The sequence below is a fragment of the Arenimonas sp. genome (genome assembly GCF_035721105.1).
Classification (GTDB): Bacteria; Pseudomonadota; Gammaproteobacteria; order Xanthomonadales; family Xanthomonadaceae; genus Arenimonas.
In genome coordinates this window covers 1-94,160 of sequence record NZ_DASTNG010000051.1, presented here as the reverse complement: position 1 = coordinate 94,160, position 94,160 = coordinate 1, and the positions used below count along the sequence as shown (strand labels likewise).

Here is a 94,160-nt window from a genome sequence, read left to right as displayed (position 1 = left end):
GCCGCGTCCCAAGGCGTTTCGCTCAAGGGAGCCGCACATTATAGAGCAGTTTCCAAGGCCGTCAATACCCTCAACCGACCTTTTTTCCGCCCCCCCGTCCCGATCCGGATGACCGGGGCGGTGAAGGGCCGCGAAGAATAGGGGATGGCGAACGACTTGGGAAGGGGGTCCGTGCGAAATGGCAAAAACACCGCGTTTCCCGGGGCCTGGTCAGGCCCCGACCAGCTTCACCCGGGCGAAATTGCGCTTGCCGACCTGCAGCACGCCCTCGAATCCGACCCCGAACAGGCGCTGCGGATCCTCGAACACCTCGGCATCGATCTTCACGGCCCGCTCCTTGAGCTTGCGGGACGCCTCGGAATTGCTGGCCGCCAGGCCCGCCGCCACCAGCAGGGCGGCGATGCGCAGCCCCTCGGCCGGCACGGCGATCTCGGCCTGCGGCAGCAGCGAGGTGTCGCCCTCGCCGCGGACCACGGCGTGCCAGCCCGCCACGGCGGTTTCGGCGGCCTGGACGCCGTGGAAACGCGCCGCCAGTTCGCGCGCCAGCTGCAGCTTGGCGTCGCGCGGATTGAGCGCGCCCGAGGCGACGTCCTGCTTCATGCGCGCCAGCGCGGCCAGCGAGGTATCGAAGCTGAGCAGCTCGTACCAGCGCCACATCAGGTCGTCGCCGACCTTCATGGCCTTGGTGACGATGTCGATCGCCGGCTCGTTGATGCCGATGGAGTTGCCCAGCGACTTGGACATCTTGTTGACGCCGTCCAGGCCCTCGAGCAGCGGCATGGTCAGCACGATCTGCGGCGCCTGCCCGTGGCTTTCCTGCAGGCCGCGGCCCATAAGCAGGTTGAACTTCTGGTCGGTGCCGCCGAGCTCGACGTCGGCCTTGAGCGCGACCGAATCGTAGCCCTGCACCAGCGGATACAGGAATTCATGGATCGCGATCGGCTGCTGCGCCGCATAGCGCTTGGCGAAATCGTCGCGCTCGAGCATGCGCGCCACGGTGTGCTGCGCCGCCAGGCGGATCATGTCGGCGGCCGACATCTGGCCGAACCACTCGGAGTTGAAGCGGACCTCGGTGCGCGACTTGTCCAGCACCTTGAAGACCTGGTCGGCATAGGTCTGGGCGTTGGCCAGCACGTCCTCGCGGGTCAGCGGCTTGCGGGTGGCGTTCTTGCCGGTGGGGTCGCCGATCATCCCGGTGAAGTCGCCGATCAGGAAGATGACCTGGTGCCCCAGGTCCTGGAACTGCCGCATCTTGTTGAGCAGCACGGTATGGCCGATGTGCAGGTCGGGGGCGGTCGGGTCGAAACCGGCCTTGACCCGCAGCGGCCGGCCCAGCTTCAGGCGGGCGGCCAGCTCTTCGGGCTTGAGGATTTCCTCGGCCCCGCGGCCGATGATGTCTAGGGCGTGCTGGAGATCGGACATGAATGGGGTCGCGCTTGTGTTCAGGGCTGGCCGCCAGGGCCGCAGCGTTAATAGGAAGTTAATAGAAAGTTAAAGCGTGGAGTGCAAAAAATCCAGATGCGACAAGGGTTTGACGGCGCTATTTCGTGCTGGTTATCGTAGCCCGACTCCTGTACCGAGCGGGGAACGCCCCTTTGCAACACAAGCCCTCCCCCCTCGCCCGCTGGTCGCGCGAACACTGGATGTTGGCCGGCCTCTGCGCCTCGCTGGGCACGCTCGTGCTCACCATCATCCCCGGTTTCGCGAACGCCATGCGCGAACCCGTTCCGCAGGAGAACCTCACCACGCTGAGCCTGCCGCTGCCGCCCCTGGCTGGCAAGGCCGGCACCGCGCATGCCGCGCACGGCCCCGCCTGGCAGACGGTGACCGTGCAGGACGGCCAGACGCTGGGCGAGATCTTCCAGCAGGTGGGCGTGCCGGCGACCGTGATGTACCGCGTGCTCGAATCGCCCAGCGCCAAGAACCTCACCCGGCTGCGCGCGGGCGACGAGCTCGCCTTCGACCTGACCGACGACGGCGCCCTGCGCGGCCTGGCCTTCGAGCGTGACGAAGCCGCCCGCGTCGAGCTGGCCGTCGCCGGCGACCGCATCACCGAGAACGTCATCGAGCGCCCGCTCGAGCGCCGCACGATGGTCGCCAGCGGCGAGATCACCAGCTCGCTGTACGCCGCCGGCGCCAAGGCCGGCCTGAGCAACGCCGCCATCAACCAGATGGCCAACGTGTTCTCGTACGACATCGACTTCACCCAGGACCTGCGCGACGGCGATCGCTTCCAGGTCGTGTACGAAGAGATCTGGCGCGACGGCGAGCGCCTGCGCAGCGGCGGCATCGTCGCCGCCAGCTTCCTCAACCGCGGCAAGGAATTCACCGCGGTGCGCTTCGAGCGCAACGGCAAGCAGGAATACTTCGACCTCAGCGGCCGCCCGCTGAAGAAGAGCTTCATGCGCATGCCGATCGAGTTCGCCCGCATCAGCTCGCGCTTCAACCCGCGCCGCAAGCACCCGGTGCTGGGCACCGTGCGTGCGCACAAGGGCGTCGACTACGCCGCCGTCACCGGCACGCCGATCATGGCCGCTGGCGACGGCCGCATCAGCTTCGCCGGCTGGCAGAACGGCTACGGCCGCACCATCATCATCGACCACGGCAAGGGCCACACCACGCTGTACGGGCACATGTCGCGGCTAGGCAAGTACAAGGTCGGCTCGCGCGTGCAGCAGGGCACGACCATCGGTTATGTCGGCGCCACCGGCCTGGCCAGCGGCCCGCACCTGCACTACGAATTCCGCGTCAACGGCGTGCACCGCGACCCGCTCACCGTGACCATGCCCAAGCCCGAGCCGCTGGCCGGCAGCGAAATGGTGGCGTTCCGCGCCGCCACCGCGCCGGCGCTGGCGCAGCTCAAGCGCGTGGAGGGCGTGCGCCTCGCCGCACGCTGAGCCGATGGCGGCCGCGCCGCGCACTTCCGACCCCACTCCGCCCGCCGGCGCGCCCGGCGGGCTTTTTCTTGGCCTGATCTCCGGCACCAGCGTCGACGGCATCGATGCCGCGCTGGTGGCGTTCGAGCCTTCGCCGCGGATCGTGTTCGCGCGCACCTACCCCTACCCGGCCGACCTGCAGGCGGACGTGCTGCGCTGGTCGCAGGCCAGCGCGCAGTTGGCGCTGGACGACATCGGCCGGCTCGACACCCGGCTGGGCCGGATGTTCGCCGCGGTCGCGCGGCAGGCGCTGGACGACGCCGGCGTCGCCGCGGCCGACGTGCGCGCGATCGGTTCGCACGGCCAGACGCTGCGCCATGATCCGCGCGGCGAATCGCCCTTCACCCAGCAGCTCGGCGACGCCAGCGTGATCGCCGAAACGACCGGCATCACCACCGTCGCCGACTTCCGCCGTCGCGACGTCGCCGCCGGCGGCCAGGGCGCGCCGCTGATGCCGGCCTTCCACGCCGCCGTGCTGTCCTCGCCCGGCGAGGACCGCGCCGTGCTCAACCTCGGCGGCATCGCCAACCTGACGCTGCTGCCGCGGCAGGGCCCGGTGCGCGGCTTCGACACCGGCCCGGCCAATGGCCTGATGGACGCCTGGTGCCTGCGCCATCGCGGCGAACGCTACGACCGCGGCGGCGCCTTCGCGCGCGCCGGCCGGGTGGACGCGGCCCTGCTGGCGCGACTGCTGGACGAGCCCTGGTTCGCCATGCCGCCGCCCAAGAGCACCGGCCGCGACCAGTTCCAGCTCGACTGGGTGGCCGCGCGGCTGCGCGACGAATCGCCCGCCGACGTCCAGGCCACGCTGTGCGAACTGAGCGCGGTCACGGTCGCCGACGCGCTGCGGGCGCAGGCCGCCGACTGCCGGCGCCTGCTGGTCTGCGGCGGCGGCGTGCACAACCCGCTGCTGATGGCGCGGCTGGCCGACCACCTGCCGGGCGTGGCGGTCGAAAGCACCGCGGCGCTGGGCCTGGACCCTGATTTCATCGAAGCGGCGGGCTTCGCCTGGCTGGCCCGTGAAACCCTGGCCGGCCGCCCCGGCAACCTGCCCGCGGTGACCGGCGCGCGCGGCGCCCGCGTGCTGGGCGCGATCCACCCGGCCTGATCAGCCGCCGCCGGCTTCCTTCTTGCGGCGGGCGTCTTCGACCAGGTAGGCCGGCGCGTCGTCCGGGAGGCTGGTCATGGCCGACATGGCCTCCTCGAAGGCGCGGGCCTCGTCGTCGCTCCAGGCGCCCGTGAGGCGGGCGATGTCGCCCGGGATGGGCGCGGGCTCCGGATCGACCAGGCCGAGCGCCTGCTTGAGCAGCAACAGGATGACGTCATTGAGCGGCCAGCCCTTCTGGCGCGCCATCTCCTTGATGCGCTCGGCTACCCGCTCATCGATGTCGCGCAACAGGAAGTCGGCCATGGCCTCGATCCTCGGGGGGACGCCCAGCATACGGCCACGGCCGGGGACTGCAAGACCCGGCGTCCCGGCGCCCGGGCGGCGTTCAGCCCGGAGCGTCCTTGCCGGCGCCCGGATAACCGGCGTCACCGAGCGACTGTTCGATCAGTCCGGCGCGCAGCATGAAGAGGTAGAGCAGCACGCCCGGCAGCGCCACCAGCGTGGTGAGCAGGTAGAACTGCACGTAGCCCAGCGACTCGATCAGCGAGCCCGCGGTGGTGCCGGTGATGATGCGCCCGACCACGCTGGCCGCCGCGCTGAGCAGGGCGAACTGGGTGGCGGTGAAGGCCAGGTTGCACAGCGCCGACAGGTAGGCCACCACGACCACGCCGCCGATACCGCTGGCGATGTTCTCGAAGCCGATGGTGAAGCCGAGCAGGGCATTCGAATGCCCCACCGCCGCCAGCCACGCGAAGCTGAGGTTGGAAACGGCCATCAGCACCAGCGCCACCAGCACCGAGCGCTTCATGCCCCACTGCGCGTAAAGGACGCCGCCGATGAAGATGCCTGCAAGGTACGCGAAGAAGCCCAGGCCCACGTCCCAGGTGGCGATCTCCTCGTTGCTGAAGCCGAGGTCGTTGAGCAGCAGCCTCACCGTCAGGTTGGCCAGGGTGTCGCCGATCTTGTGCAGCAGCACGAACAGCAGCACCAAGAAGGCGCCACGCCGGCGCAGGAATTCCGACAGCGGACCGGCCACCGCCTCCCAGGCCTGGCGCAGGCCACGGTGCCGGGCGACCACGACGTGGCGCGCGGGTTCGCCCATGACCAGGCCGGTCAGCATCGCCGGCAGCGCGAACAGCGCGCAGAGCACGTAGGCCGCGGTCCAGCCGCCCCGGGTTGCCACGTAGAGCGCCAGTGCGCCGGCCGCCACCGATCCGATGCGCCATCCGTACTGCGACATGCCCGAGCCGACGCCGAGCTGCTCCGGCTTCAAGATCTCGATGCGGTACGCGTCGATGACGATGTCGTAGGTCGCGCCCGCCACGCCCACCGTCACCGCGGCCATCGCGAACAGCGCCAGGTCCGCCTTCGGATCCAGCCAGCCCAACCACGCCACCGCGGCCATGACGCCGGCACCCGCGAACAGCAGCCAGGACACCCGCTGGCCCAGGCGACCGATCACGGGCAGGCGCAGGCCGTCGACCAGGGGCGCCCACAGGAACTTCAGGTTGTAGACCAGGAAGGCCAGCGAGAAGGCCGTGACCGACTTCTTGTCGATGCCGTCCTGCGCCAGCCGCGTGGTCAGCGTCGCCGCGAGCATGGCGTAGGGGAAGCCCGAGGAGACGCCGAGGCAGAACGCGGCGGCCGGCTCACGCTGGACGTAAGGCCGCAGTCCCGCCGGCAGCGCGTCGCGCCATGACGCCGTGCTCATGCGTACTCCACCAGGTAAGGCGCGTGGTCGCTGAACTTCGGCTCCGGGTAGATGCGGCAGCTGCGCAGTCGGTCGCGCAGCGAGGGCGAGACGACCTGGTAGTCGATGCGCCAGCCCACGTCCTTGGCGCGGGCGGCGCCGCGCTGGCTCCACCAGGTGTAGTCCTCGCCTTCCGGATGCAGGTGGCGGTAGCTGTCGACCCAGCCGCGCGCGTGGAACAGCGTGTCCAGCCAGGCCCGCTCCTCGGGCAGGCAGCCGGAGTTCTTCTGGTTGGACTTCCAGTTCTTGATGTCCCGGGCCGTGTGGACGATGTTCCAGTCACCGCAAATGACGTAGTCACGGCCACTTGCCAGCCACTGGTCCAGGATGGGCAGGAACCATTCCATGCAGCGGAACTTGAAGCCCTGGCGCTCGTCGCCCGACGAGCCGGACGGGAAGTACAGCGACACCACGCTGAGGTTGCCGAAGCGTGCCTCCAGGTAGCGCCCTTCCTCGTCGAAGGCATCCCAGCCCAGCCCGGTCAGCACCTCGTCGGGCGCGCGCCGGGTGTAGATGCCGACGCCGCTGTAGCCCTTCTTCGTGGTCGCGTCGCGGAACCAGGCCTCGTAGCCGGGCGGCAGCAGCTCGGGCACCCGCAGCTGGTGCTCCTGCGCCTTGGTTTCCTGGATGCAGACGATGTCGGCGTCCAGGCCGGGCAGCCACTCGAAGAAACCCTTGCTGGCGGCCGAGCGCAGCCCGTTGGCGTTGAAACTGACGATTTTCACGGAAGGCGGGACGCGGTCGGCGGGGATGCGGAAGCGTAGCCGAAAACCCCGCGGCGGCGGTGCCGCCGGGGCCGCGGCTGTTGCACAATCACCCTTTCCCTGCACGGACGACCGGCGTGAATCCCCACCAGAGCCGCTTCCTCGACCTCGCCCTGGCGCGCCAGGTGCTGCGCTTCGGCGAGTTCAGCCTCAAATCCGGCCGCACCAGCCCCTACTTCTTCAACGCCGGCCTGTTCGATTCCGGCGGCGCGCTGGCCACGCTGGGCGAGTGCTACGCCGATGCGCTCGAGGCCTCGGGCCTGCAGTTCGACATGCTGTTCGGCCCGGCCTACAAGGGCATCCCGCTGGCGACCACGCTGGCGGTGGCGCTGGCCCGCCGCGGCCGCGACCTGCCGGTGGCCTTCAACCGCAAGGAAGCCAAGGCCCACGGCGAGGGCGGCCGGCTGATCGGCGCGCCGGTGCGCGGCCGGGTGCTGGTGGTCGACGACGTGATCACCGCCGGCACCGCGATCCGCGAATCGATCCAGCTCATCCGCGAGGCCGGCGGCGAGCCCTGCGGCGTGCTGATCGCGCTCGACCGCCAGGAGCGCGGCCAGGCCGGCCACCGCTCCGCGGCGCAGGAAGTGACGGCCGAGTTCGGCCTCCCCGTGCACGCCATCGCCGGACTCGACGACCTGCTGTCGCACGCCGACGAACGGCCGGAGATCGCCGCGCACAAGCCCGCCCTGGTGGCGTATCGTGCCCGCTATGGCAGCCAAGCTGAATGACCGGAGTCCGCCCATGAATCGTGCCTTGCTCAGCCTCGCCGTCGTCGCGGCCCTGCTGGCATCCGGCGTGTCCGATGCCCAGGCGCAGGCGGCGCAGAAGAAGCTCTACCGCTGGGTCGACAAGGACGGCAAGGTGCAGTTCTCCGACGCCCTGCCGCCGGAAGCGGTGGACCAGGCGCGCACCGAATTCAACGCCGCCAGCGGCTCCACCACGGCCCAGGTCGACCGCGCCCTCACCGCCGAGGAGCGCGTCGCCAAGGCCGAGGCCGACCGCCTGCAGGCGATCGCCGACAAGGAAGCCGAACAGGCCCGCAAGACCGAGGCCGCCATGATCGCCTCGTTCCAGAACGAAGAGGAGCTCCGGCACTCGTTCACCAACCGCATCGACCTGCTCAAGCAGACGCTGGAGGCCATCGAGGCCGGCATCGCCAGCCAGCGCGCCAGCCTGTCGAGCATGCTGGCCGAGGCCGCCGAGAGCGAGCTGGCCGGCAAGGCCGTGCCCGCGCGGCAGGCCCAGGGCATCCGCGGCCTGCACGACGAAATGGTGCGCCAGCAGCAGATGCTGGTGCTCAAGCAGGGCGAACTGGTGGAACTGGACGCCGAGCTGCTGCGCCTGGTCGAGCGCTTCCGCGAGCTCAAGGGCGCCGCCCCGGCCGCGGGCGACGCCGCCGAAGCGACGCCGCCGACCGGCTGATCCTCAGAAGGGCAGCGCCAGCCCCGGGTCCACCGCCAGCAGCTGCTCGCGGAAGGCCTGCTTGATCCGCTCCAGCGCCTCGCTGTCCTTGGCGTCGAAGCGCAGCACCAGCACCGGCGTCGTGTTCGACGCCCGCACCAGGCCCCAGCCATCGGACCAGTCGGCGCGGACGCCGTCGATGGTGGCGATGCGCGCGCCCTCGAACTTCGCCGCGGCGACGAACTTCTCGATGAAGACGTACTGCTGGCCTTCCTCGACGTGGATCTTCAGCTCCGGCGTCGACACGCCCTTGGGCAGGGTGTCGAACACTTCCTGCGGCGTCTCGCCCCGGGTGGAGAGGATCTCGAGCAGGCGCGCGGCCGCGTAGATGCCGTCGTCGAAGCCGTACCAGCGCTCGCGGAAGAAGAAGTGGCCGCTCATCTCGCCGGCCAGCTCGGCCTCGGTCTCGCGCATCTTGGCCTTGATCAGCGAATGCCCGGTCTTCCACATCAGCGGGCTGCCGCCGTGGCGCAGGATGTGCATCGGCAGGTGGCCGGTGCACTTGACGTCGTAGATGATGCAGGCGCCCGGGTTGCGCTCCAGCACGTCGGCCGCGAACAGCATCAGCAGGCGGTCCGGGTAGATCATCTCGCCGGACTGGGTCACCACGCCGAGCCGGTCGCCGTCGCCGTCGAAGGCCAGGCCGATGTCGGCGCCGACGCGCTGGACCACGCGCACCAGGTCCTGCAGGTTCGCCGGGTCGCTGGGGTCGGGATGGTGGTGCGGGAAGGTGCCGTCGACCTCGCAGTAAAGCGGCTCGACGTCGGCGCCGATGGCCTCGAGCAGGCGCGGCGCCACCAGGCCGGCGATGCCGCTGCCGCAGTCCACGACCACGCGCAGCTTGCGCTCGATCTGGATGTCGCCGGCGACCCGGTCGATGTAGTCCTGCACGATGTCGCGGCGGCTGACGAGGCCGGGTGCGTCGGCCACGTACAGGTCGTTCTCGGCGATGCGCTCGTACAGCTTCTGGATGGCGTCGCCGGCCAGCGTCTCGCCGTCGATGACGATCTTGAAGCCGTTGTAGTCGGGCGGATTGTGGCTGCCGGTGACCGACACGCAGGAGCCGGCGCGCAGGTGGTAGGCGCCGAAGTAAACCAGCGGCGTCGGCGCGTCGCCGATGTCGATGACCTCGCGGCCGGCCAGGCGCAGGCCCTCGATCAGCGCGTTCGCCATCTCCGGCGACGACAGCCGGCCGTCGCGGCCCACGACCACGCTGCGCGCGTCCTGGCGGTGCATTTCGGTACCGATGGCGTGGCCGATCAGGCGCGCGGTCTCGGCGTCGAGCGTCTTGCCGACGACGCCGCGGATGTCGTACGCGCGGAAGATGCTCCGGTCGAGCGTCGCGCGCGGCGCCTGGGCCATCGGCGGCGGCTTGGTCGCCTTCGCGGCGACCGCGGCCCGTGCGGCCTCGGCTTCGGCTTCCAGCTGGCCGCTTTGCTGCAGCTCGGCCAGGGTGGGCGTGGCGTCGGCGACGGCACCGCCCTCGCCCTGGCGGGCGATGCGCAGGCCCTTCAGGCGCGGCATCAGCAGCAGCGACACCGCGACCAGCACCGACAGCAAGGCCAGCAGGTAATTGGCGAAGGCGCCCAGGCCCAGCTCGACCACCGGCGCCGCGGCGACCACGCGCAGCGCGGTGCCATCGATGCGGACCGCGCCGACTTCGGCGGCGCCCGCCAGGGCGACGTCGCCGGTTTCGAACAGCGTGTGGCGGCCCTGGCGGATGGCGAGGTAGCCGCCGTCGACGTCCGCGCTGGTGAGCGGGCCGGTCACGGCATCCATCGGCAGGCGGACGTAGGCCAGGGTCAGCACCCGGCCGTTGTCGAGCACCGGCGCGGCCACGGCCAGGCGGGGACCGCCGGCGTCCTTGACGATGGCGGCGCGGGTCGTGTTGTCCTGCAGCGCCTGTTCCAGCACGCCCAGCTTGCCGAAGCCGAAGGCATTGGGATCGGCGTAGGCCGCGTCCAGGTCCGGCGCGTGCCACTCCACCGCCTCGACGCCGCTCCAGCCGTCCAGCACGATGTCCTTCGCGGCCTGGTCTTCGTCGCGCTTGAGCGCGGTGACCAGGGCGATGCGCGAGCGGCTGCCCTCGAGCCGGTCGGTGGCGGCCTGCACGGCCTGGCGGACGCCGACCGCGCTGGACGCACGCACCTGGTCCATCTGGTAGGTCTTGGCTTCGGCCGACGAGGCCTGCCAGCCCTGCCAGCCGAACCAGGCGGCGATGAGCAGCAACAGGCCCGCGGCCAGCGGCAGGGCGCCGGCCTTCGGGAGCGATTTCAGATCAGGCAATTTCATGCTTCCCCCTGGTGACGGGTCCGGCGTCGGCCGGCCCGTTCAGCGCACGCCGGTGTGGCCAAAGCCACCTTCACCGCGTTCACTGCGTTCGAATTCATCGACCTGCCGGAACACCGCCCGGGCCACGGGCAGGAATACCAGCTGGGCAACGCGATCCCCCGGCGTGATGGTGATGGGAAACCGCCCGCGATTCCAGAGGCTGACCATCAACGGCCCCTGGTAGTCGGCGTCGATCAGGCCGACCAGGTTGCCCATCACCAGGCCCTGCTTGTGCCCCAGGCCCGAGCGCGGAAGGATCACGGCGCACAGGCCGGGGTCGCCGATGTGGATCGCCAGGCCGGTCGGCACCAGCTGGGCCTCGCCCGGCGCCAGTTCGATCGGCTGGTCGGTCATGGCCCGCAGGTCCAGGCCGGCCGACAGCGCGGTGGCGTAGGCGGGCAGCGGGAATTCCTCGCCCAGCCGGGGGTCGAGCCGCTTGAATTCGATCTCGGCGTTCACGCCCTGGCCTCCAGGTGGTCGGCCACGAGGGCCAGCAGGTCGCGCGCCACCCGCGGCTTGGGGCCGTGGGCGATGTCGTGGCGGCCGTCGCGCCAGAACACGCTGAGCGCGTTGTCGTCGGACTCGAAGCCCTGGCCGGCGCGCGCCACGTCGTTGGCGGCGATCAGGTCCAGGCCCTTGCGCAGCAGCTTGCCGCGGGCGTAGTCCTCCATGTCCTGGGTTTCGGCGGCGAAGCCGACCACCAGGCGCGGACGCGCCGGATGCGCCGCCACCTCGGCCAGGATGTCGGCGGTGCGCACCAGGTCGATGCGCAGGGTCTCGCCGGATTTCTTGATCTTCTGCGGCAGGGTTTCGGCCGGCGCGTAGTCGGCCACGGCGGCGGCGCCCAGGTACACGTCGTGGCCGGGCAGTTCGGACAGGATGGCCTCGCGCATCTGGGCGGCGCGGCGCACGTCGATGCGGCGCACGCCGGGCGGCGTCGGCAGCGACACCGGGCCGGCCACCAGGGTGACGTCGGCCCCCAGCGCCCGGGCCGCGGCGGCGACCGCGAAGCCCATCTTCCCGGAGCTGCGGTTGCCGATGAAGCGCACCGGATCGATGTCCTCGAAGGTCGGCCCGGCGCTGACCAGCACCCGGCGACCGGCCAGGCGCGGCGGCGCGCAGTCGGCCAGCATCGCTTCGACGATCTGGTGCGGCTCGAGCAAACGGCCGGCGCCGGTTTCGCCGCAGGCCTGGTCGCCCTCGCCCGGGCCGATGAAGGTGACGCCGCGGGCCTGCAGCGTGGCGACGTTGGCGCGGGTCGCGGGGTGCGCCCACATCACCCGGTTCATCGCCGGGGCCAGCCGCACCGGCGCCTCGGAGGCCAGGCACAGCGTGCTGAGCAGGTCGTTGGCGCGGCCCTGGGCCAGCTTCGCCACGACGTTGGCGGTGGCCGGGGCGATGAGGATGCGGGTGGCCCAGCGGGCCAGCTCGATGTGGCTCATCGCGGCCTCGGCCTCGGCGTCCCACAGCGAGCTGCGCACCGGGAACCGCGACAGCGCCTGGAAGGTGGTGGCGCCGACGAAATGCAGGGCCGAGGCGGTCATCACCACGCGCACCTCGGCGCCGGCGTCCTGCAGCCGGCGCAGCAGCTCCGCCGACTTGTAGGCGGCGATGCCGCCGCTGACGCCCAGCAGGATGCGTTGCCCGTCGAGTCCGGCCACCTTGGATTTCCCTACCCGTGTGAACACACCTAGCTTACCCGAAGGGCCCGGCCCGCCCGACCCCCGGCGCGCGCCCCGGCGGCGATGCTGTGGCCATGCACATCCACGACTGGCCCGAAGGCGAACGACCGCGCGAGAAGCTGCTGGCCCTGGGCGCCGCCCGGCTGTCGGACGCCGAACTGCTGGCGGTCTTCCTCGGCTCGGGCACGCGCGGGCTCAGCGCGGTCGACCTGGGCCGGCAGCTGCTGTCCGGGGCCGGCAACCTGCGCGCCCTGCTCGACCTGCCGCCGCCGGCGCTGGCGCGGCTGCCGGGCCTGGGGCCGGCCCGCGCCAGCGCCCTCGCCGGGGCGCTGGAGCTGGCCACCCGGCACCTGGGCCAGGGCCTGGCCCGGGGCGAGGCGCTCACCGAGCCCGGGCGCGCCGGCGACTACCTCGCGCACCGGCTGCGGGCCCTGCCCTACGAGGTCTTCGCCTGCCTGTTCCTCGACACCCGGCATCGGGTCATCGCCTTCGAGGAACTGTTCCGGGGCACGCTCGACGGCGCCGAGGTGCACCCGCGGGAAGTCGTCCAGCGCTGCCTGGCGCACCATGCCGCGGCGGTGATCCTGGGCCACAACCACCCCAGCGGCAGCCCCGAGCCCAGCGCCGCCGACCGCGCCGTCACCGCCCGGCTCAAGCAGGCCCTCGCCCTGGTCGAGGTGCGGGTGCTGGACCACTTCATCATCGGCGACGGCGCGCCCTGTTCGATGGCGCGGCTGGGGGCGCTGTGAAGGCCCCGCCGGCGTGGCTGGTCCCGCCCCGGCGCTGCGTATACTCGGCTGAGCGGCAGCCGCCGCACACGGGAGCCGCTGCCGGCGTGATCCTCGGTTACTCCAATCTCTACGGCCCCGACGCGATCGAGCAGGCGCTCCCCGACGTCGCGGCGGCCCGCCGGCTGCTGGCCTCGCATCGGCCCGACATCGCGCCGCGGCTCGAGGCCATGGTGGCGCGGATCACCAACGGCGCCGGCGATGCCCGCCATCTCGACGCGACGCTGCTGGGCCTGGCCCGCTTGGGCCTGCGCCACGGCGCCTTCGGCACCGATCCGCACGACTACCACAACGAAGACCACGTCATGGAGCTGGCCGAACGCCGGCTCGGGCGCGTGCTGGACGTGCTGGGCGCGGAGGGCGTGCCCGCCGCGGACGCGCTGGCCCTGCTGGTGTTCGCGGCCTGCCACGACCTGCGCCAGCGCGAACCCTTCGACGTGCCGGGGCCGATCGGCGGCAACGAGGCGTCCAGCATCGCCGAGACCTTCCGCATCCTCGCGGCCTGCGGCTTCGATCCGGTCGCCGACCGCGACCAGCACCTCGCGCTCGAGCTGATGATCGCCGGCAGCACCTTCGACCCGCGGCCGCTGCCCCATCCCGACGGGGAGGAGCTGGCCACCGCCGCCGGCGGCTCGCTGGCCCGCAGCCTGGGCATCTGGCTCGACGGCGACCGGCCCGAATGGAGCGCCGAGCCGGCCGCCCGCCGCGGCGAGCGCCTGGCCCGGCTGGCCGCCGACCTGGACACCGCCAACGTCGGCGAGGCCTTCCACTACCTGGCCGACAGCGCGATGCGCCTGTGCCGCGAGCGCGAGCGCCGGGCCGGACGGTCGCTGGCGAAGGCCGGCAGCGGCCCGACCTGCCTGGGCTTCCTCAGCCGGGGCCAGACCCACTATTTCTTCGAGCTGCACCGCTTCTGCTCCCGCGAGGGGGAGCGCGTGTTCGGGGCCACCAAGGCCGCCAACGGCCCCGGGGTGCGGCGGGTCGGCGAGCGGCTGCTGGCCCGCTTCGAGGACCAGCCCCCGGCCAGCGGGCAGGCCGTGCTGGAGGCCTTCGCCGCCCTGTCGGCCGAGGAAGGCGGCTGAACGACAGGCAAAAAGAAGGCCGACCAGGGGTCGGCCCTTGCCCCGGACCCCGGTGCGCGCACCGGGCCGAATAATCGAGAAGATCACGTTCGGAGAGTCGTGACCCCTTGATTTTCCACGGGCCGGGTGACGAGGGCATGACAGCGGGCGCGCCGGTCCGGGCTAGAATAGGCAGTTCCCCCAAGCGGAATCCAAGCCGGTGAAAGACCATATTCGCGAACTCGTGGCGCAGTCCCTGCTGGACCTGCGGCGTCACGGCCGCCTGTCCCAGGACCTGGCGACCCCCGACTTCGTGATCGAGCGGACCAAGTCGCGCGAGCACGGCGACTACGCCAGCAACATCGCCCTGCTGCTGGCCAAGCCGGCCGGCATGAAGCCGCGCGAGCTGGCCGAGCTGCTGGTCAACACCCTGCCCGCCTCGCAGCACGTCGAGAAGGTCAGCATCGCCGGCCCCGGCTTCATCAACTTCACGCTGGCGCGCGGCTGCCGCCTGGGCACCATCCGCCGCGTGTTCGAGCTGGGCAAGGACTACGGCCGCCAGCCCACCGGCAGCCGCGGCTCGGTGACGGTCGAATTCGTCTCGGCCAACCCGAACGGTCCGCTGCACGTCGGCCACGGCCGCGGCGCGGCCTACGGCGCCTCGGTCGCCAACCTGCTCGATGCGGTCGGCCACAAGGTCCAGCGCGAGTATTACGTCAACGATGCCGGCCGGCAGATGGACATCCTGGCGGTGTCGGTGTGGCTGCGCTACCACGAGCTGGGCGGCATCAACGTCCGCTTCCCGGACAACGGCTACAAGGGCGACTACGTCATCGACATCGCCCGCGGCCTGCGCGCGAAGGCGGGCGACGCCCTGCGCCGCAGCGCCATCGAGATCACCGACGGCCTGCCGGCCGACGAAGGCCAGGGCGGCGACAAGGAAACCCACGTCGACGCGCTGATCGCCCGCGCCAAGCAGCTGCTCGGCGACGCCGGCTACCGCAGCGTGTTCGAGGCGGGCCTGAACTGGTGCCTGGGCGACATCCGCGACGACCTCGCCGGCTTCGGCGTGGTGCACGACAACTTCTTCTCCGAACGCTCCCTGGCCACCGACGGCTACGTGCAGCGCGCCATCGACACCCTGCGCGCGAACGGCCATCTGTTCGAGGACCAGGGCGCCGTGTGGTTCCGCGCCACCGCCTTCGGCGACGACAAGGACCGCGTGGTCGTGCGCGAGAACGGCGTCACCACCTATTTCGCCTCGGACCTGGGCTACCTGCTGAGCAAGTTCGAGCGCGGCTTCGAGCGCGCGCTCTACATCTTCGGCGCCGACCACCACGGCTACATCGCGCGCCTGAAGGCCGCGGCGCAGGGCCTGGGCCTGGACCCGGGCAAGATCGAGATCCAGCTGGTGCAGTTCGCCATCCTGTTCCGCGGCGGCGAGCGCGTGCAGATGTCCACCCGCGCCGGCAGCTTCGTCACCCTGCGCGAGCTGCGCGAGGAAGTCGGCACGGACGCAGCGCGGTTCTTCTACGTCATGCGCGGCAACGACCAGCACCTGGACTTCGACCTCGACCTGGCCAAGAGCCGCTCGAACGAGAACCCGGTCTATTACATCCAGTACGCGCACGCCCGCGTCGCCAGCGTCTTCCGCCAGCTCGGCGAGAAGGGCATGTCCTACAACCGCAGCGCCGCCGAGGCCGCGCGCCAGCGCCTGGTGCAGCCGCAGGAAGACGCCCTGCTGGACGAGCTGATGCGCTACCCGGAGGTGCTGGAGTCGGCCGCCGACAACCGCGCGCCGCAGGTGCTGGCGAACTACCTGCGCGAGCTGGCCGCGGCCTTCCACGGCTTCTACAACGGCCAGCCGATCCTGGTGGCCGATGAAGAGCTTCGCAACGCCCGCCTGGGCCTGTGCAAGGCGACCCAGCAGGTGCTGGCCAACGGCCTGGCGCTGCTGGGCGTGTCCGCGCCGGAGAGCATGTGATGGCGCGACGAGCCCCGAAGAAACAGGCGCGCCGCAACGGCGGCGGCGGCACCCCGGGCTGGGTGTGGCTGCTGGTCGGCCTGCTGCTGGGCGCGCTGGTGGTGGCGGTGATGCTGCTGCGCGGCCAGTGGGAGCTGCCCGACAGCACCCTGCCGCGCCCCAACCCCGAGGCGCGCGCCCCGGCCACGACCGACGAAGAGCCGGTGGCGCAGAAGCCCGCGGCCGTTCCCAGCAAGCCCAAGTACGAGTTCTTCGACGTGCTGCGCGACAAGGAATTCGTGATCCCGGACGCCGAGCTCAACGCCCAGGCCCAGGCCGAAGCCAGCCGCCCCGCCGACGCCGCGGTCCCCGCCAACGTCGACAGCGTGCGCTACCTGATCCAGGCGGGCGCCTTCCGCTCGTCGGCGGATGCCGAGGCGCTCAAGGCCCGCATCGCCCTGACCGGCGAAGTGGCGCGGGTGGAATCGGCGCAGATCGACGGCGGCACGATCTACCGCGTGCGGCTGGGCCCCTACCCGAACGCCGGCAGCCTGGCCCGCGCCAAGCAGGCGCTGGGCAGCCACGGCATCGACGCCGTGGCGATCCGCGCACAATAGCGGCGGGGACGGAGCGCGCGCTGGCATGCAGTGGACCGTCGACTACCTGCCGCAGGACAAGCTGGTACGCGTCACCACCGACGGCCTCGGCGATGCGGACCGGGACCAGCTGCGCCAGCTCACCCGCGACGCCATGGTGGCCGGCCACGTCCACGGCTGCGCCCGCTTCCTGATCGACCACCGCCTGACCCGCCTGCGGCTGGGCGCGGCGGAGATCTTCGACATGCCGCGCCGCGGCGAAGACGGCGGCTTCGGCCACGCGCTGCGGATCGCGATCCTGATCAACCCGGACTCGCCCAGCCGCGCCGACTTCGAGTTCTACGCCATCCAGTGCGGCAACCTGGGCATCCACGGCCTGCGCCTGTTCCTCGACGAAGCCGCCGCGCGCGACTGGCTCGCCGCCCCCTGATCCCGCGACCCCCGCCCCTGCGCTCCCTGTAGGCGGGCCTTCAGGCCCGAAGCTCTTCGCCGAAAAGCTTCGGGCCTGAAGGCCCTCCTGCCGGCGTCAGGCGCGCTTGAGGAGGATCAGGGCCGAGGTGTCGGCGTCGGCTTCACCGCGCTGCACGAGTTCGGAATAGTCGGCCAACGCCAGCTCGATCACGGCGGCGCGCAGGCCGGCGTCGCGGGCCATGCCCTGCACGATGCGCAGGTCCTTGAGCAGGTGGCCGCACTTGAAGCCGGGCGTGAACTGGTTGGCCAGCATGGTCGCGCCGCGCTTCTCCAGGAACCAGTTGCCGGCCGCGCCCGCCATCAGCGTCGGCAGCAGCTTTTCCGGATCCAGGCCCAGCGACTCGCCCAGTGCCAGGCCTTCGCACACCGCCTCGTTGATGCCGGCCACCAGCACCTGGTTCACGGCCTTGGTGGCCTGGCCGGCGCCGGTGCCGCCCATGTGCGTGATGCGGGCGGCGTAGGCTTCGAGCACCGGCCGGACCTTGGCCAGGTCGTCCTCGCGGCCGCCGGCCATCACCGACAGCTTGCCGTTGCGCGCGCCTTCGACGCCGCCGGAGACCGGCGCGTCCACGAAGCCGATGCCGCGCGCGGCCAGCAGCGCCTGCGCGCGCCTGGCCGTATCCACCGACACCGTCGAGTGATCCACCACCACGGCGCCCGGCTTGAGCACGGCGGCCAGCGCCTCGACCTGCTGCAGCACGTCCGCGTCCATGCTCACGCACAGTGCGACCACATCGCAGCCGGCGAAGTCGGCGTGCGTCGCCGCGGCGCGCACGCCCAGCTGCGCCGCCAGGGCGTCGGCCTTGCTGCGCGTGCGGTTGTCGACCACCGCCAGCAGGCCGCGCGCGGCCAGATGGCCCGCCATCGGCGCGCCCATCGCGCCCAGTCCGATGAAGCCGGCGCTCACGACGCGTGCTCCTCGTGCAGGTAGGTGTAGCCGGTCAGGCCGGTCTCCAGGTCCACCAGCAGCTTCGCGGCTTCGGCCGGCGGCAGCCCGGCGGCGTCCACCTTCTGCTTGTAGGTGGCGCGCAGTTCGGCCAGGTCGTAGCCCACGTAGTCGAGCATCACGTCGGTGGTGTCGCCCTTGCGCTGGCGGGTGACGGTGTAGCTGCCGTCCGCACCCAGCACCACGTTGGCGGTGTCGGTGTCACCGAACAGGTTGTGGATGTCGCCCAGGGTCTCCTGGTAGGCGCCGACCATGAAGATGCCGAGCCGGTAGCTTTCGCCCGCGCGCGGCGAATGCAGCGGCAGCGACGAGTCCAGCGCTTCGGACTCGACGTAGGTGTCGATGCGGCCGTCGGAGTCGCAGGTCAGGTCGGCGATCACGCCGCGACGGTCGGGCGCCTCGTCCAGGCGCGCGATCGGCACGATCGGGAACACCTGGTCGATCGCCCACACGTCGGGGATCGATTCGAACACCGAGAAGTTGACGAAGTACTTGTCGACCAGCCGCGTGTTGAGCTCGTCGAGCGTGTCGCGGTGGCTGCGCTCCTCGGCGGTGAGGCGCGAACGCACGGCGTGGGCGATGGCGTAGAACAGGTCGTCGAGCATGGCGCGCTGCTCGAGCGTGAGCTGGCCGAGCGAGTACAGCGCCTGCCCTTCGGCGAGGTGGTGCTGGGCCTCGTGGTAGAGCTCGAGCGCCGGACGCTGGTCGAGCGCGGCGTGGGTCTCGCGCAGGTGGCGCACCACGGCCGGTTCGTTCGCGCCCTCGGCCGGCACCGCGCCTTCCGGCGCCTGCTCCACTTCGGACACGTTGACCACCATCACCGCGTGGTGCGCGGTCATGGCACGGCCGGCCTCGGTCACCATCCTCGGCGGAGTGAGGCCGTGCTCTTCGCAGGCTTCCGCCAGCGGCTGCAGCAGGGTGTGCGCGTACTGGTCCAGGCCGTAGTTCATCGAGCAGAAGCCGCGCGAGCGGGTGCCCTCGTAGTCCACGCCCAGGCCGCCGCCGGAATCCATGTAGCGGATGCCCAGGCCCATCTTGGTCAGTTCGACGAAGTAGCGCACCGCTTCGCGCATGCCATTGGCGATGTCGCGCACGTTCGAGATCTGCGAGCCCATGTGGAAGTGCAGCAGCTGCAGGGCGTCGAGCAGGTCGGCGGCCTTCAGGCGCTCGACGAGGTCGAGCACCTGGCGCGGCGACAGGCCGAACTTGGCCTTGTCGCCGCCGCTGTTCTGCCACTTGCCGGCGCCCAGCGAGGCCAGGCGCATGCGCACGCCCAGGCCGGGCTTCACGCCCAGGGCCTTGGCTTCCTCGATCACCATCGCCAGCTCGCTCGGCTTCTCGATGACGATGAAGGTCTCCAGGCCCAGCTTGCGGCCGATCAGGGCCAGGCGGATGAACTCGCGATCCTTGTAGCCGTTGCAGATCACCAGGCTGCCCGGCTTGGCCAGGCCCAGCACGGCCATCAGCTCGGGCTTGGAGCCGGCCTCGAGGCCGAAGCCGTCGCCGCCGACCGCCGCCAGCTCGCCGGCGACGCCGCGGTGCTGGTTCACCTTGATCGGGTAGACGGCGGTGTAGCCGCCCTTGTAGTCGAGCTCGGCCATGGCCCGGCCGAAGGCGGCCTGCAGCTTGCCCAGGCGGTTGCCGAGGATGTCGGAGAAGCGCAGCAGCAGCGGCAGCTTCAGGCCGTCGGCGCTGGCCTGGTTCACGATCGCCGGCAGGTCGAGGCTGGGGCCACCGGCGCCGCGCGGCAGGACGCGCATGTTGCCGGCGGCGTCCACGTCGAAATAGCCCTCGCTCCAGTAGGGAATGGAGTAGGTGTGGCGGGCGCGGTCGAGGGACCAGGCGGGCATGGGCGCGGCTTCCGGAACGGGTTGGGCGCGCATTGTACCCCCCGGGGGTGACGGGTTCATGCGGGCGGGGCCGGGCGGCGGCCGGGAGCGCGAAACCTTGGTGAAAAGCGCGATCCGCTACAATGCCGCCTCGCCTTTCGACCTGCCTGGAAAAACCATGACTTCCTCCTCCCCGACGTGGCTGCACGAGAACTTCGACCACACCGGCTCGGCCTTCGGCCTGCGCATGGTCCGCAAGCTCGACGAGGTGCAGTCGCCCTTCCAGAAGATCGAGATGTACGAGAGCACCGACTGGGGCAACGTCATGCTCATCGACGGCGCGATGATGGTGACCACGCGCGACAATTTCTTCTACCACGAGATGATGGCGCACGCGCCGCTGTACACCCACGCCGATCCGAAGGACGTGGTGATCATCGGCGGCGGCGACTGCGGCACCCTGCGCGAGGTACTCAAGCACCCGGGCGTGCGCACCGCCGTGCAGTGCGACATCGACGAGCAGGTGACGCGCATGGCCGAGAAGTACTTCCCGGAGCTGTGCGAGTCCAACAACGATCCGCGCGCCACGGTGATGTTCGACGACGGCATCGCCTACATGAAGAACGCCGCGCCCGGATCCATCGACGTGATCATCGTCGATTCCACCGACCCGGTTGGCCCGGCCGAGGGTCTGTTCAACCAGGCCTTCTACGAAACCTGCCTGCGCGCCCTGCGCCCGGGCGGCCTGCTGGTGCAGCAGAGCGAATCGCCGCTGGCCCTGATGCAGCTGATCCTGGACATGCGCAAAGCCATGACCGACGCCGGCTTCGTCGACTTCCGCACCCTGCCCTTCCCGCAGCCCTGCTACCCGACCGGCTACTGGAGCTGCACCATCGCCTCGAAGGAATCCCGCGACCTCACCGCCTTCCGCAAGGCCGACGCCGCCGCCAAGCCCTTCGACACCCAGTACTACACGGCCGACATCCACCAGGCCGCCCTGGTCCTCCCGCCCTTCGTGGCGCGCGCGCTGGGTGGTTGAAGAACAAGAATTGAACGCGGATCAGAGCGGAAACGCCGGATAAAAGCGGATAGATCAAAATAAAAATGGGCCCGCGCCTCCCATGGAGTCGCGGGCCCACTCGTTTTCCAGGGACAAACTCCCAGCCTTATCCGCTTTTATCCGGCGTTTCCGCTCTGATCCGCGTTAAAAATTGCCAACCCCGTTCAGAGCGCGTCGCCGTCGAGTTCGCCGGTGCGGATGCGCATGACGCGTTCGAGGCCGTAGACGAAGATCTTGCCGTCGCCGATCTTGCCGGTGTTGGCCGCCGACTGGATCGCCTCGACCACGCGCTCGACCTGGTCGTCGGTGACGGCGACCTCGAGCTTGATCTTGGGCAGGAAGTCGACCACGTACTCGGCGCCGCGGTAGAGCTCGGTGTGGCCCTTCTGGCGGCCGAAGCCCTTGACCTCGGTGACGGTGACGCCGGTGACGCCGACTTCGCTGAGCGACTCGCGGACGTCGTCGAGCTTGAAGGGCTTGATGATGGCCATGACCATTTTCATGTGTGAGCTCCCGGGTCCTTAGAGGTTGTAGCCGCGTTCGTTGTGCAGGGCGATGTCGAGGCCTTCGCTTTCGGCTTCCTCGGTGACCCGCAGGCCCATCGTCCACTCGATGGCCTTGAGTATGACAAGCGTGGCCACCGCGGTGTAGATGACGGTGAAGCCGACGCCCTTGGCCTGGATCCAGACCTGGGCGCCGATGTCGGTGACCGTGCCGAAGCCGCCCAGGGCCGGGGCGGCGAACACGCCGGTGAGGATCGCGCCGACGATGCCGCCGACCGCGTGCACGCCGAACACGTCCAGCGAGTCGTCATAGCCCAGCCAGCGCTTGATGCTGGTGGCCGAGACGAAGCAGACCAGGCCGGCCGCCAGGCCAATGGCCAGCGCGCCCATCGGGCCCGCCGTGCCGCTGGCCGGGGTGATCGCCACCAGGCCCGAGACCGCGCCCGAGACGATGCCCAGCACGCTCGGCTTCCTGTGCACCACCCATTCGGCCAGCATCCAGGCCAGGGCCGCGGCCGCCGAAGCGACCTGGGTCACCAGCATCGCCATGCCCGCGGTGCCGTTGGCCGCCACCGCCGAGCCGGCGTTGAAGCCGAACCAGCCCACCCACAGCAGGCTGGCGCCAATCACCGTGTAGCCCAGGTTGTGCGGCGCCATCGGCACCGTCGGGTAGCCGCGGCGCTTGCCCAGCACCAGCGCCGCCACCAGGCCGGCGATGCCGGCGTTGATGTGCACCACGGTGCCGCCGGCGAAGTCGAGCACGCCCCAGTCCCACATCAGGCCGCCGTCGCCGCCCCAGACCATGTGCGCGATCGGCGCGTAGACCAGGGTGAACCAGGCCGCCATGAACACCAGCATCGGCCCGAAGCGCATGCGCTCGGCGAAGGCGCCCACGATCAGGGCCGGCGTGATTACCGCGAAGGTCATCTGGAAGGTGATGAAGACGCTCTCGGGCACCGTCATCACCAGGCTGTCCACGCCCAGCCCGGCCAGGAAGGCCCGGTCGAGGCCGCCGATGAACGAGTGCAGGTTCACGACGCCGGCTTCCATGCCGGTGGTGTCGAACACCAGGCTGTAGCCGTAGGCCACCCAGAGCACGCTGACCAGGGCGGTGATGGCGAAGCACTGCATCAGCACGCTGAGCACGTTCTTGGCCCGGACCATGCCGGCGTAGAACAGGGCCAGTCCCGGCAGGGTCATCAGCAGGACCAGCAGGGTGGCGACGATCATCCAGGCGGTATCGCCGGGGTTGGCGGCGACGGGGGCCGCGAGGGCCGGCACGGGAAGCACGAGCATGGGTACGCCGAACCGGCGCAGGAACTGCTTGGAAACCATACGGGATTGCCTCCGGACGCTGAGGGAAGGGGGAAGGGGGAACACCTGAACCATCACCCGCCGCCGCCGGATTGATTGCTCGCCGCCACCCGTGGTCTAGTAGTCGGCCCCGGGGTGGTGATTGGCCGCCCCCGCCGCGCGGCAATCCCCGACCCCCGTCCCGGCGCTATCCCGACGCCCTTTTCGCCGCGCCTGGCGCATCGTGGGGACGTCCCCAGGAGCCCCGACATGATCGACCTCAAGAACCTCGACGACCTCGCCCGCAAGCTCAGCGACCTGGTGCCGCCCGGCCTCAAGGACGCGCGCGCCGACCTCGAACAGAACTTCAAGTCCACGCTGCAGGCCGGCCTGGGCAAGCTCGACCTCGTGACCCGCGAAGAGTTCGAGGTCCAGCGCGCGGTGCTGCTGCGCACGCGCGAGAAGCTCGACGCGATGGAGCGCGCGCTCACCGTGCTCGAAGCGAAGCTGGCCGAGCCCGGCGCCAGCAAGAACTAGCGCCACCCGCTTTCCACCCCCATGAACCTGGCGCTGGCGCACAGCCGCGCCCGGGTCGGCGTGCACGCGCCTGCGGTCCGGGTCGAAGTGCACCTCGGCGGCGGGCTGCCCCACTTCACCCTGGTGGGCCTGCCGGCGGCGGCGGTGCGCGAGAGCCGCGAGCGCGTGCGCGCGGCGATCGCCAACTCGCAGCTCGAGTTTCCGCAGCGCCGCATCACGGTGAACCTGGCGCCCGCCGACCTGCCCAAGGAAGGCGGCCGCTACGACCTGGCCATCGCGCTGGCCATCCTCGCCGCCAGCGGCCAGCTGCCGGTGATGGCGCTGGCGGACTGCGAACTGCTGGGCGAGTTGGCGCTGACCGGCGAGCTCAAGGCCGTGGACGGCGTGCTGCCGGCGGCGCTGGCGGCGGCGGCCGCGGAGCGCTCGCTGATCGTGCCGGCGGCCAACGGCCCCGAGGCGGCGCTGGCCTCGGGCTGTCGGGCGCGCACGGCGCGCACCCTGCTCGAGGTGCTGGCCTTCCTGCGCGGCGAGGGCGGGCTACCCACCGTCGAGCGCAGCGCCACGCCCGGCGCGGCCCCCGCCTACCCCGACCTGGCCGACGTGCGCGGCCAGGCCAGCGGCCGCCGGGCGCTGGAAATCGCCGCGGCGGGCGCCCACCACGTGCTGCTGGTCGGCCCGCCGGGCTGCGGCAAGACCCTGCTGGCCTCGCGCCTGCCCGGCCTGCTGCCCGAGGCCAGCGAGGCCGAGGCGCTGGAAACTGCGGCCGTGCATTCGGTCAGCGGCCGCGGCGTCGACCTGGCGAACTGGCGCCGGCGGCCGTTCCGCGCCCCGCACCACCTCGCCAGCGCCGTGGCCATCGCCGGCTGACAGAACCATGAGTCAATGAGAACTGATAGGAGGCGATGCGACTAGCTCTTCTCCAAGCCACCCCCCCCGCCCCCCCGCGCTGGGCCCTCAACTCCGCGCCAACGCGCTCCGATCCGGGCACCAGGCGCCCAACGTCCCTGCACAGAGGACGGCTGACCCAGACCCGGAGCCGTGGCGATACCGCCCGTGGCCAGGTTGGGCCACAGCCTGTCGTGCTCAGTACGCCCTTGGCTTGACGAGTATGGTGGGCTTAGCTGGCTGAACTGGAGAGGCTCGACGACATGGCCATTGGAAAGCCGGAGGGGCCGAAGAAAGACGCGCCGTCCTACGCCGAAATCAACGGTACGAAGCCGTTTGACTGCGGCATACCGGACTTCACAGCCGAGCAATGGTCGTGGCTGATGGAGCGCACCAAGCAGTACGAGGAAGGCCACACCCCGACGCGCACGCTAATCGACGGGCTGTAACGACACAGGCACCTCCAACCATTGCGTCGCAGCCGCTGTCGCCTAGGGGAACAGTTCCCGAACTGGGGCAAAAACTACCCCCGACTCCGCGGCGCGTCTGGCTTTCAGCCGCAGAACTTCCTGAAGCGACAGCTTTCGCTTCAACATTTCATAGATGTCCAGGCCATCCATGCAGATGACCGGCTTGGATCTCCCGAACGCGTCTAGTCCCTCTTGAGTGAATCCCGACTCACTCACGAACAGACCTCGGGACCAGGCGGCTTTCTGAGTAATCTTGCCGCAAAAAATGTGCAGCTCATCGGCCGCGATGCGGGGGCCATGCCACTTGGCCTCGAGCAGGTAGGTCTGACCATCTAGCTGAAAGCTTCCATCGATCTGCTCACCCCGATTCCGGAAGCCGTCCCTGGGGTTCAAGCCGAACGCCGTGAACGCCTGAGTGAGGAACTTCTCAAACGCATACCCACGTGGTTGCGGCGACAGAGGCAGCAAGGCCTGTAGTGCGGAATCAAGCTCTGCAAAAACGCTGTCCGGAATCTGGCTTTCTGCAGGCGCCGCCGGCTTGGCAGCCCGCGCCGGACTCTTGATGGGCTTTCCCCCCAGCCTAATCACCAACTCATTGAGTGCTACGACATCGTCCGGTCGGGGCGCAGCGAACGCCGAGCGTCGGTTAGCCAGCCGGTACTCCCAGAGCGCACTGAGCGTTTTCGCCACCCGATCATTCGGCTGCGTTAGCAGAAAGTTTCTGAGTCGCTTGCCCTTAGAAGTGCCGGCGCCGCTGTACCTCGGGTCATCAATATTCAAGCGAAGGTGATACTCGAAAAACTCAGCAAACGTCTTATTGCTAAAGTCCAGAACGTAACCTGAGCTCAAATCAAAGAGCGCATCAACAATCTGTATCTCAAGCGGGGAAAGGTCGGCCATTACTGTCTCGTCGGCGAGCTGTTTTGAATGTAGGGTTGGTTACTGGCTGCGTAGTACAGCCTACCGCATCTCGCATCACCGTCGATTCGAACCCCAGCATTCTGCATAATCCAACGACCACGACTGGCCATTTCCGACGCCATCGAAAGTCATCCCCCGGAGCGACGCGTGATTCCTCCCAATAAAATTACTGAAGTTACTCGCCGCTCCCTTTTTGACGAGATCGCTCTGGGCGGCTGGAACTGGTCGGGCAGACTAAGTGAAGTGGATTTCCTGGCCCGGATCTATGATCTGAAATCTATGCGGGCAAATGATTACCGTTTCAGAAACGCGTACGACGATATCTATCAGCACCGCATCACGTTTCTAGATTGGCCCGAGGACTGGATTTTCTCTGACGCGCGATTCGACCTCTTATTCTGTTCCGACGAGACGCTTATCTCGTTTCTGACCGCCATGGTTCATCCCATCGTTCGGGACGATTCTGACGAATCGCGCAGATTCGTGGCTCTCATGAACCGGCATCTGTCTCGAGACGGCGTTGCCATCGCCGAGATCGACCAGGTTTCTGGCCGCCCAGTTTTCGGCCCGAGCCAAGTTTTGCCCCGCTCGGGCGCTCCTCCCGAGCCAACCGGGTGGGCCAAAGTCGATCGCCAGATCAATGAAGCTCAGCGACGCCTGAGCGGAGCCTCCACCGAGGAGCAGCTCCAAGCTGTCGGGTTGCTGTGCCGCGAAGTACTCATCACCGTCGCACAACACGTCTTCACTCCAGATGCTCATTGGCCGAAAGACGTTCCCTTGCCAAGCAAAACGGATGCGCGCGCCATGCTCGAGTCCTTTTTCTCTGCCCAGATGCCCGGCAGCAGTCACGAAGAAGCCCGGGCCCATGGAAAAGCCGCACTAAAGCTTGCGCTCGCCCTGCAACATCACCGACACCCCGACCCTCGCATGGCGGCCAGTTGTTACGAAGGCACTGTCGCAGTCGTCAATTTGGTCCGCATTTGGGCTACGCCAGCTTCCCGCGTTTAACAGAAGTCAGTGAGAAGGCAGCAAGAATCGGCACTGGATTCGCGGGATTCTCCCCACCATTTTTTTTGATGATACCTCTCCCTTTCATGCTCGCCATGCAGGCAAACTAGCTGGGCATTTGCTAGCTCAGTCAGCGCGGGACGGAGGAATTCGAGATGGCCATCAGCCAGAAAGTGGTGGACCGCCTTCTTGCAGAATCGCTGCTCGACAGCACCAAGGAACCCGCATTCCTCCGCGCCTTACTGGATGCGATGCTGTACGCCCACACGCCAAAGAATGATTCACCAAATCGCACCCTCCGGTTTCTCCAGTTCGTAACGCCCGACGGCATCACGGCACTTCCGGTTTTCACAGATCGCGGCAAAGCCGAGTTCGCGAGCAAAGGCCATGCACGCGTCGTGTCCGTCTTGGGCCGTCAGCTGCTGGAGGCAACGCGCGGTGCCACCTTGGCCATAAACCCCAATGACCGGTGGTGCATGCTGTACCCAGAGGAGATTTCCGAGCTGCTCTCCACGGGGTCGGCCGCGGTTATATTTTCGGAGCATATTCCCGATGACACTGCCATCGCCACAGCACTTCCGGCGAACCCGCCTCACTGGCTGATCGAGACACTTCAGGGGATCTTTGCCGCACACCCCAGCGTGGAGCGCGCCTATTTGGTTGAGATGCGCTCAAGCCAACGGATGGACGTTTCCCGGTTGGTCGTTGCTGTCGCCATGCCTACATTGATCGCGGAGCGAGTGTGTCGGGCAGCTGTCACCGAGGTTCAACTCAAGCACCCCAACCCTGACTGCATCGTCGACCTGACGCGAATCGATCCGACGGCAGACCTCCCACCTTGGCTGGCACATCTTTCTCCAGAACCCATCTATCGACGGGAATGGGCTCAGGCCCTTCGCGGCCATCCGCCGGGAACGTCCGGCGTGATCTAAGCCGTCAAGGTCCGTCCCCAAATGGCTACCCCTCTACCTGGGCCGCTTATGGGCGTGGCGCATGGCGTCTTGGTGCTGCTGGTGAAGGTCTACAGGGAGCGCGTCGGAATCGTTCATGGGCAGCCTTGCCAGTGACTCTCGCACGGCCGCCAAGCAATGAGCGACGGTGATGGATTCGCTGGCGTAGCGCTTAAGACGGTCCGCGAAGGCGCTGCCACCCTGCCCGGGCTCTGCGAGGATGGCGTTCACTACCCAGCGCGCCTGCTCGATCTGCGGCGCCACGCTTGGGCTATCAAGGCCGTCCAGGGCAGCCACCGCCTGCGTGAGCGGATTCATCCAGCGGAACCTCGTCATGCAGAGCCTCTGGCTTCGACCTGCCTCCGAGGCGGCAGAGGCTTCTCCAGCATCGCCGGCGTCGGCAAATCGTTCGTCCAGTAAGGCCGCTTGAAGGTCCCGCACCGCTTGGGCGAGGCAACTCACCAGCTCTTTCGCTTCTGCCTGATCCATGTCCGTCCTTCGATAGGGCGTTCGAGCTTCGTAGTTGAGTCTAGGCCGACGAGCCGGTGAGACGATTGGCAGCTCTGGAGAAATCTCTTTTGCCCGGCAGAGACCGGCGACCCATCGCACCCCGGCCTAGCATCCAGCAGCCGCGGCCCACCGTCGCCGGTCCGACTGGAATTCCCTCGATGCCCCCAACGTCCGCCCCTGCGACCGAATCCGTTTCGCTTTGGGCTCCGCTCAAGCACCCTGTTTTTCGCTCGCTCTGGATCGCCACCGTCGTTTCCAACCTTGGGACGGCAATGCAAGGCGTGGGAGCGGCCTGGATGCTTGTCGAGCTCCAGGCCGGGCCGACGCTCGTCGCATTGCTGCAGACCGCCAGCTCCCTTCCCATCTTTCTACTTGGCCTACCCGCTGGTGTGCTGGCCGACCTGGTGGACCGTCGCCGGCTGCTTATTCTGGCCAACATGTGGATGATCATCGTCGGCATCGTCCTGGCCGCCGGCGTTTACTTCTCCTTGGTCGACGCCCATGCCTTGATCTATCTGACGTTCGCCCTTGGGCTTGGCGCAGCGCTGAGTGCCCCGGCCTTCCAGGCGATCGTCCCGGAGCTCGCGGCCGGCCCCCTGTTGGCTCCGGCTGTGTCGCTCAACAGTTTGGGGGTCAACATCGCCCGAACGATCGGACCGGCCCTGGGCGGGCTGATGGCGGCCGCGACAGGCCCGGAAGGCGTGTTCGTCCTGAACGCGCTGAGTACCGTGGCCGTAGTCTTCGCCCTGCTGCGCTGGCGCCGGGTAGAGCGACCGCAGTCTCTTCCGCCCGAGCACTTCTTCGCAGCCCTGCGGGCAAGTGCGCGCTACTTGGCGGCGGCGCCGCACCTCAAGGCGATCTTCTGGCGAACTGGTCTGTTCTTCACCTTCGCCAGCGCCCCGTGGGCCTTGTTGCCCGTTCTGGCAGACGAACGCTGGGGCCTTGGTCCTGGCGGCTACGGCACCCTGCTCGGCGTGCCGGGCGCCGGGTCGATCGCGGGTGCTCTCCAGCTCACCCGCCTCAAAAGCTGGCTTGGCGCGTCCGGCCTCGTTGTCTGGTCTACGTGCGCCTGTGGGGCAACCATGATCGGGGTAGCTGCAACAGACCAGTCCGCCATCGCCATGGCGTTGCTACCGCTGTTCGGCGTGGGCTGGATCTGCGTCCTCACGGTGCTCAACGTGTCGGCCCAGGGGTTGGCCGCCCAGTGGGTCCGAGCCCGCGTCCTAGCCATGTTCGTCGTCGCCCTCATGGGCGCGATGGCCCTGGGTGGGATCGTCTGGGGCGCGGTGGCCGAATGGCTCTCCGCCCCCGAAGCCGTGGCGATCGCGGGAGTGGGGTTGCTGATGAGTCTGGGACTAACGCGCGTGATGCCAGTGGTCGACGCCGGCACGGTGGATCTGGGGCCCGCCGCATCCGCAGACCCTTCCCTCACGGCAACGGCACGCCCCGATGCGGGCGCCGTGTTGGTCTGCATCGACTACCGCGTGCTTCCCGAGAATCAAGCCGCCTTCGCCGACGCCATGCGGGATCTCGCGCATAGTCGTCGTCGAACCGGAGCGCTTTCCTGGTTCTTGTGGCAGTACGACGAAGACCCTGAGCGCTTCCGCGAATCCTTCATCGTCGAAAGCTGGACGGATCATCTGCGCCAGCAGCAGAGACGGACATCAACCGATCAGGGCATCGAGGAAAGTGCAGCGAGACTGAGTTCCGAGCATGCCGGGCCACGCACCACGACACTGCGCAGTTGGCCCGTTCGCGGTCAATCAGTCGCGCCCAGCGATTCCTAGCAAAAAGCTCCTCTGCCCAACGATCTGAGTGCACTCACCAAACGACGAATGTAGGCCCAACCGGCTATGCCTAGGCGCCGACCCGGCACTCCCTACGCCCTACTCGGATTGTTCTACTGGCGGAGCCCATCTAAGCTCAGCTGACCCCTTGTGTGGGGGCTAGGCCGCCTAGCCGATGGAATTCGGGCAGGCCGGAACTGACTGCGTATTTAGACGCGTGAGCTGACAAGAGACATCTGATGCTTCCACCAAAGCAAGCGCTGGCGGCGGCCGAATCCACCCGAAAATGGTGGGCTTGCCCTGGAGTCGTTTATTTCCTGGGCGTGGGCGATCCGATTGTAGCGGTGAAAATAGGCATGCTCGCCATCACAGAGCGGCTTACGCTTGCCTCAGCCGTTCGCCGCCGTCTTTCCCAGATACAAACATCGAACCACGAGCCAATACATGTCCTTGGCCTGATTCATTTCAGCGGTTCGGACTTCCCAACACGGGATGCGGAGATCAGGGAGCGAGAGCTGCACCTTGAGTTTGAGCACTTGGGAAGGTTCAAGGCGGGCACCAAAGGGGCAGAGTGGTTTTCCAGTTCACCGGAGCTCCTAAGACGTATAGCCGAAGTGTCAAAGGCTCCCGAGGAACTCGGCGTCGAACGTTGTATTGCCGTTCAATCGGGCCGGCAATGAAGCCTGGCTAATGCCACCGCTCGCGCCTTAAGAACGGCGGGGCTAGTGGAGCTACCGGCAACTGACGAACTACGAGGTCAATACAAAATGATCAACCCGCATCTGTGCTGGCTCAAGCCGCAGCAACTTCGTAGCTACCCGTACGCCCCCGATTTGGAGGCAATTCCGCGCACCCCGGGTATCTATATCTTCTATCGGAAGTATGGCTCCGGTTTCGAAGTCTTCTACGTGGGTAAAGCGCTCAATCTGCGATCGCGCCTGAAGGGTCAGCTCAACAACCTCAAGCTGATGAACAGCATAAAGTCGGCCGCAAATGGGGCAAGGATGCTCTGCTATGGCGAGGTGAAGCTGAAGCCCGGCCAAAAATCTGACTCCGCGATACGTGCGGCAGAAAAACTCCTGATACGGCACTTCGTGGAAGAGGGGCATGAGCTGTTCAACATTCAGGGCGTCAAGCTGCGTGTGCAAACGCTGACCAACGAACGGCCTCCTCAGATGAAGAAGCTAATCCCCCGCCGCACACAGGTAGAAGCCTGACGACGCCACCGGAATCGAGCCGGCTAGTAACTGGCCTCGGTAACGCCGTGGACCTTCAGGGGATCTGAGGAAATTTCCTCTTTATCAGCTGGACAGCGATTCTTTGGGACTGTGTCTCGAATTTGGCAATGAAGTTTCGATGTTCGATGGTGCGCTCGAACTGAACCGCCTTGACGAGCCCAGGCAGGACCGCGCTTGGCAAGTCGGGTGACACCAGGCCAAAAGCACTCCTGCACCTGGGATGAGAAACAAAGTTCCTTACTTTTGTTAGTTTCTCGTGCCACTCATGGTCTTCCGGTCCGAACTGATCTTTGAAGTCCTCCCATAGCTCCTCAATCACCAGGAAGTGGCGGCGCAGCCTCTCCTCCACGAAGCCATCAAACAGGCTGGCTTCTGCCATGGTGAGGATCAGGCGTCGCGCTTCCAGTGGAACCTGAGGAAACTGAACCGGCGCGGGTGGCGGTGGTCCGTCAATTGCGACAGCTTGATCGCCGAAAGCGATTCCTGATCGGACGCTTACGGTACCGGGCAGCTCAAACTCGGGAGTGTCAATCCAGATAACGATGGCTTTGACGGGCGTCGCGAACCGCCATGACATCGCCAGAGCGAATCGTTCAGCACTCTGGGTCAGTTCCGCGATCGCGTCTGACACCTCCGCCCGCGACCCCAGACCGTCCTTCCATAGCGTGAGTTGGCCCTCGAGTGACTCAGACACGTCCAATCGCGCTTGCGCCCAGCTCACCGGCTTCCTAAAAGGCACACGAGGCAGTCCATCGATGCGCGCCGTCAGCGTGAGCTTGCTATCCCTGGCGACAGTCCTTTTCATACTCCCCCTTCTTTGGACCTAGGTCTCCTTGAAACCCACGCGCCTGACAGTGAATCGATCTCCAGCGTGGGCGATAGTTACGATAACGTGGTTTTTTGACTCCACGAAGCACGCCTGCGCGATCTCCCGGAACTTCTGGTGCGAGAACTCGAATCCCTTCATGCTCATGTCGGCGACGGTTCCCGCCACGTAGTCGGCCATGCGAATCAGCGGATCCATGTGATTCGGACCCGTTTTCTCGGGCTGAACGTGGATGAACGTCGGCCTATCGATTACGCGCATTTGCTCGCCTTCTACGGGATCAACGCGGCCTGACTTCATGACCCAGAACATGAGCGTTGCGATATCGCAAACGACACCGTCATGGCGATCGAGCATTGCGTCTCGGTCGGAGACCCATGAGACCGCCTGAGGAGCGACTCCCAGGTCCAAATACTCGAACACTGCTACAGCATAGGCCGCCAGCAAGAACACTTTCCGAGCCAACTTCTGATTGCCTTTTTGCCGAAGTTCTTGAACAAACTGGCGGACGCGACTACGCGCCAAGGCAAAGTACTCGTTGGGCTGAGGCGTGTTGGTCTCGAACGAATCGAGCATGTGACCGAACTCGTCGAGTTGGGCGAGCATGTCCGCCGATGTGGCAAAGCCCTTCAAGAAACCGGGCTCGCCCTGGAGGACGAAGCTGAAGCTGAAGGCGACCGGCGAATTGAGGTATTTGATCATGCCCTCTGAGGGGCTTCGGACACTCTTGATGTCGGACGGCGCAATGTTGTCGATATAGCCTCGGATCACGTCCAGCTTGTCGTGATGAAGCAGCAAGACGAACGACGCGACGTCGTTCTTATTGGGGTCCCCGAACACGTAGTCCGAGATCACATGCCATGCGGCATTCTTGGGAAGAGGGCCCAACCAAGCATTGAGGTCATCTTTTGCGCTTTTGTCGAGCACCGTCTTGAGCGCAAGGATGATGTCGATCATTGCCGCACTCACCGTGGTCGAAAGGTTTCCAAGCGTAGACCAATCCCCCGCACCGTCTCCAGCGAGCACCTGTCCGGCCAGTCTCCGCGGCAGCCCCTAGTCAGTTCGTGCGTCTCGGGTGATCTGGGCCAGGCGCCCCGACTGGAAGTCGGCGACTGCCTGTCGGATCTCGGCTTGAGTGTTCATGACGAACGGCCCGTAGCGCGCCACTGGCTCCTCCAGGGGCTCGCCGCCAAGTAGAAGGAACCGAACCGATCCGGGGCCCTGGTTCCTGAGCACGACGCAACTGCCAGGGGACAGGATCGCCATCTGGCCATCTCCGACCACCCGCTGTTCTGTGCCCACCGCCAAGGCACCCTGGAAGACGTACAGCAGGAGATTCAGATCTTCGGGGTACGGCACTTCCACCGAACCGCCGGGATGCAGGGTCCAGTCGTGGTAAACAATGGGCGTCTGGGTGTCGATGCGCGACGAGGTCCCCAACAAGCCGCCGGCGATCAGCTTGGCCTGAGCCCGCCCCTCATCCAGCGCCAGGATCGGCAATGCTTCCGAGCGAATCTCTTGATAGCGAGGCTGAATCATCTTGTCTTTGGCCGGCAGGTTCACCCAGATCTGGAACCCATGCACGCGACCGCCGTGCTCCTGGATGCGACGGGAGGGCATCTCCGAATGCACGATGCCCCGTCCGGCGGTCATCCACTGCACGTCCCCGGGCCCAATGCGGCCGCGGTGGCCGGCCGAGTCGGCGTGCTCGAACTCACCTTCGAGCATGTAGGTGACGGTGACGAAGCCCCGATGCGGATGATCCGGAGCGCCCAAAGCTTCGCCGGCGCCGTAGGTGATTGGCCCCATTTCATCAAGCAACAGGAACGGATCCACGCTGTCGATCTCGCCAGCGGGGAACGGACGCCGCACGATGAAGCCCCCGCCTTCTGTCTGACGATGCGCCGTGACAACCCGCTCCACGGTCCTCGCATTGGACTCCGTCATGTGCGCCGCGCCTTTTGTGACGCCCCCGTTTCACGGTGAGCTGATGCCGCCGGATGCTACGCGGGTGACTGTTCTTCTTTGGGCAATAGTGTCGTTCCCAAAGGGCGGCGGCGCTGAATCTTGGCGCGGTTAATGTCGGACGCCTTCGGTGCCGCGCTCGCGCAGCACGCGGAGGTTCCTTCACTTTTCCGGAGCGTCCTCATGACCAGCCAAGCCCGCCGCGACCCCATCACCGATCCGCTGCTTACCCCCGAGAACAGCGTCCTGGTCCTGATCGACTACCAGCCGCCCCAGGTCAACACCTTGCGCTCGATGGACGCTGCCCAGTGCATCCGCAACGCCGTCGCGCTCGCCCAGACTGCGAAGAACTACGGCATCCCAATGATCCTTTCGACCGTGGGCGTGAAGGATGGCCTCAACCCCGACACCGTGCCGGCGCTCAAGGACGCCATGAGCGGCGCTACCTGGATCGACCGCACCAGCATCAATGCCTGGGAAGATGCCGACTTCGTGGCCGCCGTGAAGGCAACCGGCCGCAAGAAATTGATCATGGGTGCTCTCTGGACCGAGGTCTGCCTGGCCTTCCCGGCCCTGGACGCCTTGCGGGCGGGCTACGAAGTGTTTGCTCCTGTGGACGCTGTCGGCGGCACCTCGGTGGAAGCCCACAACTCCGGCATCCAGCGCATCGTCCAGGCCGGCGCCCAGCCGGTGTGCTGGATTGGCGTGCTGTGCGAGCTGCAGCGTGATTGGTCGCGGGGCGAGACTACCGCGGGCATGGTGTCGATCGGCAGCGCCCAGGGCGGCCCGTGGTCGACCGAAATCGCGCTCAAGCAGTTCGCGTCGCGCGGAATGAAGACCTGATCCAGGCTCTCTCAACGACGTTGTACCGACGGCGCGTCGCATCCCCTTGCGACGCGCCGTTTTCTCTATGACTCGTCAGCTACCCAGCAAGCCTTCGGCTGTCATGGCCCGCACCACCGCCGGATCGGCCAGCATGTGCTCGTGGTGGTTCTTAACGTTCGGGTACCCCTTGAGCCCTTCCGGCAGGACCTTGGTTGCCCAGCGGACCATCGGCACCGAGTACGCGTCCACATAGCTCCGTTCGCGGCCCGTGTAGAACGGCCGGTCCTGGAGCACGGCGTCCAGGATCGCAAGCTTCTTGCGCACTAGGTCCAGTCCCGCTGCCTTCACATTCTTGAGGCTCTCGTCGTCTGTCGCCACGGTGTAGCGGCCTGGCATGAAGACCGGGAAGAAGGCCGGGTGGAGGTCCCCGGTGAGAAAAGCCGACCAGCGCTCGGTTTCGGCCGAGGATTCGGGCGAGCTGTCATCAGCGAGCTTGGCCGCGGGAAAGCGACGGGAGAGGTAGCGCAGGATCGCCGCGCATTGGGTTAGGGTCACTTTCTCGGGCGTGATGAAAGTGGGCACCTGCCCAGCTGGGTTGAGTTTACGGAACTCGTCAGAGGACGGATCAACCTTGATGGCGTTGTACGGTTCCTTGAGCCACTCCATGACGATATGGACGGAGAGGGAGCAGGCACCGGGCGCGTAGTAGAGGGTAAACATGATGGAAATCCTCGCAATGGGAGGCGCAAGGAAATCAGACACGCCGGTGGAGAATGGTCACCGCGGGGCAATTGTCAGTTCTTCCTGGCGCACGATTGAACTGCTCACTTCAGTCCAGCTGAGGGGCACGTCGGCTACTTCGTCCACGCAAAGCCACCGCCAGGAATCGATCTGGATGGGCTACAGCCCCGCGCACGGCGATGGTTGAGCTCGCTCACGGACGACTGCGCTAAAGTAGTTGTTCGCACAACTACAAGCGGGTACGTCATGCCGGCGCGCACGAACTACTTCCAGAAGCTGGTGAAAGTGATCAATCGGCGTCTGAGCTCCTCTGATGCAAAGATCACGGAGTCGGCCATGATCTTCGATGCCGAAGCGGAGACCAATCGAGAGGTAGACATCCTGATCGAAGGTACTGCCAGCGGCTTGCCTTTCAGGATCGGAATTGAATGCACGGCGGTGTCCAAGCCGCTGGAGATTCGTCCGATCGAAGCCTTTCGGGAGAAGCATCGGAAACTCGGCATTACGCAAACGGTGGTTGTCACTGATCGCGGCTTCACGGCGCCCGCTAAAAGATATGCGGACAAGAATGGCATTAAGCTCCTGACGGTTGGCGACGCGACGAGCGAGAACTGGCTAAAGACCTTCAAGCGGCTTGAAAGCCTTTCTATTTACGGTCGGACTTACTTTCTAAAAAAGGTTTCGTTCGAAGTTATGGCCGGCGACGTCGACGAGGCGTTCGTGTTTGATACCAACGTTCACACCATGCAAGGGGACGAGCGGGTTCCTTTGGTGCAGTTTGCGGGCCAGACGTTCAAAAACGCCGAAATCTCGAAGCTAGCGTTCAAGCAACTCATGGACAACGAAGCCAATCCAGATCCCTGGATTGAGGTTGGGTTTACGCTGGGTGGAGCTATCGAGTTCGTTGACGCGGCCGGTCGAGTTGCGCGGCCACAGGGTCTTGTGGTGGTCATGGGCTATCGGTCCAAATACCGCGACCTCAACATGCGAAGTGTCAGCTACGACGGTCACCAATTGGCCGCCGGCGGGTTCTACGACAAAGACGGCGCCGACTTTGCGAGTGTCGCCATTAACGACGTAGATGGCGTGCTTCAGGGCTCCGTGGAGGTCAGCGCGAACTTTGTTCCCCGGGCCCCATTCGCATCAGCAAAGCCCGCTGCGAGCACGTAAGACGGGTGGCGTCTGCGGCCCGAGCGGTTGTGCGAGAGACTGACATTGCTTCGGGACATCGTAAACAGCACTCATGTCGCGTGCGCACTAGTGCGTTGCGGTGAGAACATGGGGTCGCCTGATTGATCTGAGATTTTTGGACAGTTCGTGTCCGAGTGCGGCGTTGCTACCATCGTCCAGCGGAACGGCCGGTCACACAGAGTCCAGTTTGCTTGCCTTTCTCAGGCATTCACTCCACTCATAGCCACTTTGATCTGATCGATGTAGTAGCCGTTTGTGCAACGCACTACACCCAGGTTTTTGGACTCGTCGTACTTGGCTTTATCCAGGTGCAGGCGCTCGCCATCGACCACTACCTCCACGACCACGTCTCCACACTCGATGACGCTAGCGTTGTGGAACGATAGGCGGCGCTCCAAATGTACGACTCCATCATCGGCCTGGCAGGCCAAAGGCCGGTATGTGCAGTAGGGAGGAGTGTCGGGATGCCATTTCTTCGCCTCCGGATAGAACGAGACTTCCACAGCGGCAGGCCTGCCGACCGACGGTAACGCAAGCTCTGTCTCAAGCACCCGATAGGCGCCATCGGAGGATCGGCCTGGGGTCGACGCCATCACGAACCCCATGGCGTTCCAGAAAGGAACGGAGCTGCTGGGTTTGCAGGTAATGTAGAGCAGTGGCTGGTTGCGCTTGCGCGCCAGCGCGATACAGCGCTCGGCCAACTTGCGGCCGATGCCTTTCCGGCGGAACTCGTGGCGAACCGCAAGGATCCCGGGGCGAATCAAGCCGCCCAGTTGGAATGCGACCGCCTCCCCCGTCGCTCCATCACAGTAAACCAGCAGTTCGCCCTCCCGATGACACTCCTCGATCACCTCGATGTTGCAGAGGAAATTGCCAGGGAGCTCCCTAGCGTCTTCGTCCTCAAGCCATGCCCGAATCACGGCCAGGTCGCGATCGGTCGAGCGCCGAATGGACGAACGCTTCGGCCGAGGCTGGCCCGGAATAAGCTCAGATCGGGCGATCACTGACTTACGGGGTGCTTGGCGCATGACCAAAGTAGTCCCGGATATCCCTCGGCATCCCCCGGCCGTCCAGAGCGATCACGTACTCGAACGCAGCCGTGAGCGTCGAGAGCCCCGCCATCGGGAACGCGTGGTCGTTGGCCCGTTCCGGCTGGCACCAATAGGCTGTGTTGGTCAGGGCGACATGCTTGCGGCACGCCATCGGCCGGTCGTCGTAGATGCTGCACTGATTGTCGACCAAGAAAGGGCAAGGCGTGTCCTCTTGCCGGACCAAGGTGCCGGTGCGGGCGCCGGGGCCGCCGGTCAGCAATCGCTTGCCGGTCCGGCTGGCAATTAGGTCTGCCTCGATCGGCATCACGCCGATGGGGTAGTGGCAGCAGCCCGAACAGCCGGGCCGGCAGGCCAGGTACGGCGCCAGCGCCGCCATGACCGGCTCCATCTCCTTGTACAACCGGCGCAGCTTGCGCAGCGCGCTGCCCTTCTCCTGCCGGATGTGGTTCTCCAGGCCGGCCTCGAGCTGCTGAATCGCCAGCGGCACCTCCTCGGCCATCCGGTTGAAGTTGGTCATGGCGTTTGCCCGGGCCACGTCAACATCGGCTTCGGTGAGGCCCGGGTCCACCAGTGCCACGTGTATGCGCTTGCCCGACGTCATCGTGACTTCGCCTTCTTCACGATCTTGGCCGGCTGGGATTTTGACGGCAGGTTGGGCTGCAGTCCCGCAATGCGGTCCCAAACCGGGTAGTCACCGTACTTCTCCAGCAAGAAATCAACGAAGACCCGCACCTTGGCCGAGAGGTGCCGCCGCGAGGGGTAAATGGCGTACAGATGCAGAGGCGGGCGGATGAATTCGGTCAACACGGTCTGCAGATGCCCCGCTTCCACCGCATGGCAGACGATGAAGGTGGGTAGGATTGCCACACCGGCGCCGGCCATCGCCATTTCACGCAGGGCATCCCCGTTGTTCACCCGCGCTAGAACCGGGACATCGACTGAGAAAAGCTCTTGGGTTCCAGGGTCTTGGAACTGCCAGCACAGCCGATCATCGACGTTGGCGTAGTTCAGGCCCCGGTGGATGCGTAGGTCGTCGGGGCGCTTGGGCTTACCCCGCCGGCGGAAGTACGCGGGGGACGCACAGACCACGTGCCGGATCGGCGCGATTTCGCGGGCCACCAGCGTTGAGTCCTTGAGCCGGCTGATGCGCAGGGCGACATCAAATCCCTCCTCGACGACGTCGACAACCCGATCATTGAGGTTGATGTCGAGCTCGAGTCCCGGAAAGCGCTCGCTGAACTCCGCGGCCAGCGGCGCCAGATGCATCACGCTCCAGGACACCGGGGCGCTGATACGCAGCCTGCCAGTGGCATCACTGCCCACTTTGGACAAATTGGCCTCAGCCGCATCCACATCCTCCAGGATGGCCAGGGCGCGGCTGTAGTACTCCTGGCCGGCGTCGGTGAGGGACAGGTTGCGGGTGTTGCGTGTCACCAGTTGCACACCCAAGCGCTCTTCGATCTCCTGCAGACGGCGACTCACGGCCGAGCGCACCAGTCCGAGACGATCCGCCGCGGCGCCTAGCCGCTTGGTCTGAGCTATCGCCACAAAGGTACGCATCTGCTCAAAGCGATCTTGCATTGTTCTTCCCCAGCGAACAGTCAATTGCCCCGAGAGTTCCGAGGCGCTTCCTGTGGTCAGCCTACCATCGGTCCAGCTCACGGCCGAGCGGGGCGACGTCACTTTCTGACCGCTATAGCCTTCACGTGCCGGCCTTCTGGCGCGTCAGTTTTCTACGCCCGGAGCGCAGCCGTCGGGAACCGAAAAGGGGACAAGACAATGCGACGATCAACCCTTCTCATGCGCCTGGGTGCGCTGAGCTATCTGATTTGGGGAGCGCTGCATCTGGTGGCCGGCTGGCGTGTCTTCACGCTGGCCGCCACCGTGCCAGCCGACATGGTCCAGGGCCGCCTTGAGCAGGCGGGCTGGAACTTGGGTTGTATGGCCGCCGCCGCGATGGCCGTGGCTGTGACGATGAACTGGCGTTCCTCGCTTAGCGGCTACTGGATCAATGCCGTCCTGATCTCGGTAACCGACCTCGGATTCCTGCTCTTCGTCCTCCTACCTGGCTACATGCCCTGGCAAGAGGGGCTCATGGGTCCCGCCTTCTGGATCGTGGGCTTGATTCTCACGACCGCGGGGCTTCAGGCCCCGGCCACCCGCCGCTGATACCCCTTTTTACTCACTAAGGACCCGTCCATGAAGTCTGCCGCCGCCACGCCCGCCCAGTCCCTTATCTCCTCCCACAACCACGCTCTGATTCTGATTGACCATCAGGCCCAGATGGCGCTCTCCACGCGCACGATTGATGGCATAGAGCTACGCAATAACCTCTCCTTGGTGTGCAAGGCTGCCGAGGCGTTCAAAACGCCGACCATCCTGACCAGCGCAGGCGCCAAAACCTTCGCCGGTCCGCTCATGACCGAGATCACCGATGTCTTCGAGGGCGCGCCGATCATCGACCGCACGACGATGAACGCCTGGGAAGACACCCGGATCATCGATGCGGTGAACCACCACGGTCTCAAGAAGATCGTGATGGCAGGTCTCTGGACCTCGGTGTGCGTCGCTTGGCCGGCGCTGTCGGCTCGGGATCAGGGCTACGAGGTCTATGTGATCACCGATGCTTCCGGCGACATCTCCAGCGAGGCGCACGAGCGTTCGATCACGCGCATGGCCCAAGCCGGCGTCATTCCGCTGACCTCGATGCAGTACCTGCTCGAGATGCAGCGCGATTGGTCCCGTACGTCCACTGTGGCCAAGACTGCGGCCATCTGCACTCAGCACGGCGGCACCTTCGGCGTAGGCATGAGCTATGCCAACGCCATGGGCGGCCAGCACTAACCCACTGGAGAGACTCCATGAGTTCGGACCTGCAGGAATACGTTGGCAAGGACCTGGTCGTCTACTTCGACGGCAAGCGCTGCATCCATTCGCGCAACTGCATCTTGGGCCACCCCAAAGCGTTTATTGCCAACGCGGACGGTCCGTGGATTCACCCTGACGCAGCGAACGCCGAGGAATTAGCGGCATTGATCCGGAGCTGTCCCTCGGGGGCGCTGTCCTATCACCGCCGGGATGACGGCCTGGAGGAACAGCCGCCGCTCAAGAACGTCCTGCGGATTCGGGAGAATGGTCCCTACGCGTTCACGGGCACCGTGGAGATTGCCGGGCAGGTGGACGCCACCCGGGCAACGCTGTGCCGGTGCGGAGCGTCCAAAACCAAGCCCTATTGCGATGGCAGCCACCACGAGGCCGGGTTCCAGGCCACGGGGGAGCCGGCCCCGCCTGCGGCCCCGGAAGCACCGATGCACCGGGCGCCACTGGGTATCACGCCTACCCGCAACGGGCCGCTCCTGGTGCAGGGTCCGCTGGAGATCGTGTCGGGGACGGGTCGCAACCTGGCCCGCGTCGAGAAGGCGGTACTTTGCCGCTGCGGCGCGAGCAAGACCAAGCCGTACTGCGATGGCAGCCACGTGAGCACGGGCTTCTCGGACGGCGGACCCGCGGCCTAACGTCGCCGGTACCTGCCCGTTGATGGCCAACAGGGGTAAGTCCCACCGGCCTGGGCTGAGTGCCCCAGTTCGAGCGGCCATGCTGTCGCCCGAACTGGTCCTGGCCATTCGCCACGAATCGCTTCTGGCCTCAGATCTGGTGAACGGGTTCTCCAATCCGGTTCGAGGCCAGATCCTGATGTACGTCGCTCAGTTCACCGCTCTGACGGTGGGCGATCTGTCCAGCCTGACCGGCACCAGCATCTCCCTGATGTCCCTGTACGTCACTCAACTGCAAGACGCCGGCTGGGTCTGCGCGGAAACGGTCGGCCGAGCCCGTCAGGTGCGCCTCGCTTCTGAGCACCGCACCCAAATCGTAGAGCTCATCCGGCACCACTCCCGCCACATGAAATAGATCGCTCCGCAGGGAAAAGGGCTGGCCGCCCTGCCTGAATCCCAGCGTTACCTCCACTGAAACCATTCCAAGGACGCGCCATGGAGATCGTATTCGTCGTTCCCGGAATTATGGGCTCGGAACTCTATCTTCGCGAAGAGAAGATCTGGCCTCCGTCGCCGGGACGGAGCTTGCGCAATCCAGATCGCTTGCTCGACCCCAAGGTAGTCGTGGGTGATCTCATCCGCGACGTACTTGTTTTTAACTTCTACAGCCAGTTGCTAAAGCCACTGCGCTCTTGGGGTTACAACGAGACGACTCCTGGCAAACACGGCTTGGTAGTCCCCTGGCCCTACAACTGGGTGAAGGGCGTGCCGGAGAGTGCGGCGTTGCTCGCCGATTCCATACGGGTCCAGCTAAACAAACACCCGGACAGCGAGGTGGTGCTCCTTGCGCACAGCATGGGCGGCTTGATCTGCACCTATGCGCTTGAGTGTTTGGGGGAGGCCGGCAATGAGGTTCCCTGGCGCGACCGCGTGCGACTTCTGGTTACATTCGGAACTCCGTTCCGCGGTGCTCCCGAAGCGCTTTTCAATGCTTTCGGAATAGAGGGCGTTCAAGGCATCCAAGCGAGCGACTGTCAGGCATTGATGGCCGACAAGCGATTCCCCTCTGCGTATCAGCTATTCCCCCATCTCCACACCGACTCGATGTGGCAGCTTCAGGCACCGCTGAACCCCATCACGGGATACCAGGCCCTCGATCCTCAGGGCCCCGCCTTGGGTGCTGAGAATCTTGCTTCCGCATTGGCATTTCAGTTGGCTCTGAAGAAAGGCAAGCCCAACCCAGCCACTCGAAAGTTCAATTTCTGCGGCACGTCTTACTCGACGATATGGGGGATAAGCCAAGCTATTGTTCCTGGCGACATCGTTGATCCATTCAAATCAAAGTCCGGCGATGGCACCGTACCGTCCTGGAGTGGTCAGCAACTGCACGACGTTCAGTTTGCTCCGCTTGGTCAGAAGCACAGCACCACGTTTGGCAGTGATGATGTTCTCTTGGTGCTTCGCGACCTGCTTCGGAGGTCTATTGACGTGCCTCCAAGCGGCGGCGCGACGGTAAGACTCAGTCGCAAGCCTCGTCCGGCTCCAACGAGGCAACCAGCGGTTTCCATCACTCGAAACTCCATGTCTTCACGGCGTGCCATGGTTGAGGTCCAGATCGCCGAACCACCCGTCGACGGACATCTGAAACTTGGCTGGATGACCGTTCAGAACGTACGAACGACGGACGATCTGGCTGGATTCATGTCCCGACAGGCACTGAGTAGCCTCGTCTCTGCCGCCGTCGTTCCCCTGGGTGAAGAAACCGAGTTCCCGACCACGATCGCCATTCCCCGCCCCCCCGGCATCGGGGAGTACGCGCTAGTGGCCTGGTCCGGCGAGGACCAGCCACTCCTGACCGAGCTCGACGCTTCGGCCATGGACGTGCTTTGGGTCTTCGAAGACGATGGGCGATGCGGCGAAGCCGGCCAGATGTCCAACCCCGAGATCAATGAGCTGATCCGCGTAATCGAGCGGGCGTTCGGCGTGGACGAGAAGGAAGCAAGCCGCTTGGATGCTCCGCCGCTACAGAATGCCCAGGACTAGGCAAATGACGAGGGGCCATTGCTGGCCCCTCGGACGCCGGCGCTTTCTTTCGGCTCCCCGCTAGCAGGGCGCAGTGGCCAGGCGACAGGCGCAGCGTGCCATTTCGAGGCGTTGGGAGAATAGTCGAGTTACGCTTGGGTTGGGGTAAGACTTTGTCCTACCTATCTTTCTCTGCTGACCAAAGTGCGTGCCATCTCTCTTGAGCTGAAGTCTGCAAGGAAGCAAGGTGATGGCGAGTATCCGGGCAGACCATCCAACCACCCTAGGATTGGGGCCCGGTCAGTACTCTGGACTTGATGGACCAACGGTCCTTGCAGATCTGACTCGGGCGCTGTTTCAGGCCGGCGCTCGCAGTCTACTCGAAGTAAACACTTCCCAGTGAAACAAGGCCGGTACAGAAAGGTGTAAGTTACTGATTTTTGTCTCTTGTCAGGCGATCATTGAACTATCGCGGGCGGGATAATTGCTCAATATTTTTCGGATGGTCCGACAAGGGCCAGCGTCACTCAGCGACCCGGGACGGATCTGCGTCGGCCTGGCCCTTAGCTGTCCTGGACTGCAAGCGATCAAGGGAGCCCAAGCAGAACGGAGCGCAGCTCTCCTTTACTTGACCGCAGTCAGCACCAGCAACCTGGTCAAAGCCAAGGGGAATCGGTGATCAACTGCTGCCGCACCCTCCGCCGGGCGTCGAGTGCCATTTTGACCCGCATCAATCCATAACGCATTGGCATCGGAGATCCGAATGCAGGACCGATTTGAAGACCTTCGAACATTCATCACGATCGCCCAAACCCGGCGTCTTGGCGCCGCCGCAGACAGATTGGGGATCGTTCGATCAGCCGTTAGCCGCCGACTTCAGGAGCTTGAGGGTCGCCTAGGCGTACTTCTCGTCACCCGAAACACGCGAAGCCTCTCACTAACAAATGCTGGCGAGGAGTTCTATCGACGGGCTTTGGCAATCCTTGAAGAACTAGAGGATGCGGAAGCCACCATCGCCAAGGGGTCCGCCGAGGTGTCCGGGAAGCTTCGAGTCAGCGCGCCTGTGACTTGGAGCGTGATGCACTTGGCGCCCGTGCTCGCCGAGTTCTCACAGCGATACCCGGCCGTGCAAATCGAACTCGAACTAAATGACAGGATTGTTGACGTCGTGGAAGAGGGATTCGACGTCGCTCTTCGGATATCCCGTCTCAAAGACTCTGCCTTGGTAGCTCGCCAAATCGCACCCATCCGCCACGTGGTATGTGGCGCCCCGAGCTACTTTCGCAGGTATGGAGTCCCCAAACGACCAGAAGACCTGCTGTCCCATCGCGGACTCACTTACAGCCATGTCGAGGACCGGCTTTATTGGCAGTTCTTTGAACCTTCCAAACAGGAACTCTTTTCGGTTGATGTTTCTTCCGTCGCACGAGTGAACAACGGGGATGCGCTTCGGGAACTGGCACTGGCCGGCATGGGGGTCGCCTTCTTGCCCACCTTTGTCGTCTGCCACGCCGTTGATGCCGGACAACTGAGGTCTGTGTTGACAGACTTTGTTCGGCCGCCCCTTCATCTTTACGCCCTCTACCCCTCTCGTCGACACCTTTCAGCGAAAGTGAGGGCGTTCGTCGACTTCTTGGTAGAGAAGTACGGAGACTATCCAATCTGGGATCGAGTGGCGGGCTTGCCTTCCGCCTCCGCAAAAGGGCCATCTGTGAAGTCCTCGCGGACCGGTCGCCCCAAATCGCCGAGGAAGCGCTGAGATAGTACGACTGCCAACGTCTGGGACGTTGATCGAGCTTGCCAACGTCAGAGAGTGGCCGTTCTACAAGACCACAGTATTGCTTCCAGGAGAATGGTCCGCTTTTTTCCGGGTGCTAGCGTGCCTGCGCTACGCCCAGAAGCGGTGGGCCACCCCCCTCCAAGGAGATCTGCCATGAAAACCCGTCTTGTTCTCGCCATTTCGCTGGCGCTCGCTGCGCACGCTGCCTCAGCCACGCAACTTTCCTCGGTTTCACAGCTGGCGTTTGGGCCCGATGACGTCCTTTTCATCGCCGACTGGAAGCAGTCGAGCATCCATGCCGTGGAGTTACCGGCCTCCCGCGCTGACGCGGGCAAGACGTTCAACATTCGTGACCTGGATAGCGTTCTGACAAGCGCCCTTGGACCGGGCGTCCTGGCGATCGAGGACTTGGCGGTCCGCCCCGGCACCGGCGAAGCGTACATCGCCGTGTCCGTTGGCGAGGCGAAGGTTCCGGCCATCGTCGTGGTTACCAGCGATGGAATGGCGACCAAGCTGGACGTGGCGGCTGCCCAGGCGTCGCGATACGCGATCGATGATGCGCCGAAGGACCAGACCGAGTTCTGGCATGAGATCCCCGAGCGCAGCTTCACCGTCACGGACATGAAGTGGTACGACGGCGAACTATTCGTCGCGGGTTTGTCCAATCAGGACTTCGCTTCGACCCTCCGCCGCATCCCGTACCCGTTCACCGGCAAGGAGACGACGACGTCGGTCGAGATCTACCACACGTCCCACAACCAGATCGAAACCCGAGCGCCGATCCGGACGATGGCCATCGCCAACGTGGGCGGGACGCCAACACTGATTGCTGCCTACACGTGCACCCCGCTGGTCACCATTCCGCTGGCGGACCTCAAGGCGGGCGCGCATGTTCGCGGAAAGACAATCGCGGAGCTTGGCTACGGCAATACGCCCGCCGACCTCCTGCATTACCAAATGACGGCAGACGGGAAAACGGTTGATTACTTGTTCCTGACCAACCTCAACCGAAGCTCCGATGTGATCCCGCTGGCCAGTGTCGAGGCGGCTGCCGCCAAGCCTGGCATGTCGACCTACGTCGAGTTCGGGAAGATCACCGGCGTCGACACCATGCAGGCACCCATGGCAGGGGCCATTCGGACCGACAACCTGGACGCCAACTTCCTACTTACTGCGCGCCGGGATCTGGCGACCGGCAAGAGTGAGCTGGTGTCCGTCACCAAGTTCGGATTCTTCCGCCTCTCGGACTTTGTTTCCGAGTACAACTTCCCGGAGTACTCCTACACGAACGAGTTCCAGCGCACTCAGATCAAGCCTGTCCAGGACGCCCTCATGACACAGGAGGGGTTCGCGGACGAGATCCGCAAGTAGCCCATGGAATTCCTCTGGCTAGGCGTTTGCCTCGCGTTCCTGGGTTCGCCGGTCGCTTCTGGGGCCATGCCGAGGGCCATAGCCGTCTTTCCCTCCGGCCCATCGCTGCCGGCGAATGCGCTTCGGATTTCGATCGCGTTTCGGTCTCCGCCGCAGGGACCGATTCTGCCGGGCCTGTCACTCGTTGACGCGCAGGGAAGACCGATTGACTCGCCCTTCCTGCCACAAGAACTTTGGTCCCCCGATGGCACCATCCTGACGGTGCTGTTCCATCCGGGGAGGGTGAAAGCCGGGCTAGCCGCCAAACAAGCTCTGGGGGCGCCGCTGGAAAAGACAGACCATGTTGCATTGATGTTGGGCGGGCAACAGCTCAAGGTCTGGAGCATTGGTGACGAGGATCGCAGCCCCCCCGACCCGTCTCGGTGGACCGTTGGCGGCGACGGTGTTTCCGGGCAAGCCGCGGTGATTGTTGAGCTCGACGGCCCCGTGGAAGCGCGGGCCGCGCACCACATCGCCATCCAGGATCCGGCAGGACGGCGCGTCAGGGGAACTGGCCGGCTTGTGGCCGGGGAAACACGCTGGGTGTTCGTCCCGCTGGCGGCGTGGTTACCCGGCACCTATCGCGTGGTCTCTCATCCACATCTCGAGGATCCGGCGGGCAACCGCGTAGGGCAGTTGTTTGAGGCCCGCGATCTCTCCACCAAGCAGGCAGACCGCAAGGCCGGCCCCACGTGGACGGTGAGGGGTAATCATGTTTCTAACCCCGAACCTTAGGGCGACGCCGCGCCCAGTCTCCCCAAACCATCGCATCCATGGCCGCGAGCCATCAGCTCAGGTGAGGTTTGGTTCAGGTCCTTGAGATAGGACGTCAAGCCCTCCTCGATCTGAGCCTGCGACTTCGATCCGGTTCGCCCCAGAATCGCCAACGTCGCCATGTCGCGATCGGGATACTCCCGCACCCGGCGCAATAGCTCGTTCGGGCCTAGGGTAGAAAGTGCGTGCCAAAGCAGTTGCTCCAGACACATCACTCGCCCGGTGAGCTCGGGAATCAGCCCCTGAGCATGCACGGCGGCCAACGCGCGAATGGCCCGCTTGTCGCCAGTTACAACGAATGCCTCGGGCGCATTGCCAGCCGCCGCGAACAGCACCTGCTCGCCGACGTCGATGTCCTGTCGCCCCTGCAGCCTGGCGATCAGGCTGACCTCCGGATCGGGCAGCGGAGCGCAGCGGGCGAGATACGGCGCCAATGCTGCCGCCACCGCCGGATCCTTGAACAGCTTTGGATCGGCTTTTTTGGTCCGGGGCGGCAGGGAGGTCAGGACGGAGACCTCCGACCAGGTGGCGCCGACCATTGTTGGCACCTGGTCCAGCAGACCCCAATGCGCTGCGCTGAGCAGCACATCGTTGTCGGCCAAGAGAGCGACCGGGCGCATCAGGCAGCTCGAGCAGCCACCCCGGTAATGTGCTCGACAAACTCTTGCAGGTCGCCGGCGATGGCCGCGGTATCGATCTGCTGCGCCATCCTGTCCACCAACGTCGCCTGGGCATCCAGGTCGTCTGCCAGGAAACGCAACGCCAGATTGGCATCGGCCCAGCGGCGCGAGGTGAAGGCATAGCGCAGGATCAGGTGGCCCGGTGCCGTTTTCAGCCGCGGCCCGCCTTCCAGGGCTTTATCGACAAGCTCCATCATGGTCGCCCGCGTGCCCCAGCTGCTCACCGCTTGCTCTAGGTCCTGTCCACCCAGGACGCTGTGGGCGAAAGCATTGGCCTCGCGCTCTTGCTGATCGAGCTGGGATTCGGCCTCGAAGTCGGAGGTGTCCTTGATGGAGCCTTCCACGATCGAGCCGTTGTCCGGCACATGCCCCAAAAGGATGTGGCCCAGCTCGTGCGCCAGGATGAAGCTCAGCCAGGCTTTTGAATCGTTCTTGCGGGCGATGACGATGGCCGGCCGAGACTCGACCTTCATGGCCACCGCGTCCATCTTCTTTACCCCCGCAGGGAGGTTGGGCAGGGGAATGACCGGGATGCCGCGTTCCCAGGCGAACTCGAGCAGGCTGTCGAAGTCGACCCGGGCATTGGACTTGGCCAGGATCCGCGATCGCACTTCCTGCGCCGAGAGCAGCGGCACCGGCGGCTGCGCGGGCATGGCCGCAACCACCGCCTTGGCCAAGGCGCCGGCAATGCGGGTCGCGGCCTGCAGGTCTTCTGCAGCGACCCGGGCGGTGTGCTTGAACCGGGGCTCTGAGACCTCGCCCAACGCACGCACCTGACCCTGGGCCAGCTGCACGGCATCCAGGCCCAAACGTCGGCTCATCATGAGAACGAACTCCCACGCGCCGGCCGTCGTCGAGGCCGTCGCCTCTTCCCACCAGTCGGGCAGCAGGGCGCCGACCTGCCTCTTGTTGAGGCCGATCCCGCGCAGTGTCGCCATCAGGTCACGGTAGGGAAGAACGTTCATGGGTGCTCCTTGTCGGCGCGTTTCGCCGGCGGGTCGCGCAGGAGGGCCAGCGTGGGAGCCAAGGCCTCGATGACTCGGGCCAGGACCGCCGCGCCGTGCGGATTGTCCACTAAGACCTGTCTTACGGCGTGAGAAAGACGCCGCTCATGCGCCGACGCCGGCAATGCCGCTTCAAGATCAATATTTGCATATTGGCATATCTCACGAACCGCGTCGGTGACGCGGGCCCGCTTCCCGGCCAACAAACGACTAACTTGGCTTTGAGGTTGTCCGGTCAGCTTTGCGACGTCTGGTTGCGTATGCCCTTGCGCCACCATGTGCGCCTTGATCCGCGGAATGGCGTCCAGGACTCGGGGGTCAACGGGCTGTTTTCCTCGCGGCATACTGGCATTTTGGCATATCGTATGGCATAATCCCAGCATGAACTCGCCTCGCCAACGCGTCACCGAACGGGAACTGCGCCAGGCGCTCGCGGCCTGGCTGGCGCCCCGCCTCACGGGTGATGACCTGCTCGTCGAGGAGCTCGGCATCGAGAACGGCACCGCCCGCGTGGACGTGGCGCAGCTGGGTCGCTCGCTGTGTGGGTTCGAGATCAAAAGCGATTTCGACACCCTGGATCGTTTGGCCCACCAGATGCACGCCTACCATCGCGTGTTCGATGCTCTGACCATCATCACCACCGCCGCGTTTGTTCCCCAGATCACGCTGCTGCTGCCGCCCTGGTGGGGGATCCTGCAGGCCGACCGCGATGCCGACGGCGAGATCTCGCTGTCGGAAGTGCGCCCGGCGACCGCCAACCCACGCCAAGAGCCCGAGAGCATTGCTGCCCTGCTGTGGCGCGATGAGGCGGCCCGAATGCTTCAGGAGAACCTGGGCGCCAAGGTAGCCTGCTCAGCGAGCCGGGCCAAGCTCTACCGCCAGCTGGCCGACCTGACGGAGTTGGCCACTCTGAAAGAGTGGGTTGTCAGCGTGCTTCGCGCTCGCACATCCCTGCGCGAGCGCGACCTTCGCCGGGTCAGATCAGCTGATCCAATCGCCGCGCCGTCTGGACCAGATGATGGTTTGCGGCATCTCGCCGCCATGTCGTGAGGTTGCCGGTCTGGGTCTGACCTGGCTGGGCGTAGAAGCTGTAGCGCCCATCGCCGTAGCTGAAGCCAGCGCCGGCGTACAGGGGACTGGCGACCAGCAGTTTGCACAGCGTGTTGTACTGGCTGAACCCGCCCGCTCCGGCGGTCTTGACCCCTTTGCCCCGGATGAGCCACCACTCCCCGTCCAGGGCGTAACGGATCGCGGCTGAGGGGTTCATGGCCGTCGGATCCTCGATCTCCAGAGGCTCAGGGTTGGTGACGGTGAAATCCCCGAATCGCACGTCAGCGCAGCCCGGCTGGGCCCGCAGGTCCTGCCACACATGCCATTCCTTGCGCCGCAGCTTGTTCTGCGCGCCCACCGGGATGCCCGTCAGGGTCATCGGGAACGAGCCGCCCGCCATGGCGACATAGGTGGCATCGCCGCCGGCAAGGGTGTCGCGGACGAAGGGCTCCACGAACCCGCGCAGCGCCGGCTCCGGGGCATCCCCGATCGGCCCGAAGTCATAGATCACGTGCAGGTGCACCTTGCGGCCCACCGCCTTGCGCACGTCCTTCACCACCTGCAAGGCAGCGGCGAGCGGTAGCAGCTGGAGGCGCAGCCGAAGGATGACGATCTCGAAGTCCTTAAGCGGCGCCAAGTTGCCCAAGTTGGCGATCAAATCCGGCACGTTGATCACCGGGTAGGTCAGGTAGCCGTCCTTCTGAAGACCCGCACAAAGCTTAAGCAAGGGCTTGAACGCCAAGCCCGCTGGCCAGAGGTTTCGGCCGTCGATGCCGAAAGGGAACTGATCGGCATGCCCCCGGTCGAGCTGTGGCCCCAGCGCGGCCCGTAGGTCCACGTCGGGTTTGCCGATGACCTCCAAGATCGGGAGCATCAATGCTTGGTCGGCACCGTCGAGGTAGCGAACGGCGTCTTGCTCGCCCTTCTTCCATTTGAGAATCGGGTAGTACTTTGGACCTGCCATGCCATTCCCCTGTTGTGGTGCCCGATCGGCGCACTCCCATGACCCTACGGCTTGGAAGGCGCAAAAGAGTTGGAAAAACCTCAAACCATTGGTGGCCAAAAGCTCTTACCGTGAGACCTCCGCAGATCGGGCAACAACGGGCCTCAAGATCCTCCACGCCAACCCGCCACCCAATAGGACAGGCACGGGCCCGACCGCATGAGGGGGCCGGCTGGCGCCATCTTGCTGATGCCCGATCTCCCCCAGGGCGAGGCGACCTACGAGCTGCGCTATTGCGGGGCGCTGCGTTGCCATGGGCCCCATCGCCAGACACAGATGCACCTACTGCTCTGGATGCAGGAAGAAGCTCGGTTTGTACGGGTCTGGATGCCCCTCGACCGCCTGCCGCTGATGCCGCTGGGGTCGCTATGGCGCAATCGCACGGCGGTAACGCTGCCCAAGGCGATGGACGCGATCCAGCCCGACCTCGCCGCCGGCATGGACTGGATCGGTCTGCAGCTTCGCCCGGGGCACCTGGACCTGGACATGGGCGATTGGATCGATCCAGCGTTCCCCCACCCCGCGGGTCTTTGGCGCTTCCTGACCCGGGAGGGGGTGGAAACCTACTTGCCTGTGACCGAGCTGATCCGGACTCACTACCTGTTTGATGCGCGCCTGCTGCCCAGCATCGCCGGCGGCCTGGCCCAGAATGGCCATCTCACCGGCAAGGCGCGGCAGGCCTGGCAGCCCGAGCACACGGGCTGGATCGATCACGCCGGGGGCCACGCGAGGTTCCGAGGGGCGCCCTTCCTCACCGACGATGCGGCGTTCAGACTGGCGCGAGTGGTGCTCGATGTCGAAGGCGTCAGAGGCTTGAACCAGCTCTACGCCACCCTTCGCGAGCTCCGTGCCAAGGCAAGAGGAACCGGCGATACCGACCTCAGGCGCGCCTTTCCTGCGGTGGGATTGCCGTATGAAACGGACGCCTCTTGGATGGTGTCGACGCGGCCGCTACCACCGGGTCAATCGGGCCAACCCCGACAACTGGTGCTGCGCATAGATAGGCATAGTGCGCCCCCACCCTGGCAAAGCATCAGCCTCTCCGACGGCAGTGCGCCCCGTAAGGCTCCGAGCCCGACGGCCGCCGGAGCCGTCAAGACCACGACACCCTTCCGGCTCGAGCCGCTGGAACACAATCCGGTCACTACCGACTCCAGCAATACCGACAGTCGCTTCCTCCCACTGACTAGCCGAGACGTCAGAACAGTCGACGAGGAGGCAAGGCTCTACCGCACCGACCGCAAGCTCGATCCGCCCGCTGAAGAGGGGACGTCGGATCCGCGTCGCATGGGGCGGCGCAAGGTACAGGAAGCCGGTGCGCAGCTGCCCGGGCGCGGCGGTGAAGGTCGGCCCGTGGCAACCCCCGACCAGACCGATGCGGCCGCGGCAGCCGCCTACGTGCCCATTGGCGATGATCTCCGCCCGGTCCTGGACATCGTTGGCCAGCTACTCGTAGCCGGTGCCCGCGGCGAGACGATTCACTGCCAGTTTCGCCCGTCGCGGGACCTGTCCTACAGCTTCCAGATGCCGGCCCGTGGAAAGAAGGTGGTCGATCCGCGCATCCGCTCGCGCCAGTTCCTGATCTTCGAGTGTGTTTGGCGCGGGACATACGTCTACGTGGTGGAGCCGGCGCGGCGAGCGGTAAGCGAGAATTTCCCGGTGGGCGTCATCTATACCTTGGAGAAAACCCGGCTAACCTGGGGCGACATTACAAAGCTCGCCCGGGACTGTGAAATACGACGGCGCCAATCGCATAGCTGGATCGAGGACGGCCGTATCGGCGGCGGCGAGATGCTGATCATCGGGCTGGATCATCCACCCAGCGGCCAGCCATCAGACTCGCGAAAGAAAGCGTTCGCTTCTCGGATCGCGGACACCGTCGCGCTGGCTCTGGGGCTCTTCCAAACTTAGCAGTACCCAGTGAAGATGCGCCTGGCTACAACCACTTCCAAGCGAGGATCCCATGGGAGGCGTCAAGGACATGCTTTTTGATTCGCCAGAGCGCGACATCGAGAACCTCCCTCGCGAGGCGCACGCCGAGCTGGAGGGACATCCATTTGAGGTGAACGATCAATGGCTGAAAGACTGCGAGGATGAGGACGACATCCGGACTGCCATCAATGGTTGGTGGTACAGCCGTTATTGCGACCCCGCGCAATCGACCCCCTATGCGGGGCGTGAGGGCGGCTACCTCTTCATTCACGGCGGCCCATTTGATCCCTCGGACTTGTTGCACGATCGGTTCGGCGACCTGGTCGAACATGAACTGATCGAGGATATCGTGGGCGACTTGATCGCCGAGGTCGGGGATCAATGGGCGCCGGTCCACGGGGTGGGAGAGGACTGGTACGACGACGAGTTTGGCGTCATCGTCGATCGCCAGACCCCGGTCATGGCACGACTGACCGATCGCCTGGCCAGCCTGCGAAGCGTCCTAGCCCTTAAAGGCGATCCGGCCGCCGAGCAACTGGTTCGCAACATGGTCTACGCGTCCGCTTTCTCCGCGTTTGAGACCTATCTTTGGGAAACCATGGTGTTCTGGGTCGACAACGACAGCACCGTTGTCCGCAACATTCTGACCAAACACGCCAAGCTCAAAGTTGCGACCGTCAAGTGGCAGGATGTTTTTGCAAAAGTGGAGTCCGCGAAGGACGACATCAAAGGCTTGCTTCAGCGCACGGTCTGGCATCGCTGGGACGAGGTACGGCCCTGGCTGATCAGCGGACTAGATATCAAGGTTCCCGAGTTCACGGGCTTTAGGGAGGCGCTACTCGCCCGGCACGATATTGTGCACCGGAGCGGGATGGCACTCGATGGCACTCCGGTCAACATCACCTTGGAGCGCATCGACGAGCTCTTCGAGAAGATCGAAGCTTATGCTCGCTTGCTGGAAGAGCTCTTGGACGGACGAGATACAGACGCTGATCGATTCCCGGACATGTAGCGGCTACCCCTTTCGCACGCATCGCCTGAGAGCCTGTGCTTGATGCCAAATCCAAGACTAACTAGCGCCCAACTAGCCATTGCTCGCGACCTCTTGCAGGAGGTCCGCGCACGAATTGCCGACCTCAGCGGAGGCGATAGAGACCTGGAGTTTGCATATCGTCGAAAGGTCTACAAAGAGTTGAATTACGACGAGCGCAGCAAGCCTATGGTACGTCGCAAGCTCAAGGCGCTAAAAATGGCTGAGCAAGGGGGGCTGTGTGCCATCTGCAACGAGCCGCTTCCCGAGCGCGGCGCCGTCCTGGACCGGATGCGGGCCGTCGATGGCTACGTCCCCAGCAACACCCGGCTCGTTCACGCCGCCTGCGACGTCAGTCAACAGGCGTCAAAGGGGTACACCTGATGTGGGTGAGTCGAGTTCTGGGGCCCTGCCCATCCTGTGGCTACGAGCGCTACGGCAACGTCATGGTCCTTCCCGCGCTCCTTATTCGCGGATGCGGACGCTGTGAGTACTCCGTGCGCATTGCTTTGCCTGCCCTTCAGAAGAAGGTCTTGTACCTGGATCAACCGTTCTTTAGCGGGGCGTTCCGTGGGGGCGACCCGCGCTTCGTGGAGCTCGCCGCGAGGATCGAACGGCTGTCTTCACAGCAGCTTTTGATCTCACCCCGCTCCTTTGCCCACGACGCTGAATCGCTTCAATGGCAGCGCGGTACCGAGCTCCTTGAGTTCATCAAGCGGACCAGCCGAGGGCTCCGGTTTGAGCAGGGTTACGAGGTTGAGCAGAGACAGATTTCCAAAGGATTTCGTGCCTGGAGAGCGGGGGAGCCTCCCGAGTATGTGCGAGACCCCAGAGACGCCCTGCCGCGCCACGTCCACAGGTGGCACGACTACATGGTCATCGACATTCGGCGCCAGTTCGATGATCCGGCGGAGCTGCGAGAGAGGAAAGAGCGCTCCGCGCAGACGCTGGTGGGCTATTTCGATGAATGGCGACAATCAACATCGACGTTTGAAGCAGACGTGCAAGCCGAGCTTGACGCTGTAGCCAAGATCTATCGTGATTCCTACATCCAATACCTTGTACAGGTAGGAAGCGGTAACGTCGAAGCGATGCTTACCTCTCCTATTCACTCACAAGTCGTCGAGCGAATGCGGGATCAGCTGCCAGCAGAGATGGATATTGCCGAGCAGATAGAGGCTTGTGCCGAATTCTTCAGGACACCTCATTTTGCACAACTTCCGTACCAGTACATTCGCTCCCGCGCATGCGCCATGCTCAAGCAGAGGGCAAAACGGGGCGCGTACGTCAATACAGACAAGGCTATAGCTGCGGTAGGCGGTTTCTTTTACGACCTTGATCACATTGGTCACTACGCGCCCTACTGCGACGCCATTGCAATGGACCAGCCGATGGCCGAAATGATGAAGAGTGGACAGATGGACTTGGAAGGGCGATTTGGCGTCAAGGTCTTCAGCCTGGCGAACCTGGACGAGTTCCACGCGTGGCTCGATGAAGCCGAGCAGGGTATGACTGATGAGCACCGGCAAGGATTGAGGGAGGCCTACGGCTAGTCGCTCCGCGGTCGTGCCAAGAACGATAGTTCAGTTTGTGCCGGCATTGACCCTGACGTGCACCCGCATTCTCGAGTCGCTACTGGCTCGCTTTCGCCTTCTTGATACGCTCGATCCTGCCTTCAAATCCAGCCAAGGTTCCATCTTGCAGACCATACGAAATGGCCTGCTCACAGACCCCAATGGCCCTATCAGTCTCGCCAAGCTCTGTCAGGAGCGTCGCGTAGTTCTGAAATGTCGTGACCCTGGGCAGCGTGCCGCCCATCTCCTTCTTCAGCGGTTTGACCATGTTCGGGAATTCACGCAGGTGGAGCTCGGCGACGTCCCTGCATAACCTTGACATTTCCGGATCACTTCTCTTCTTGTAGGTTGCATCGACAATGCTCATCAACAAGAAATGGCGGTCGATCTTGTTCGACTTGGAGTTCAGCGCGGCCAGCATCTTCGCAAGATCACCGGAGGTCCAGGCATCGAACGCCTCATCCGTTTTTACTGTTCGACCAAGCCGAATCGTGTATGCCGTAGGCTTTTCGGGTTCCGGCACGATTGGCGGATCAGGCTGAGCCGCGGGAGGTGACGGCAACAGCCGTTTCAGTAGTTTGATCATGACTAGTATTACCAAAGTGAGCATGCGGCCAGGGTCGTTCGGATTATGTACCAAGCCCGGTGTTGGATAGCGCCCTTCTGTTTCTCCACATAATCGCTTCCCACGATGTAAGACCCAGGGTCTCAACGATGGCCTTTCTGGTCACCTCCCGCCCGCTACCCCTGACCCAGTTGGCCGCCGCCTGCGTTTCGTCGGCCGTCACCACATGAGGTTGAGCGGTCGGCAGGCGATCAAGAGCTCGCTGCATCCAAAACGGCGCAGGTCCACCCGCCGCGATCAAGTGGGACCGCATGATCTTTTCCCCTGCCACATCCGCCAGGAACTGCTCTGGCCAGTCCACCAGCCAGCACGAAGCGGCGTGCAGCAATAAGCGACGGTGGTCGATGGGAAGGTGCTCGAACATCCTTGCCGATGTCGCTACTCCGGCAGCGTCACAGCCTAGTGCCACTTTTCGGCGGAGCAATCCCTGGCACTTCGCCGAGATGAGCACACGCGTCAGGAACTTTACCCCTTGGAACAGCGCCAACGAGATGTGCCACCGCTGATCAATGCGTGCTCCCCCGGTGGCGGCGGCCAGTTCCATCCTCCTCTGGAGTCGGACCGTATTCGACAGGGGCTTCGCCGTAGGCCGATCGCTGCGCAGGTCGCGGCCGCAGCCAATACAGGGCCAACGCCCCAGCCGGTCAGGGTGCATGCGGTGGAACATGAAGACGCTGCCGCACGAGGGGCAGCGGTCCAGCAGCTCCTGGTGGTGGCGTAGGCAGGTCGTGACGAACGATTGGCGCCAGGCAATCCGGGCGTAGGTCGGCGGCTCGGCCAGGCAGGCGGGACAGAACTGCAGGCCCGGAGATCGGCGGACCCGGTGGTAGACCCCGGCGGGCAGGATCCACCCGCACACCCCCGGCCTGATCAGATCCTCCACCACCCGACCCACCATGGGGCGCAGCGTCATGGCCTCGATCCTCGCCTCGGGGACACCGGTCCATTTGGACAAGGTGCCTTCCAGAGCAACCGGGAACGAGCGGTCGGTATCCCGGGTCCAGATCTGGGCACCGGTCCCAAACATCGTAGTGATCAGGGTCTGGTCGGTCTTGTGATTGGCCAAGGCCAGACGGTGCAGCCACGAGGAGATGAGCTCGCCCGCTTGCGGGGGCGGGACACGTAGCCAGCCTTGCGGCCGAGCGTTCATTCGCCTTGGCTTTTCACTGCCCGCTTGCGATCACTGGGCGCCGCCCATGGAAGGGCCCGGACAAACTCGATCGGCAAGCAGGGGAGCTTGGCGACAAGCGCCTCCCGGAGCGCGAACTCCAGTAGATCGTAGACCTCGCCAATGTAGCCCTCCGTCAACGCATGAATCAGCGATGCAAAGCTGGGCGCGCTGAGCTTGGACGGCTTGGTCAGTGGAAGCCGTAGCTCAAAGGAGGCCAGCAGCGACTGGAAGTCCTTGTCCAGGGGCCAGGGCGGCAGCGGCAGAGCACGCAGACGATTGATCAGCTCGTCTGACGACGCCAGCGCGGCCGTGCCGCGCGGTGTGCTGAACGCCGCGATGGGCAGTGGGACCTGGCTGGCGATGTATCGGATCGCGTCCAATAGGACTAGGCGCGCCTCCCGCCGGGCCCCCAGCATCCGCTGAATCTCGTCGATCATGAGCAGCTTGGTCTCGGCCGCCTGAAGCGACAGGATGACGACGCGTCGCTTTTCCTGCACCGGGTCCGTTGAACGGTACGGCACGCCCAGCTGGTCCAGGATGTTGTCGAGCATGGCGCTCTCGGTGGGCCCGGGCAGCATCTCGTGCAGCACGACCGGCAAGCGGAATCGGGCTTCCTCACCCTCCATGACCTGCATCGGATTGGCATCCAGGATGCGCTTGGCGATGCGGGATTTGCCGTTGTTCGTGTCCGCGGTCACCACATAGCCGGCCATACGGTCGCGTCGCGGCTTCAAGACCAGGTCGCTCAGGGCCCGGATGATGGCGTCGGCTCGGTCGTACTTGATCCAGAATTCGGTCTGGAACCAGGCCAGGCGCGCCTCCTCGGACAGCCCCATGATCGGCCGGGTCAGCTCATCCAGGTGAGGGTAATCCGCCATCACTCGATGGCAAGCGCGACGATGCTGTCCTCATCCAACAGGACGCCGACAGGCCCTCGCTTCTGTTCTTGGGCTTGCTCTGTCGCGCTCGGCTTGCCCGGGTTGGCGCCGTCCATCTGCGCCTTCTCAGTCTTGCTCTTCTTCGCGTACATTTTTTTCTTCTGCGCTTCCTTTCGCGCTGCCTGAGTCTCCTGGCTGGCCTTGGACTTGATCTTCTGCAGCTCGCGATACGTGTCGAAGATAACCTCTTCGTCGACCTCGCTCCTCCCGGCCTCCCTCAGGAACTTCCGAACCGCACGCAATTCCCACAGCGTGATGCTGGGATGCTCCATGCGGCGGTAGGGAATCTTGATGTAGACGTCGCGTTCCGGATCCAAGAACCAGATGAAGCTCAGGTCACGAGGGTCGCGACGAAGCAGGAACTTGCGTTTGACCTTCCTGTTTTCCGGATCCCGGGCATGGATGTACTTATCGATGGCCGGGTCGTAGTAGGTGATGGAATCCCACGTGACGCCGTTGTTCTGCACGGTCTTGGTCGTGCAGGGCATGAAATCGAGCTTTAGGCGCAGGGGATCGGTGATCGGCTCCGGCAGACCCACCCCAGGGCTCTCAGCATCGCCCAAGATCCCGCTCTCGTACTTGCGGATCGGAGGGCGGTTGAGCCCCGTATGTTTTCGCTGGTGGTAGACGCCGCAGAGCCAACGGGTGAGGTATTCCTCGGTCTGATCGAACGTGAACTCTGCCTCTTCGTGGGGCTTGTACTCGCCCCGCTGCATCGGGTTCGAGAACGTCGTCCCATTGATGGTCTGAATCTCTTGGTTGACCGTTCCCAGCAGCCGCTCGATGTGGCCGCCCCAGTTGGGCGTGGCCACGGGCCGCCACTCGAGATTGATTTTTTGCGCCTTGGCCGCCCGGGTCACCGGATCACAGCGGAAGGTCCGGTCATTGTCCGCGTGCACGGTGAGGGGCTTGCCCCACACCGGCCATGCCATATCGATGCCGTGGGCCGCCAGCCAGGCCTCCTTGGGCAGGATGGCGTGGACCAAGGCCATACCGACCGAGGTCGCATTAGGCTTGTCGATCGACATGTAGAACCCGGCGACAACCCGGCTGAACACGTCGATGGCCAAGGTCAGCCACACGCGGCCAATGTTCTTTCGATACACGTCGTCGACAATGCACACATCCAACGGGGTGTGGTCGATCTGCCAGACCGCGTTCGGGTGGATGGCTTCGTCGTAGATGCCGGGGTAGGCCTTGTGCCGCCGAGCGCCCTTGCGGCCTTCTCTGGCGGCGGCCTTCTTCTTGTCGCTGAGCCACGCAACCCTCAGGCGGACGGTGTTGGGATGCGGAATCTTGAGCTTGGCTCGGTGGCAGCGCTCCTCAATGACTTCCATCACCTTGGGAATCTTGAGCTTCTTGGTGGTGAGGTAGTGCTCCTCAATCGCCTCGTCGACGATGTCTTCCTGCAGGTCGACTAGCCGGGATTTGCCACGGCCCCCTGTGGGGTGGTGGGGCGCCAGTCCCACAATGCCCTTCTTGGCGTGGACGATCCGCCAGCGATAGATGGTCGCGACGCTCTTGCCCAGCGCTTCCGCGATCTCCTTGACCAGGGCCTTCGATGGCCTAATCGCCTCAATGATCAGCTTGAGCTTGGCCTCCCGCCTTTCAGCCTCGGCCCAGTCCTTCTCCGACAGGGTCTCAGTGCCGCTGGAGGTTGATTCTTCCGTCCCGGCGCCGCTGACGACCGCCGGCTGCTGGATCGCGGCCAGGATGTCGGCGATCGCAAGTTTCTCGCGCACGTCCGCGCCGTCGCGCTTGGCCAAGACGTGGGTAAGGTTGAAGTAGCTGTCGAGCGTGTAGGCCGAGCCGCCCAAGGCAAACTGGCCGCCGATCGCTAGCGGATGCGGAGCGTCACCCGACGGCATAGCTTCGAATGGGACTGGCCATGGTGACGACCTTGTCCAGGTCTGCCTCGATCACGCCCCGGGCCACCATGTACCACAGTGCCGGCAACAGGTAGGCCTGCTCCCATTTGGAGCTCGACAGCGCCTGGAGGAGCTTGGCCGGGGTGGTCTCGCCAAGCTTCCTGAGTGCCTGGGTGACGCGTGCCTGGTCCTCCCATTCAATCTCACGCCTCTGGTAGGGGAGCAGGAACTTGGCGTTCTTGAGCCGCGGGGTTCGGATTTCCTTCTCGGTGGCGATGTCGAAGGTCCAGCCCTGGGTTCGGGCATAGGCGCGGCAGGCCTTGAACTTGGGCTTGAGGTTCGCCCAGTCTGCTTTGATCTGCTCGCGGTACTTCACCTCGACGAGGGCCGCGGACTGGAGCAGCTTGTCGCCCTTGGGGTGACTGCGCTCGACGAGGACGTCCGGGTAGTAGGCCCGGCCCGGCCGTTCCTCGGTCTTGGCGGTCACGACCTTAAGCGGCTGCGGGTGCCAAGCGAAAACGCGAACATCGAACTCAAGCAGGACGTAGTAGTCCCTCTCGAGGCTGGATTCGAAGGGGCCAGGGCCCTCAACCTTTTGCCCGGAGGTCATCAGGCCAGTCAGGGAGCGGCGGCCGAGGCCTATTTTCCGGGCGGGGGGCAAGGCGTTTGGGAACCCTTTCGCATCTTCTAGTGGAAAACTATAGGAAGTCGCATCCAGTAAGGTTTGAAGTCTCTTCAACTGTTGTTCGGAAATGGCGCGCATAGGGCCTCCTTTTGACGGATGGTCGCGCGCACTTCTGAATCTGTCACCGGCGGCGGCGGCAATCCGCGGCCCGGCGAGATTTCGCTGGCGCACAACGGCGTGCTGTTCCTGGACGAGTTGGCCGAGTGGAGCCGGCATACGCTGGAGGTGCTGCGCCAGCCGCTGGAATCGGGCGTGATCACGGTCTCGCGCGCGGCGCGCCAGTCCGACTTCCCGGCACGCTTCCAACTGGTGGCCGCGATGAACCCCTGCCCTTGCGGCTGGGCCGGCGACCCCTCCGGCCGCTGCACCTGCCCGGCTGAATCGGTGCAGCGCTACCGCGCCAAGCTCTCGGGCCCGCTGCTGGATCGCATCGACCTGCAGCTGGCCGTGCCGCGGGTACCGCCCGAAGCCCTGCGCCCCGATGCGCCGCGCGGCGAGTCCAGCGCCGCCGTGCGCGAACGCGTGCTGGCGGCGCGCGCGATCCAGCTCGCGCGCAGCGGCGTCGCCAACGCCGCGCTGTCGCAGGCCGACACCGACACCCACTGCCGGCTGGCTCCCCGCGAACAGCAGCTGCTGGAGGCGGCGATGGCGAAGCTCCAGCTCTCGGCCCGCGCCATGCACCGCATCCTGCGCCTGGCCCGCACCATCGCCGACCTCGACGCCAGCGCCGACATCGGCCACGCGCACCTGGCCGAGGCCCTGAACTACCGCCTGCTCGATCGCGCCGGCGCCGCGCCGGGTTAGCGGTATTCGACCGTCACCTGCTCGCCGCTGTCCGGACCACAGCCGCACACGGCAATGACGCCGTCGCGGACCGGATCCAGGCCCAGCGCCGCCGAGATATCGATCTCGTTCACCGCCGCGGTGACGAAGGCCGGCAGGCCGGCTTCGGCCGCCAGCAGGTAGAAGGTCTGCGAGAGGTGACCGGCGTCCATCAGGATCGCGCGGTGGGCCTTGGCGTGGTTGCGGTACTTCCAGAAGTTGCGGCGCCAGCGCGGCGCCATCACCACCAGCAGCGGCGCATCGGCGAACCATTCCTGGCCGGCGACGAAGGCCAGCGCGTGGGCGCGGGCCGCCGCCGGTTCCAGCGCCTGCAGGGGCTCCAGCGCATGGGCCACCGGGTGGTAGTGGTAGAACCCGGGCGCCACGCCCTCGACCCGCTGCGCGAGCACGTAGGCCTCGATCGGATGCAGGCTGCCGCCGGACGGACTGGTTTTCTTCAGCGCTGCCGTGCCCTCGGCGATCTCGCGCACCTGCTGGGCGCCGAAGGTCCGCTGCAGCAGGCGCGATGCGGTAGCCAACGGGACGGCACCGGCCGGATCGTAATTGCGGCCGGTGTAGCGTCCGAACAGTGGCCCGTCGAGCGGCCCGGCCGCGGGCGCCGGCAGCGCGACCCGCGCCGCGGCCGGGCCACGCGCCACCGTTTCCGGCGGCGGCGGCCCGAAGGCCTGCACCATGTCGCGGATGGTTTTGAACCGGGACAGCCGCGGATCGCTGGCCACGTCCTGCCCGCTCCAGCGGCTGAAGGCATGGGCCAGCGCCGGCAGCGGACGCCAGTGGCTCTCGCGTACCGCCTCGTCGCGCGCGCGCCAGTCGCCGGGCCCCCCCTCGAAGGCCAGCAGCAGGCCGGCCCGCAGCATCGCGTCCACCGCCTCCGCGCCGTACGCCTGGTCGAGCGGCGCGCGCTCGACCCACAGCGACTCACCCACCGAACGCAGCAGCGCCAGCTCGGCGTCCGACAGCTCGACCTCGGCGTCCAGATGCGCGGCCAGCGCGACCCAACGGCAGGCCGCGGCCAGGGCCTGGTCGCCGGCGAACAGGGTAGCCAGGTCGAATTCCAGGTGCTCGCGGGCCTCGAAGACCAGGATGGCGCAGCGGCGGATCAGCATCGGGCGTCCTTGCGGGGGCGGTGGTGGACTTCCCACCGGCAGGCGCTAAGCTTGCCCGGTCGCGTTGGCGACGCCAATCATCCAGGGGAATTCAATGTCCAAGTCGTCCTGCTTTACGCCCGAGATCGTCGATGAACTGCTGGACAAGCTGTCCAGCGACGACCAGTTCCGCGAACAGTTCCTCGGCAACCCGGCGCTGGTGCTGCATACGATGGGCGTCGACGTCGACCCGGCCCAGGTGCCGCCGATCCGCCGCCTGCCGAGCAAGGAATCCCTGAAGGCCAATCGCGACGCCATCAAGGCCAAGGTCGCGGGCAAGGCCGGCCTGGTGTGGTTCCTGGTCGAGTAACCGGTCAAACGGCCGGTGGGGCAAGGCCCCGCCGGTCCGGAATCAGCCCCTGCGGGAGTTTCCGGCGGCCGGTGTCCGCGCGTACGCATCGCAAGCCGCGCGGGTCGCCAACAGGTTGGGCACCAGCGACGAGAATCCGAAGCTCCACTCCGAAAGCGCCTGGCCGCGGGCCGCGCATAGCGCCTTGCCGGCCTCGACCATCATGGCCTCGTCCTGCCGCGCCTCCAGCACCCTGAGCCGCGTCACCTGCGCCTGCAGGTAGTGGCTGTTGGCCAGTTCCTTGGCCGCCGCGGCGAGGGCCGCCGCATCCTTCTCGCCTCCGGCGACCGCCAGCTCGGCCTCAAGCGCCTTCCAAAGTGCCTCCCGCTCCGGGTAGCCGGAGCCCAGGCTCATCGCCCGGGTCTTCTCAAGCACCTCGCGCGCCAAGTCCGTGTCTCCGTTCCGCGCCGCCAGCAAGCCCCCCAGCAATGCGTGGGTGAGGCTGCTGAAGTCGTAGCGCTCGGCTGCCGTGGCGACGCGATCGAGCTGGGCCGTCACGTAAGCCGGAAGCGCCTTGTCAAACGCTGCCTCGTCGCCCGCCGCTGCCTGCACGGCCAACCGGGCCAGCGCGATGCGCGCGGTGTCGCTCGGCGAGTTCACCGCACCCTGCGGGCCCTCGATGGCATCGAGTTCGGCCAGGGCTTCGTCGTAGCGCCCGCGATCCGCCTGGGCCGCGCTGCGCCGCAGCCCCTTCCAGAGCCGCTGGATGGGCGAGTCCCGCTCGACGTCCTTGTCCAGCGCCGCCAGGGCCTGGGCATGCTGGCCGCGCGCCAGCGGGACGTCGGCATCACTTCCGAACAAACGCCCGCCACCCAGGGCCTGCAGGTCCTCATAGGTGCGGCCGGCCTCGTCGAGATTGCCCTGGCCGACCTGCATCACGGCGATGGTCGTCATCGACAGCGACCGCAGCGGATGCCGGCTGGCCGCCACCTGCCGGTACCAGGGTTCGGCCGCGGCGAAATCGTTCTTGAACTGCCAGAGCGTGTTGCCGACGTTCTGCTGGCCGGTCATGAAATCGGGGTAGAGCTCGGCCAGCTGCGTGTACCGGTCGATCATCCGGTCGGGCGTTTCGAAGATGGCCAGCTGCGCCTGCACGTTGAGCTTGTCGCGGGCGCTGAGGCGGTCCTGCTGGGCGGCGGCACGCTCCATCAGCGCCCGGGCTTGCGCCAGGTCGTCGGCCTGGAAGTAGTGCGCGCCCTTCTTCATCAGGGCACTGGCGAACGCCGGGTCCAGCTCGATGGCGCGATCGAGCAGGGTCAGCGAAGTGCGGGCATCGCCGCGACCCAGGGCCTGGTTGGCCATCGAGAACGCGCGCAGCGCCTCGAGGTTGGCGGTGGTCACCTTTTCCAGCGGCGCACTGGTGGCCTCGATGCTCGAGAGCGATTCGCCGAGCCGCTCGCGCACGCTGACGATGGCCTCGTCCATGGCCGGCAGCACCGACTCCACGCCGCGGCCGTCGGCGCTTTCGCTGTAGACGGTGACGCCGCTGTTCGGGTCCACCACTTCCAGGCTGACCCGCATCACGCCGCCCACCTGGGCAACGGTGGGCAGGATGACGGCCTTGGCGCCTTCGCGCAGGGCGAGTTCGGTGGCCAGCTGGCGGTCCACCGGCTGGCCCTGGCGCTGCATGCGCTCCAGTGCGCGGTCGATCTGCAGGTCGGACACCAGGTTCACGTGGCGCGACTGCTCCAGGCCCACGCGCAGCGCGGTGTCCAGGGAGTCGTCGAAGAGCGGCTCGCCGCTGCGGTTCTGCAGGTCGGCCACCACCACCCAGTCGCGTTCGGCGAAGGCGATCGCGGGCGGGCTGCGGAAGGTCGACCAGAACAGGGCCAGGCCCAGGCCGCCGACGACGAGCACCTCCAGCGCCAGCACCGGCGGCCGCCGCCACAGCGGCAGCTCGCGCCAGGCCTTGGCGCCGGACTCGGGCGCGCGCAGCGGCGACAGGCCGGGCTCGCCGACTTCGTGCACCAGCATCGGCGCCGGCACGCCCTTGAAGCTGTAGCGGCCGTGCATCAGCCAGCGCAGCCTGGCGCCGGCCTCGCCGAGCTCGCCGGCGGCGCGCTGGCACAGGTTCTGGGCCATGCCCGACATCAGGATCTGGCCGGGCCGCGCGAGATTCATCAGGCGCGCGGCGACCGGCTTGGCCAGGCCCTCCACTTCGAAGGCCTTGGCGCCGGCCAGCACGTCCTTGGGTTCGTTGGCCCAGGTCATCACGTCGCCGACGTGGATGCCGATGCGGGCCTTGAGGTCGACGCCGTCGACCGCGCCGATCTCGCGCAGGCCGCGCTGGTAGCGCAGGGCGAAGTCCAGGGCCTGGATCGGCCGCTCGAACAGGGCCAGGGCGCCATCCGCCTTGTCGATCAGCTGGCCGTGGCACAGGGCCAGGGTCTGGCGCATCAGCTGGTCGTGGCGCTGCAGCAGGGCGATGGCGCGGACGTCGCCGAGGCGCTCGATCATGGCGGTCGAGTCGACGATGTCGCACAGCAGCACGGTGCGCAGCATCGGGGTGACCGATGGCGCATAGGCGTGGCTGGCAACGCGGGGCTCGGGGACGCTCATGGACGGCTTGGGTACCTCCTGCTGGGCTTAACGCAGCGATCGCTGGCGCGCGGCCAAACGGTGGATCAGCGCGACAGGCGCCAGTGGTCGCCGCCCTGGCGCTTGGCGTCGTACAGGGCGCCGTCGGCCTGGCTGTACCAGCTGGACCAGCCGCCCGGGTCGGCACAGAAGGCGCCGCCGATGCTGACCGACAGGCGGTGGTCGCGCAGGCTGGGCAGGCGCAGGCTGCGGATGGCGCTCATCAGGCCCAGGGCCCGGTTGGCCAGCTCGCCGTCGTCGCTGACGCGCAGGACCAGGGCGAATTCGTCGCCGCCCAGGCGGCAGGGCAGCTCGATCGGACCGGCCGTGCGCCGCACTTCCTCGGCCACGGCGCGCAGGGCGGCGTCGCCGGCCAGGTGGCCGCTGCGGTCGTTGATCTGCTTGAAGTGGTCGATGTCGACCAGCAGCAGGGCCAGCTTCAGGTCGTTCAGGGTCTGGTGGCCCAGTTCGTCCAGGTAGCGGTACAGGCCGCGGCGGTTGGCCAGGCCGGTCAGGTCGTCGGTGCGGACCAGCTGCTGGGCGACGGTGAGTTCGGTGCGGGTCTGGCGCAGGGTGTCCAGCGTCTGCATCAGGTCTTCGTTGCGGCGCTTGAGGTGCTGGATCAGCTGGTGCTCGCCGGCGACCAGGTAGGCGAAGCTGCGCTGCATGAAGCGGGCGACGTGGGCGGGCTCGCGCTCGACCAGGGCCTGGAAGGACTGCTGGGTGACTTCGTAGAGCACCCCGGGGGTTTCGGCCACGGCGCGCGCGAAGCGCTGGTGCCGGCCGATGAACACGGCCAGCTCGCCGAAGTACTGGCCGGGGCCGAGCAGCTTGTCGGCCAGGCCGTCGTCGAAGCCCAGGCGGACTTCGCCGGTATCAATAAGGAACATGCTCTGGGCCGACTCGCCGCGCCGGAACAGCTCCTCGCCAGGCAACACGGCCCGGCTGACCCCCGCGCCGGCCAGGACGCGGAACTCTTCGGGCGACAGCTGCGAGGGGAGCCGGGCATCGGCCCCACCGGATGCGGCGGGGACGGCCTGGCTGCCGGGGAGATCGACGGGGATCACGGGCGGCTCGGCAGGAGGGACTGCCCGAGTGTATCCAAGCTGGCGTGAAGGCGACAGCGACTTTTGTCTCATATCGCCGCCCCGACCGTACGCGACGGCACGGCCGGGGCAGCGTCCCCCGGAATCAGGCGGCCGCGGCCTTGGCGTCGCCGTGGAACTGCTCTTCCTCGGTCGAACCCTTCAGCGCCGTGGTCGAGCTCTTGCCGCCCTGGATGGCCTGGGTGACCGAGTCGAAGTAGCCGGTGCCGACCTCGCGCTGGTGCTTGACCGCGGTGAAGCCCTTGTCCGCGGCCGCGAACTCGGCCTCCTGCAGCTCCACGAAGGCGCTCATCTGGTTGCGGGCGTAGCCGTAGGCCAGGTTGAACATCGAGTAGTTGAGCGAGTGGAAGCCGGCCAGGGTAATGAACTGGAACTTGTAGCCCATGGCCGCCAGCTCCTTCTGGAACCTGGCGATGGTCGCGTCGTCGAGGTTCTTCTTCCAGTTGAAGGACGGCGAGCAGTTGTAGGCCAGCATCTTGCCCGGGTACTTGGCGTGGATGGCCTCGGCGAACTTCTTGGCGAAGGCCAGGTCCGGCTTGCCGGTCTCGCACCAGACCAGGTCGGCGTAGGGCGCGTAGGCCAGGCCGCGGCTGATGGCCTGGTCGGCGCCCGGGCGGGTCTTGTAGAAGCCTTCGACGGTGCGCTCGCCGGTGCAGAACGGCTGGTCGTTCGGGTCGATGTCGCTGGTGAGCAGGTCGGCCGCCTCGGCGTCGGTGCGGGCGATGATCAGTGTCGGCACGCCCATCACGTCGGCCGCCAGGCGCGCGGCGACCAGCTTCTGCACGGCTTCCTGGGTCGGCACCAGCACCTTGCCGCCCATGTGGCCGCACTTCTTGACGCTGGCCAGCTGGTCCTCGAAGTGCACGCCGGCGGCGCCGGCCTCGATCATCGCCTTCATCAGCTCGAAGGCGTTGAGCACGCCGCCGAAGCCGGCTTCCGCGTCGGCCACGATCGGCTGCAGGAAGTCGATGCTGTCGTTGCCCTCGGCGTGGTGCAGCTGGTCGGCGCGCAGCAGGGTGTTGTTGATGCGCTTGACCACCAGCGGCACCGAGTTGGCCGGGTACAGCGACTGGTCGGGGTACATCTCGCCGGCGACATTGGCGTCGGCCGCGACCTGCCAGCCCGACAGATAGATGGCGTTGAGGCCGGCCTTGACCTGCTGCATGGCCTGGTTGCCGGTGAGCGCGCCGAGCGCGTTCACGAAGGGCTTCTCGCCCAGGTACTTCCACAGCTTGTTGGCGCCGATGCGGGCCAGCGAGTGCTCGATGGCGACGGTGCCGCGCAGGCGCACCACTTCCTCGGGGCCGTAGCCGCGCTCGATGCCGGCCCAGCGCGGATCGGTGGCCCACTCTTTCTTGAGCTGCTCGGCGGTGGGGAGGGTCGTGGTCATGTCGTCGTTCCTTTGGATTGAAGGGGAGTCGCAGTGATTTTTCTTGCCTCCCTCTCCCCCTGGGGGAGAGGGCCGGGGAGAGGGGGAACCGAACTAGCCGAGGCGCTCGTAGGCCGGCAGCGTCAGGAAGGGCACCAGCTCGTTGGCGTGCGTCAGCTCATCGAGCAGCGCGATCGCCTCGTTGATCTTCGCGCCGCCCGGCAGCTTCATCCGCTCGGACAGCTTCGAGGGCAGGCTCATCAGCGCGCGGTCGAACAGCGAGAAGTCGACCGGCGTGCCGTCGTCGAGGTGCAGGTGGCCGCCGCCGTTGTCGGCCATGTGCAGCCACTGCCAGAGCTGGGCGCGGCCGATCTCGGCGGTCGCGGCGTCTTCCATCAGCCAGTGGATCGGCACGCAGCCCTGGCCGTCGAGCCAGGCGGCGAGGTAGCGCACGCAGACTTCCACGTTGTTGTCGAAGCCCTTGCGGGTGATCGTGCCCAGGCTCGGGCGGATCAGGTCGTCGCGGGTCACCACGACGTCCTCGCGGCGCACGTGCTGCTGGTTCGGGGTCGGCATCTTCTCGTCGAAGACTTCGCGCGCCACCTTGATCAGGGCCGGGTGCGCGACCCAGGTGCCGTCATGGCCGGCATTGGCTTCGCGCAGCTTGTCGGCGCGGACGCGGGCCAGCGCTTCCTCGTTGGCGATCGGGTCGCCGGCGATCGGGATCTGCGCCGCCATGCCGCCCATGGCGTGGGCGCCGCGGCGGTGGCAGGTCTGGATCAGCAGCTCCGAGTACGCCTTCAGGAAGGGCTGGGCCATGCCGACCTGGCCGCGCTCGGGCAGCACCCGGTCGCGGTGGCGGCGGAAGGTCTTGAGGTAGCTGAAGATGTAGTCCCAGCGGCCGCAGTTGAGGCCGGCGATGCGGCCGCGCAGCGCGTGCAGGATCTCGTGCATCTCGAACACGGCCGGCAGGGTCTCGATCAGCACGGTCACTTTCATCGTGCCCTCGGCCAGGCCCAGGCGGGCCTCGGCGAAGGCCAGCACCTGGTCCCACAGCGCGGCCTCCTCCATGCACTCGAGCTTGGGCAGGTAGAAGTACGGGCCGCGGTCCCTGGCGTGCAGGCCGGCGGCGTTGTGGAAGGCGAACAGGCCGAAGTCGAACAGGCTGCCGCTCATGCGCTGGCCGTCGACCAGCACGTGCTTCTCGTCCAGGTGCCAGCCGCGCGGGCGGACGATCAGGACGGTCTTCGAATCCTTGTCGAGCACGTAGTGCTTGCTGCCGTCCGGCGCCATCCAGTCGAGCTGCCCGGTGACGGCCTTGCGCAGGGCGCGCTGGCCGACCAGCAGGTTCTCCCAGGTCGGGCAGGTGCTGTCCTCGAAATCGGCCATGTAGCAGTTGGCGCCGGAGTTGAGGGCGTTGATGACCATCTTCGGATCGACCGGGCCGGTGATCTCGACCCGGCGGTCCTGCAGGGCCGCCGGCAGCGGGGCCACGGTCCAGTCGCCCTCGCGCAGTGCGCGGGTGTCTTCGCGGAAGTCCGGACGCTCGCCGGCGTCGAAGGCGCGCTGGCGCTGCTGGCGGGCGGCCAGCCGGGCCTGGCGGGTCGGCTCGAAGGCGCGGTGCAGGTCGACCAGGAAGGCCTGGGCGGCCGGCGTCAGCAGGTCTTCCTGGCCGGCCAGGCGCGGCCCGGTCAGCGAAAGGGGCGGGATGGTGCGCGCTGCGTCTCCGGCCATGGCCATCACTCCTGAGGGATTCGATGGCTCGAACCTAGGCGCCGGCGCCGACTTTGACAAAACATATGTTTTGATACTTATTATTAGCCCTGCTTATACCTGCATCGGAACAAGGGCTTATGGCCACCGGCAACCCGCGCTTCTACTACAAGGGCGACCGCCTGAAGCCGCTGCGGGCCTTCTGCCAGGTCGCCCGCCTCGGCTCGGTGTCGCGCGCGGCCGAGGCCCTGTTCCTGAGCCAGCCGGCGGTGACCCTGCAGCTCCAGGCCATCGAGCGGGAGCTGGGCACGGCGCTGTTCGAACGCATCGGCCGGCGCTTCAGCCTCACCCGCGAAGGCCAGGTGCTGTACGAGATCGCCCGGCCGCTGGTCGAGGGCCTGGACGGCCTGGATAGCGAATTCCGCAGCAAGATCAAGGGGCTGCAGGCCGGCGAACTGCACGTCGCGGCCGGCAGCTCGACCATCCTCTACCTGCTGCCCAAACTGGTGCAGGCCTTCCGGGCCCAGCACCCGGAGGTGCAGTTGGTGCTGCACAACGTCACCGGCCAGGACGGCCTGGGCCTGCTGCGTTCGGACGGCGTCGACCTGGCCGTGGGCTCGATGCTCGACGTCCCCACCGACCTGGCCTACGCGCCGGTGTATTCCTTCGACCCGATGCTGATCTGCCCGCCCGGGCACCCGCTCGCCGAGAAACCCGACCTCAAGCTCGAGGACCTCTCGCCCTACGGCCTGATCCTGCCGCCGCGGCGGCTGACCACCTATCGCCTGGTCGACCTGGTGTTCCAGCAGCGGCGCGTGCCGTTCACCGTGGCGCTGGAGGTGGGCGGCTGGGAGGTGATCAAGCAGTACGTGGCGATGGGCCTGGGCATTTCCATCGTCACCAGCATCTGCCTCACCGAGGCCGACGAACAGCGGCTGGTGGCGCGCAACCTCGGCGACTACTTCCCGCCGCGCAGCTACGGCGTGGTGATGCGCAAGGGCAAGTACCTCAGCCCGCAGGCGCGCGCCTTCATCGACCTGGTGAAGCCGGGCCTGTTCGAGCGCCGCGACTACTTCGACGCCGGCCACTCCGAGCGCTGAAGCACGATGCCATGCAATTGGTAGCGTTGCTCTAACCATCGGCGCGGCAACGCGCGCCGCGCCAAGGCGGCACGCACGGCATGTCAGGAGCACTTGACGCCTCCGCCGACGATTCCCGTCCTTGCCGTCTTGCCGCTGGCCGGATGCGCCGATTAGAGTCCGCGGCCATCACGACGTCGACGCGATGAATGCCATCCGCGAGGTCGCCAGCAACGGGGACAACGATGAAGAAGAAACTCATCGCGGGCGGCGTGATCGCCGCCGCGCTCGTGGGAGCGGCTGCGTTCATGGGTCCGTTCGACGACCGGGCGCCTGCGGTTCGGCCGCAGGCCGCGCAAGCCGAAAGCCCGGACAGGCCGCCTGCCGCCACACCGGCGCCGGCGCTGCGACCGATGCCGGCGTCGGCTCCCGCGGCACCCATGAGCGCCGGAGAACTCGAACTGGTGCAGCGCTATGCCGCCTGGTCGGCGCAAACGCCGGAGGAAGCACGCTGGCTGGAACAGCACGGCTACCCCGACGAGGCCACGGCCGAGCGCTACGCGCAGCTGAGCGACGATGCCCTCGCGGCCCTCGCCGCCGACGGCGACCCGATGGCCAGGCTGCAACGGGCCGAGCGGGCGGCGTATCGCGGCCAGGACCGGCAGGCGATCGACGACATGTTCGACGTCGCGGCAGACGGCTCCGTCTACGCCCTTGAGCGCCTCGCGCTGGCACAGGCCAGCGGACGACAGGGCGACACCGGCATGGCGGAAGCCTACCTGCAGGCCGCGCGCCTGCGCGGCAACTATGCCGCGCCGGTGCAGCTGGGGGCGCAGTCCACGCCCGAGGAACGCGCGATGAGCCATGCGATGGCGCAGGCCATCCTCGACCGCATGAACCAGATGCGCCGCCAGCGCGGCCTGCCGCCGCTCGGCAACGACCCCCGCCCGGGGGCCGGCGTCACCTTCGAACAACTGTTCATCGAATGGCAGTCGCGGCTCGCGCCGCCGCCGTCCCCCTGATCCCTCCACCCAACGCAGGAAAACCCACCCATGAAGTCAAAGAACGCCCCCCGGCGCCTCCGCCTCGCGGCCCTGGCCGGCCTGTCGCTGTCGGCCATCGCCGTCGCCTGCTCCATGATCACCGTCGCGCCGCCGGCGACGCCGGTGCGCGTGTCCGCCATGGACATCCTCCGGAACGGCTTCGACAACGCCGCCGTCGCCGCGATCGGCGCGCGACTGCAGTCGATGTACGGCAACCGCTACAACGCCGACGAAGTCTTCGTTTACGTCGCCGTGCAGGGACCGATCGGCAAGCCGGCCGTGATCCTTCCGTTCACCAAGCCCTGCGACGAGCGCTTCGACGAGCAGGGCCGGGAGGACGAGGACGAAGACGAGGACGGCAACGACACGCCGCCGTCGAGCGGCGGTGGCGGCAGCGGCGGCGGCATCGGCTTCCCGTCGTTCCCGTACATCCCGGGCGGCTGCGTCGGCAACTGCGGCGGTACGGTCGAAGTCGGCGACATCGAGCAGACCTGAGCCCACGCGCGCGGCAGGGCGTCGTCGCTAGCCGGCGGCGCCCTCGCCGCTTCCACCCCGTGCCGCGAGCGCCCGGCTGACATCGCCGCCGGACGGCACCTGGAAGGCGCGCAGCCCGAACTCCGGCAGGATCGCCAGCAGGTGGTCGAAGATGTCGGACTGGATGTCCTCGTAGTCACCCCAGGCGGTGGTGGCGGTGAAGCAATACACCTCGATCGGCAGGCCCTGCGGGCCCGGATCGAGCTGGCGCACCAGCAGGGTCATGTCGTCGCGGATGCCCGGGTGCGACTGCAGGTAGGCGCGGGCGTAGGCGCGGAAGGTGCCCAGGTTGGTCAGTCGCCGCAGGTTCACCGGCGCCTTGCCCTGGCGCTGCGCGTTCCATTCGGCCAGCTCGGTGGCCTTGCGCTCGAGGTAGGGCTGAAGCAGCACGAAGCGCGAGAGCGCCTCGCGTTCGTCGTCGGCGAGGTAGCGCACGGTGCCCTGGTCGATCGGCAGTGCGCGCTTGATGCGGCGGCCACCCGACTCGCTCATGCCGCGCCAGTTCTTGAAGCTGCCCGCGATCAGTGCGTGGGTCGGGATCGTGGTGATGGTCTTGTCCCAGTTCTGCACCTTCACCGTGTGCAGGGCCACGTCCACGACGTCGCCGTCGGCGCCGAACTGCGGCATCTCGATCCAGTCGCCGACCCGCACCATGTCGTTGGAGTTGATCTGCACGCTGGCGACCAGTGACAGGATGGTGTCCTTGAACACCAGCAGCAGCACCGCCGTCATCGCGCCGAAGCCCGAGAGCAGCAGCAGCGGCGAGCGCTCCACCAGCACCGCGACCACCAGCACCGTCGCCAGCACGAACAGGGCGATCTTGGCCAGCTGCAGGTAGCCCTTGATCGGGCGGCTGCGGGCGCGTTCGGGATCGCGGGCTTCGTAGATGTCCTGCAGGCTCGACAGGAAGGCCGAGATGGCCTGGGCCGCGGTCACCACCACGTAGGCCGCGGCGACGTTGCGAAGCACCGCCACCCCGCCCTCGGGCACGCCCGGCAGCAGCGGCGCACCGAGGTACACGACGATCGCCGGCACCGCGTGCGCCAGCCGCCTGATGACGCCACGGGCCAGGATCGCGTCGTCCCATTTCACCGGCGAGGCCTTGACCAGGCGCACCAGCACGCGCACCAGCAGCCGCTGGGTCAGCTGGTCGGCCAGCCAGGCCAGCAGCGCCAGCACCAGGGCGCTCGAAAGGGTCAGCAGCCAGGGCCGCGAAGCGATGAATTCCTGCAGCGAGTGGATCGATTCCATGCCGCCAGTCTATCGACCCCCTCCCGGGCACCCAAGCCGGGGCGATCAGAGCGTGTCGCGGTTCTTGCCCATGTGCGGACGATAGAGGCTGCGGATGCGGGCCATGTCGGCCTCGTAGTCGTCGCTGGGATGGAACAGTTGGTCGAGCAGGATCTGCCGGGCCGGATAGTGGAAGGCGGCGCAGAACACCGGCACGCCGGCCTGCCGGGCGATCTTCCAGAAGCCCGGCTTCCAGCGCTCGACGCGCCGGCGGGTGCCTTCGGGCGCGAGCACGAACCACATGCGCTCGGCGCGGCGGATCTCGGCGGCGGTCTGTTCGACGATGCCGCCCGGCGCGCTGCGGTCGACCGGGTGGCCGCCGAACTTGCGCAGCAGCCAGCCCAGCGGACCGCGGAACAGTTCGGCCTTGGCGATGAAGGTGATGTCCACGCCCATCGCCAGCTTGGCGGCCAGGCCCCAGACCGCGTCCCAGCCCGAGGAGTGCGGCGCCACGATCACCACCAGCCGCGGCAGGTCGGGCCAGTCGCCCTCGATGCTCCAGCCGCCCAGGCGCAGCATGGTCCGGCCCAGCCAGCGCCCGAAGGCACTGCCGTTGCGCGGGGCCGAGGCGGGCAGCGTCGGGATCCGGGTCATTCGCGGTCCCAGCCGGAGGTGCTGCGGTGCTTCTTCACGGTCGACCGCTCGCGCTTGGCGCCCAGCCGGCGCTCCTTCGAACCCTTGGTGGGCCGGGTGGCGATGCGCTTCTTCGGCGGCACCAGCACGGCGGCGATCAGCGCGGCCAGCCGCTCGCGGGCGTCCTCGCGGTTGCGGTCCTGGGTGCGGAAGCGCTGGGCGCTGAGCACCAGCACGCCCTCGTCGGTCAGCCGGCGGTCGCGACGGGCCAGCAGGCGGGCCCGCACCGGCTCGGGCAGGGACGGCGAGTTCACCACGTCGAAGCGCAGCTCCACCGCGGTGGCGACCTTGTTCACGTTCTGCCCGCCCGGCCCGCTCGAGCGCACGAACCGCTCGACGAGTTCGTCATCCGGGATGGCCAGCGTTGGCGAGACCTGCAACATCGCCAGATTGTAAAGCGGTACCGGGTTCATTTTCTTTCTCGATGAGACAGCCGGTCGGAGCGACGTACCGGGTTCATTTTCTTTCTCCCTGAGCCCGGCCGGCGCCTGGGCCAGTCTCAGGGAGAAAGAAAATGAACCCGGTACGGCTTGTTCACGTTCATCAAGGCGGGGGCGGGCCGCTACAATCCCCGGCCTCATGCATGGCTTGAACCCCCCCCAGAAAGAAGCGGTCGCCTACGTCGGCGGCCCCCTGCTCGTGCTGGCCGGCGCGGGCAGCGGCAAGACCCGGGTGATCACCGAGAAGATCGCGCACCTGATCGCCACCGGGCGCCACGAGGCCCGGCACATCGCCGCCATCACCTTCACCAACAAGGCCGCGCGGGAAATGCGCGACCGCGTCGCCAAGCGCGTGAAGGGCGAGGCCGCCGAGGGCCTGATGGTCACCACCTTCCACTCCCTGGGCCTGCGCTTCCTGCAGATCGAGCACGAGCGGGCGAAGCTGCGGCGCGGCTTCTCGATCTTCGACGGCGACGACCAGATGGCCATCATCAAGGACCTGGCCACGCCGGGCCTGAAGAACGACGCCCTGTACTCGATCCAGAACCTGATCAGCGCCGCCAAGAACAACGCCCTGTCGCCCGAGCAGGCCGCCGAGGCCGCCCGCTCGGCCCGCGAGCGCGAGGCGGCCGGGATCTACGCCCGCTACCAGGCCCGGCTGCAGGCCTTCAACGCCGTCGACTTCGACGACCTGATCCGGCTGCCGCTGACCCTGCTGGAGGCCGACCCGGACCTGGCGGCCGGCTGGCGCGAGCGCATCCGCTACCTGCTGGTGGACGAATGCCAGGACACCAACGGCGCCCAGTACCGCCTGCTGCGCCAGCTGGCCGGCACCAAGGGCAACATCACCTGCGTCGGCGACGACGACCAGAGCATCTACGCCTGGCGCGGCGCCCAGCCCGAGAACCTCGACCTGCTGGGCCAGGACTACCCGAACCTGAAGGTCATCAAGCTCGAGCAGAACTACCGCTGCACCAGCCGCATCCTGCGCTGCGCCAACACCCTGATCGCGAAGAACCCGCACGCCCACCTCAAGCAGCTCTGGAGCCAGCACGGCGACGGCGAGCCGGTGCGGGTCTGGGCCTGCACCAACAACGAGCACGAGGCCGAGCGGGTCGCGGCCGAGATCCACTACCTGCACCAGGCCAAGGAAATCCCCTGGGGCGAGTTCGCCATCCTGTTCCGCGGCAACCACCAGTCGCGGCCGCTGGAAAAGGCGCTGCAGCTGCTGCGCATCCCCTACCACCTCACCGGCGGCACCAAGTTCCTGGACCGCGCCGAGGTGAAGGACGCGCTGTGCTGGCTGCAGGTGCTGGCCAATCCCGACAACGATGCCGCCTTCCTGCGCGCGATCGCCGCGCCCAAGCGCGAGGTCGGCGCCACCACGCTCGAGAAGCTGGCGGCGATGGCGCAGCAGGCCGGCCTGCCGATGTCGGTGGCCGCCGGCCAGATCGGCTTCCTGAAGCAGCTCACGCCTCGCGCGGCCGCGGGCCTGGACGAGTTCAGCCGCATCGTCGACAAACTGCGCGACGCCGCCGAGCAGGTGACGCCCGCCGAACTGGTGCCGCTGCTGGCCGAGCAGAGCGGCCTGCTGGCGATGGTGCGCAGCCAGTGCAAGGACGAGGCCAGCTTCCTGCGCCGCAAGGCCAACCTCGAAGAGCTGGCGTCGTGGTTCGAAGGCGCCCGCGGCGGCGGCCCGGGTGAACTGGCCGCGCAGCTGGCGCTGCTGTCGAACGCCGACCGCGGCGAGCCCGGCAACGCCGTCCGCCTGATGAGCCTGCACGCGGCCAAGGGCCTGGAGTTCCGCGCCGTGTTCGTGGTCGGCTGCGAGGACGGCAACCTGCCGCACGAGGCCAGCCTCGAGGAAAACCGCCTCGAGGAGGAACGCCGCCTGATGTACGTCGGCATCACCCGCGCCAAGGAGCGGCTGTACCTCTCGCACAGCGCCGAGATCAAGCGCTGGGGCAGCATCGACCACCTGCTGCCCAGCCGCTTCCTCGACGAACTGCCCCCCGGCGACCTGCTGCGCGACGGCACCGACCCCGAGCGCGAGACCGCCGAGAAGAAGCAGCGCGGCCGCGCCCACATGGACGCCATCGCCGCCCTCTTCGGCGACGGCTAGCCCCCAAAAAAGGGGTCAGAGTGCTTATCCGTTTGAAACGGATAAGCACTCTGACCCCTTTTTTGGGGTTGTCATGACCGTGGCGGGCGACGCCGGTAAACTGCGCGCCACGACGAACGGACGCCCGCCATGACCCTGACCAAGACCTTTGCCATTTCCGCCCTCGCGCTGGCCCTGGCCGCCTGCCAGGCGATGCCCACGCGCGAAGCGCCGGTCGCGGCACCGGCCGCCCCGGCCCCGACCGCCCAGCCGGCCCCGGCCGCGGGTCCCGGCCCCAACGACAACCTCAACGCCGTCGCCTGGGTGCAGGCTTCGATCGAATATCGCCTGATCGCCGGCCAGACCTACCGCAGCGCGCTTTACCAGCTCGACCGCGCCCTGAAGACGCCGGACTGGGACGCGCTGGTGCCGGACGAGCGCCTGGCCCCCGCCACCGGCCTGCCGCCGGCCGTGATCGTCGACATCGACGAGACCGTGCTCGACAACTCGCCCTACCAGGCCCGCCTGGTCCGCGACGGCGGCTTCTACGACGAAGCCACCTGGGACGCCTGGGTCCGCGAGGAAAAGGCCAAGCCGGTGCCGGGCGCGCTCGAGTTCGCCCAGGCCGCCGCCGCCCGCGGCGTCACCGTCTTCTACCTCAGCAACCGCGCCGCCCACCTCGAGGAACCGACCCTGGCCAACCTGCGCGCCGCCGGGTTCCCGGTCGCCTCGGCCGACCAGTTCCTGGGCCTGGGCTTCTTCGTGGAGGGCTGCGAGCAGGAAGGCTCCGAAAAGGGCTGCCGCCGCCAGCACATCTCGCGCACGCACCGGGTGCTGATGCAGTTCGGCGACCAGATCGGCGACATGGTCACCATCGTCGCCAACACCCCGGAAGGCCGCGAGCAGGCCATGGCCCCGCACGCGGGCTGGGTCGGCGAGCGCTGGTTCGTGCTGCCCAACCCGACCTACGGCAGCTGGGAGCCGGCGCTGTTCAACAACGCCTGGACCCTGCCCGAGGCCGAGCGCCGCCAGATGAAGCTCGACGCCCTGGACTACGCCGAGTAAGCCGACGCCCATGACCGCCGTCCGCGATCGCCTGATCTTCGCCCTCGACGTCTCCACCGCCGCCGAGGCCCGGGCCTGGGTCGACCGGCTGGGCGACAGCGTGTCCTTCTACAAGATCGGCATGGAGCTGCTGACCAGCGGCGACTACTTCCGGGTGCTCGAGGACCTGGCCGGCCGCGGCAAGCGGGTCTTCGTGGACCTCAAGTTCCATGACGTGCCGGCCACGGTGGCCGCCACCATCAAGGGGTTGACCCGTTACCCGGTCTCGTTCTGCACCATCCATGGCCAACATGACGGCATGATGCGCGCCGCTTCGCAGGAGAAGGGCGCAATCAAGCTGCTGGCGGTCACGGTCCTGACGTCCATGGATCGCAGCGATCTTCGCCAATTGGGCATCGATCGTGAGCCTTCCGAGGTCGTGCTCGAGCGCGCCGCCGCGGCCCGCGCGGCCGGCTGCGACGGCGTCATCGCGTCCGGCCAGGAGGCCGCCGCCCTGCGCCAGGCCAACGGCCCGGGCTTCCTGGTGGTCTGTCCGGGGATCCGGCCGGCCGGCCCCGCCGGCGACGACCAGAAGCGCACCGTGGACGTCCCGCAGGCCTTCGCCGCCGGCGCCGACTACATCGTGGTGGGCCGCCCGATCCGCCAGGCCGCCGACCCCCGGGCCGCCGCCGAGGCCCTGCAGGACCAGATTGCCCGGGCGCTTGCCGGCTGAAGCCGGGCTGGCCGGAAAACCGGCCCGACCCCGGGCCCGGAGCCCCGATCTGGTAGATTCAGCCCCCCGGACGCCACCGCCAGCCGCCCTCGCATGACCCACCGACTGCCCCTGCGGGCCCTGCTCGCCCTGCTCTTGCTCACCCTGGTCCTCGCCGCCTGCCAGCGCGAGGCGCCGGCCGACCAGGCGCGCGCGCCCGGCGACCCGGTCGAGGCCGTCGAGGCCATGGCCGCCGCGCTGCGCCAGAACGACATGGTCCGCTACAGCCACCTGAGCCTGCCGCCCGACCTTCACGCCCGCAGCGCCGCCCTCTGGGACCGCCGCGCCGCCGAGGCCGAGCCGGCCTCGGCCGAGGACGCCGAGAACTACGACCGCCTGATGGCCCGCCTGCTGGCGCCCGACGCCGAGGCCGACCTGGCCCGCGACCTGGACGTGCAGCTGGCCAAGCTGGAACAGGAGATCGGCGGCCAGTGGCCGCTGATGCAGGCCACCGCCACCATCTTCCTGACCGCCGCCATCCAGGCCAACACCGAGCTGAGCGAGGACGAGAAGGCGCACGGCACCGAAGTGGCCACCCAGCTGATCGACTGGGCCGACCCGGCCCTGTTCACCGACCGCGCGCGGGGCCGCCGGGCGATCGCCGTCGCGGTCGCCACCGCCCGGGCGCTGGACCTGCCGACCCTGGCCGACGCCCGCGCGCTGACGCATGGCCCGGCCCTGGAGAAGGCCGGCATCGCCCTGGCCGGCACCAAGGACCTGCTGCGCGTCTACGACCTGGACCTCGACGCCCTGCTCGACGGCGTCAAGGCCGAGCCGCTGGCCACCGAGGGCGACACCGCCCGGGTGCGGGTCAGCTATCCGCTGCAGGGCAAGCCGGTCGCCTTCGAGATGGCCCTGGTCCGCCGCGACGGCGCCTGGTACGGCGCCAGCGCCGTGGCCGACGCCGAGGCCGAGCTGGCCGAAGCCGAGGCCGAGCTGGCCGAAGCCGAGGCCGAGGCCATGGCCGGTCCCGACGCCGCGACCACCGGCGCCACGCGCTGAGCCCCACCGCCCCGATGGACGCCGCCACCCCGAATCCGGCCCCGCCGCCGCGCCCGACCGCCAAGCCGCCCCTGTGGGCGCGCTTCATGGAAAAGCTGCTGCAGCCCTGGATCGAGATCCAGCGCGAGCCGGCCACGCCACCCTTCGACCTCGACCGGCCGGTCTGCTACGTCATCGAGACCTACGGGCTGTCGAACACCCTGATCCTGGACCGGGCCTGCCGCGAAGCCGGCCTGCCCTCGCCGCTGGCCGCGCTGCCCGGCGACCCGCTGGGCCGCAAGCGCGCCTACGTGGCGCTGTCGCGGCGCCGCGCCGGGCTGTTCGGGCGCCCCAAGAACCGCAGCCATTCCGACGCGCTCTCGCGCCTGCTGATGGCGCACCGCCTCTACCCCGACCAGGACGCGCAGCTGGTGCCGGTGTCGATCTTCGTCGGCCGCGCCCCGGCCCGGCAGTCGGGCTGGTTCTCGGTGCTGTTCTCGGAAAACTGGGTGCTGGTGGGCCGCTTCCGCCGCCTGCTGGCGATCCTGCTCAACGGCCGCGACACCGTGGTGCAGTTCTCGCCCGGCGTGCGCGTCTGGGAAATCCTGGGCGAGGAGCTGCCGCACGAGCGCCAGGTGCGCAAGGTCAGCCGGGTGCTGCGCGCGCACTTCCGCCGCATCAAGACCGCGGTCATCGGCCCCGACCTGTCGACCCGGCGCCTGCTGGTCGACCGCGTGCTCGACGCCGAGCCGGTCCGCAAATGCATCGCCGACCAGGCCCGCAAGGACGGCACCGAATACCTCGAGGCCTGGAAGAAAGCCCATCGCTTCGCCTGGGAAATCGCCGCCGACTACTCCAATCCGGTGGTGCGCTCGGCCTCGTTCGCGCTCACCGGCTTCTGGAACCGGATCTACGACGGCCTCAACGTCAACCACATCGACACGCTCAAGCAGGTCGCGCCCGGGCACGAAGTCATCTACGTGCCCAGCCACCGCAGCCACATGGACTACCTGCTGCTGAGCTACCTGCTCTACAGCCGCGGCATCGTGCCGCCGCACATCGTCGCCGGCATCAACCTCAACATGCCGGTGATCGGGCCGATCCTGCGCCGCGGCGGCGCCTTCTTCATCCGCCGCTCGATCAAGGGCAACGCGCTGTACGCGGCGGTGCTGGGCGAATACGTGTCGCAGCTGGTGGGCGAAGGCTTCTCGCTCGAGTACTTCATCGAAGGCGGGCGCTCGCGGACCGGCCGGCTGCTGCAGCCCAAGGGCGGCATGATCGTGATGACCATCAAGGCCTTCCTGCGCGCGCCGCGGCGGCCGGTGGTGTTCCAGCCGATCTACGTCGGCTACGAGAAGCTGATCGAGGGCAAGAGCTACCTCGACGAGCTCACCGGCCAGCCCAAGGAAAAGGAAACCATCTGGGCCCTGGTCAAGGCCGGCGCCGGCATCCTGCGCCAGCACTACGGCAAGGTGGCGGTGAATTTCGGCGAGCCGATCTTCCTCGACGACGTGCTGGCCCGGCACGCGCCGGACTGGCGCGAGCGCAGCGCCGACCCGGACGACAAACCCACCTGGATCAACCCGGCCGTGGCCGAGATCGCCCAGCGCATCCAGGTCAACATCAACCGCGCCGCCGACGTGAACCCGGTGAACCTGCTGGCGCTGGCGCTGCTGGCCACGCCCAAGCACGCCATGTCCGAGGCCGATCTGCTGGCGCAGCTGGCGCTGTCGAAGAAGCTGCTGGCGGCGCTGCCCTACTCCGACCGCGTCACCGTGACGGCGATGGAGCCGGCCGAAATGATCGCCTACGGCGAGAAGATCGGCGTGCTTACCCGCACCGTGCATCCGCTGGGCGACGTGATCAGCGTCGAGGGCGAAACGGCGGTGCTGCAGAGCTACTTCCGCAACAACGTCCTGCACCTGTTCGCCGCCGCCAGCTGGGTGGCGCTGTGCTTCCAGAACAACCGCCGCATGAGCCGCGCCGGCCTGCTGCGGCTGGGGCGCACCATCTATCCGTTCGTGCAGGAGGAACTGTTCCTGCCGTGGACGCCGGAGGAATTCGCCGAGCGGCTGGGCGCGACCCTGGACCTGTTCGTGGCCGAGGGCCTGCTGACCGTCGCCAGCGAGGACGAGGGCGGCTACCTCACGCGCGGCCCGGGCCAGACCGACGAGGTGTTCCGCCTGCGGGTGATCTCGCACAGCCTGCAGCAGGCCTTCGAGCGCTACTTCATCGCCATCACCACCCTGGTCAAGAACGGCCCGCGCACGCTCAGCGCCGGCGAGCTCGAGACGCTGTGCCAGCTCACCGCCCAGCGCCTGAGCCTGCTGTATGCGCCGGCGGCGCCGGAGTTCTTCGACAAGTCGCTGTTCCGTGGCTTCATCCAGAAGCTGCGCGAGATGAAGCTGGTGTGGATCTGCCCCGACGGCAAGCTCGACTTCGACGAGCAGATGATGGTCTGGGAGAAGGACGCGAAGGTGGTGCTGGGCCGCGACCTGCGCCACACCATCTCGAAGCTGTCGCCGGAAGCGGTGAGCCGCGCCACCGGCACCCAGGCGGCGCTGCCGGCGAAGACCGGCTCGACCGAGGCCTGAGCCGGCGGCTCAGGCGTCGAGGTCGGGGATCAGCCGGCTTTCCAGCGCGGTGATCATGTCCTTGATCCTGAGCTTGCGCTTCTTCAGGCGCTTGATGGCGAGCTCGTCGGCCTCGATGCTGGCGGCCAGGCGGCCGATCACCTCGTCGAGGTCGCGGTGCTCGACCTTCAGTTCGATCAGCTGCTCGGTAATCCTGGCGAGATCTTCGTCGGCCATCGGCATCTCCGGTTCCGCCGAAGCTTACCCCGTCCCGGCCCCTGTAGGAGGGCCTTCAGGCCCGAAGCTCTTCGGGTGGTTGGGGAGGGAGAGCGGTTTTGGACGCGGATAAAGGCGGATGAACGCGGATGAACGCGGATAAGAGCGAATAAAGCAAAATCCTGAGTGGAGTTCGGCGAGACGCAGGGTCTCGCGAAAATCCACTCCAGTCGCTCTTGCTTCATCCGCTCTTATCCGCGTTCATCCGCCTTTATCCGCGTCAAAAAACCTTTCCCTCACCCAGACCGGAAATCACCCCCCCCTGCCTCGGGCAAATGGCCGCCGATGCGCCTAAAATGGCGCCATGACGCTTCCCCTCCACGACCCCCTGCCGCGCAAGGCCAGCCACGAGCGCCACAAGCTCGCCAAGCGCCTGCGCCGCCAGGTCGGCCAGGCCATCGCCGACTACGGGATGATCGAGGACGGCGACAAGGTGATGGTGTGCCTGTCCGGCGGCAAGGACAGCTACACGATGCTGGACATCCTGCGGCAGTTGCAGGCGAAGGCGCCGGTGCGCTTCGAGCTGGTGGCGGTGAACCTGGACCAGAAGCAGCCCGGCTTCCCGGAGCACGTGCTGCCCGACTACCTGCGTTCGATCGGCGTGGCCTTCACCATCATCGAGCAGGACACCTACTCGGTGGTCAAGCGCGTGGTGCCCGAGGGCAAGACGATGTGCTCGCTGTGCTCGCGCATGCGCCGCGGCGCGCTGTACCGGCACGCCAAGGAAAACGGCTTCACCAAGATCGCGCTCGGCCACCACCGCGACGACCTGGTGGCGACCTTCTTCATGAACCTGTTCCACCACGCCAAGCTCGCCTCGATGCCGCCCAAGCTGGCCAGCGACGACGGCGAGCACGTGGTGATCCGGCCGCTGATCACCTGCCGCGAGGCCGACCTGGTCGACTACGCCGACTGGAAGCAGTTCCCGATCATCCCCTGCACGCTCTGCGGCTCGCAGGAAAACCTGCAGCGCAAGCAGGTCGGGCGCATGCTCGCGGCGTGGGAGAAGGAAAGCCCGGGCCGGATCGAGACCATCGCCAAGGCCCTCGCCGACGTGCGACCCTCCCAGCTCGCCGACGCCAGCCTGTTCGACTTCGCCGGCCTCGGCCGCCACACCGACACCCCCCTCCCCGACGCCCACGCCTGGCTCGCCCACGACCCCGACGAAAAAAAGGGGTCAGAGTAGATATTTGTTTGAATCCGATCGCCTGGGCGAAAGCGGCGATTCGCGATTCAAACAAATATCTACTCTGACCCCTCTTTCTCCCGACTTTGGAAATTTGATGTTCTTTCGCAACCTGACGTTCTTCCGCTTCCCCACCACCGTCGCCAAGTCCCTCGTTGAACTCGATGCCCGCCTGGAGGAGTGCCGGCTCAAGCCGGTCGGTCCGTCCGAGCTGATGTCGCGCGGCTTCATCCCGCCCTTCGGCCGCGACGCCGAGGCCATGAGCCACCGCGTCGGCGACGCCATCTGGATCACCCTGGGCGGCGAAGACCGCCTGCTGCCCGGCGCCGTCGTCAACGACGAACTGGGCAAGCGCATCGCCGCGATGGAAGAGAAGGAAGGCCGCAAGCTCGGCGGCCGCGCGCGCAAGCGCTTGAAGGAAGACCTGGTGATGGAACTGCTGCCGCGCGCCTTCGTGCGGCCGGTGCAGACCAATGCCACGCTCGACCTGCAGCACGGCTTCATCGCCGTGGACGCCAGCTCCAAGAAGGCCGCCGAGTCCGTGGTCTCCGAGCTGCGCCACGCGCTGGGTAGCTTCCCGGCGCTGCCGCTGAACGCCGAGGTCTCGGCGCGCGCCGTGCTCACCGGCTGGATCGCCGGCGAGCCGCTGCCGGCCGGCCTGGTGCTGGGCGACGAGTGCGAGCTCAAGGATCCGATCGACGGCGGCGCGGTGGTGAAGTGCCAGCGCCAGGAGCTGCTGTGCGACGAGATCAAGAAGCATCTGGAATCCGGCAAGCAGGTCAGCAAGCTGGCGCTGGTGCTCGACGACCACGTCAGCTTCGTGCTCGGCGACGACCTGGTGGTGCGCAAGCTCAAGTTCCTCGACGGCGTCGTCGACCAGCTCGAGGGCACCGAGCGCGACGGCCTGCACGCCGAGCTCGACGCCCGCTACGCCCTGATGGCCGGCGAACTCAAGCGCCTGTTCGCCGTGCTCGAGCCCGCGCTCAAGCTCAGCCCTGCCGAGGCCTGAAGGCGCGCTGCGCTGCGCTGCGGTGCCCCGCCCCGCATCGCATCGCCCCGGACCGCCCCCCACCGCATCGCCCCCTGTAGGAGCGCCTTCAGGCGCGAAGTTCTTCGCGAAAAGATTCGCGCCTGAAGGCGCTCCTACAACGGTGGGCCTGGTTACGGCTAAAGTCTGGTGATGTTCTTGAAGCTTGCCCGCCCCGCCCCGCCTGCCGTCGAGCTTCGCCCGCTGGCGCTGGCCGACGGCCGGGCGGTCGACGTGCGCTGGGTTCGCGACCCGCGCGCGCGCCGCCTGCGCCTGATCGTCACCGAGAAAGGCGCGCGCCTGACCCTGCCGCGCGGGGTGTCCGAACGCCTGGCGCTGTCCTTCCTGCATGAGCACCGCGACTGGCTGGCGGCACAGCTGGCGCGCCAGCCGGCGCTGGTCGAGGCGCCCCTGGTGCGCGGCGCCGGCGACCCGCTGCCGCTGCGCGACCAGGCGGTGCCCGTGCACTGGCGCGAAGGCCGCTACGTGCGCGCCAGCCTCGAGGACGAAGGCATCGTGCTGCAGCTGCCCGAACGCGCCAGCGACGCCCAGCTCAAGGCCGCCCTGCGCGATTTCTACCAGCAGCAGGCGCGCCAGGACCTGGGCGCCTGGCTGCCGCGCTACCTCCCCGGCCTGCCGCGCGCCCCGCGCCAGTTCACGCTGCGGCCGCTGTCCTCGCTGTGGGGCTCGCTCAGCCCCAGCGACGAGCTCAAGCTCGACCTGAGCCTGGTGCTGGGCCGCCCCGCGGCCTTCGAATACGTGCTGGTGCACGAGCTCTGCCACCTCGTGCACGCCAACCACTCGCGCGCCTTCTGGCGCGAGGTCGAATCCCGCTGGCCGGGCTGGCGGGAAGAACGGGACTACCTGCGCGGCGACGGCTTGGCCTTGAAGGGGCGGCTAGCGCGTTTGATTCGCTGAAGGGCCCGGCGTCCGGGGCCCGCCGCATCGGAGCCCGCCATGTTCCCCATCCGCACCCTGTCCTTGTTGGCCCTGCTGGCCGCCCTGTCCACGGGCTGCGGCCGGTCCCAGGACCAGGCCGCCGAGGCGCTGGCCGAGGAAGCGCTGGAAGCCAGCACCGGCGCCGAGATCGACATCGAGAACAAGGACGGCGTGAACCGCGTCACCGCCCGCACCGAGCAGGGCGAGCTGGTGCACAGCAGCGGCGAGAACGTGCCGCTGCCGGCCAACTTCCCGGCCGACGTCCGCCTGCCGGCCGACTACGCCGTGATGTCGGTGATGACCATGGGCCCGGCTACGTCGGTGGTGATGCGCAGCCCCGAGCCGATGTCGGAGCTCTTCACCGGCATGCGCCGCGACCAGGCCGCCGGCGGCTGGAAGGAAACGATGTCGATGCAGGGCGCCGACGGCTCGATGCTGGGCTTCGAGAAGGACGGCCGCAGCCTGCTGGTGAACCTGCGCGACGACCTCGACGGCCAGACGGTGGTGTCGCTGAGCCTGCAGGCGGCCGACTAGCCGCCCGCCGCCGGGTCCAGCAGGAACCGCCGCAGCGGCGCCGCCACGCGCGGTGCCTGCTCCATGTGCAGGTGATGGCCGCCCGCGACCACGTCCAGCCGGCCGTCGGCCAGGCAGGCCAGGCGCGCGGTGCGCACCGCCGGGCTGAAGTAGGGCGGCGACGGCTCGGCCGCCACCACCAGCACCGGCGCGTCGATCGCGCGCAGCATCGCCTGCACGGTGTCCTCGGTCATCCGCAGCTGGCTGGGCAGGGTCAGGCGCGGGTCGCTGCGCCAGGCGTGGCCGCCCTCGACCCGGCGCAGGTTGCGCTCGACGATCAGGCGCGCGGCCTCGGGCGTCATCCGGCTGGCGGCCAGGCGGGCCGCGACCGCGGTGTCGATGTCCGGAATCACCCGCGGCGGGCGGCCAGCCAGCGCCCGGCGCGCGGCCACCGCCTCGCGCAGGCGGGTGCCGGCCGCGGCGGGATCGCCGGCCACCGGCCCCAGGGCTTCGACCAGGGCCAGCCGCCGCACCCGCGCGGGCGCCGCCGCCGCCACCGCGCAGGCGATGGCGCCGCCCATCGAATGGCCCAGCAGGTCGACCCGGTCCCAGCCCAGGTCGTCGAGCGCGTCGAGCACGTCGTGGATCCAGTCGGCGAAGGCGTAGTCGTGGCCCGGCGCGCGGTGCGCGGAGGCGCCGTGGCCCGGCAGGTCCAGCGCCACCAGGTCGAACTCGGGCAGCTCGGCCGCCAGCGGCAGGAAGCTGGCCGCGTTGTCCAGCCAGCCGTGCAGGCACAGCAGGCGCGGACCACCGGCGGTGCCGCCGCGCAGCGCGGCCAGTTCACCGCGGGGCGACGCCAGCCGCACCTCGCGCAGGCCGCCCGCGGGCATCAGTGCGGCCAGCCCTGCAGGTGGCGACGCGCCAGCGAGGCGAGCGCGGCGACGTGGCCGGGCGCGTCGTTGAGGGCACTGATGTAGCGCAGCTTCTGGCCGCCGGCGTGGCGGAAGACCTCGTCGTTCTCGACCGCGATTTCCTCCAGCGTCTCCAGGCAGTCCGCGGCGAAGCCGGGGCAGACCACGTCCACCGTGCCCACGCCGGCCTTGCCCCACTGCTCCAGGGTCTTGTCGGTGTAGGGCTGCAGCCATTCCTCGCGGCCGAAGCGCGACTGGTAGGTCAGGAACCACTCCTCCGGGGCCAGGCCCAGGCGCGCCGCCAGCAGGCGGGCGCCGGCCTCGCACTGGCGCGGGTACGGATCGCCGGCGCGCTCGAAGCGCTTGGGCAGGCCGTGGAAGGAGAACAGCAGCTTGTCGGCGCGGCCGTGCAGGTCCCAGTGGCCGCGGATGCGCGCTTCCATCGCGTCGAGCCAGCCGGCGTCGTCGTGGTAGTCGGCGATGAAGCGCAGCTCGGGCACCCGGCGCCAGGTCTTGATCTCCTGGTTCACCGCGTCGAGCACGGTGGCGCTGGTGCTGGCCGAATACTGCGGGTACAGCGGCAGCACCAGCAGCCGGGTCATGCCCTCGGCCTCGAGCTGGCGCAGCACGCTGGGGATGGACGGATTGCCGTAGCGCATCGCCATCCGCACCGGCAGGTCGGGCAGCGAATGCTGCAGCGCCTTGGCCAGGCGCTGGGTGTGCACCAGCAGCGGCGAGCCGCCCTCCATCCAGATCGACGCGTACTTCTTCGCCACCTTGCCCGAGCGCAGCGGCAGGATGATGAAGTGCAGGATCGGGCACCACAGCCAGCGGGTCAGCTCGACCACCCGGTGGTCGTGCAGGAACTGCGCCAGGTAGCGCTTCACGGCCGGGCGGGTGGCGGCGTCGGGCGTGCCCAGGTTGACCAGCAGCACGGCGGTCTTGCCGGGGCCGGCGGCCTGGGGGGCATCGCGATAGGGCGGGGTCATGCGGCGCTGTCCGAGGAGGGGAAACACAAACTATCATCGCCGGAATGAAGGGCCGGCTCACGCTTGGTTCATGGCCCGCCGCCATACTCGTTTTTTCGCGCCCCCCCGGAGACCGCCCATGACCCGCCTGCTGGCCCCGTTCGCCGCCGCCCTCGCCCTGCTGCTCGCCTTCGCCGCCCCGGCCCACGCCGGCGAGAAGGAAGACGCCAAGGCCGCCGATGCCGCCCGCGTGCTCGGCGAGATCATGCGCATCCCGGAAACCGCGGTGCCCGAGAAGATGTTCTCCGACGCCTACGCCATCGCCGTCATCCCGGACGTGGTCAAGGCCGGCCTGGTGCTGGGCGGCCGCGGCGGCAAGGGCCTGATCTCGGTCCGCAGCCCGGACGGCACCTGGTCCAATCCCAGCTTCATCAAGCTCGGCGGCGGCAGCATCGGCTTCCAGGCCGGCGTGCAGTCCTCCGACATCATCCTGGTGTTCCGCAGCCCGCGCGGCGTCGACGGCATCGTCAACGGCAAGTTCACCCTCGGCGCCGACGCCAGCGTGGCCGCCGGCCCGGTCGGCCGCACCGCCCAGGCCGCCACCGACGAGCAGCTCAAGGCCGAGATCTACAGCTACTCGCGCGCCCGCGGCCTGTTCGCCGGCGTCGCCCTGGACGGCACCGTGCTGCGCATCGACCACCGCGCCAACCAGCGCGCCTACGGCGCCAACACCACCCCGCGGGCCATCTTCGAGGGCCGGGCCAACGCCGCCCCGGAGTCGCTGGTGCTGTTCCGCGACCGGCTGGAAGAAAACACCCTGGAACAGTGACTGACGGCCAGCGCAGCCGCCGCCCGGCTGCGCTATCCTTCAGCCCTCGGATCAACGCAGGAACCCCCTCATGGGCAGCTTCAGCATCTGGCATTGGCTCATCGTCCTGGTCGTCGTCGTGCTGGTTTTCGGCACCAAGAAGCTCAAGGGCGTCGGCAAGGACCTGGGCGAAGGCATCCAGGGCTTCAAGGAAGGCCTGAAGGGCAAGGAAGAGCCGCCGTCGCGGATCGGCAACGACAAGCACGACGCGCCGTCGGACGAAACCTCGCGCCAGGACAGCCAGCGCAAGGACTCCTGAGTCCCGGCCCCGCGCCGGACCCGCCGCCATGTTCGACGTCGGCTTCAGCGAACTGCTGATCATCGCGGTCGTGGCCCTGGTCGTGCTCGGCCCGGAGCGTCTGCCCAAGGCCGCGCGCTTCGCCGGCCTGTGGGTGCGCAAGGCGCGCGCGCAGTGGTACTCGGTGAAGTCCGAGTTCGAGCGCGAAATGGCCGCCGACGAGCTCAAGCGCAGCGTGGGCAACCCGGTCCAGTCGATCCGCGAGGAGCTGGACGCGGTCGGCAAGGACGTCGCCGCCACCGGCCAGGCGCTGCGCGACGACCTGCGCGATGCCGAGGCGTTGGCCAAGGCCGATGCCGATACCGCGGTGCAGGACATCCCGGCGGCGGCCGACGCCGCCCCGCCCACCGACGCCGATCGCCCCGCGCCCGCCGGCGCCGATGATCGCGGCGCCGACGCCGCGAGCACTCCGGAGCCGGAGTTCTACAGCGACCCGGTGCCCTTCCAACTGACCCCGGACGCGCCGCCGCCGGACGCCGACGCGCCGCGCCGCGACGGGACGCGCGAGCCATGACCGTGCCCGAGGCCCCGGCCGAAGAATCCCTGATGGGCCACCTGCTGGAGCTGCGCGCGCGGCTGATGCGCGGCGTCGCGGCGGTGCTGGTGGTGTTCCTGGGCCTGATGCCGTTCGCCAGCGACCTGTACAGCCGATTCGCGCAGCCGCTGGTGGCCAAGCTGCCCAGCGGCGGCATGCTGCAGGCCATCGACGTGGCCGGTGGCTTCTTCATCCCGATCAAGCTGGCCTTCTTCGTGGCCCTGCTGGTGGCGATGCCCTGGCTGCTCTACCAGGCCTGGGCCTTCGTGGCGCCGGGCCTGTACCAGAACGAGAAGAAGCTGGCGCGGCCGATCCTGCTGGCCGCCGTGTTGCTGTTCTACCTCGGCCTCGCCTTCGCCTGGTTCCTGGTGCTGCCGACCGTGTTCGGGTTCCTGGCCATGCTCACGCCCGAGGGCGTGGCGATGGCGCCGGACGTCTCGCGCTACCTCGACTTCGTGCTGGTGATCCTGTTCGCCTTCGGCCTCAGCTTCGAGCTGCCGGTGGCGGTGGTGGTGCTGGTGGTGCTGGGCGTGGTGACGCCGGCCCAGCTGCGCGAGGTGCGCGGCTACGTGGTGGTGGGCGTGTTCATCGTCGCCGCGGTCATCACCCCGCCCGACGTGGTGTCGCAGCTGATGCTGGCCGTGCCGATGTGCCTGCTCTACGAGCTGGGCATCGTGGCCGGCGCCATGCTGCGGCCGCTCAAGGGCCGCGAGTAGGGCCGTGACGCCACCGGCCGGCTTCTGGCGCCGCTATGCGGCCTACAGTGCCGACGCCTGCGCCGTCGGCCTGCTGGCGCTGCCGCTGCTGTGGCCACGGCTGCTGCAGGCCCGCGCCACCCTGGGCGCCGGCCTGGAAACCCTGCAGTTCCGGCTCTGGGAGCTGCTCGACCTGTCCCTGGCCCGCGGCGACGACCCCCTGCGCCAGGCCGGCCTGTTCGCCGGCGACGAGGCGCTGCGCGCGGCCATGGCCCGCCTGGCGAGCGACCTGTTCTCGCTGGGACTGCAGGTGTCGTGGGTGCTGTTCGCGGTCGGGGCCGTCTGGTTCATCGCCTTCGAAAGTTCGCGCTGGCAGGCCACCCCGGGCAAGCGCCTGCTGGGCCTGCAGGTCACCGACGCGCGCGGCGGCCGCTGCGGGCCCGGGCGCATCGCGGCGCGCTTCGTCGCCGGCATCCCCAGCTGGCTGCTGCTGAACCTGGGCCACGCGCTGGCCGCGTGGACGCCCGGCAAGCGGGCCCTGCACGACTACCTGGCGGGGACGCGGGTGGCGCTGGCCCCGGGCGCCTCGCCGGCGATGCCGCGCGGCGGGCGCAGCTGGCTGCTGGTGCAGGCCGCGGGGTTCTTCGGCGCGATGGGCTTCATCGTGCTGCGCTACGTGCAGCTGCTGGTCGAGGCCGCCGGAAGCGGCCTCTACTGAGCCGGGCTCAGGCTTCCAGCGCGTCGAGAGGCGCGGCCGGGCCGTCGCCGAAGATGTCGCGCCAGGCGTGGTCGTAGAAGCCGAACATCACCACGTACATCATCAGCAGCAGCCCCAGGTAGACCGGCAATACCAGCAACATCGCCAGCGCCGGGCTGGCCATGGCCAGCAGGCCGACCACCACGCCGATCACCAGGGCGACGATCAGCAGCAGCACGGAACCCACCGTCAGGGCCGCCACGGTGAAGGCCAGGAACGGCAGTGAGTGCCGCACGAGCGCGGCGAAGCCGGTGACCGTGGCGTCCAGGGCCGTGCGGCCGCCCAGTGCGGCCTGCGCGTAGGCCAGCATGTAGCCGTGCGTGGCGAAGCAGGCGATGAAGATCGCGGCCGGGAGCCACAGCAGCAGCCAAGGCGACGCCTCGGGCAGGCCGGCCATGTCCGGCTGGCCGCCCGGCGGCGTGGCCATCGAGCGCGCGAACAGTTCGATCACGAAGGCCTTGCCCGGCATCAGCAGGAACAGCAGCCCGAACACCAGCAGGAAGGCCAGCAGGCACAGCAGCGCGGTGCCGATCATCCGCAGCGCCAGGTCGCGGTCGCGGAAGCCGTCGAACACGTCCGAAGCCACGACCGGATGCCCGCCCTCGGCGCGGTGCAGCAGCCGCAGCGCGCCGCCCATCAGCGGCGGCATCACCACCAGGTTGAACAGCATCACCAGGCCGTACACCGCGGCCAGCGCGGCCGGCGCCAGCTTCATCACGTACTCGGCGAAGGCCTGCAGCAGCGACGGGGTCATGGCCACCAGCAACAGCAGGCCGAAGCCGCCGAACACGGCCTGGGGATGGCGGCGGCCGCCGTCGAGCGCCTTCATGAACCAGCGGAACGGGGCGGCGGGGGTGATCGGTGGGGTCATGCGGAGGTCCTGGTGACGGCGCGTTGGTGCGCCACGTGGATGAAGCGGCGAAGCACGCGGCGCGCCAGCGGCGCCGGTTTCACCGCGGCCAGCAGCTGCCGGGGGCAGGTGCCTTCCTTGGCGAGGGCGTCGGCGCGCGCCTGGATGTAGCCGCGCATCATGTGGGTGCTGAACTCGGGGTGGAACTGCACGCCCCAGGCCGCCTCGCCCCAGCGGAAGGCCTGGCAGTCGTCGCGGCCCGAACGCGCCAGCACGGCGGCGCCGGGCGGCGGCGCGGTGACCGTCTGCAGGTGGGTGGTCTGGGCGTCGAACCCGGCCAGGCCGGCGAACAGCGGGTCGCCGGCCGCGGCGTCCGAGGTCGCCACCGGCACCGTGCCCATTTCGCGGCCGCGCGGGTTGTAGTCGACGGTGCCGCCCAGGGCGTGGGCGATCAGCTGGTGCCCGTAGCAGATGCCGAACAGCGGCTGGCCGGCCTGCGCGGCGTCGCGCAGCCACTCGGCGCTGCGCTCGCTCCAGTCCAGGCGCTCGGTGACCATCGCCCCCGAGCCGGTGACCAGCACGCCGGCGAAGTCGCCCGCGGGCGGCAGCGGTTCGCCGTCCAGCACGTGGCAGTGGCGGACCTCCCGGGCGTGCAGGCCGGCGGCGACGCGGATCCAGTGGCCGAAGCCGCCGTGGCGGCGCAGGTGCGGCAGGGGCCGCCCGGTCTCGAGGATCAGGAAGGGTTTCATCGGGGCGTGGCGCGGGCCGTGCGGGGGTTCGCCGCTATACTAGCGCGCTGTATCGAAAGGGCGAATCCGCGATGAGCGCACCCACCTTCCAGGAACTGATCCTGAGGCTCAACCAGTACTGGGCCGACCAGGGCTGTGTCCTGGTCCAGCCGCTCGACCTCGAGGTCGGCGCCGGCACCTTCCACCCCGCCACCTTCCTGCGTGCGCTGGGCCCCGAGCCCTGGCGCGCCGCCTACGTGCAGCCCTGCCGCCGCCCGACCGACGGCCGCTACGGCGAGAACCCGAACCGCCTGCAGCGCTACTACCAGTACCAGGTGGTGCTCAAGCCCAACCCCGACGACATCCTCGAGCTCTACATCGGCTCGCTCAAGGCGCTGGGCATCGACCCGCTGGTGCACGACCTGCGCTTCGTCGAGGACAACTGGGAATCGCCCACGCTGGGCGCCTGGGGCCTGGGCTGGGAGGTCTGGCTCAACGGCATGGAAGTCACCCAGTTCACCTACTTCCAGCAGGCCGGCGGCCTGGAGTGCAAGCCGGTGACGGGCGAGATCACCTACGGCCTCGAGCGCCTGTGCATGTACCTGCAGAACGTCGACGACGTCTTCGACCTGGTCTGGACCCGCGGTCCGCAGGGCGACGTGACCTACCGCGATGTCTACCACCAGAACGAAGTCGAGCAGAGCACCTACAACTTCGAGCACGCCGACGTCGCCGAGCTGTTCCACCGCTTCGACGCCTGCGAGGCCGAGGCGCTCAAGCTGGTCGGCCTAGGCCTGCCGCTGCCCGCCTACGACCAGGTCTGCAAGGCCTCGCACAGCTTCAACCTGCTCGATGCCCGCCGTGCGATCTCGGTGACCGAGCGCCAGCGCTACATCCTGCGCGTGCGCACCCTGGCCAAGGCGGTGGCCGAGGCCTACTACGCCCAGCGCGAGAAGCTCGGCTTTCCCAATCTCAAGCGGGAGGCCGCGTGATGGACGCCGCGCCGCTGCTGATCGAGCTGGGCACCGAGGAACTGCCGCCGAAGGCGCTGCCGGAGCTGGCGCAGGCATTCTTCGCCGGCGTTCTGGCCGGATTGGAAAAACGCGGCATCGCCTGCGCCCGTGACGGCGCCCGCGCGCTGTACTCGCCGCGGCGCCTGGCCGTGCTCGTGCCCGACGTGGCGTGGGCGCAGCCGACGCAGAAATCCGAAGTGCTCGGCCCCTACCTCAACATCGGCCTCGACGCGGCCGGTGCGCCGACGCCGGCGCTGCTCGGCTTCGCCGGCAAGAACGGCGTGACGGTCGAACAGTTGGAGAAGACCCGCGACGCCAAGGGCGAGCGCTTCGTCGCCCGCAAGGAAGCGCCCGGCGCCGCCACCGCTGCGTTGCTGCCGGCGATCGTGGATGAGGCGCTCAAGACGCTGCCGGTGCCCAAGCCGATGCGCTGGGGTGAGCGCGACTACGCCTTCGTGCGCCCCGCGCACTGGCTGGTGCTGCTGCACGGCGAACACGTCGTGGAAGGCGCGGTGC

91 protein-coding genes and 4 pseudogenes are annotated in these 94,160 nt (G+C 67.3%); 53 read left to right on the top strand and 42 right to left on the bottom strand.

The window, feature by feature from the left end; genetic code table 11:
* Nucleotides 1-210: 210 nt before the first annotated feature.
* Complete coding sequence (tyrS, locus tag VFQ84_RS07695; RefSeq protein ID WP_325130879.1) at nt 211-1,422, bottom strand: tyrosine--tRNA ligase; 1,212 nt, start codon at nt 1,420-1,422, stop codon at nt 211-213.
* A 221-nt stretch (nt 1,423-1,643) separates the two neighbouring features.
* Here tyrS and VFQ84_RS07690 point away from each other — a divergent pair, with 221 nt between their 5' ends.
* Nucleotides 1,644-2,897 (top strand): peptidoglycan DD-metalloendopeptidase family protein, encoded by a 1,254-nt coding sequence (locus VFQ84_RS07690; protein ID WP_325130877.1) that lies wholly within the window; start codon nt 1,644-1,646, stop codon nt 2,895-2,897.
* Nucleotides 2,898-2,901: 4 nt separating this feature from the next.
* Nucleotides 2,902-4,044: an anhydro-N-acetylmuramic acid kinase gene (locus VFQ84_RS07685; RefSeq protein WP_325130875.1), complete on the top strand. Its 1,143-nt coding sequence runs from the start codon at nt 2,902-2,904 to the stop codon at nt 4,042-4,044.
* On the opposite strand, the gene VFQ84_RS07680 is transcribed toward VFQ84_RS07685, so the two are convergent.
* The 3 genes from VFQ84_RS07680 to VFQ84_RS07670 form a co-directional block, all read right to left on the bottom strand.
* Nucleotides 4,045-4,347: a hypothetical protein gene (locus VFQ84_RS07680; RefSeq protein WP_325130873.1), complete on the bottom strand. Its 303-nt coding sequence runs from the start codon at nt 4,345-4,347 to the stop codon at nt 4,045-4,047.
* A gap of 82 nt (nt 4,348-4,429) precedes the next feature.
* Nucleotides 4,430-5,755, bottom strand: a complete 1,326-nt coding sequence (locus VFQ84_RS07675; protein ID WP_325130871.1) for an AmpG family muropeptide MFS transporter — start codon at nt 5,753-5,755, stop codon at nt 4,430-4,432.
* Nucleotides 5,752-6,519, bottom strand: a complete 768-nt coding sequence (locus VFQ84_RS07670; protein ID WP_325130869.1) for an exodeoxyribonuclease III — start codon at nt 6,517-6,519, stop codon at nt 5,752-5,754. Before VFQ84_RS07670 ends, VFQ84_RS07675 begins: the two co-directional genes overlap by 4 nt.
* 116 nt (nt 6,520-6,635) lie before the next feature.
* Between VFQ84_RS07670 and pyrE the strand changes: the two genes are divergently transcribed.
* Together pyrE and VFQ84_RS07660 are read left to right on the top strand one after the other, a co-directional pair.
* On the top strand, nt 6,636-7,286 hold the full coding sequence (pyrE, locus tag VFQ84_RS07665; RefSeq protein ID WP_325130867.1) for an orotate phosphoribosyltransferase: 651 nt from the start codon (nt 6,636-6,638) through the stop codon (nt 7,284-7,286).
* Between the two features lie 13 nt (nt 7,287-7,299).
* A complete protein-coding gene (locus VFQ84_RS07660; protein ID WP_325130865.1) occupies nt 7,300-7,980 on the top strand; it encodes a DUF4124 domain-containing protein in 681 nt (226 codons plus the stop codon).
* Between the two features lie 3 nt (nt 7,981-7,983).
* On the opposite strand, the gene VFQ84_RS07655 is transcribed toward VFQ84_RS07660, so the two are convergent.
* Genes VFQ84_RS07655 through coaBC form a run of 3 tightly spaced genes read right to left on the bottom strand, consistent with a single transcriptional unit; the run spans nt 7,984 to nt 12,038 of the window.
* Nucleotides 7,984-10,311 carry a phosphomannomutase/phosphoglucomutase gene (locus tag VFQ84_RS07655; protein WP_325130863.1) on the bottom strand — a complete coding sequence of 776 codons (2,328 nt, stop codon included), beginning with the start codon at nt 10,309-10,311 and terminating at the stop codon, nt 7,984-7,986.
* Nucleotides 10,312-10,350: 39 nt separating this feature from the next.
* The gene (gene dut / locus VFQ84_RS07650; RefSeq protein ID WP_325130861.1) at nt 10,351-10,809 is read right to left on the bottom strand and encodes a dUTP diphosphatase; all 459 of its coding nucleotides are present in this window, start codon (nt 10,807-10,809) and stop codon (nt 10,351-10,353) included.
* Entirely contained in the window at nt 10,806-12,038 is a 1,233-nt protein-coding gene (coaBC, locus tag VFQ84_RS07645; RefSeq protein ID WP_325130859.1) for a bifunctional phosphopantothenoylcysteine decarboxylase/phosphopantothenate--cysteine ligase CoaBC, read from the bottom strand. Before coaBC ends, dut begins: the two co-directional genes overlap by 4 nt.
* Nucleotides 12,039-12,106: 68 nt before the next feature.
* Between coaBC and radC the strand changes: the two genes are divergently transcribed.
* The 5 genes from radC to VFQ84_RS07620 all read left to right on the top strand — a co-directional run bounded on the left by radC (nt 12,107) and on the right by VFQ84_RS07620 (nt 16,870).
* Nucleotides 12,107-12,781, top strand: coding sequence for a RadC family protein (radC, locus tag VFQ84_RS07640; RefSeq protein WP_325130857.1), 675 nt, complete (start codon nt 12,107-12,109; stop codon nt 12,779-12,781).
* Between the two features lie 86 nt (nt 12,782-12,867).
* Nucleotides 12,868-13,902 (top strand): hypothetical protein, encoded by a 1,035-nt coding sequence (locus tag VFQ84_RS07635; protein ID WP_325130855.1) that lies wholly within the window; start codon nt 12,868-12,870, stop codon nt 13,900-13,902.
* Nucleotides 13,903-14,101: 199 nt separating this feature from the next.
* On the top strand, nt 14,102-15,865 hold the full coding sequence (gene argS / locus VFQ84_RS07630) for an arginine--tRNA ligase (RefSeq protein WP_325130853.1): 1,764 nt from the start codon (nt 14,102-14,104) through the stop codon (nt 15,863-15,865).
* Nucleotides 15,865-16,461 carry an SPOR domain-containing protein gene (locus VFQ84_RS07625; RefSeq protein WP_325130851.1) on the top strand — a complete coding sequence of 199 codons (597 nt, stop codon included), beginning with the start codon at nt 15,865-15,867 and terminating at the stop codon, nt 16,459-16,461. Before argS ends, VFQ84_RS07625 begins: the two co-directional genes overlap by 1 nt.
* Nucleotides 16,462-16,486: 25 nt before the next feature.
* Nucleotides 16,487-16,870, top strand: a complete 384-nt coding sequence (locus VFQ84_RS07620; RefSeq protein WP_325130849.1) for a hypothetical protein — start codon at nt 16,487-16,489, stop codon at nt 16,868-16,870.
* A 96-nt stretch (nt 16,871-16,966) separates the two neighbouring features.
* Here the strand turns inward: VFQ84_RS07620 and VFQ84_RS07615 are convergent, their stop codons facing one another.
* Together VFQ84_RS07615 and speA are read right to left on the bottom strand one after the other, a co-directional pair.
* The gene (locus VFQ84_RS07615; protein ID WP_325130847.1) at nt 16,967-17,818 is read right to left on the bottom strand and encodes an NAD(P)-dependent oxidoreductase; all 852 of its coding nucleotides are present in this window, start codon (nt 17,816-17,818) and stop codon (nt 16,967-16,969) included.
* The gene (gene speA / locus VFQ84_RS07610; RefSeq protein ID WP_325130845.1) at nt 17,815-19,707 is read right to left on the bottom strand and encodes an arginine decarboxylase; all 1,893 of its coding nucleotides are present in this window, start codon (nt 19,705-19,707) and stop codon (nt 17,815-17,817) included. The genes VFQ84_RS07615 and speA overlap by 4 nt, the downstream gene beginning before the upstream one ends.
* Nucleotides 19,708-19,864: 157 nt before the next feature.
* Between speA and speE the strand changes: the two genes are divergently transcribed.
* Nucleotides 19,865-20,725: a polyamine aminopropyltransferase gene (gene speE, locus VFQ84_RS07605; protein ID WP_325130843.1), complete on the top strand. Its 861-nt coding sequence runs from the start codon at nt 19,865-19,867 to the stop codon at nt 20,723-20,725.
* 185 nt (nt 20,726-20,910) lie between these two features.
* On the opposite strand, the gene VFQ84_RS07600 is transcribed toward speE, so the two are convergent.
* Nucleotides 20,911-21,249, bottom strand: a complete 339-nt coding sequence (locus VFQ84_RS07600) for a P-II family nitrogen regulator (protein WP_290889854.1) — start codon at nt 21,247-21,249, stop codon at nt 20,911-20,913.
* An 18-nt stretch (nt 21,250-21,267) separates the two neighbouring features.
* Entirely contained in the window at nt 21,268-22,545 is a 1,278-nt protein-coding gene (locus VFQ84_RS07595) for an ammonium transporter (protein ID WP_325130839.1), read from the bottom strand.
* 267 nt (nt 22,546-22,812) lie between these two features.
* Here VFQ84_RS07595 and ubiK point away from each other — a divergent pair, with 267 nt between their 5' ends.
* The 3 genes and pseudogenes from ubiK (at nt 22,813) to VFQ84_RS07580 (ending at nt 24,413) form a co-directional block, all read left to right on the top strand.
* Nucleotides 22,813-23,079 carry a ubiquinone biosynthesis accessory factor UbiK gene (ubiK, locus tag VFQ84_RS07590; RefSeq protein WP_034212166.1) on the top strand — a complete coding sequence of 89 codons (267 nt, stop codon included), beginning with the start codon at nt 22,813-22,815 and terminating at the stop codon, nt 23,077-23,079.
* 21 nt (nt 23,080-23,100) lie between these two features.
* Nucleotides 23,101-23,943 (top strand): annotated as a pseudogene (locus tag VFQ84_RS07585) (magnesium chelatase domain-containing protein); the annotation flags it as partial.
* A 284-nt stretch (nt 23,944-24,227) separates the two neighbouring features.
* On the top strand, nt 24,228-24,413 hold the full coding sequence (locus VFQ84_RS07580; protein WP_325130833.1) for a hypothetical protein: 186 nt from the start codon (nt 24,228-24,230) through the stop codon (nt 24,411-24,413).
* A gap of 42 nt (nt 24,414-24,455) precedes the next feature.
* Here VFQ84_RS07580 and VFQ84_RS07575 read toward each other — a convergent pair whose 3' ends face one another.
* Entirely contained in the window at nt 24,456-25,334 is an 879-nt protein-coding gene (locus tag VFQ84_RS07575; RefSeq protein WP_325130831.1) for a restriction endonuclease, read from the bottom strand.
* Nucleotides 25,335-25,502: 168 nt separating this feature from the next.
* Here VFQ84_RS07575 and VFQ84_RS07570 point away from each other — a divergent pair, with 168 nt between their 5' ends.
* Together VFQ84_RS07570 and VFQ84_RS07565 are read left to right on the top strand one after the other, a co-directional pair.
* Nucleotides 25,503-26,363 (top strand): hypothetical protein, encoded by an 861-nt coding sequence (locus tag VFQ84_RS07570; protein ID WP_325130829.1) that lies wholly within the window; start codon nt 25,503-25,505, stop codon nt 26,361-26,363.
* A gap of 155 nt (nt 26,364-26,518) precedes the next feature.
* The gene (locus VFQ84_RS07565; RefSeq protein WP_325130824.1) at nt 26,519-27,295 is read left to right on the top strand and encodes an enhanced serine sensitivity protein SseB C-terminal domain-containing protein; all 777 of its coding nucleotides are present in this window, start codon (nt 26,519-26,521) and stop codon (nt 27,293-27,295) included.
* 33 nt (nt 27,296-27,328) lie between these two features.
* Here the strand turns inward: VFQ84_RS07565 and VFQ84_RS07560 are convergent, their stop codons facing one another.
* Complete coding sequence (locus VFQ84_RS07560; RefSeq protein ID WP_325130822.1) at nt 27,329-27,802, bottom strand: hypothetical protein; 474 nt, start codon at nt 27,800-27,802, stop codon at nt 27,329-27,331.
* A gap of 179 nt (nt 27,803-27,981) precedes the next feature.
* Here VFQ84_RS07560 and VFQ84_RS07555 point away from each other — a divergent pair, with 179 nt between their 5' ends.
* The 3 genes from VFQ84_RS07555 (at nt 27,982) to VFQ84_RS07545 (ending at nt 30,827) form a co-directional block, all read left to right on the top strand.
* Nucleotides 27,982-29,610: an MFS transporter gene (locus VFQ84_RS07555; RefSeq protein WP_325130820.1), complete on the top strand. Its 1,629-nt coding sequence runs from the start codon at nt 27,982-27,984 to the stop codon at nt 29,608-29,610.
* A 239-nt stretch (nt 29,611-29,849) separates the two neighbouring features.
* Nucleotides 29,850-30,290 carry a GIY-YIG nuclease family protein gene (locus VFQ84_RS07550; RefSeq protein WP_325130818.1) on the top strand — a complete coding sequence of 147 codons (441 nt, stop codon included), beginning with the start codon at nt 29,850-29,852 and terminating at the stop codon, nt 30,288-30,290.
* 87 nt (nt 30,291-30,377) lie between these two features.
* Nucleotides 30,378-30,827 carry a hypothetical protein gene (locus VFQ84_RS07545; protein ID WP_325130816.1) on the top strand — a complete coding sequence of 150 codons (450 nt, stop codon included), beginning with the start codon at nt 30,378-30,380 and terminating at the stop codon, nt 30,825-30,827.
* A gap of 55 nt (nt 30,828-30,882) precedes the next feature.
* Here the strand turns inward: VFQ84_RS07545 and VFQ84_RS07540 are convergent, their stop codons facing one another.
* From VFQ84_RS07540 to VFQ84_RS07530, 3 genes are all read right to left on the bottom strand, one after another.
* Nucleotides 30,883-31,653, bottom strand: coding sequence for a hypothetical protein (locus VFQ84_RS07540; protein ID WP_325130814.1), 771 nt, complete (start codon nt 31,651-31,653; stop codon nt 30,883-30,885).
* Nucleotides 31,654-31,671: 18 nt separating this feature from the next.
* Nucleotides 31,672-32,631 carry a hypothetical protein gene (locus tag VFQ84_RS07535; RefSeq protein WP_325130812.1) on the bottom strand — a complete coding sequence of 320 codons (960 nt, stop codon included), beginning with the start codon at nt 32,629-32,631 and terminating at the stop codon, nt 31,672-31,674.
* Nucleotides 32,632-32,727: 96 nt separating this feature from the next.
* Nucleotides 32,728-33,621 carry a pirin family protein gene (locus VFQ84_RS07530; RefSeq protein WP_325130811.1) on the bottom strand — a complete coding sequence of 298 codons (894 nt, stop codon included), beginning with the start codon at nt 33,619-33,621 and terminating at the stop codon, nt 32,728-32,730.
* Nucleotides 33,622-33,822: 201 nt separating this feature from the next.
* Between VFQ84_RS07530 and VFQ84_RS07525 the strand changes: the two genes are divergently transcribed.
* Nucleotides 33,823-34,482 (top strand): hydrolase, encoded by a 660-nt coding sequence (locus tag VFQ84_RS07525; protein WP_325130809.1) that lies wholly within the window; start codon nt 33,823-33,825, stop codon nt 34,480-34,482.
* A gap of 75 nt (nt 34,483-34,557) precedes the next feature.
* Here VFQ84_RS07525 and VFQ84_RS07520 read toward each other — a convergent pair whose 3' ends face one another.
* Nucleotides 34,558-35,184, bottom strand: a complete 627-nt coding sequence (locus VFQ84_RS07520; RefSeq protein ID WP_325130807.1) for a glutathione S-transferase family protein — start codon at nt 35,182-35,184, stop codon at nt 34,558-34,560.
* A 267-nt stretch (nt 35,185-35,451) separates the two neighbouring features.
* Here VFQ84_RS07520 and VFQ84_RS07515 point away from each other — a divergent pair, with 267 nt between their 5' ends.
* Nucleotides 35,452-36,375, top strand: coding sequence for a restriction endonuclease (locus VFQ84_RS07515; RefSeq protein WP_325130805.1), 924 nt, complete (start codon nt 35,452-35,454; stop codon nt 36,373-36,375).
* Nucleotides 36,376-36,596: 221 nt separating this feature from the next.
* Here the strand turns inward: VFQ84_RS07515 and VFQ84_RS07510 are convergent, their stop codons facing one another.
* From VFQ84_RS07510 to VFQ84_RS07500, 3 genes are read right to left on the bottom strand one after another with little or no spacing between them, the layout of a single operon-like run.
* Nucleotides 36,597-37,424: a GNAT family N-acetyltransferase gene (locus VFQ84_RS07510; RefSeq protein ID WP_325130803.1), complete on the bottom strand. Its 828-nt coding sequence runs from the start codon at nt 37,422-37,424 to the stop codon at nt 36,597-36,599.
* Nucleotides 37,405-38,049, bottom strand: a complete 645-nt coding sequence (locus VFQ84_RS07505) for a YkgJ family cysteine cluster protein (protein WP_325130801.1) — start codon at nt 38,047-38,049, stop codon at nt 37,405-37,407. Before VFQ84_RS07505 ends, VFQ84_RS07510 begins: the two co-directional genes overlap by 20 nt.
* Complete coding sequence (locus VFQ84_RS07500; protein ID WP_325130799.1) at nt 38,046-39,029, bottom strand: LysR family transcriptional regulator; 984 nt, start codon at nt 39,027-39,029, stop codon at nt 38,046-38,048. The genes VFQ84_RS07505 and VFQ84_RS07500 overlap by 4 nt, the downstream gene beginning before the upstream one ends.
* Before the next feature lie 198 nt (nt 39,030-39,227).
* On the opposite strand from VFQ84_RS07500, the gene VFQ84_RS07495 reads away from it, so the two are divergent.
* From VFQ84_RS07495 to VFQ84_RS07460, 8 genes are all read left to right on the top strand, one after another.
* Nucleotides 39,228-39,617, top strand: a complete 390-nt coding sequence (locus VFQ84_RS07495; protein ID WP_325130797.1) for a hypothetical protein — start codon at nt 39,228-39,230, stop codon at nt 39,615-39,617.
* Between the two features lie 30 nt (nt 39,618-39,647).
* Nucleotides 39,648-40,292, top strand: a complete 645-nt coding sequence (locus VFQ84_RS07490) for a hydrolase (RefSeq protein ID WP_325130795.1) — start codon at nt 39,648-39,650, stop codon at nt 40,290-40,292.
* Nucleotides 40,293-40,309: 17 nt separating this feature from the next.
* A complete protein-coding gene (locus VFQ84_RS07485) occupies nt 40,310-40,963 on the top strand; it encodes a CDGSH iron-sulfur domain-containing protein (RefSeq protein WP_325130794.1) in 654 nt (217 codons plus the stop codon).
* 79 nt (nt 40,964-41,042) lie between these two features.
* Nucleotides 41,043-41,357, top strand: a complete 315-nt coding sequence (locus VFQ84_RS07480; RefSeq protein WP_325130792.1) for a helix-turn-helix transcriptional regulator — start codon at nt 41,043-41,045, stop codon at nt 41,355-41,357.
* Nucleotides 41,358-41,437: 80 nt separating this feature from the next.
* Nucleotides 41,438-42,985: a lipase family alpha/beta hydrolase gene (locus VFQ84_RS07475; protein WP_325130790.1), complete on the top strand. Its 1,548-nt coding sequence runs from the start codon at nt 41,438-41,440 to the stop codon at nt 42,983-42,985.
* A 742-nt stretch (nt 42,986-43,727) separates the two neighbouring features.
* Nucleotides 43,728-44,723 carry a LysR family transcriptional regulator gene (locus tag VFQ84_RS07470; protein ID WP_325130788.1) on the top strand — a complete coding sequence of 332 codons (996 nt, stop codon included), beginning with the start codon at nt 43,728-43,730 and terminating at the stop codon, nt 44,721-44,723.
* A 174-nt stretch (nt 44,724-44,897) separates the two neighbouring features.
* Nucleotides 44,898-46,115: a hypothetical protein gene (locus VFQ84_RS07465; protein WP_325130786.1), complete on the top strand. Its 1,218-nt coding sequence runs from the start codon at nt 44,898-44,900 to the stop codon at nt 46,113-46,115.
* 3 nt (nt 46,116-46,118) lie between these two features.
* Nucleotides 46,119-46,889, top strand: a complete 771-nt coding sequence (locus VFQ84_RS07460) for a hypothetical protein (protein ID WP_325130785.1) — start codon at nt 46,119-46,121, stop codon at nt 46,887-46,889.
* On the opposite strand, the gene VFQ84_RS07455 is transcribed toward VFQ84_RS07460, so the two are convergent.
* From VFQ84_RS07455 to VFQ84_RS07445, 3 genes are read right to left on the bottom strand one after another with little or no spacing between them, the layout of a single operon-like run.
* Nucleotides 46,886-47,530, bottom strand: coding sequence for a hypothetical protein (locus VFQ84_RS07455; protein ID WP_325130783.1), 645 nt, complete (start codon nt 47,528-47,530; stop codon nt 46,886-46,888). The two genes, VFQ84_RS07460 and VFQ84_RS07455, sit on opposite strands and share 4 nt — an antisense overlap.
* A gap of 17 nt (nt 47,531-47,547) precedes the next feature.
* On the bottom strand, nt 47,548-48,573 hold the full coding sequence (locus VFQ84_RS07450) for an ImmA/IrrE family metallo-endopeptidase (protein WP_325130781.1): 1,026 nt from the start codon (nt 48,571-48,573) through the stop codon (nt 47,548-47,550).
* Entirely contained in the window at nt 48,570-48,956 is a 387-nt protein-coding gene (locus VFQ84_RS07445; protein WP_325130779.1) for a helix-turn-helix transcriptional regulator, read from the bottom strand. The genes VFQ84_RS07450 and VFQ84_RS07445 overlap by 4 nt, the downstream gene beginning before the upstream one ends.
* Before the next feature lie 37 nt (nt 48,957-48,993).
* Between VFQ84_RS07445 and VFQ84_RS07440 the strand changes: the two genes are divergently transcribed.
* Nucleotides 48,994-49,662 (top strand): sce7726 family protein, encoded by a 669-nt coding sequence (locus VFQ84_RS07440; RefSeq protein ID WP_325130778.1) that lies wholly within the window; start codon nt 48,994-48,996, stop codon nt 49,660-49,662.
* On the opposite strand, the gene VFQ84_RS07435 is transcribed toward VFQ84_RS07440, so the two are convergent.
* The gene (locus VFQ84_RS07435; protein WP_325130776.1) at nt 49,589-50,626 is read right to left on the bottom strand and encodes a beta family protein; all 1,038 of its coding nucleotides are present in this window, start codon (nt 50,624-50,626) and stop codon (nt 49,589-49,591) included. The two genes, VFQ84_RS07440 and VFQ84_RS07435, sit on opposite strands and share 74 nt — an antisense overlap.
* A gap of 228 nt (nt 50,627-50,854) precedes the next feature.
* Here VFQ84_RS07435 and VFQ84_RS07430 point away from each other — a divergent pair, with 228 nt between their 5' ends.
* The 4 genes from VFQ84_RS07430 to VFQ84_RS07415 all read left to right on the top strand — a co-directional run bounded on the left by VFQ84_RS07430 (nt 50,855) and on the right by VFQ84_RS07415 (nt 55,180).
* Nucleotides 50,855-52,576 carry a hypothetical protein gene (locus VFQ84_RS07430; RefSeq protein WP_325130774.1) on the top strand — a complete coding sequence of 574 codons (1,722 nt, stop codon included), beginning with the start codon at nt 50,855-50,857 and terminating at the stop codon, nt 52,574-52,576.
* Between the two features lie 52 nt (nt 52,577-52,628).
* Nucleotides 52,629-53,609 (top strand): hypothetical protein, encoded by a 981-nt coding sequence (locus VFQ84_RS07425; RefSeq protein ID WP_325130772.1) that lies wholly within the window; start codon nt 52,629-52,631, stop codon nt 53,607-53,609.
* 180 nt (nt 53,610-53,789) lie between these two features.
* Nucleotides 53,790-54,011, top strand: a complete 222-nt coding sequence (locus VFQ84_RS07420; RefSeq protein WP_325130770.1) for a hypothetical protein — start codon at nt 53,790-53,792, stop codon at nt 54,009-54,011.
* A 113-nt stretch (nt 54,012-54,124) separates the two neighbouring features.
* Entirely contained in the window at nt 54,125-55,180 is a 1,056-nt protein-coding gene (locus VFQ84_RS07415; protein WP_325130768.1) for a hypothetical protein, read from the top strand.
* Between the two features lie 79 nt (nt 55,181-55,259).
* Here VFQ84_RS07415 and VFQ84_RS07410 read toward each other — a convergent pair whose 3' ends face one another.
* Genes VFQ84_RS07410 through VFQ84_RS07390 form a run of 5 tightly spaced genes read right to left on the bottom strand, consistent with a single transcriptional unit; the run spans nt 55,260 to nt 60,566 of the window.
* Nucleotides 55,260-55,787, bottom strand: coding sequence for a hypothetical protein (locus VFQ84_RS07410; RefSeq protein WP_325130766.1), 528 nt, complete (start codon nt 55,785-55,787; stop codon nt 55,260-55,262).
* A gap of 43 nt (nt 55,788-55,830) precedes the next feature.
* Nucleotides 55,831-56,976, bottom strand: a complete 1,146-nt coding sequence (locus tag VFQ84_RS07405) for a TniQ family protein (RefSeq protein ID WP_325130764.1) — start codon at nt 56,974-56,976, stop codon at nt 55,831-55,833.
* A complete protein-coding gene (locus VFQ84_RS07400) occupies nt 56,973-57,875 on the bottom strand; it encodes a TniB family NTP-binding protein (protein WP_325130762.1) in 903 nt (300 codons plus the stop codon). Before VFQ84_RS07400 ends, VFQ84_RS07405 begins: the two co-directional genes overlap by 4 nt.
* Complete coding sequence (locus VFQ84_RS07395) at nt 57,875-59,803, bottom strand: Mu transposase C-terminal domain-containing protein (protein ID WP_325130760.1); 1,929 nt, start codon at nt 59,801-59,803, stop codon at nt 57,875-57,877. The genes VFQ84_RS07400 and VFQ84_RS07395 overlap by 1 nt, the downstream gene beginning before the upstream one ends.
* Nucleotides 59,790-60,566, bottom strand: a complete 777-nt coding sequence (locus tag VFQ84_RS07390) for a TnsA endonuclease N-terminal domain-containing protein (RefSeq protein WP_325130758.1) — start codon at nt 60,564-60,566, stop codon at nt 59,790-59,792. The genes VFQ84_RS07395 and VFQ84_RS07390 overlap by 14 nt, the downstream gene beginning before the upstream one ends.
* A 39-nt stretch (nt 60,567-60,605) precedes the next feature.
* Here VFQ84_RS07390 and VFQ84_RS07385 point away from each other — a divergent pair.
* Nucleotides 60,606-61,292 (top strand): annotated as a pseudogene (locus VFQ84_RS07385) (ATP-binding protein); the annotation flags it as partial.
* On the opposite strand, the gene VFQ84_RS07380 reads toward VFQ84_RS07385, so the two are convergent.
* A complete protein-coding gene (locus tag VFQ84_RS07380; RefSeq protein ID WP_325130756.1) occupies nt 61,289-62,437 on the bottom strand; it encodes a putative peptide maturation dehydrogenase in 1,149 nt (382 codons plus the stop codon). The pseudogene VFQ84_RS07385 and the gene VFQ84_RS07380 overlap by 4 nt on opposite strands.
* 94 nt (nt 62,438-62,531) lie before the next feature.
* Here VFQ84_RS07380 and VFQ84_RS07375 point away from each other — a divergent pair, with 94 nt between their 5' ends.
* Entirely contained in the window at nt 62,532-62,786 is a 255-nt protein-coding gene (locus VFQ84_RS07375; RefSeq protein WP_325130753.1) for an NHLP-related RiPP peptide, read from the top strand.
* 42 nt (nt 62,787-62,828) lie between these two features.
* Here VFQ84_RS07375 and VFQ84_RS07370 read toward each other — a convergent pair whose 3' ends face one another.
* From VFQ84_RS07370 to aceB, 4 genes are all read right to left on the bottom strand, one after another.
* Nucleotides 62,829-65,384, bottom strand: coding sequence for a putative peptide modification system cyclase (locus VFQ84_RS07370; protein ID WP_325130751.1), 2,556 nt, complete (start codon nt 65,382-65,384; stop codon nt 62,829-62,831).
* Nucleotides 65,385-65,449: 65 nt separating this feature from the next.
* Complete coding sequence (locus tag VFQ84_RS07365) at nt 65,450-66,469, bottom strand: GGDEF domain-containing protein (protein ID WP_325130749.1); 1,020 nt, start codon at nt 66,467-66,469, stop codon at nt 65,450-65,452.
* 124 nt (nt 66,470-66,593) lie between these two features.
* Nucleotides 66,594-67,898: an isocitrate lyase gene (gene aceA, locus VFQ84_RS07360; protein ID WP_325130747.1), complete on the bottom strand. Its 1,305-nt coding sequence runs from the start codon at nt 67,896-67,898 to the stop codon at nt 66,594-66,596.
* 93 nt (nt 67,899-67,991) lie between these two features.
* Nucleotides 67,992-69,617, bottom strand: a complete 1,626-nt coding sequence (gene aceB / locus VFQ84_RS07355; protein WP_325130745.1) for a malate synthase A — start codon at nt 69,615-69,617, stop codon at nt 67,992-67,994.
* Between the two features lie 113 nt (nt 69,618-69,730).
* On the opposite strand from aceB, the gene VFQ84_RS07350 reads away from it, so the two are divergent.
* From VFQ84_RS07350 to VFQ84_RS07340, 3 genes are all read left to right on the top strand, one after another.
* Nucleotides 69,731-70,690 (top strand): LysR family transcriptional regulator, encoded by a 960-nt coding sequence (locus tag VFQ84_RS07350; RefSeq protein WP_325130744.1) that lies wholly within the window; start codon nt 69,731-69,733, stop codon nt 70,688-70,690.
* A gap of 224 nt (nt 70,691-70,914) precedes the next feature.
* Entirely contained in the window at nt 70,915-71,691 is a 777-nt protein-coding gene (locus tag VFQ84_RS07345; protein WP_325130742.1) for a hypothetical protein, read from the top strand.
* Between the two features lie 30 nt (nt 71,692-71,721).
* Nucleotides 71,722-72,207 carry a hypothetical protein gene (locus VFQ84_RS07340; RefSeq protein WP_325130740.1) on the top strand — a complete coding sequence of 162 codons (486 nt, stop codon included), beginning with the start codon at nt 71,722-71,724 and terminating at the stop codon, nt 72,205-72,207.
* 27 nt (nt 72,208-72,234) lie between these two features.
* Here the strand turns inward: VFQ84_RS07340 and VFQ84_RS07335 are convergent, their stop codons facing one another.
* Genes VFQ84_RS07335 through arfB form a run of 3 tightly spaced genes read right to left on the bottom strand, consistent with a single transcriptional unit; the run spans nt 72,235 to nt 74,552 of the window.
* Nucleotides 72,235-73,497 (bottom strand): mechanosensitive ion channel family protein, encoded by a 1,263-nt coding sequence (locus VFQ84_RS07335; protein WP_325130738.1) that lies wholly within the window; start codon nt 73,495-73,497, stop codon nt 72,235-72,237.
* Between the two features lie 45 nt (nt 73,498-73,542).
* Nucleotides 73,543-74,130, bottom strand: a complete 588-nt coding sequence (locus tag VFQ84_RS07330) for a lysophospholipid acyltransferase family protein (RefSeq protein ID WP_325130736.1) — start codon at nt 74,128-74,130, stop codon at nt 73,543-73,545.
* A complete protein-coding gene (arfB, locus tag VFQ84_RS07325) occupies nt 74,127-74,552 on the bottom strand; it encodes an alternative ribosome rescue aminoacyl-tRNA hydrolase ArfB (protein ID WP_325130881.1) in 426 nt (141 codons plus the stop codon). Before arfB ends, VFQ84_RS07330 begins: the two co-directional genes overlap by 4 nt.
* A gap of 196 nt (nt 74,553-74,748) precedes the next feature.
* On the opposite strand from arfB, the gene VFQ84_RS07320 reads away from it, so the two are divergent.
* From VFQ84_RS07320 to plsB, 4 genes and pseudogenes are all read left to right on the top strand, one after another.
* Complete coding sequence (locus tag VFQ84_RS07320; RefSeq protein WP_325130733.1) at nt 74,749-76,731, top strand: UvrD-helicase domain-containing protein; 1,983 nt, start codon at nt 74,749-74,751, stop codon at nt 76,729-76,731.
* A gap of 129 nt (nt 76,732-76,860) precedes the next feature.
* On the top strand, nt 76,861-77,775 hold the full coding sequence (locus VFQ84_RS07315) for a 5'-nucleotidase, lipoprotein e(P4) family (protein WP_325130731.1): 915 nt from the start codon (nt 76,861-76,863) through the stop codon (nt 77,773-77,775).
* 10 nt (nt 77,776-77,785) lie between these two features.
* Nucleotides 77,786-78,487, top strand: coding sequence for an orotidine-5'-phosphate decarboxylase (pyrF, locus tag VFQ84_RS07310; RefSeq protein WP_325130729.1), 702 nt, complete (start codon nt 77,786-77,788; stop codon nt 78,485-78,487).
* A gap of 979 nt (nt 78,488-79,466) precedes the next feature.
* Nucleotides 79,467-82,101: pseudogene (gene plsB / locus VFQ84_RS07305) on the top strand (glycerol-3-phosphate 1-O-acyltransferase PlsB); the annotation flags it as partial.
* Between the two features lie 9 nt (nt 82,102-82,110).
* On the opposite strand, the gene VFQ84_RS07300 reads toward plsB, so the two are convergent.
* Nucleotides 82,111-82,317 carry a YdcH family protein gene (locus tag VFQ84_RS07300; protein WP_325130728.1) on the bottom strand — a complete coding sequence of 69 codons (207 nt, stop codon included), beginning with the start codon at nt 82,315-82,317 and terminating at the stop codon, nt 82,111-82,113.
* Nucleotides 82,318-82,660: 343 nt separating this feature from the next.
* Here VFQ84_RS07300 and ttcA point away from each other — a divergent pair, with 343 nt between their 5' ends.
* From ttcA to VFQ84_RS07280, 4 genes are all read left to right on the top strand, one after another.
* Nucleotides 82,661-83,542 (top strand): tRNA 2-thiocytidine(32) synthetase TtcA, encoded by an 882-nt coding sequence (gene ttcA, locus VFQ84_RS07295; protein ID WP_325130726.1) that lies wholly within the window; start codon nt 82,661-82,663, stop codon nt 83,540-83,542.
* Between the two features lie 97 nt (nt 83,543-83,639).
* Nucleotides 83,640-84,551, top strand: a complete 912-nt coding sequence (locus tag VFQ84_RS07290; protein ID WP_325130724.1) for a recombination-associated protein RdgC — start codon at nt 83,640-83,642, stop codon at nt 84,549-84,551.
* A gap of 171 nt (nt 84,552-84,722) precedes the next feature.
* Nucleotides 84,723-85,487 (top strand): SprT family zinc-dependent metalloprotease, encoded by a 765-nt coding sequence (locus VFQ84_RS07285; RefSeq protein WP_325130723.1) that lies wholly within the window; start codon nt 84,723-84,725, stop codon nt 85,485-85,487.
* Nucleotides 85,488-85,526: 39 nt separating this feature from the next.
* Nucleotides 85,527-86,042, top strand: coding sequence for a hypothetical protein (locus VFQ84_RS07280; RefSeq protein ID WP_325130721.1), 516 nt, complete (start codon nt 85,527-85,529; stop codon nt 86,040-86,042).
* Here the strand turns inward: VFQ84_RS07280 and VFQ84_RS07275 are convergent.
* Complete coding sequence (locus tag VFQ84_RS07275) at nt 86,039-86,911, bottom strand: alpha/beta fold hydrolase (RefSeq protein ID WP_325130719.1); 873 nt, start codon at nt 86,909-86,911, stop codon at nt 86,039-86,041. The genes VFQ84_RS07280 and VFQ84_RS07275 overlap by 4 nt on opposite strands.
* On the bottom strand, nt 86,911-87,921 hold the full coding sequence (hemH, locus tag VFQ84_RS07270) for a ferrochelatase (RefSeq protein ID WP_325130718.1): 1,011 nt from the start codon (nt 87,919-87,921) through the stop codon (nt 86,911-86,913). Before hemH ends, VFQ84_RS07275 begins: the two co-directional genes overlap by 1 nt.
* A gap of 118 nt (nt 87,922-88,039) precedes the next feature.
* Here hemH and VFQ84_RS07265 point away from each other — a divergent pair.
* From VFQ84_RS07265 to VFQ84_RS07245, 5 genes and pseudogenes are all read left to right on the top strand, one after another.
* A pseudogene (locus VFQ84_RS07265) lies at nt 88,040-88,717 on the top strand (lipid-binding SYLF domain-containing protein); the annotation flags it as partial.
* Between the two features lie 82 nt (nt 88,718-88,799).
* The gene (tatA, locus tag VFQ84_RS07260; RefSeq protein WP_325130716.1) at nt 88,800-89,027 is read left to right on the top strand and encodes a Sec-independent protein translocase subunit TatA; all 228 of its coding nucleotides are present in this window, start codon (nt 88,800-88,802) and stop codon (nt 89,025-89,027) included.
* 28 nt (nt 89,028-89,055) lie between these two features.
* Complete coding sequence (gene tatB / locus VFQ84_RS07255) at nt 89,056-89,580, top strand: Sec-independent protein translocase protein TatB (RefSeq protein WP_325130714.1); 525 nt, start codon at nt 89,056-89,058, stop codon at nt 89,578-89,580.
* Nucleotides 89,577-90,317 (top strand): twin-arginine translocase subunit TatC, encoded by a 741-nt coding sequence (gene tatC / locus VFQ84_RS07250; RefSeq protein ID WP_325130712.1) that lies wholly within the window; start codon nt 89,577-89,579, stop codon nt 90,315-90,317. The genes tatB and tatC overlap by 4 nt, the downstream gene beginning before the upstream one ends.
* A 4-nt stretch (nt 90,318-90,321) precedes the next feature.
* The gene (locus VFQ84_RS07245; RefSeq protein WP_325130710.1) at nt 90,322-91,014 is read left to right on the top strand and encodes an RDD family protein; all 693 of its coding nucleotides are present in this window, start codon (nt 90,322-90,324) and stop codon (nt 91,012-91,014) included.
* Nucleotides 91,015-91,021: 7 nt separating this feature from the next.
* Here the strand turns inward: VFQ84_RS07245 and VFQ84_RS07240 are convergent, their stop codons facing one another.
* Together VFQ84_RS07240 and VFQ84_RS07235 are read right to left on the bottom strand one after the other, a co-directional pair.
* On the bottom strand, nt 91,022-91,924 hold the full coding sequence (locus tag VFQ84_RS07240) for a hypothetical protein (RefSeq protein ID WP_325130708.1): 903 nt from the start codon (nt 91,922-91,924) through the stop codon (nt 91,022-91,024).
* Nucleotides 91,921-92,652 carry a glutamine amidotransferase gene (locus VFQ84_RS07235; protein ID WP_325130706.1) on the bottom strand — a complete coding sequence of 244 codons (732 nt, stop codon included), beginning with the start codon at nt 92,650-92,652 and terminating at the stop codon, nt 91,921-91,923. The genes VFQ84_RS07240 and VFQ84_RS07235 overlap by 4 nt, the downstream gene beginning before the upstream one ends.
* Before the next feature lie 71 nt (nt 92,653-92,723).
* Here VFQ84_RS07235 and glyQ point away from each other — a divergent pair, with 71 nt between their 5' ends.
* Nucleotides 92,724-93,623, top strand: a complete 900-nt coding sequence (gene glyQ / locus VFQ84_RS07230) for a glycine--tRNA ligase subunit alpha (protein ID WP_325130704.1) — start codon at nt 92,724-92,726, stop codon at nt 93,621-93,623.
* A partial coding sequence (locus tag VFQ84_RS07225; RefSeq protein ID WP_325130702.1) for a glycine--tRNA ligase subunit beta occupies nt 93,620-94,160 on the top strand: 541 nt, incomplete at its 3' end. The genes glyQ and VFQ84_RS07225, both read left to right, overlap by 4 nt.

What these genes read in the sequence shown, in the direction of transcription:
- VFQ84_RS07660 (WP_325130865.1), top strand. Translation starts at nt 7,300, where the DNA reads ATGAATCGTGCCTTGCTCAGCCTCGCCGTCGTCGCGGCCCTGCTGGCA.
- VFQ84_RS07500 (WP_325130799.1), bottom strand. Translation starts at nt 39,029, where the DNA reads ATGCAAGATCGCTTTGAGCAGATGCGTACCTTTGTGGCGATAGCTCAG.
- VFQ84_RS07510 (WP_325130803.1), bottom strand. Translation starts at nt 37,424, where the DNA reads ATGCGCCAAGCACCCCGTAAGTCAGTGATCGCCCGATCTGAGCTTATT.
- VFQ84_RS07440 (WP_325130778.1), top strand. Translation starts at nt 48,994, where the DNA reads ATGAACTCGCCTCGCCAACGCGTCACCGAACGGGAACTGCGCCAGGCG.
- VFQ84_RS07550 (WP_325130818.1), top strand. Translation starts at nt 29,850, where the DNA reads ATGCTTCCACCAAAGCAAGCGCTGGCGGCGGCCGAATCCACCCGAAAA.
- VFQ84_RS07625 (WP_325130851.1), top strand. Translation starts at nt 15,865, where the DNA reads ATGGCGCGACGAGCCCCGAAGAAACAGGCGCGCCGCAACGGCGGCGGC.
- VFQ84_RS07560 (WP_325130822.1), bottom strand. Translation starts at nt 27,802, where the DNA reads ATGGATCAGGCAGAAGCGAAAGAGCTGGTGAGTTGCCTCGCCCAAGCG.
- VFQ84_RS07565 (WP_325130824.1), top strand. Translation starts at nt 26,519, where the DNA reads ATGGCCATCAGCCAGAAAGTGGTGGACCGCCTTCTTGCAGAATCGCTG.
- speA (WP_325130845.1), bottom strand. Translation starts at nt 19,707, where the DNA reads ATGCCCGCCTGGTCCCTCGACCGCGCCCGCCACACCTACTCCATTCCC.
- VFQ84_RS07575 (WP_325130831.1), bottom strand. Translation starts at nt 25,334, where the DNA reads ATGGCCGACCTTTCCCCGCTTGAGATACAGATTGTTGATGCGCTCTTT.
- VFQ84_RS07675 (WP_325130871.1), bottom strand. Translation starts at nt 5,755, where the DNA reads ATGAGCACGGCGTCATGGCGCGACGCGCTGCCGGCGGGACTGCGGCCT.
- VFQ84_RS07395 (WP_325130760.1), bottom strand. Translation starts at nt 59,803, where the DNA reads ATGCCGTCGGGTGACGCTCCGCATCCGCTAGCGATCGGCGGCCAGTTT.
- hemH (WP_325130718.1), bottom strand. Translation starts at nt 87,921, where the DNA reads ATGACCCCGCCCTATCGCGATGCCCCCCAGGCCGCCGGCCCCGGCAAG.
- VFQ84_RS07535 (WP_325130812.1), bottom strand. Translation starts at nt 32,631, where the DNA reads ATGATCGACATCATCCTTGCGCTCAAGACGGTGCTCGACAAAAGCGCA.
- VFQ84_RS07400 (WP_325130762.1), bottom strand. Translation starts at nt 57,875, where the DNA reads ATGGCGGATTACCCTCACCTGGATGAGCTGACCCGGCCGATCATGGGG.
- VFQ84_RS07290 (WP_325130724.1), top strand. Translation starts at nt 83,640, where the DNA reads ATGTTCTTTCGCAACCTGACGTTCTTCCGCTTCCCCACCACCGTCGCC.
- VFQ84_RS07555 (WP_325130820.1), top strand. Translation starts at nt 27,982, where the DNA reads ATGCCCCCAACGTCCGCCCCTGCGACCGAATCCGTTTCGCTTTGGGCT.
- speE (WP_325130843.1), top strand. Translation starts at nt 19,865, where the DNA reads ATGACTTCCTCCTCCCCGACGTGGCTGCACGAGAACTTCGACCACACC.
- arfB (WP_325130881.1), bottom strand. Translation starts at nt 74,552, where the DNA reads ATGTTGCAGGTCTCGCCAACGCTGGCCATCCCGGATGACGAACTCGTC.
- VFQ84_RS07680 (WP_325130873.1), bottom strand. Translation starts at nt 4,347, where the DNA reads ATGGCCGACTTCCTGTTGCGCGACATCGATGAGCGGGTAGCCGAGCGC.
- VFQ84_RS07235 (WP_325130706.1), bottom strand. Translation starts at nt 92,652, where the DNA reads ATGAAACCCTTCCTGATCCTCGAGACCGGGCGGCCCCTGCCGCACCTG.
- VFQ84_RS07520 (WP_325130807.1), bottom strand. Translation starts at nt 35,184, where the DNA reads ATGTTTACCCTCTACTACGCGCCCGGTGCCTGCTCCCTCTCCGTCCAT.
- VFQ84_RS07465 (WP_325130786.1), top strand. Translation starts at nt 44,898, where the DNA reads ATGAAAACCCGTCTTGTTCTCGCCATTTCGCTGGCGCTCGCTGCGCAC.
- VFQ84_RS07370 (WP_325130751.1), bottom strand. Translation starts at nt 65,384, where the DNA reads ATGAGCGTCCCCGAGCCCCGCGTTGCCAGCCACGCCTATGCGCCATCG.
- VFQ84_RS07320 (WP_325130733.1), top strand. Translation starts at nt 74,749, where the DNA reads ATGCATGGCTTGAACCCCCCCCAGAAAGAAGCGGTCGCCTACGTCGGC.
- VFQ84_RS07285 (WP_325130723.1), top strand. Translation starts at nt 84,723, where the DNA reads ATGTTCTTGAAGCTTGCCCGCCCCGCCCCGCCTGCCGTCGAGCTTCGC.
- VFQ84_RS07275 (WP_325130719.1), bottom strand. Translation starts at nt 86,911, where the DNA reads ATGCCCGCGGGCGGCCTGCGCGAGGTGCGGCTGGCGTCGCCCCGCGGT.
- tatC (WP_325130712.1), top strand. Translation starts at nt 89,577, where the DNA reads ATGACCGTGCCCGAGGCCCCGGCCGAAGAATCCCTGATGGGCCACCTG.
- glyQ (WP_325130704.1), top strand. Translation starts at nt 92,724, where the DNA reads ATGAGCGCACCCACCTTCCAGGAACTGATCCTGAGGCTCAACCAGTAC.
- VFQ84_RS07690 (WP_325130877.1), top strand. Translation starts at nt 1,644, where the DNA reads ATGTTGGCCGGCCTCTGCGCCTCGCTGGGCACGCTCGTGCTCACCATC.
- tatB (WP_325130714.1), top strand. Translation starts at nt 89,056, where the DNA reads ATGTTCGACGTCGGCTTCAGCGAACTGCTGATCATCGCGGTCGTGGCC.
- VFQ84_RS07505 (WP_325130801.1), bottom strand. Translation starts at nt 38,049, where the DNA reads ATGACGTCGGGCAAGCGCATACACGTGGCACTGGTGGACCCGGGCCTC.
- VFQ84_RS07405 (WP_325130764.1), bottom strand. Translation starts at nt 56,976, where the DNA reads ATGAACGCTCGGCCGCAAGGCTGGCTACGTGTCCCGCCCCCGCAAGCG.
- VFQ84_RS07470 (WP_325130788.1), top strand. Translation starts at nt 43,728, where the DNA reads ATGCAGGACCGATTTGAAGACCTTCGAACATTCATCACGATCGCCCAA.
- VFQ84_RS07685 (WP_325130875.1), top strand. Translation starts at nt 2,902, where the DNA reads ATGGCGGCCGCGCCGCGCACTTCCGACCCCACTCCGCCCGCCGGCGCG.
- VFQ84_RS07240 (WP_325130708.1), bottom strand. Translation starts at nt 91,924, where the DNA reads ATGACCCCACCGATCACCCCCGCCGCCCCGTTCCGCTGGTTCATGAAG.
- VFQ84_RS07300 (WP_325130728.1), bottom strand. Translation starts at nt 82,317, where the DNA reads ATGGCCGACGAAGATCTCGCCAGGATTACCGAGCAGCTGATCGAACTG.
- VFQ84_RS07350 (WP_325130744.1), top strand. Translation starts at nt 69,731, where the DNA reads ATGGCCACCGGCAACCCGCGCTTCTACTACAAGGGCGACCGCCTGAAG.
- VFQ84_RS07335 (WP_325130738.1), bottom strand. Translation starts at nt 73,497, where the DNA reads ATGGAATCGATCCACTCGCTGCAGGAATTCATCGCTTCGCGGCCCTGG.
- VFQ84_RS07545 (WP_325130816.1), top strand. Translation starts at nt 30,378, where the DNA reads ATGATCAACCCGCATCTGTGCTGGCTCAAGCCGCAGCAACTTCGTAGC.
- VFQ84_RS07410 (WP_325130766.1), bottom strand. Translation starts at nt 55,787, where the DNA reads ATGATCAAACTACTGAAACGGCTGTTGCCGTCACCTCCCGCGGCTCAG.
- tatA (WP_325130716.1), top strand. Translation starts at nt 88,800, where the DNA reads ATGGGCAGCTTCAGCATCTGGCATTGGCTCATCGTCCTGGTCGTCGTC.
- VFQ84_RS07425 (WP_325130772.1), top strand. Translation starts at nt 52,629, where the DNA reads ATGGGAGGCGTCAAGGACATGCTTTTTGATTCGCCAGAGCGCGACATC.
- VFQ84_RS07655 (WP_325130863.1), bottom strand. Translation starts at nt 10,311, where the DNA reads ATGAAATTGCCTGATCTGAAATCGCTCCCGAAGGCCGGCGCCCTGCCG.
- VFQ84_RS07620 (WP_325130849.1), top strand. Translation starts at nt 16,487, where the DNA reads ATGCAGTGGACCGTCGACTACCTGCCGCAGGACAAGCTGGTACGCGTC.
- VFQ84_RS07445 (WP_325130779.1), bottom strand. Translation starts at nt 48,956, where the DNA reads ATGCCGCGAGGAAAACAGCCCGTTGACCCCCGAGTCCTGGACGCCATT.
- tyrS (WP_325130879.1), bottom strand. Translation starts at nt 1,422, where the DNA reads ATGTCCGATCTCCAGCACGCCCTAGACATCATCGGCCGCGGGGCCGAG.
- VFQ84_RS07600 (WP_290889854.1), bottom strand. Translation starts at nt 21,249, where the DNA reads ATGAAAATGGTCATGGCCATCATCAAGCCCTTCAAGCTCGACGACGTC.
- aceB (WP_325130745.1), bottom strand. Translation starts at nt 69,617, where the DNA reads ATGGCCATGGCCGGAGACGCAGCGCGCACCATCCCGCCCCTTTCGCTG.
- VFQ84_RS07375 (WP_325130753.1), top strand. Translation starts at nt 62,532, where the DNA reads ATGTCCAAGTCGTCCTGCTTTACGCCCGAGATCGTCGATGAACTGCTG.
- VFQ84_RS07330 (WP_325130736.1), bottom strand. Translation starts at nt 74,130, where the DNA reads ATGACCCGGATCCCGACGCTGCCCGCCTCGGCCCCGCGCAACGGCAGT.
- VFQ84_RS07280 (WP_325130721.1), top strand. Translation starts at nt 85,527, where the DNA reads ATGTTCCCCATCCGCACCCTGTCCTTGTTGGCCCTGCTGGCCGCCCTG.
- VFQ84_RS07315 (WP_325130731.1), top strand. Translation starts at nt 76,861, where the DNA reads ATGACCCTGACCAAGACCTTTGCCATTTCCGCCCTCGCGCTGGCCCTG.
- VFQ84_RS07345 (WP_325130742.1), top strand. Translation starts at nt 70,915, where the DNA reads ATGAAGAAGAAACTCATCGCGGGCGGCGTGATCGCCGCCGCGCTCGTG.
- VFQ84_RS07485 (WP_325130794.1), top strand. Translation starts at nt 40,310, where the DNA reads ATGAGTTCGGACCTGCAGGAATACGTTGGCAAGGACCTGGTCGTCTAC.
- VFQ84_RS07435 (WP_325130776.1), bottom strand. Translation starts at nt 50,626, where the DNA reads ATGGCAGGTCCAAAGTACTACCCGATTCTCAAATGGAAGAAGGGCGAG.
- VFQ84_RS07580 (WP_325130833.1), top strand. Translation starts at nt 24,228, where the DNA reads ATGGCCATTGGAAAGCCGGAGGGGCCGAAGAAAGACGCGCCGTCCTAC.
- aceA (WP_325130747.1), bottom strand. Translation starts at nt 67,898, where the DNA reads ATGACCACGACCCTCCCCACCGCCGAGCAGCTCAAGAAAGAGTGGGCC.
- VFQ84_RS07450 (WP_325130781.1), bottom strand. Translation starts at nt 48,573, where the DNA reads ATGAACGTTCTTCCCTACCGTGACCTGATGGCGACACTGCGCGGGATC.
- VFQ84_RS07475 (WP_325130790.1), top strand. Translation starts at nt 41,438, where the DNA reads ATGGAGATCGTATTCGTCGTTCCCGGAATTATGGGCTCGGAACTCTAT.
- ttcA (WP_325130726.1), top strand. Translation starts at nt 82,661, where the DNA reads ATGACGCTTCCCCTCCACGACCCCCTGCCGCGCAAGGCCAGCCACGAG.
- VFQ84_RS07480 (WP_325130792.1), top strand. Translation starts at nt 41,043, where the DNA reads ATGCTGTCGCCCGAACTGGTCCTGGCCATTCGCCACGAATCGCTTCTG.
- radC (WP_325130857.1), top strand. Translation starts at nt 12,107, where the DNA reads ATGCACATCCACGACTGGCCCGAAGGCGAACGACCGCGCGAGAAGCTG.
- VFQ84_RS07380 (WP_325130756.1), bottom strand. Translation starts at nt 62,437, where the DNA reads ATGCTGATCCGCCGCTGCGCCATCCTGGTCTTCGAGGCCCGCGAGCAC.
- VFQ84_RS07460 (WP_325130785.1), top strand. Translation starts at nt 46,119, where the DNA reads ATGGAATTCCTCTGGCTAGGCGTTTGCCTCGCGTTCCTGGGTTCGCCG.
- VFQ84_RS07490 (WP_325130795.1), top strand. Translation starts at nt 39,648, where the DNA reads ATGAAGTCTGCCGCCGCCACGCCCGCCCAGTCCCTTATCTCCTCCCAC.
- VFQ84_RS07515 (WP_325130805.1), top strand. Translation starts at nt 35,452, where the DNA reads ATGCCGGCGCGCACGAACTACTTCCAGAAGCTGGTGAAAGTGATCAAT.
- ubiK (WP_034212166.1), top strand. Translation starts at nt 22,813, where the DNA reads ATGATCGACCTCAAGAACCTCGACGACCTCGCCCGCAAGCTCAGCGAC.
- pyrF (WP_325130729.1), top strand. Translation starts at nt 77,786, where the DNA reads ATGACCGCCGTCCGCGATCGCCTGATCTTCGCCCTCGACGTCTCCACC.
- VFQ84_RS07525 (WP_325130809.1), top strand. Translation starts at nt 33,823, where the DNA reads ATGACCAGCCAAGCCCGCCGCGACCCCATCACCGATCCGCTGCTTACC.
- VFQ84_RS07495 (WP_325130797.1), top strand. Translation starts at nt 39,228, where the DNA reads ATGCGACGATCAACCCTTCTCATGCGCCTGGGTGCGCTGAGCTATCTG.
- VFQ84_RS07340 (WP_325130740.1), top strand. Translation starts at nt 71,722, where the DNA reads ATGAAGTCAAAGAACGCCCCCCGGCGCCTCCGCCTCGCGGCCCTGGCC.
- VFQ84_RS07530 (WP_325130811.1), bottom strand. Translation starts at nt 33,621, where the DNA reads ATGACGGAGTCCAATGCGAGGACCGTGGAGCGGGTTGTCACGGCGCAT.
- VFQ84_RS07390 (WP_325130758.1), bottom strand. Translation starts at nt 60,566, where the DNA reads ATGCGCGCCATTTCCGAACAACAGTTGAAGAGACTTCAAACCTTACTG.
- VFQ84_RS07595 (WP_325130839.1), bottom strand. Translation starts at nt 22,545, where the DNA reads ATGCTCGTGCTTCCCGTGCCGGCCCTCGCGGCCCCCGTCGCCGCCAAC.
- VFQ84_RS07430 (WP_325130774.1), top strand. Translation starts at nt 50,855, where the DNA reads ATGCCCGATCTCCCCCAGGGCGAGGCGACCTACGAGCTGCGCTATTGC.
- VFQ84_RS07540 (WP_325130814.1), bottom strand. Translation starts at nt 31,653, where the DNA reads ATGAAAAGGACTGTCGCCAGGGATAGCAAGCTCACGCTGACGGCGCGC.